Genomic DNA, 115,343 nt, shown 5'->3' on the forward strand with positions numbered 1-115,343 from the left:
GGTGCTGTGGTTCGAGCGGGACTGGGACGGCGACGGCCGCCCCCTGCCGCCGGAGTCCTGGCGCGCCGACTGCCTCGCCACCGCCACCACCCACGACCTGCCGCCCACCGCCGCCCGCCTCACCGGCGAACACGTCGAACTCCGCGACGGACTCGGCCTGTTGACCCGCCCCCTGGAACAGGAGCGCGCCGAGGCCACGGCCGACACGGGCGAGTGGCTGGAGCTGCTGTCCCGGCTCGGGCTGCTGCGGGGCTCGCACGGCGGGCACTGCGCCTCGGAGGAGGAGGCCGAGATCCAGGCCGTGCACCGCTTCCTGCTGCGCACCCCGGCCCGCATGATCGGCGTCTGGCTCCCGGACGGCGTGGGCGACCGCCGGCCGCAGAACCTGCCGGGGACGTGGGACCAGTATCCGAACTGGCGGCTGCCGATCGCCGACGCGGACGGGCGGCCGGTGACGCTGGAGGAACTGGCGGGGGCGGCCCGGGTGTGGGGGCTGGTGGAGGTGCTGCGCGAAGGGGCCGCGCGGCGGGAGTGACGGTGGCTCGGTGAGGCCGGCCCGCGCCTCATACGGCACCCCGGGCGCGCGGCCCTTCCCGTCGTTCGATACTTTTGGCCCCGTGGACAAGAAGAACGCCCTGCGCGCCGGCGCCCTGGCCGCCGGTACGACGCTGATGATGCTGCTGATGTCGTCCCCCGCGCTCGCGCTGTCGCGGGACGACGGCGACGACCCCGGGCAGGGCCTGAGCGTCATGGAGACGCTGGCCCAGTTCGTGATTGCCCCGATCGTGCTCTTCGCGGTCATCGCGGGCCTCGTGATGGTCCTGGACCGCTCCACGGACCGCCAGCCGAAGGCCAAGGCGAAGGCGAAGGCCTGAGCGAGGCTCTTCCCCCGTCCTTTCGTCGAGGGCGCCGACCTGCCTGGTCGGCGCCCTCGACGTGTTCTCAGGCTGGTGTCTCTCAGGCCGGGTGCGGCGCGGTCAGATACCGCTGCACCGTGGGCGCCAGCCATGCCACGACCTCCTCGGGGGCCAGCGCCACGGCGGGCGGGAAGCGCAGGACGTAGCGCGTGAGGGCCAGCCCGAGCAGCTGTGACGACGCCAGCGCGGCCCGCGCGGGGGCCTGCTCGGGGTCGGGGCACACCCGGCGGGCGAGCGGCAGCAACTGGTCCGCGAAGATGCCCCGCATGCGCTCGGCGCCGGCCTGGTTGGTCGCGCCGACCCTCAGCAGGGCCGTGAGCACCTCGTTCTCCTCCCACATGTCCAGGAAGTGGGTCACGAGCGCCCGGCCGGCCTCGTCCCGGTTCAGCGACCCCGGGTCCGGCAGCTTCAGGTCGATGGCCATGGCCGCCGCGAACAGGCCCTCCTTGTTGCCGTAGTAGCGCATCACCATCGACGGGTCGATGTTCGCGTGCCTGGCGATGGCGCGGATGGTCGCGCGCTCGTATCCGTCGGCCGCGAAGCGCTCGCGCGCCGCGTCGAGGATCGCGGTGCGGGTGGCGTCGGAGCGGCGGGGTGGGTGCTGGGGGCGGCTCTCGGTCATGCCGACAACTGTAGGTCAACGGGCGTGGGCAAACAACCGTAGGCCAACAACCGTAGGCCAACAGGCGTTGACACTTTCATTCTGGGCTCTTACTGTTGCCAACAGTCGTTGACCAACGTTCGTTGGCCAACAAGTGTTGGCATTCGGGAGGTCACCATGATGAACGGCACCACCCCCAACCCCAGCCGCCCCGTGATCGTCGTCGGCTCCGGCCCCACCGGCCTCCTCCTGGCCGGTGACCTCGCCGCCGCCGGCGTCCCCGTCACCCTCGTCGAGAAGCGCCCCCGCAAGATCAGCAACCTCTCCCGCGCCTTCGGCGTCCACGCCCGCACCCTGGAGCAGCTGGACGCCCGCGGTCTCGCCGACCAGCTGCTCGCCACCGGCAGCACCATCACCGAACTGCGCCTCTTCCGTCGCCTCTCCCTCGACCTGGGCACGCTGCCGTCCCGCTTCCCGTTCCTGCTCATCACCCCGCAGTACGAGGTCGAGCGGCTGCTGGAGCGGCGGGCTCGGGAGGCCGGGGTGGAGTTCCGCTTCGAGAGCGAGGTCGTGGGGCTGCGGCAGGACGACGGCGGGGTCGACCTCGACGTGCGCGGCCCGGACGGCGCGGTCGTCACCCACCGCGCGGCCTACGTCGTCGGCACGGACGGCCACCGCAGCGCCGTGCGCGAGGCCCTCGGGCTGCCCTTCCCCGGAGTCTCCGTCATCCGCTCCCTGTTCCTGGCGGACGTCCGGCTCGCCGAGCCCCCGGACGGTGTGCTCACCGTCAACGGCGCGGGCGACGCCTTCGCGATGATCGCCGCCTTCGGTGACGGCTGGTACCGCGTCATGGGCTGGAACCGCCGAAACGAGGTCCCCGACGACGCCCCCCTCGACCTCGACGAGATCAAGGAGGTCACCCGGCGCGCCCTGGGCACCGACTACGGCATGCACGACGCCCGTTGGCTCTCGCGATTCCACAGCGACGAGCGCCAGGTGCCGAGGTACCGGGTCGGCCGGGTCTTCCTGGCCGGCGACGCCGCGCACGTGCACTCGCCGGCCGGTGGTCAGGGCATGAACACCGGCCTTCAGGACGCGGCCAACCTCGGCTGGAAGCTCGCCGCGGTCCTCGACGGCCGGGCGTCCGAAGGGCTGCTGGACACCTACCAGGCCGAGCGCCACCCGGTCGGCGAGGCGGTGCTGCGCAGCAGTGGCGGGCTGGTCCGGCTGGCCCGGGCGCAGAATCCGGCACTGCGCGCCGTACGCGCCCTCGTCTCCGCCTTCGTCAACGCGGCCCGCCCCGCCCGCGCGAAGGCCCTCGCCCAGATCTCGGGCATCGGCTACCGCTACCCCGCCCCGCGCGGCTCCCACCGCCTGGTCGGCACCCGCGTCCCGGACGTGGCACTGGAGAGCGGCCGCCTGTACGAGGCGCTGCGCGGCGGCCGGTTCGTGCTGATCACACCGAAGGGCGCGCGCGGGGCGTACGACGGTCAGGGTGCCCGCGAGGAGTGGCTCACCCTGGAGCGCTGGGCGGGCGACCGCCGTACGACCCTGCTGGTGCGGCCCGACGGATACGTGGCGTGGGCGGCGGACGACGCGGACGCCGGGGAGATCGAGGCCGCGCTCACCCTTCAGTTCTCCTGAAAAGAATGCTCGAAAACTTTCGATGGACGCGACAGATGGCTCGCTGCGACGGTGGACGGGTCGTCGTCACCGTCCATCGAAAGGACCTCAGTGCCCGTGCCCGTGCCCGCGCCCGTTCTCGGGATCGCCCTCGCCGCCCTCGCGACCGTCGTCTGGTCCGGCAGCTTCGTCACCTCCCGCGCGCTGCACGACAGCGTGCCGCCGGTGCAGCACGCGTTCTGGAGATGGGTGGTGGCGCTGGCCGTGGTGGCGCCGTTCGGTGCGCGGCAGGCCTGGCGGCAGCGGAGGTCGATCCGCCGTCACCTCGGTTTCGTGTTCCTCGCCTCGCTGCTCGGCGTCGCCGCCTACAACACCCTCGTCAACCAGGCCGGGTTGACCACGCCCGCCGCCAACATGGGCATGATCATGGCCGCTTCGCCGGTGCTGATGGCCGTGTTCGAGCGGGCGGCCGGGGTGCGGTTGGGCGTGCGTCGGGTCACGGGGCTGCTGGTGGCCTGTTCGGGCGTCGTGCTGCTGATCGCAGGCGGGGCCGGCGGGACCCGTCTCGGCGCGGGGGACGTGTGGATGGTGACGGCGGCGTGCTGCTTCGCGGCGTACAGCGGTCTGCTGCGACGACGGCCGGCCGAACTGGGCGGTACGGGCTTCCTGTTCACGACCTTCCTCCTCGGCACGGTCCTGCTGCTGCCCGCGCAGGGCGTGAGCCTGGCGGTGCAGGGCGGCTTCGACCCCACGCCCGGCACGGTCCTGCCGATCCTCTACGTCTCGGTCGCCTCCTCCGCCGTCGCCTTCTTCGCCTGGAACCGGGCGATCGCGCTGGTCGGGCCGAGCCGCGCCGGGGTCGTCTACTACCTCCAGCCGGTGTGCGTGTCGCTGCTGTCCTGGGCGGTGCTCGGCGAGGCGACCGGCTGGGCGCAGACGGTGTGCATGGCGCTGATCCTCGGGGGAGTGGTGCTGGGGGCGGCGGCGCGTCGGTGACGTAGGTTGCCGCCATGGTCGACTGGGACATCCGGAAGCTGCAGATCCTGCGGACGCTGCGGGAACGGGGGACCGTGACCGCGACGGCCGAGGCGCTGCGGATGACGCCGTCCGCCGTGTCGCAGCAGCTGACGAACCTCGCCAAGCAGGTCGGGGTGCCGTTGCTTCAGGCGCAGGGGCGGCGGGTGCGGCTGACGGACGCGGCGCGGCTGGTGCTGCGGCACGCCGAGGCGGTGTTCGAGCAACTGGAGCGGGCGGACGCGGAGTTGGCGGCGTACCGGCACGGCGAGGCCGGGGAGGTGCGGGTCGGGGCCTTCTCCACGGCGGTGCCCGCGCTGGTCGTACCGGCCGTGCGGGCGCTCAGGGAGACGGCGCCCGGGGTGGTCGTACGGGTGCGGGAGGCCGAGGCCGGCGAGGCTTACGAGCTGCTGGCCGGTGGGGAGGTGGACCTCGCCCTGTCGCTCGCGGCACAGGCGCCGACGGTGGGGGACGCGCGGTTCACCAGGGTGCCGCTGCTGGCCGACCCGCTGGACGTCGCCCTCCCGGCGGGGCACGAACTGGCCGCCGCGGAAGGGCTGCGGCTGGCCGATCTCGCCGGGGAGGACTGGATCTTCGGCGGCAGCGGGCCGTGGTCGGACATCACGCGCGGGGCGTGCGAGGCGGCCGGGTTCAGCCCCCGGCAGGGGCATTCGGCGGCGGGGTGGACGGCGATTCTGGCGATGGTGGAGGCGGGGATGGGGGTGGCGCTGGTGCCGCGGATGGTCGAGGTGGGGCGCGGCGGGGTCGTGATGCGGGAGGTGGCGGAACCGCGGCCGGTTCGCCATGTGGTGGCGGCCGTACGCAGGGGCGGCGAGGAGGCGCCGGCCATCGGCAGGGCGCTCGGCGCGCTGCGGAGCGTTGCCGGCACGTAGCCGGGCAGGCACGGAAAGGGCGCCCGGTGCCGCGGCACCGGGCGCCCTTTGGCGTACGGACGTCTACTCCGCAGCCGCCGCGTCCGCCTCCTGCGCCCGCAGCGCCCGCTCCACGCCCGCCCGGGACTCGGAGATCAGGCGGCGCAGGGCCGCGTTGGGCTCCGCCGAGGCGAGCCAGGCGTCCGTCTTGCGCAGCGTCTCCTCGGAGACCTGGAGGGACGGGTACAGGCCGATCGCGATCTGCTGGGCGATCTCGTGGGAGCGGGCGTCCCAGATGTCCTTGACGACCTCGAAGAACGTGTCGGTGTAGGACGCCAGGAGCTCGCGCTGGTCGGTCTGGACGAAGCCGGTGATCACCGCCTCCTGGACGGCGTTCGGCAGCTTGTCGGAGTCGATGACCGACGACCATGCCTCGGCCTTGGCCTCCGGAGTCGGGCGCGCGGCGCGGGCGGTGGCCGCGTGCCGCTCGCCGGCCGCCGTCCTGTCCCGCTCGTACTCGGCCGCGATCTCCGCCTCGTCGAAGCGGCCCACCGCCGCCAGGCGCTGCACGAACGCCCAGCGCAGCTCCGTGTCGACGGCCAGGCCCTCGATCGACTGGGAGCCGTCCAGCAGGGCCTCGAGGAGGTCGAGCTGCTCCGGCGTACGGGCCGCCGCCGCGAACGCACGCGCCCACGCCAGCTGGTGGTCGCCGCCCGGCTCCGCCGCGCGCAGATGGGCCAGCGTGGCGTCCGTCCAGCGGGTCAGCAGGGCCTCGCGGGCGGCCGGGTCGGCGTACAGCTCGATCGCCAGCTTCACCTGGCGGTGCAGCGACTGCACGACACCGATGTCGGACTCCTTGCCGATGCCCGACAGGACCAGGGAGACGTAGTCGCGGGTGGCCAGTTCCGCGTCGCGGGTCATGTCCCAGGACGACGCCCAGCACAGGGCCCGGGGCAGGGAGGCCTCGAAGTCGCCGAGGTGCTCGGTGACGAAGGCGAGGGACTTCTCGTCCAGGCGGACCTTCGCGTACGACAGGTCGTCGTCGTTGAGGAGGATCACGTCCGGACGGCCCTTGCCGGCGAGCTGCGGCACGGTGGTCAGTTCGCCGTCCACGTCCAGCTCGACGCGCTCGTCGCGCAGCAGCTTCCCGGAGGCGTCGTCCAGGTTGTACAGGCCCACCGCGATGCGGTGCGGACGCAGCGTCGGCTCGCCCTTCGCGCCCGCGGGCAGCGCCGGGGCCTCCTGGCGGATCGCGAAGGACGTGATCACACCGTGCGCGTCCGTCTCGATCTCGGGGCGCAGGACGTTGATGCCGGCCGTCTCCAGCCACAGCCTCGACCAGGTCTTCAGATCGCGGCCGGAGGTCTCCTCCAGGGCGCCCAGCAGATCGGACAGGCGCGTGTTGCCGAACGCGTGACGCTTGAAGTACGCCTGCACGCCCTTGAAGAACTCGTCCATGCCGACGTAGGCCACGAGCTGCTTGAGGACGGAGGCGCCCTTGGCGTAGGTGATGCCGTCGAAGTTGACCAGGACGTCGTCCAGGTCGCGGATCTCCGCCATGATCGGGTGCGTGGACGGCAGTTGGTCCTGGCGGTACGCCCACGTCTTCATCTGGTTGGCGAACGTCGTCCAGGCGTGCGGCCAGCGCGTCCCCGGGGCGTGCGCCTGGCAGGCGATGGAGGTGTAGGTGGCGAACGACTCGTTCAGCCACAGGTCGTTCCACCACTCCATGGTGACCAGGTCGCCGAACCACATGTGGGCCAGCTCGTGCAGGATGGTCTCGGCCCGCCCCAGGTACGCCGCGTCCGTCACCTTGGAGCGGAAGACGTACTGGTCGCGGATGGTCACCGCGCCCGCGTTCTCCATCGCGCCCGCGTTGAACTCCGGCACGAACAGCTGGTCGTACTTCTTGAACGGGTAGGCGTAGTCGAACTTCTCCTGGAACCAGTCGAAGCCCTGCCGGGTCACCTCGAAGATGGCGTCCGAGTCGAGGTACTCGGCGAGCGAGGGCCGGCAGTAGATGCCGAGCGGCACGGACTGGCCGTCCTTCTCGTACACGCTGTGCACGGAGTGGTACGGGCCGACGATGAGCGCCGTGATGTACGTCGAGATGCGCGGCGTCGGCTCGAAGGACCAGACGTTGTCCTTGGGCTCCGGAGTGGGCGAGTTGGAGATGACCGTCCAGCCCTCCGGGGCCGTCACGGTGAACTGGAAGGTGGCCTTCAGATCGGGCTGCTCGAAGGACGCGAACACGCGCCGGGCGTCGGGCACCTCGAACTGGGTGTACAGGTACGCCTGCTGGTCGACCGGGTCGACGAAGCGGTGCAGGCCCTCGCCGGTGTTGGTGTACGCGCAGTCCGCGACGACCCGCAGGACGTTGCGGCCCTCCAGCAGGCCCGGCAGGGCGATCCGGGAGTCCTTGAAGACCTCGTCCGCGTCGAGCGCGTCGCCGTTGAGAGTCACCTCGTGGACGGTCGGGGCCACGAGGTCGATGAAGGAGTCGGCGCCGTTCTCGGCGACGTCGAAGCGCACCGTGGTCACGGACCGGTAGGTGCCGCCCTCTTGCGCGCCGGAGAGGTCGAGATCGATCTCGTACGAGTCAACGGTGAGCAGCTTCGCCCGCTGCTGCGCCTCTTCGCGAGTCAGGTTTGTGCCAGGCACGCGGTCATCTCCTCGTTATGGGTGGGTTCGGTCATCCTTCCACGGGACATCGGGATCAGGCGACGAGCGGGGCTTCGCACGGGGATGTCAGGGCAACTCATGGGGATACCCCTCTACCGGGGCGGGACGCGAGGTCCGGATTCCGCCAGCCCTCCGGGCCCGCGGGCGCGAGTGTGGGCGGCATGACGACGTACACCGCACGCCCCGTCGCACCATCGGTCCTGAAGGAACTGCGCACCGCCGACGACGCGGGCCGCCCACTGTCCCCGTTCACCGACGAGGAGGGCGGGGCGCCGCTGAGGTGCTGTCTGCGCCGGAGCCGGCCGGGCGAGCGGATCGCGCTCGTGTCGTACGCGCCGCTGCGCCGCTGGGCGGCCGGGACCGGAGTGGATCCCGGCGCCTACGACGAACAGGGCCCCGTCTTCATCCACGCCGAGGAGTGCGCGGGGCCGGGCGCGGACGGGCCGGACGCGGACGGGCCGGGCGCGGACGGGTCGGACGCGGACGGGTCGGGCGCGGACGGTCCCCCCTTCGCGAACGCCCACCGGATCGTCCGCCGCTATTCCGCCGACGGGCACATCCTGGGCGGACAGCTCGTCGACGCTCCCGACGACGAAGCCTTCCGGAACGCGTTCGACGACCCGGCCGTGGCACTCGTCCACGTCCGGGCCGTCGAATACGGCTGTTTCCTCTACGAGGTGCGCAGGCCTCAGCCCTTCAGCTCCGCCGCCACCAGCTCCGCGATCTGCACCGCGTTCAGCGCGGCGCCCTTGCGGAGGTTGTCGTTGGAGACGAACAGGGCGAGGCCGTGGGCGACCGTCTCGTCGGTGCGGATGCGGCCGACGTAGGACGGGTCCTGGCCGGCCGCCTGGAGCGGGGTCGGGACGTCGGTGAGGGCCACGCCGGGGGCGCCGGCCAGCAGTTCCTTGGCGCGCTCCACGCTGATCGGGCGGTCGAAGCGGGCGTTGATCTGGAGGGAGTGGCCGGAGAAGACCGGGACGCGCACACAGGTGCCGGAGACCTTCAGCTCGGGGATCTCCAGGATCTTGCGGGACTCGTGGCGCAGCTTCTGCTCCTCGTCGGTCTCGTTCAGACCGTCGTCCACGATCGAGCCGGCCATCGGCAGCACGTTGTACGCGATCGGCGCCACGTACTTGTTCGGCGCGGGGAACTGGGCCGCCGAGCCGTCGTGCGTCAGCTTCGGCGCGTCGTCGCCGACCTTCTTGACCTGCTCGAACAGCTCGTCCACCCCGGCCAGACCGGAGCCGGAGACGGCCTGGTAGGTGGCGACCACGAGGGCCTGGAGGCCCGCCTCGGCGTGCAGCGGCCTGAGCACCGGCATCGCGGCCATCGTCGTGCAGTTCGGGTTGGCGATGATGCCCTTGGGGCGGTCGGCGATCGCGTGCGGGTTCACCTCGGAGACGACCAGCGGGACCTCGGGGTCGCGGCGCCACGCCGAGGAGTTGTCGATCACCACGGGGCCCTGGGCGGCGACCTTCGGCGCCAGCGCCTTCGAGGTCGCGCCGCCCGCCGAGAACAGCACGATGTCGAGGCCGGAGTAGTCGGCCGTCGCCGCGTCCTCCACCGTCACGCCGTCCAGGACCGTCCCCGCCGAACGGGCCGAGGCGAACAGGCGCAGCTCGGTGACCGGGAACTCGCGCTCCGCGAGGATCCTGCGCATGACCGTGCCGACCTGACCGGTGGCTCCGACGATTCCGACCCTCACGGCGACTCCTTCTACGTGTTCCTGCGTGTTCGTGTGTGTCCGCGGCGTTTCCATCATGCGGCCGACCTGGGTCCGCCTGTCCAATTCTTTGCGCTCCATGCCCGAGGTCTGGGACGCGCCATCGCGACCACGGGTTGCGGAACTCCGCTCCCACCCCCGCTGAGCTGGAGGAATTCACCCTACGGCGGTCCCTGGCCGCAAGCTGTGCTGCCCCGCGCGGTGGTGTGACGTACGCCTCGCGGAGATTCCCCGGGGCTCCGCCGAACGTTTCCGGGCGCGGCGGCGTCGTAGAAGAAACGCGGTGAGGGGGTGGCTTGTGCTGCGCAGAAAGGCCCGCCGTGTCCAGGAGGACGATCCGCTGGACGCGGCCCAGGTGCGTCGGGTGCGGGCGGTGCTCGCGCTCGGCGGGGTGCCGCAGACGGACCTGCCGGACGGGGTACAGCAGGTCCGCCTGCGGTTGCTGGAGCGGGCCGCGAGCGGACGCGAGGCGCCGCGGGACGTGTCGGCGTGGGCGGCGGTCGTCGCCTCCAACCTCGCCATGGACTGGCACCGGGCCAAGAAGCGCCAGGAACGGCTCGGCGAACGGCTCGCCTCCCTGCGCCAGCTGGAACACCCCTCCGGCGAGGACACCAGCCTGCTCTCCCTCGCCGTCGCCCGGGGCCTGGACGAGCTGCCCGACGCCCAGCGTCAGGTCCTCGTCCTGCGCTTCTACGGCGATCTCCCGGTGCGGGACATCGCCGAGGAGCTCGGCATCCCGGAGGGCACGGTCAAGAGCAGGCTGCACACGGCGGTACGGGCCCTGCGCGCCCGCTTGCACGAGGACGAGGTGGTGTGACGTGACCGCCGAGAACGAAAGCCGTGGCGTCGACGCGCTGATGGCCGCGATCACCGGCGAACCCCTGCCGGAGGAGGCCCGCGCGGACGCCGCCCTCCTGGCCGAGCACCGCTCGGCCGTGGCCGACGTGGCGCTGCTGCGGGAGCAGCTCGGGCTGATCGGCGACGCCCTCGCCGAGCCACCGCCACCGCCACCCGCCCCGGAGCCGCAGCCCGCCCCCGCACGAACGCCCTCCCGCGCCCGGCGCCGGTTCCTCGCCGTCGGCCTCGGGAGCCTCGCCGTGGCCGCCGCCGCGTCCGTGCTGGCCGGCATGGGCTGGCTGCTGACGCAGGCCGGAGGCGGCGCCGACTCCGACGAGGGGGCGAGCACCGCGGACAAGTCCGCACCCTCCGAGCAGTCCGGCGGCACCGCCTTCGGCAGCCCCCGCTACCTCGCCTGTGCCCGGCTGGTGGCCGAAGGGAGGGCCACCTCCGTCGAACGGCTCCCCGGCACGACGTCGATGCGGATCACCCTGCACATGACCCGCTACTACAAGCCGGACACGTCAGATAAGCAGGGCAAAGGTGAGGAAGAGCTGACCTTCGTGGTCGACGAGACCCTCGTCCCCGGCCTGCGCAGGGGCGACCAGGTGCTCATCGGCATCGCGCGGGGCGAGCGCCAACCCGACTTCTGGGCTGTCGGCGAGCGGAACATCGCCCCGGAGCGGGCCTGGATCACCGCCTCGCTGTCCGAGGCCCGCGAACTCACCTGCGCATGACGAAGGGCGGGCGCCCGCACGGACGCCCGCCCCTCACCGCCGTACCACCGACTACGGCGTGACCTTCTCGATCTTCACGCTGCCCAGGCCCGCGACCGTGCCGCGCGCGTTGAGCAACCGGACCTGGCCGAAGAACTCACGGCCCTCCGGCGCCGGCGCCAGCGCGGTGACGCTGCCGGAGACCGTGGCCGACTCGCCCGTGCCCAGCCGCACCGGCGACTCGTCGACCGTGACGGTGCCGAGCGCGGGGGAGAAGAACACGTCCAGGTAGTCGTACGCCGTCGAGCCGCCCGGCACCGCGTAGCCGATCACCTCGATGCGGTACGTCCCGGCGGCCGGGTCCGCGACCTTGACCGCCTCCTCCGAGTCACCGTCGGCGGAGCTGCCGACCTCGGTGCCGGCCGCGTCGTAGACGACCAGGTCGAGGTCGGCGGCCGCGTCGGAGACGTTGCCGATGGAGACGTCGAGCGAGGTGGCGCCCTCGGGCACGTCGACCGTGGTGGTCTGCGTGACGCCCTCGGTGATGGTCGGGCGCGCCGTCTTCGACGAGCCGAGCGGGCCGCCCGCGAGCTTGCCGTCGACGTCGGCGTAGTGGTTGGTCACCTTCCAGGAGGCGGCGGCCGGGGTGCCGACCTTGGCCTCCGGGACGGTCACGGTCTCCGGGTCGAAGGCCGCGCCGAGGACGGTGACGTTCAGCTTGTACGGGTTGTCGAGCAGCGGCGACGTACGGCGCGACTCGACCTCGATCTCCCAGACGCCCGGCTGCGGGTCGGCGTACGAGCGCAGGTCGGGGCGGCAGGGGGCGCTGGAGGGGTTGGAGTAGTTCGGGTAGCAGTTGATCGTCGAGGTCGAGTCGACCGGGACGCCGTAGGGGTGGATGGAGATGAACCGGGTCTGGCTCCCCTTCGCCAGCCCGCTCATCGCGACCTCCAGCGTCTTCGCACCCTCGGGGACGGTCACGAAGTACGAACGGGTGCTGTTGCGCTGGACCTTGCCCGAGGCGGAGAAGGTGTGGTCGACCGGCGAGGCGACCACGACCGTCGACAGGACCTGCTTGTCGATGCCCTCGGTCCGCGGGTCGTCGACCTCCAGGATCGCGCTCTTGATGCCCGCGTGCTTCGCGCGGGCCTCGATCTTGACGGTCACCGGCTTGTTCAGCGGGAGCCTGATCTCGTCCGAGCCGACGATCCGGAAGGTGCGCGCCTTGTTGTTCTCCAGGTGCAGCTCGTGCCGGATCGCCCTGTCGGGGCCGGAGGTACGGGTGATGGTGACCTCGTACGTCTTCTTCTGGCCCGCCTTCAGGCCGCCCTCACGGTCGTACAGACCCGTGCCGTATCCGGGGGTCTTCAGGAACTGGTCGATCGCGGTGTCGACCGGCGCCTTCACCGTGTACTCGTGGGCGGTGGCGCCGTCGCGGATCGAGTCCCAGGCGTCCTCGATGTTGATGAGGCCGGCACCCTCCTCGTACGCCTGAACACCCTTGATGTGATCGGCCGTCGAGGTGAGCGCGGTGCGCAGCTTCGCCGGGGTGAGGGCGATGCCCCTCTGCTTGGCGGCGCTCAGCAGCAGCGCGGACGCGCCCGCGGCCTGCGGGGACGCCATCGAGGTGCCCTGGAGCATGCCGTAGCCGGCCGGCAGCGAGTAGCCCGCCTCGGCGACCGGGGCGCCCGGCAGCCAGGTCTGGATGGTGTTGATCGCGGCGCCCGGCGCGGAGAGCGTCGGGGTGAAGCCGCCGTCCTCACGCGGGCCGCGCGAGGAGAACGGCATCATCGCGTACTCCGTCTCCACGACGGAGCCGTAGTTGGCGGCCCAGGTCTCCTTGGAGACGGTCGCGCCGACCGAGATCACCTTGTCGGCCAGGCTCGGGTCGCCGATGGTGTTGGCGCCGGGGCCGGAGTTGCCGGCCGAGATCACCAGCTGCACGCCGTAGGTGTCGATCAGCCGCGTGTACAGCTCGGCGCGCGCGTTGTTGCCGTCGTTCAGCGCCGGCAGGCCGCCGATGGACATGTTGACGATGTCGACGCCGCGGTTGACGACGAGGTCGATCATGCCCTCGGTGAGGGCGACGTTGGTGCAGCCGCCGGACCAGGTGCAGGCGCGGGAGGAGACGATCTTCGCGCCCGGCGCCGCGCCGTTCATCCTGCCGCCGAACAGGCTGTTGGCGGCGGTGATGCCGGCGACGTGGGTGCCGTGCTCGGACTCGATGACGCCGATGTTGACGAAGTCGCGCTTCTGGCCGACCCAGTCCCCGCCGAACGGGTCCATCGGGACGTCCTTGCGGATCTCCACGACGAACGGCTGGCGCTCGGCGACGTCGGTGGCCGGGTCGTCGGTGCCGAAGTACCCGATCTGGAAACCGTCCTTGTACGGCTTCATCGGGGTGTCGTCACCGAAGTCGTAGTTGTTGTTGAGGTCGACCCGGACGGTGCCGTTCGCGGCGTCGTACAGGACGCCCCACGAGTCGGTCTTGTCGCCGTCGCGGTTGGCGTCGCCCGCCGCGTCGCCGCCGGTGGTGTACGACTCCAGGAAGGTGCTCACCTGGTACGAGCCCGCGGGCGCCGTCCAGGTCTTGTCGCCGTAGGTGAAGGTGGGCCCGGAGACGGACGTCACCATCGGGCGCCAGGTGCGGTCGCTGTCGACTATGGGGTCGGTGGCGGTGACCCAGTCGACTATCTTCCGCTCGCCGGTGGTGGTCTTCTGCAGCGCCGGGTGGCCGAGGTCGACACCGGAGTCGAGGATGCCGATGGTGATGCCGCGGCCGTCGGCCTTCCGGTTCTTCTTCACGAAGTCGACGGCGCCCGTCTCGAAGGACGGGTTGTACGGGTTCTCGGCGGGGGTCTTCTTGCCGGGGGCCGGGTACGTGCCCTTGCCGCGCGCCTTTCCGGTCTCGACGGCCGGATCGTCCAGGGGTATCTCCTCGCGCAGGTCGATGCCGTGCACCGAGGAGAGCTTCGTGGCGGCGGCGATGGCCTTGTCGGCCTTGCCGGTGGGGACGGTGGCCCGGACATAGCCGAGCTTGTCGTAGGTACGGCCCACAGAGCCGACCGTGTCCAGCTGCTCGGCGACCTTCTCGGTCGCGCCGGGCGCGGTCGCGACCATCATCGTGACGTTCTTGTCGCCGTCGGCCTTGGCCTCGGCGAGCAGATCGGCGTCGTCCGAACCGAGCTTGTCGTGCGCGGACTTCACGCTCGGGCCGGTCGCGGCGGGCTCGGGGTCCGCGGCCAGGGCCATGGGTATCGGCCCGGCGGCGGACAGCGCGGCGACGAGACCGGCGGCCACGGCTATGCGGGCCGTGCGTCTCGCGCCCGGCTTCGGATCGCGCTGCGGGGTGAGGGTCATCGGCATCCCTTGCAGGTAAAGGAGCATCAGGACGTCCGGTATGTGATCCCGGACGACCGCACAGCCTTATGCAAGGGAAGGATGTTTGGGAAGAGTTGACCGAATCGAAATGGAAGGATGGGGAAAACCCGCGACCGGCTCAGGGGGAGATGAGCCGCAAAGGCGGGCAAGCCGCCCACGGGCGACAACGTCCGTATGTAACGTCCCCCTGTGCGGAAGAACTTGAGGGTGGCGGCCTACGCCATATGCGTACGTGACGGGCAACTCCTCCTCGCCCGCTCCCCGGCACCCGGCGGCGGCTTCGAGTGGGTGCTGCCCGGCGGCGGCATGGAGCACGGTGAGGATCCGTACGACACGGTCGTGCGGGAGGTCGAGGAGGAGACCGGCTACCGCTTCGAGCCCACCGGGCTGCTGGGCCTGGACTCCGTCCGGCGCCTGATCCCGGGCCGCATCCGCCGGGGAGTCGACCATCATGGCGTGGCGCTCGTCTACGAGGGCCGGATCGTGGGCGGCGACCTCCGCTACGAGGCCGACGGCTCCACCGACATGGCCGCCTGGCATCCCCTGGACGGCGTGACGGGGCTGACCCGCGTCCCGATGGTCGACAAGGGACTGGCGTTGTGGCGGGAACGACCGGCGGCCGGAAAAGCTTCAGTACCCCCGAAGATGAACACTGAGTGACCGCGTCCCGGCCGTTCGAGGAGCGGCCGTGAACGCGGAAGGTAGTCCAAGATCCACGTACGGTGATCGGCGCTGCGCGTTGCCGCCCCGTTCATGCGCAGGTCATTCCCGGTGCCAACGATCCACAGTGAGCGGGGTGTTCGCATCCGCGACCGCCCCGCGACCACTGCCGACGCGTTCGCATTCGGGGAGATCGCGCCATGTCGCGCATACGCTCTGTCGCCAGCTCCGCGCTGGGGATCCACCGCCGTACCCTGCTCGCCGCCACCGGAGCGGTGACCCTCTCCGCGGGCGTCGGCTACGCCCTGCGGCCCACGCAGAGTGAGGCTGCCACGACCGCCCCCCAGGCCGACACCGCTGCCGCCGGGGCCGACGCCGCTGTCGCCGAGGCCCCGGTCGGCGCCTCCCGCAAGGTGCCGGCCGCGCTCGCCCCGTACACCCGCGGCACCACCGTCGCGGGCGTCGCCACCCCGCAGGGCAGCGGCGGCTACCGCCGGCTCGGCGACGGGCCCGGCTGGAAGCGCGTCGTCCGCGAGAACCTGGCGGCCGCCAAGTCGGGCCGCGAGAGCCGCCGTACGGCGCTCGCCGCCTTCGTACAGCTCACCGACCTGCACCTGATCGACACCCAGCATCCGCTGCGCCTGGAGTACCTGCGCTCGACGGACGTGCACGCCTGGCGGCCGCAGGAGGCGCTGACCGTGCCCGGCGCGGTGGCGCTCGTCGAGCGCGTCAACGCGCTGCGGGGCGCCCCCGTCACCGGCGCCCCGCTCCACTTCGCCATGACCACCGGCGACAACACGGACAACAACTGCAAGTCCGAGCTGGAGTGGTTCCTGACGGTGATGAGCGGCGGCCGGATCACCCCGAACACCGGTGACCCGCGGCGGTACGAGGGCGTCCAGAACAGCGGCCTGAAGCTGTACTGGCAGGCCAACGACCGCGTCCGCGACGCCGACAAGCAGCTCGGCTTCCCGCACATCGAGGGCTTCCTGGCCGCCGCGATCCGCGAGACGCGCAGCCCCGGCCTGAACATCCCCTGGTACTCGACGGTCGGCAACCACGACGCGATGCCGCTCGGCACCTACGCCTCGCACGGCGACTCCTACCTCACCGACCTGGCCGTCGGCGGCAAGAAGCTCATGAACGCGTCGGCGTCGGACGCCAAGAAGCTCCAGGACTCCCTCAAGCAGGACAAGGACCCGCGGGGCACCGTCTTCAAGGACTTCCTCAAGGCCCACGCCCGCTCGATGCGCTCGGTCACGCCGGACGAGAGCCGTGCCCCCTTCACGCCGAAGGAGTACGTCCAGGCCCACCTGGACCCGGCCCACCGCGGCCACGGCCCGGTAGGCCACGGCTACTCGACGGCCAACCTGGACGCCGGCACCCAGTACTACAGCTTCCGCATCTCCGACGACGTCATCGGCATCAGCCTCGACACCACCGACCCCGGCGGGCACTACGTGGGGTCCATCGGGGCGGCCCAGTTCAGGTGGCTGGACCGGACGCTGCGCGAGAACAAGGACTCGTACGCGATCGTCTTCAGCCATCACACCAGCGGTTCGATGGACAACCTGCGCCGCGACCCGGCCCGCCCGAACGAGCGGCGCGTCGGCGGGGCCGAGCTGGTCCAGCTCCTCGCGAGCCACCGCAACGTGCTGGCCTGGGTGAACGGCCACATCCACAAGAACGTCATCACCCCGCACTCCACCGCCGGCGGGCACGCCTTCTGGGAGATCTCCACCGCCTCCCACGTCGACTTCCCCCAACTCGCCCGGATCATCGAGGTGGTGGACAACAAGGACGGCACGATCTCGCTGTTCACCACCCTGATCGAGTCCTCGGCCCCATACCGCGCCGACTTCGCGGACCTCTCCCAGACGGGACTGGCCGCCCTCTACCGCGAGCTGTCCCTCAACGCACCCGGCGCCAGCACGAAGCTCGCGGGTGAGCGGGGGGACCGCAACACGGAGCTGGTCCTGAAGAAGGGCTGAAAGCCACCCAACCGCCGCATAGATCCTCAACCTTCGTCTCGCACCCCCGGTCGTTCTCCTCGATCGAGCCGAATGCGAGATGGGGGAGATATGACGGTACGCACGACGATGACAGCGGTGACGGCCGCGGTGCTGTCGCTGGCTCTGGCCGGACCGGCGGTCGCGTCGGCCGACAGCAGCGGGGACTACGGACACCAGGCCACCCGCCGGGCCATGGAGGCAGCCGTCGCCGACGGCGTACCCGGCGTCACGGCCATGGTGCGGGACGGCCGTCGCGGCTGGTCGGCGACGGCGGGCGTGGGCGACCTGAAGACGGGCAAGCCGCGCTCCCCGCACGACCGCTACCGGGTCGCCAGCATCACCAAGACCTTCGTGGCGACGGTGCTCCTGCAACTGGAGGCGGAGGGAAAGCTGTCGCTGGACGACACGGTGGAGCAGTGGCTGCCGGGCCTGGTCCGGGGCAACGGCCACGACGGCAGCCGCATCACGCTGCGCCAGCTCCTGAACCACACCAGCGGCATCTACGACTACCTGGCCGACCCGGCCTTCCAGCAGACGTACATGGCCGCCGAGGGCTTCCTCCAGCACCGCTACGACCGGAAGGAACCCGAGTACTTCATCGCCATCGCCATGACCCACGAGCCGTACTTCGCGCCGGGCACCTCGTGGCACTACTCCAACACCAACTACGCCCTGGCCGGCCGGGTGATCGAGAAGGCCACCGGCCGCCCCTACGGCGACGAGGTCCGCGACCGCGTCATCAAGCCCCTGCACCTGAGCGCCACGTCCGTGCCGGGCACCCGTGTGACGGTGCCTCAGCCCAGCAGCCGCGCCTATTCCAAGCTGGCCAGGACGGCGACCGGCCCGACGTACGACGTCACCGAGCTGAACCCCCGGCTGGCCTACGGATCCGGCGAGATGATCTCCAGCTCGGCCGACCTGAACCGCTTCTACACCGCGCTGCTGCGCGGCAGGCTGCTCCCGCCCGAGCAGCTCGCGGAGATGAAGACGACGGTCCGGTCCAGGGGCACGAACGGCTACGGCCTCGGCCTCGTCGAACGCACCCTGAGCTGCGGAGTCCATGTCTGGGGCCACGACGGGGGCATCCACGGCTCGAACACGGACGCGGTGACGACGGCGGACGGGCGCCACGCCCTGGCGTTCAACTTCAACGGCGACTGGTCCGGGGACGCCGACGCGGTGGTGGAGGCGGAGTTCTGCGGCAGGTGAGCGTGGCGTGCCGCGGTTGTCCGAATCTGGCTCAACCGGTGCGAAGCGCCTCAACCTGAGCACGAACCCCAGAGTCTCCACCCCCGACCACGCTCGACGTGAACGACGACACGTGAACGACGACAAGGGGGAAGAAGACATGACCGTACGCACGGCACGCGCGACCCTGGTGGCGGCGACGGCGGTGGCGTTGTCGCTGGGCCTCGCCGCCCCCGCACTGGCGACGGCACCCGCCGGAGACGGCCACCAGCCGACCCGCGACGCCATGGCGGCCGCGGTCGAGGCGGGCGTCCCCGGAGTGACGGCGACCGCGCGGGACGGCCACCGCACCTGGTCCGCGACGGAGGGCGTCGGCAACCTCAAGACGGGCAAGCCGCGTTCGGCCGCGGACCGCTACCGGGTGGGCAGCATCACCAAGACCTTCGTCGCCACGGTGCTGCTCCAACTGGAGGCGGAGGGGAAGCTGTCGCTGGACGACTCGGTGGAGGAGTGGCTGCCGGGCCTGGTGCGGGGCAACGGCCACGACGGCAGCCGGATCACGCTGCGCCAGCTCCTGAACCACACCAGCGGAGTCTTCAACTACACGGCGGACGACGACTTCGGCCGCAGGTATTTCCTGAAGGACGGCTTCTTCGAGCACCGCTACGACACCAAGACGCCCGAGGAACTGGTCGCCCTCGCCATGACCCACAAGCCGGACTTCGAGCCGGGGACGTCGTGGAACTACTCCAACACCAACTACGTGCTGGCCGGGATGGTGATCGAGAAGGCCACGGGCCGCGCGTACGGCGACGAGGTCCGCGAGCGCGTCATCAGGCCGCTGCACCTGAGCGCCACGTCCGTCCCGGGCACCCGTGTGATGGTGCCGCGGCCCAGCAGCCGGGCCTACTCCAAGCTGGCCGAGACGGCGACGGGGCCGACGTACGACGTCACGAGGATCAACCCGTCGATCGCCTACTCGGCCGGAGAGATGATCTCCAACTCCACCGATCTGGGCCGCTTCTACGCCGCCCTGCTGCGCGGCAAGCTCCTCCCGCGCGAGCAGCTCGCCGAGATGACCACGACCGTTCCCCTCGACGACACCAACGGCTACGGCCTCGGCCTGATGAAGACCGAGCTGAGCTGCGGTGTCACCGTCTGGGGCCATGGCGGCGGCATCCACGGCTCGATATCGGAGGCGGTCACGACCCAGGACGGCCGGCGTTCCCTCGCCTTCAACTTCAACGGCGACTGGTCGGGGGACACGGTGGCGGTGGTCGAGGCCGAGTTCTGCGGAAAGGATGGAAAGGCTGGAAAGGCCGGAAAGGGGGGCAAGGGTGAGGCGATCGAGCCGACTCGGACACGCGGTATGACGTTCATGCACCCGTGATGTCCGTACTGTCTGCCGTGCGGCGCCACGGCAGGCGGAGCGGGCCGTTCGCGGCGAGAAGCGCCAGCCCCTCGTCCAACTGGAGGCCGGGGCACTTCGGGGCGACGGGGACCGACCTGCCGCTCCCCAAAGTGATCAGGCCCCAGGCCAGGGGGAGCAGGAACAGCATCAGTAACACGCCGCGGAATCTCATCCGGGCCAACCTAGGGCCTGCCCCGGCCGATGACACGAGGAGGGGCCGCCGGCGTCAGGCCCGGCGGCCCCTCCTCTCCCCTCCTGGCGCTGCCTTCGCGGTCCGTCACTACCTCGGCAGCACCACGACATACGCGGCCGGCTCCCGGTCCGCCGCCGCCATCAGGGCCGTACGGACCACCGCCGCCTGCTGCTCCACCGCGTCCCGCAGCTTCTTCGGGGTGATGTGGACGACCGTGATGCCCAGACGCTCCAAGTGCTCGCGCTTGCGGGCGTATTCGGACCACAGGGCGTCGTCGTCCTGCCGGAGGCCCTGCCGGGGTGCGCGGGTGTCCAGCTCCACCGCCACCGCCTGCTCCGGCCAGTACGCGTCCAGGCCGCCGAGGTGGGGGCCGCCCGGCAGCCGCAGGTCCACGTTCCAGACCGGGTCGGGCAGGCCGTACTCGTGGACCATCGCGTACAGCCGGTCCTCCGCGATGGCGCGGCCCTCGGCGAGCAGGGAGTCCACCGCGTCCACCACATGGGGGCGGGACAGCAGCTTCGCCTGGTTCAACTCCCGTACCACCGAGGCCGGTTCGCAGTGACCGGCGCGGACGGCCTCGGTCAGCAGGCGGCGTACGGCGCTCGCGTCCGTGAGTTCGGCGACCGCGTCGGCCAGGGCGCGCGGGACCGGCGCCACCGGGAGGCCGGTGACCTGCTGGGGCGTGGGGAGCGCGGCGGTGCGCAGGATGCGGGCGCAGCCCGTGGAGCGCAGCCGGCGCATACGGGGAACCAGGACGTCGATGGTGTCCAGGGCGGTGAGCGGCGGGGTGGCCGAGAAGCCGTGCAGGGTCAGCGCCGCGAGGCCCGTGATCATCGCGTCGGCGTAGGCGGGGGCGGCGCGCCCCTGGCCGGCGTCGGGCTGGGACGGCACACCGGGCGAGCGCTCCCGCGCCGCGTACATCAGCACCGCGTGCAGCCGTTCCTCGCTGGTCGGCGGGCCGGGGTGGAGGAGATAGACGCCGGGGAGGAACTGCTGCCAGGGGCCGCCGGGGCGGCACTGCTCGCTCATCTCGGCGGGCGCGACCCCGTGCGACTTGAGCTGGGCGGTCGTCATGACACGGCGGTGCACCTCGGAGAGGTGGCACAGCGGGCGGGGGGAGAGGGGGGAGAGCGGGGTGTTGTGGTTCATGACCCGGAGGCTTCCGTGCCCGATCCGCTCGCTAACCGCTGTTACACGTCCGTCGGAAAATGCGGACAATCCAGCGCTAAAGGACGGGTGTTCGGATGCCGAGTAGGCAGGGAAAACCCCTGGTCCGATCGGGTGGGACCAGGGGTTACGGCTGCTATTGCCTGAATTCCGTAACGGTCACGCAGGGCCGTGATCTTTGGCCAAAGGTATTAGGAGGTTGACGCCGCCGTCGCGTCGCACGCCTGCCCCCGCAGCCCCCGCGCCAGATCGTCCCGCGCCTCCAGCACCAGCCGCCGCAGCGCCGGAGCGGCGTCCTCGTGCGCCGCGAGCCACGCGTCCGTCGCGTCCAGCGTGGCCTGCGACTGCTGCAGCGCCGGGAACAGGCCCCGCACCACGTCCATGCCGATCTGGATGGACCGCTCGGCCCACACCCGCTCGATGGCCGCGAAGTACTTCTCGGCGTACGGCGCGAGCAGCTCCCGCTGCGTGGGCCGGCCCCAGCCCGCGATCGTCGCCTCGACCAGCGCGTTCGACAGCGCGTCCGACTCCACCACCTGCGCCCACGCCTGCGCCTTCACCGCCGCCGACGGCCGGGCCGCCAGACAGCGCACCTGATGGCGCTTGCCGGAGGCCGTGTCGTCCCGGGCCAGTTCGGCGGCCAGCTCCTTCTCGCCGACGACGCCGTGCGTGGCCAGCGTGTCCAGCAGCGCCCAGCGCAGCTCCTGGTCGACCTCGAGACCGTCGACCGCCGCCGAGCCGTCGAGCAGGCCCGACAGCAGCTCGAAGCCGGGCTCGTCGGTCACCCGGGCGAAGAACCGGGCCCACGCCAGCTGGTGTTCGCTGCCGTGCTCGGCGGCGTGGAGCTGGGTCACCGCGCCCTGCGTGAGCAGCCGCGAGCCCTGCTCCCGCCAGTCCGGCGCCACGTAGTGCGTCAGCGCCGACTCGGCCCACGCCTGCAGCATCTGCAGCACACCGATGTCGGACTCCCGGCCCGCGAACCTCAGCACCAGATCGATGAACTCCCGCGCCGGCAGCAGCGCGTCCCGCGTCATGTTCCACAGCGCCGACCAGCACAGGGCCCGGGCGAGGGGGTCGGTCATGTCGCCGAGCGCGGCCCGCAGCGTCGCCAGCGACGTGTCGTCGAAACGGGTCTTGCAGAACGTCAGGTCGTCGTCGTTGACCAGCACCAGCTCCGGCGCCTGGGCCCCCGTCAGCTCCGCCACCACCGTCCGCGCGCCGTCGACGTCCGTCTCGGCCTGCGCGTACCGCTCCAGCGCGCCCTCCCGGCCGCGCCGGTACAGGCCGACCGCCACCCGGTGCGGGCGCAGTTCAGGGTGCGACTCGGCGGCCTCCTGCAGCACCGCCAGCTCGGCCACGTGCCCGTCCGCGTCCAGCAGCACCTGCGGGGTCAGCGAGTTCACGCCCGCCGTCTGCAGCCACGAGCGCGCCCACGCCGCCATGTCCCGCCCGCTGGTCTCCTCCAGCACCGACAGCAGATCGCCGAGCCGTGTGTTGCCGTAGGCGTGCCGCTTGAAGTAGCGCCGCGCGCCCTCCAGGAACGCGTCCTGTCCGACGTACGCCACGAGCTGCTTGAGCACGGAGGCGCCCTTGGCGTAGGTGATGCCGTCGAAGTTGAGCTTGGCGTCCTGCAAGTCACGGATGTCCGCCGTGATCGGGTGCGTCGAGGGCAGCTGGTCGGCGCGGTACGCCCATGCCTTGCGGCGGTTGGCGAAGGTGATCCAGGCGTCCTTGAAGCGGGTCGCGCCGACGCATCCGAAGGTGCCCATGAAGTCCGCGAAGGACTCCTTCAGCCACAGGTCGTCCCACCACACCATGGTGACCAGGTCGCCGAACCACATGTGCGCCATCTCGTGCAGGACGACGTTCGCCCGGCCCTCGTACGAGGCCTGCGTCACCTTGCCCCGGAAGATGAACTCCTCGCGGAAGGTGACCAGCCCCGGGTTCTCCATCGCGCCGAGGTTGTACTCGGGCACGAACGCCTGGTCGTACTTGCCGAACGGGTACGGATAGTCGAAGTGGTCGTGGAAGAAGTCCAGGCCCTGCTTGGTGACCAGGAAGATGTCGTCGGCGTCGAAGTAGGGGGCGAGGCCCTTGCGGCACATGGCGCCGAGCGGGATCCGCAGGGTCGTGCCGTCGGGCAGGGCGCGCTCGTAGGAGTCCGTGACGTGGTGGTACGGGCCCGCCACGACACAGGTGATGTACGTCGAGATCGGCTTCGTCTCCGCGAACCTCCAGATCCCGTCCGCGAGTTCACCGGCCCCGTTGCTCCACACCGTCCACCCCTCCGGCGCCCGGACCTCGAACCGGAACGGCGCCTTGAGGTCCGGCTGCTCGAAGTTGGCGAAGACCCGGCGCGAGTCGGCCGGCTCGTACTGCGTGTAGAGGTAGACCTCGCCGTCCTCCGGGTCGACGAAGCGGTGCAGGCCCTCTCCCGTGCGGGAAAAGGCGCACTGGGCGTCGACCACCAGCTCGTTGTCGGCGGCCAGGTCCTCCAGCGTGATCCGCGAGCCGTCGAAGACCTCGCTCGGGTCCAGGTCCCGGCCGTTGAGGGAGACGGCCGTCACACTCGGCGCGATCAGATCCGCGAAGCTGGTCGCGCCGGGCTCGGCACACCGGAAGCGGACCGTGGTGACCGAGCGGAAGGTGCGCGCCGCCCCGCTTTGGTCGTCTCCGTCACCGAGGGCGGACCGCACGTCGAGGGACACGTCGTACCCGTCGACGGCCAGCAGGGCGGCCCGCTCCCGGGCCTCGTCGCGGGACAGATTCTCACCGGGCACGGGTGGCACTCCCTCAGGTGGTGTTCAGTATGCGGACGGCCCGATCCTGCCATGCGCCCCCGGCCCGCGACATCGGGGAATGGCCGGGGGAGCTGGGATGTTTCCCCAGAGGTTTGTGCTGAGACTCGCTTGCCTTCCGAGGAGAGACATGTCGGACAAGACCCCCGTCGACTTCTGGTTCGACCCGCTGTGCCCCTGGGCCTGGATGACCTCCCGCTGGGTGCTGGAGGTGGAGAAGGTGCGCGACATAGAGGTCCGCTGGCATCTGATGAGCCTCGCCGTCCTCAACGAGGACAAGCTGGACGACCTGCCCGAGGAGTACCGCGAACTGCTCGAGACCAAGGCGTGGGGCCCGGTCCGGGTCGTCATCGCGGCGCAGGAGGAGCACGGCGCCGAGGTGCTCGGCGACCTCTACACCGCGCTCGGCACCCGCATCCACAACCAGGACGAGGGCCCCGGCAAGGAGACCGTCGCCGCCGCGCTGAAGGACGTCGGCCTGCCCGAGGCCCTCATGGAGCACTGGGACGGCACCCCCTACGAGCCGCAGCTGCGCGCCTCCCACAAGGAGGGCATCGACAAGGTCGGCCAGGAGGTCGGCACCCCCGTCATCGCGGTCCCCGGCGCCGACGGCGAACAGCTCGCCTTCTTCGGCCCGGTCGTCACCCCGGCCCCCCGGGGCGAGGAGGCCGCCAAGCTGTGGGACGGCACCCTCGCCGTGGCCTCCGTGCCGGGCTTCTACGAGATCAAGCGGACGCGGACGAAGGGGCCTGACTTCAGCAACCTGTAGGGGTCACTCGTCCGGCTCGGGGAACGATCCCCCGTCGTTGTGGTCCCCCAGCCGCTGGTAGCGCCGGCAGCCCTCGCGGCCGCAGCGGTAGTACGAGCCCAGGCGAGTGTGCCTGGGCTTGTGCTCCGCGACATAGGCCTGCTCGCCGTCGTCGACGACCCGGAGAAACTCCTGGAGCGTGTCACCGCAGTTCCTGCACCGCATGGACACCATGGGACCCCTCCCGCGCGTCAGCCCTTCCTGGCCATCACCGCCAGATCCGGGAAGTCGGTCACCACGGCGTCGACTCCCATCCCGTAGTACAGCGCGTACTCGGCGAACGCGTCCCCGAAATCGTTCGCTCCGCTGCCGCGCCGGAACCGTGCCGCCAGGAACTGGTTCTCCGCACGGAAGGTGTACGGCCCCACCCGCAGCCCCGCCGCATGCGCGTCCGCCAGCAGGGAGGTGTCCACGAGCGAGGACTTGTCCGGCCCGATCCAGTCCGCGTACGCGGCGATCCGCGCCAGCCCCGCCGGCGTCATCATGTCCCGGTACGTCGTCGGATCCCCGGCCGAGACCAGGTCGTACGGCCCGCCCGTGGTCCCCAGCGCCTGCCACAGCGGCACCCCCAGCCGCTCGGCCGCGATCCGCCGCAGGCTCGTCGGCTCGAAGGACTGCACGACACACTCGCGCCGCCCCAGCCGGTTGCGCCGGATCAGCCGCGCCAGTTGCGGCTCCAGGGGCAGGCCCAGCGAGCGGAAGTACGTCGGATGCTTGGTCTCCGGGAAGACCGCGATCGTCCGGCCGTGGGCCCTGGACAGCCCGCGCGCCAGATCGACGACCTCCTGGAAGGTCAGCACCCGGTCGCGGCCGTCGAACACGGTGTTGCGGTTGCGGACCTGCGGCAGCCGCTCCACCGCGCGCAGCGTCCTCAGCTCCGCCAGCGTGAAGTCCTCGGTGAACCAGCCCGTCACCGAACGCCCGTCCACGGTCCTGGTGGTACGGCGGTCCGCGAACTCCGGGTGCGCCGCCACGTCCGTCGTCTGCGAGATCTCGTTCTCGTGCCGGACCACCAGCACATGGTCCTTCGTCGGCACGAGGTCCGGTTCGATCCAGTCGGCGCCGGTCTGCACGGCGTAGGTGTACGAGGCCGCGGTGTGCTCGGGGCGCCAGCCGGCGGCGCCGCGATGGCCGATGACCACCGGGCCCCGGCCGGTCGGGGCGCGCTCGGCCGCGTGTGCGGGGAGGGCCGTGGCGGCCGGGGCCGCGGCGGCCGCGAGCAGGAGGGAACGGCGTCCGAGGTGCATGTGACTCCCTTGTGTCGTCGGGTCGTTCACGCGCGAGTGCGGTCCCGTGCCTGGGCCAGCCGGGCCAGATGGTCCTCGTAGAGGTTCGCGTAGTACGCCGCCCTGGCCGCGTCCGGCTCCACGACCGCCGTCGGCTCGGTCCAGGCCGCCGCGTCCAGGGCGGCCCCGAACCGCTCCGCCGCCGCCAGCACCGCGCCCCGCGCCCCCACTTCACCCTCGACGACCCGCAGCGGCCGGCCCAGGACATCCGCGAGCAGCCGCATCCAGGCGGGGCTGCGCGTGCCGCCGCCGCACACCGCGAGGGAACCGGTCAGCCCCGCCGCCTGAAGGCAGTGCCGGGCCGCGAAGCCGATGCCCTCACAGGTGGCGCGGACCAGATCGGCCTTCGTGGACTCCAGGCAGACGCCGGTGAGTTCGGCGCGCAGCCGGGGTTCGACGAAGGGGGCGCGCTCGCCCGACGGGGCGAAGTACGGCAGCACACGGACGCCGTTGGCTCCGGGCGGGGTCTCGGCGAGCAGGGCGTCGACCTCCTCGTGCCCGACGCCGGTCGTCGTCAGCACCCAGTCCAGGGCCGCCGTACCGACCATCGCGGGCATGGCGCGCAGCCAGTGGCCGGGACGGTCGGTGGAGATGTACAGGCCGGCCGGCTCGCCCTTCAGATCCAGGTCGGTCGTGGCGACCAGGCTGGCCAGGCAGGTGCCGACGATCAGCAGCCCGTCGCCCGGGGCGGTCACGCCCGCGCCGAGTGCGCAGGACGGCAGATCGTACGGGCCGTTCGCGAGCCGCGTCCCCGGTGGCAGCCCCTCGCGCGCCTCGGCCGTCGCGATCGGATCGCCGATCGGCGCCAGCAGACCCCGGCGGTGCGTCAGGCCCAGCAGCTCCACGACCCGGTTGTCGTACGTCCGGGTGCGCGGGTCGAGGAACGGCATCGACGCGTCCGAGACATCGGTCGTCGCCGGGGCGCCGGTCAGCCGGCGGAAGACCATGTCCTTGCAGTACAGGGCCGTGGCCGCGGCGTCGAGGGCCGCGGGCTCGTAGCGGTCGAACCAGGCCAGCAGCGGGCCCGGGCACCCGGGGAACATCGCGCTGCCCGTGCGGCGGAAGACGGTCTCGAACGTGCCGTCCGCCAGCCACTGGTCGAGCAGCTCATGCGCCCGGCCGTCCATCCAGGAGGCGGCGGGACGGACCGGGCGGCCCGCCGCGTCGACCAGCCAGACCCCGTCGCCCTGCCCGGTCAGGCCGGCCAGCTCGACCGGTTCCGCGATGCGGGCGGTGAGCGCGTCGAGCACGCCGACCACCGCGGCGTACACCTCCTCCATGTCCTGCTCGACGTGACCGCCGTGCAGGGCGAGGGCCACGGGGCGTGCCTCGACGGCGAGTTCGCGGCCGTCGGAGTCGAAGGCGGCGGCCTTCACCGTGGACGTGCCCACGTCGATGCCGATGTACATTCCCACCCACCTCTTTGGCTTGGCCGGCTGTGCACTGCTGTCCGCGTCTCAGGTCAGGGCGTGTGCCAGCGGCTCGCCCCGTGCCCAGCGGCCCACCTCCGCCGCCGCGATCGCCGCCGCCTTCCGCGCCACCTCGCGGGACGCTCCGCCCAGATGCGGGGTCAGGACCACGCGGTCGGCGAGGGCGTGCAGGCGGGAGCGCGCGGGCAGCGGCTCCTGTACGTAGGTGTCCAGGGCCGCCGCCGAGAGGTGCCCGGTCTCCAGCGCGGTGCACAGGGCGTCCTCGTCCAGCAGCGGACCGCGCGCCGCGTTCACGACCACCGAGCCGCGCGGCAGCAGCGCCAGTTCACGGGCGCCGATCAGGCCCCGGGTCTCGGTGGTCAGGCGGGCATGGAGCGTGATCACACGTGACTGGCCGAGGAGTTCGTCGAGGGCGTGGATCCGCAGGCCGTGGATCTCGCCCTGCACGTACGGGTCGTAGACCATCACCCGCGCCCCGAAGGCGCACAGCACGCGGGCGACCCGGCTGCCCACCGCCCCGTAGCCGACCAGCCCCACCGGCAGGTCCTCCAGCTCCAGGCCGCTGTGCTCGTAGGTGTAGTAGGTGGCGCCCTCCCAACTGCCCTGCCGGGCCAGGAGGTCATGGGCCTGCGGGATCCGGCGCAGCGCCGCCAGCATCAGGCCCACGGTGAACTCGGCGGTGGCGGCGGCGTTGCGGCCGGGGGCGTAGCACACCCGCACGTCGTGTCGCTTGGCCGCGTCGAGGTTGACGTTCACGGGTCCGCCCCGGCAGACGACGACCAGCCGCAGGTCGGGGCAGGCGTCGAGGACGCGTTCCGTCACCGGGCCCATCTGGGTGACCAGCACCTGTGCGCCCGCGAGCGCCTCGATCAGCTCGTCCTCGGCGTCGCTCGCCTCCGTCACCTCGGCGACGGGGCCGAAGGGGACAAGGGGCCAGCCGAGCCGCAACTCGACGACGTCGCCGGTGAGTTCGTGGGCGAGCGCCTCCTTGATGAGCGACGGCAGGACGAAGTGGTCGCCGGCGGCCACCACACGCACACGGTTCCCGTTGGTCATCGCAGGGAGTCTCCCGTCTCGGCGTCGAAGACATGGGTGAGGTCGGGGTCGGGGGTGACCCGGACGCGGTCGTCGTGGGCGAGGCGGACCTCGGGGTCGGTGAGGACGACGAGGGGGCTTTCGACGCCGTCGAGGGCGAGGGTGGCGATGCCGGCCTCCAGCAGGGGCTCGTGGGCGACGACCCTGGCGGGCAGGCCGTCGTCGCCGGTGAGGTGCACGTCCTCCGGGCGGATGCCGACGATCACCTCGCGGCCGGCCGGCACCCGCACGGGGAGGGCGATCCGCGCCGTCTCGGACAGGCGGGCGTGGCCGTCGTCCGTCACGGTGCCGGGGAGGAGGTTGACGGCCGGTTCGCCCACGAAGTCCGCGACGAAGACGTTGGCGGGGCTGTCGTAGATCTCGTACGGGGTGCCGAGCTGCTGGATCACGCCGTCCTTCATCACGGCGATCCGGTCGGCGAGGGAGAGGGCCTCCTCCTGGTCGTGGGTGACCAGGATGGTGGTGTGGCCCAGGTCGCGCTGGATGCGTTTGAGTTCGCGGCGGGTGGTGTCGCGCTGGGCGGCGTCCAGGTGGGACAGCGGCTCGTCGAGGAGGAGCACGTCCGGTTCGCGGATCAGGGCGCGGGCCAGGGACACGCGCTGCTTCTGGCCGCTGGACAGGCCCGCCGGGCGGGCGTCGAGGATGGCGGTGAGGTCGACGCGTTCGGCGATGTCCTTGACCTTGCGGTCGACGTCTCCCCGGTCGGCCTTCTTACGCGCCTTGAGGCCGAACGCCAGGTTCTCCGCCACCGTCAGCGGCGGGTAGAGGGCGTAGTTCTCGAAGGCGACCCCGATGTTGCGCCGCTGGGCCGGGCGGGAGATCACCGACGAGCCGCCGACCAGGATGTCCCCGCCGGTCACCGTCTCCAGCCCGGCGATCATCCGCAGGGTGGTGGACTTCCCGCAGCCCGACGGGCCGAGCAGGCCGAGCAGTTCGCCGGAGCGCAGGGTCAGGTCGATGCCGCGGACGGCGTCCACCGACGGGCGGCCCCGCGCCGAGAAGGTCTTGCGCAGATCACGTAGCTCCAGCTCGGTCATCGCTGCCCTTCGTCGCGCAGACTTCGTAACGGACCTTGTGCTCGTCCAGGTCCCGCAGCGCCTCCGCCGACGCCCCGTCGTCCACGAGGAGCAGGTCGAAGTGGGAGAGGGGGACCACCCGGTGCAGGGCGACCCGGGCGAGCTTGGTGTGGTCGATCAGCAGGATGTTGCGGGCGGCCACGTCGAGCATGGCCCGCTTCACCGACACGATGTGCTGCTCCTGGTGGTAGGCGTAACCCCCGTGCACGGCCGACGTCGACGCGAAGCACACGTCCACGCGCAGCTGCTCGATCGCCTCGACGCAGGACACGCCGAGGAAGGAGGAGTGCAGCGGGTCGTAGTCGCCGCCGAGGGCCATCAGATGGATGCCGCGCTGGTCGGAGAGGAGGTTGATGGCCTCCAGGAAGTTGGTGACGACCGTGAGGGGGGTTATCTCGCCGAGGCGCAGTCTGCGGGCTATCTCCAGGGTGGAGGTGGAGTCGTCCAGCATGATGGCCATGCCGGGCTCGATCAGCTTCAGCGCGCGGTCGGCGACGGCGGCCTTCTCGGCGCGCATGGTCTTCAGCCGGTACTGGACGTTGGACTCGAAGACACCGGAGGGCTGTGCGGTCACGCCACCCCGGAACTTCCTGACGATGCCCTGCCGTTCGAGCTCGTCCAGGTCCCGGTGGATGGTCATCAGGCTCACCCCGAACCGCTCGGCCAGCTCGGCGGCCGTCGCCGAGCCGTCGGCGAGGACCTGCTCGGCCATGGCGGCCTGGCGGGCGGCGGGGCCCTGCTGTGGTGCGTTGGTCAATCCCCGGTTCATGGTCCGATCCTTCGTCCTGGACGCTCCGGCCGGTCGGCCTCGAACAGCAGCAGGTTCTCAGGCCGGACCGACAGGCGTACCGGATCGTCGGGCCGCAGCCCCGCCGCCTCGCCGCGCGGGGCGACCAGCGACACATGCTGCTCGCCCAGCCGGACGGTGACCTCCACGGACCGGCCGAGCACCTCCGTGACGTAGACGGTGCCGGACAGCTCGTGGCCGGGGCCCTCGCCGAGGGTGAGATCGCGCGGGCGGACACCGATCAGCACCTGAGTGCCGGGGGCCGCCGGGGCCGGTGTCGGCAGCTCGACCTTGCCGTCCGCCGACGCAAAGCCCCCGTCGGCCGCGACGACGCCCGGCAGCAGATTGATCCGGGGGCGGCCGAAGGCCCGCGCGACCTCCGTGTCCCGGGGCCGGTACCAGATCTCCTCCCGCGTCCCCGTCTGCACGATCCGCCCGTCCCGGATGACGCCGATCCGGTCGCCCAGCGCCAGTGCCTCCACGGAGTCATGGGTGACGTAGAGGGTCGTGGTGCGCTGTACGGCCCCGATCGCCTTCAGCTCCGCCCGCATCTGCTGGCGCAGCTTGGCGTCCAGGTGGGACAGGGGCTCGTCGAGGAGGAAGGCCCGGGCCGGGCGGACCAGGACGCGGCCCAGGGCGACGCGCTGGCGCTGGCCGTTGGAGAGCCGGCCGACCGGGCGGTCCAGCAGGGCCGAGATGCCGAGGAGCTCGGCGATCTCGCCGATCCGCTCCCGGGCCCGCGCGGCGGGGAGGCGGTGGCGTGGGGAGCGCAGCGGCGAGGCCAGGTTGTCGTAGGCCGACCTGTGCGGGTAGAGGGCGTAGCTCTCGAAGCACATCGCCACGCCGCGGTCGTACGGCTCGACGCCCCGCATGTCCCGGCCGTCGAGCTCGACCGTGCCGGCGTCGGGGGTCTCAAGCCCGGCGACGGTCTTCAGGGTCGTGGTCTTGCCGGCGCCCGAAGGGCCGAGCAGACAGAAGAACTCGCCCTCGCGGACGTCCAGTTCCAGGTCGTCCAGTGCGGTGACCTTGCCGTACGTCTTGCGGACGCCCGACAGCCGGATCATGACTTCACCGCCCCGAACGACAGGCCCCGCACCAGATACCGCTGGATGGTGAGGGCCAGCAGCAGCGGCGGTACGACGGAGACCAGCGCGGCGGCGGCCGTGAGGTTGTACTTGGGCCGGTCGCCGCCGAGGAAGGACAGGGCACCCACGGTCACGGTCTGGGCCTCGTTGGAGGTCAGGATCAGCGGGAAGACGAAGTTGTTCCAGGCGAAGATGAAGGCCAGCAGGGACACGGCCGCGACCCCCGGCTTCACCAGCGGCAGGGCCACCTTCACGAACGCCTGCTTGCGGGTGTAGCCGTCCAGCAGCGCCGCCTGCTCCAGTTCGGGGGTCAGATCGGCGAAGTAGGACCGCATGATCCACACGATCAGCGGCAGGGTGACGAGCTGGAGCACCCACACCATGCCGACGTACGTGTCGAACAGTCCCAGCTTCTGGTACAGCACGAACAGCGGGATGATCACGGTGAGTTCGGGCGCGAACCGGAACGACAGCAGCGTGAACATCAGGTTCTCCGAGCCCTTGAACCGCCAGCGGGCCGAGGCGTACGCCGCCGGAAGACCGACGACCAGCGACAGCGCCACCGCGCCCAGCGACACCACCAGGCTGTTGACGAAGAACCGCACGAACGGGATGCCCTCGCTGTCGCCGAGGACCGTGCGGTAGCCGTCGAGGGTGGGAGAGAAGGAGAAGTAGGTGGAGAACAGCTCGTTCGTCGGCTTCAGGGACAGGATCACCATCCAGGCGATCGGGAACAGCGCGAAGACGAAGTAGAGGATGAGGGCGGCGTCGGCCAGCCATCCCAACAGGCGCTTTCTGACGGTCATTTCACCTCCGCGGCCTTCCGCTGGATCTTGCCCAGGTGCTTCACCAGCACCATCGCGGCGAGATACACCACCGCCCACAGCACGATCGTGTAGCTGATGCCGAACGAGTACCGCTGAAAGCGGATCGCCTCCAGATAGGCCCGGATCTGGAGCACGACGGTCGAGTCGCCCGGACCGCCCTCCGTCAGGGCGTAGATGATGTCGAACACCTTCAGCGAGTCCATGAACCGGAAGATCACCGCGACCAGGACGTACGGCCACAGCATCGGCAGCGTCAGCCGCCGGAAGGTGTACCACCAGCCCGCCCCGTCGACGGCCGCAGCCTCGAAGGGGGACGTCGGCAGCGAGCGCAGCCCGGCGAGCGCCAGGATCGCGACGAACGGCGTGTACACCCACACGTCCACGGCGATGGACGACAGCAGTGCGCCGGTCGGGGTGTCCGTCCACTGGACCCCGCCCAGCCCGAAGGGTCTGAGCAGGTGGTTCACGACCCCGACCGACGGCTGGAGCATCAGCTTCCAGATGATCGCCGCGATCACCGGTGCGATCATCAGCGGCAGGATCAGGATCTTCTCCAGCACCCGCCCGACGAGCGTCGACCGGTGCAGCAGCAGGGCCACGGCCACGCCCAGCACGGTCTCCACGGCGGCCGCCCCGACCGCGTACAGCACCGTCACCCACGCCGAGTTCCAGAACGCCTCCTGCGTGAAGACGGTCTCGTAGTTCTCGAACCGCACCATGTCCGGCTGCGGCTTGCTCGCCGAGAAGTCGAACAGCGTGTAGTAGAGGCCGAGCCCGAAGGGGTAGAGGATTCCGCAGGTCAGCAGCAGGGCGGGGACGATCAGGAGGTACGGGCGAAGGGCGAGCCGCCATCCCATCGCGCTAGCCCACCTTGTCGGCGAGATCGCCCGCCAGCCCGTCGAGCACCGACTCGGCGCCCTTGCCGCCGTAGATCTCCTGGAGGGCGGCGGCCCAGCTCGTGGTCGCGTCGAAGAACTGGGCCTGCGGGGTGAACTGGATCTTCGTCTGGTCGACGACGGTCTCGAAGGTCTCGATGAAGCCGGGCAGGTTCTTCATCTTGTTCTTGTAGGCGGCGGCGTCGGCGACGGACTTGCGCACCGGGTCGATGTGGTTGTGGGTGACGGCGCCCTTGAGCAGGTGCTCCTTGCCGGTGGCCCACTGCAGGAACAGCCAACTGGCGCTCTTCTTCTTGCTCTTGGCGTTCATGCCGAGCGACCAGATCCACATGTTGGTGGCGAGAGACCCGTCCGGGCCCTTCGGCCCGGGATGGAAGGCGATCTTCCCCGAGGCGGGACTGGCCCCCTCCACCGCCTGGAAGTAGGCCGCCGTGTCCGCGTCGAACAGCATCCCGGCCTTCTTCGCACCGAGGTCGCTGGAGCACTGGTACCAGGTGTACGACGTCCAGGACGGCGGCCCGCCCTGCCTGACCATGCCGGCCCAGTCCTCGGTGAAGGCGATCGCCTCCGGGGTGTTCATGGCGGGTGTGAGCTTCCCGCCCTCGACTGTGAAGTCGCGCAGCCCGTTGCGGGCGTACATGGTCATGAAGCCCGGGTGGATCGTCGCCCAGCTCCGCGAGCCCCGTACGGCGATCCCGTACATGCCGTCGAAGCCCGCGCCCGGCGCCTTCCGCTTGATCGTGCCGGCGATCTCACGCAGCTCGTCGAAGGTCTCGGCGGGCTTGAGGCCGAGCTTGCTGAAGACGTCCGTGTTGTAGGCGACGACGTTGGTCTCCCAGCCCCACGGCAGCGCGTACTGCCCGCCCTGTCCGAGCGGCGCGCCCGCCTTCAGGGACCACTGGTCGGCCTGGAGGAGGTTCGGGAAGAAGTCGGCCTGGTCCCATTCGGCACCGGTGGCGGAGGCGTTGCGCATCCAGGGGCCGAGGTCCTCCAGCCAGCCCGGTGGCCCGTACTGCCACACCATGTACGCCCCGAGCATGAAGACGTCGTACGAGGCCCGCCCGCTCGACAGATCCACGGTGAGCTTGTCGAAGTAGTTGTCCTCGGGGAAGACGTCGTACTCGACCTCGATGCCGGTCTTCTCGGTGAACGACTTCAGGTCGGCGACCAGCGCGTCCGTGTACGGGTGCTTGTTCAGCAGCGCCTTGACGGTCGTGCCCTTCTCGCGCTTCCAGTCGAAGGAGCCGGTGACGTCGTCCGCCGCCGAGCCGTCGCTCTTGTCGTCGTCACCGCCGAATCCGGCACCGCAGGCGGTCAGGAAGGGCGTGGCGGCCAGGGCGGCGCTCAGCGCCAGGAAGCGTCGGCGGTCGTGCGCGTGCGTGTCCATCCGTGACCTCCACGTGGGGTTCGGCCATCCGGGTGCTCGGTTAACACGGCGAGTCGACTCGTTAACAGAGGGTGGAACGGCGGAAGTTGAGCGTCAATCCCTCGCGCGACGGAAAATCTCAGTGCAGAGTGAGAAGTTCACGGATCGGAATGTGCGGGAGGTCCGGATGGCTGACGAGCGTGACGCCTGGCTGGGGATCGACCTGGGCACCCAGAGCGTCCGGGTCCTGCTGGTCACCGGGGACGGCACCGTCCTCGGCAGCGGCTCGGCGCCGCTCGGCGGACGGCGGGACGGGGTGCGGCACGAGCAGGAGCCGGGGGAGTGGTGGGACGGTCTGTGCACGGCGTCCCGGGCCGCGCTCGGCTCCTTGAGAGGGGTGCGGGTCGGCGGGCTCTCGGTGTGCGGGACGTCCGGGACCGTGCTGCTGACGGACGGCGCGGGGCGGCCGATGAGCCCCGCGCTGATGTACGACGACGGGCGCGCGACGGCGGAGGGCGCGCGGGCGCGGATGGCGGGGCTCGGGGTGCAGGACACCTGGGCGCTGCCGAAGGTGATGTGGCTGACCGAGAACTACGGGCCCGGCCGGATCACCCACCAGCCGGACCTGGTCGTCTCCCTCCTCACCGGCGAGCTGCCCCCGGCCGACTCCAGCCACGCCCTGAAGACCGGCTACGACCTGGAGCAGGACGCCTGGCCGGCCATGCTGCCCCGGCTGGGCCTGCCCGACACCGGGATCCCGGACGTCGTCCGCCCCGGCACCCTCCTCGGCGAGGTCTCCGCGACCGCCGCCGACGCCACCGGCATCCCCGCCGGCACCCCCGTCGTCGCCGGCATGACCGACGGCTGCGCGGCCCAGATCGCCTCCGCCGCCCTGCGCCCCGGCGCCTGGAACTCGGTGCTCGGCACGACCCTCGTCCTCAAGGGCGCGGCCACCGGCCCCGTCCGGGACCCGGCCGGCGTGGTCTACAACCACCGTGCGCCGGACGGCGGTTGGCTGCCCGGCGGCGCCTCCAGCGTGGGCGCGGGCGTGCTCACGGCGGCGTTCGCGGGCGCCGACCCGGCCGCCATGGACGAGCTGGCCGCCGCCCACGAGCCGGCCGGCGCGATCACGTACCCCCTCGTGTCTCCGGGTGAGCGCTTTCCGTTCCTGGCCCCGGAGGCCTCCGCGATCGTCCTCGGTGAACCGGAGTCCGACGCCGACCTGTGGGCCGCCCTCCTCCAAGGCGTCGCCTTCACCGAACGCCTCTGCCTGGACTACCTGCACCATCTCGGCGCCCCCCTCGACGGCCCCCTCACCTTCACCGGCGGCGGCGCCCGCAGTCCGTACTGGAACCAACTGCGCGCCGACATCCTGGGCCGCCCGGCCCGCGTACCGCGGCAGCCGGAACCGGCCCTGGGGATGGCCGCGCTGGCGGCGTACGGCACCGGGGCCGTATCCCATCTGCCGGAAGCCGCCGAGGCCATGGTCCGCATCGGCACGACAGTCACCCCCCGCCCCGACCGCACCGCCCGCTTCGCCGAGCCCTACGCCCGCCTGGTCGACGAGCTGACGACGAGGGGCTGGCTCCCGCCCCCGGTCGCGGCGCACGCGCTTGCCCGCCTGGACATGGATACTTCTGCTTCATGAACACACCCAGCCCACGAGCTCGGGGCCTTGGGTTCGATGGCGGCTGCGGGTGGTATGGGGCTGGTCGCGCCCACGCGGCGGAGCCGCATATGGCACAGCCCCGCGCCCCTAGGGGCGTTGCGGCGCCGTCGGCCCAGCCGCGGGCATTCGTGCCGCCTGGGGCGGCACCCGTCCCGAAGAGAGGCGGCACCCCGCCAGCGCGGGCGAGCGTCCCCACCCACGGCAACCCCTACGCCGGGCAGCAGACCAACGCCCTCAAGGACCACGCCCTATGACCACCGGCACAACCCTCCTCCTCGCCCGCCACGGCCAGACCGTCTGGCACGCCGAGAACCGCTACGCCGGGATCAGCGACGTGCCCCTCACCGGCACCGGCCGTGCCCAGGCCGAGGCCCTCGGCCGCTGGGCCGCCGCCCACCCGGTCGACGCGATCTGGACGTCCCCCGTGTCCCGGGCCGTCGTCACCGCCGAACCGGCCTGCCGTGCCCTCGGCCTCACCCCGCACCTCGAACCCGACCTGCGCGAATGCGACTTCGGTGTGCTGGAGGGCCGTACGCTCGCGGAGTTCGAGGCCGAGGACCCGAAGGCCGCGCGGGCGTTCCGCGCGGACCCGGTGGCGCACCCGTTCCCGGGGGCCGAGGACCCCGCCGCGGCCGCCGGGCGCGGTGCCGCCGCCCTGCGCCGTATCGCCGCCGCCCACCCCGGCGAGCGCGTCCTCGTGGTCGCCCACAACACGCTCTTCCGTCTGGTGCTGTGCACCCTGCTGTCGATCCCGGTCGGGGAGTACCGCAGAGTGTTCCCCCGGTTGCGGAACGCCGCGATCAGCGAACTCCTCGTAAAATCCGACGGATCCGCCGCACTTCTCTCCCTCAATGTGCCCTGCGAGCCCGACCCGGCGTAGCACCATGGGCGCATGACGGAGATCGACACCTCGGTACCGCACTCGGCCAGGATCTGGAACTACTGGCTGGGCGGCAAGGACAACTACCCCGTGGACGAGGCGGCGGGCGACGCCTACACCGCCGTCTTCCCCGGCATCGTCACCATCGCGCGCAGCAGCCGCGCCTTCCTGGGCCGCAGCATCCGGTACCTGGTGTCGGAGGCGGGCGTCCGCCAGTTCCTCGACGTCGGCACGGGCCTGCCGACCGTCGACAACACCCATGAGGTCGCCCAGCGCATCGCACCCGAGTCGAAGATCGTCTACGTCGACAACGACCCGCTGGTCCTGGCCCACGCCCGCGCCCTGCTCACCTCCACCCCGGAGGGCGAGACGGCATACGAGGACATGAGCCTGTACGAGCCGGAGAAGATCCTGGAGGCGGCCTCCCGCACCCTCGACCTCTCCCGCCCCACGGCCCTGATCCTCAGCGGCATCCTCGGCCATGTCGCCGACTACGACCAGGCCCGCGACCTGGTCCGCCGCCTGCTCGCCGGCCTGCCGTCGGGGAGCTACCTCTCCCTCAACGAGGGCTCCCGCGGCACCGACCCGGACTACGAGAACGCCCAGGACGCCTACAACGAGACCGGCGCCGTCCCGTACTTCCTGCGCCCGGTCGACAAGATCGAGGCGTACTTCGAGGGCCTCGAACTGGTCGAACCCGGCATCGTCTCCGTCCCGCTGTGGCGCCCCGAGCCCTCCGACGAGGAGCCCCGGCCGATCGGCCAGCACGGCGGACTGGGCCGCAAGCCGTAGCCGTATGAGTGGCGATATGAGAGGCCCCCGCGAGTCACGTCCTCGCGGGGGCCTCCTTCATTCCGCCTGCCGTTCGTGAAGGGTGAGAAGACGATCACGAGGCAGGACGCTCGGGGGTTCCTCAGGGCGCCAGCAGCAGCACGTCCGCGCGGGACCTGGCGGCCTCGTAACGCCGCGCCACGTCCTGCCAGTTGACGACCTGCCACATCGCCTCGATGAAGTCGACCTTCTGGTTGCGGTACTGCAGGTAGAAGGCGTGCTCCCAGGCGTCGAAGACCAGGATCGGGGTGGCGCCCTGGCCGACGTTGCCCTGGTGGTCGTAGACCTGCTCGACGATCAGCCGCCCGCTCAACGGCTCGTGCGCCAGCACGCCCCAGCCCGAACCCTGCGTGGTCGCGGACGCCTTGGACAACTGGGCCTTGAAGCCCGCGAACGACCCGAAGGACTCGGTGATCGCGTCCGCCAGCTCGCCCACACCGTCGGCGGCGAGCGGCTCGCCGCCGCCCTCACCGGTCATGTTGTGCCAGTAGATGCTGTGCAGGATGTGCCCGGACAGATGAAAGGCGAGGTTCTTCTCCAGGCCGTTGATCGAGCCCCACTGCTCCTTGTCCCGGGCCTCCGCTAGCTGCTCCAGCGTGTCGTTGGCGCCCTTCACGTACGCCGCGTGGTGCTTGTCGTGGTGCAGCTCGATGATCTCGGGGCTGATCACGGGCGCGAGCGCGGAGTAGTCGTAGGGCAGTTCCGGGAGTGTGTAGACGGGCATGAAGGGTCCCCTCAGAGCTCTTATTGCAAGTAGCTTGCAACAACAAGCTAACAGCAAAAAGCCCCCGCGTGGATCACGCGGGGGCTTTCGTGCCGTTGGACGGCCCCGAGCAGGGGCGTCAGGCCTTGGCGCGGGCCTTCTGCCACGCGTACCCGACCACCGCCAGGAACACGGTCATCCCTCCCGTCGAGTACAGCTGCACCCGGGTGTCCGGCTCCCGGGCCATCAGCACGAAGATCGCCGCCATGCCCGCCAGCGCCACCCAGGTCAGCACCGGGAACGCCCACATCCGCACGACCAGCTTCTCCGGCGCCTCCCGCTCCAGCCGGCGCCGCAGCCGCAGCTGGGAGACGGCGATGAAGAACCAGACGACGAGGATGACCGCGCCGATCATGTTCAGCAGCCAGGGGAAGACGTCGTCCGGCCGCCAGTAGCTCAGCACCACGCACACGAAGCCGAACACCGACGACGCCAGGACGGCGATCCGCGGCACCCCGCCCGACACCCGGCCCAGCGCCGCCGGCCCCTGCCCGCGCTGGACGAGGGAGTAGGCGATGCGCGAGGAGCCGTAGATGTTGGCGTTCATGGCGGAGAGCAGGGCCACCAGCACGACCACGTTCATCAGCTGGCCGGCGCCGGGGATGCCCAGGTGGTCGAGGGCGGCGACGTACGGGCCCTTGTCCACGATCTCCGGGGAGTCCCAGGGGACGAGGGTGACGACGACCGCCATCGAGCCGACGTAGAAGAGGGCGATGCGCCACATGGCCGTGCGCACCGCGCTCGCCACGCCACTGACCGGGTTCTCCGACTCGGCCGCCGCGATGGTGACCGTCTCCATGCCGCCGTAGGCGAAGACCGAGGCGAGCAGGCCGATGATCAGGCCCTCGCTGCCGTTGGGGAGGAAGCCCCCTTCGCCGGTCAGGTTCGCGGTGCCCGGCGCGTCCGTGCCGGGCAGGACGCCCGCGATGGCCAGCCCGCCCAGGACGAGGAACAGGCTGATCGCGCCGACCTTCAGGGCCGCGAACCAGAACTCGAACTCGCCGAAGTTCTTCACGGCGGCCAGGTTCGCGCCGCAGAAGACGACCATGAACAGCGCCACCCACGCCCACTCGGGGGTGTGCGGCAGCCAGGTCGTGACGATCTTCGCGGCGCCGATGCCCTCCAGGCCGACGGCCGTGCACAGCAGCACCCAGAAGGACCAGCCGGCGGTGAATCCCGCCCACGGGCCGATCGCCCGCTCGGCGTGTGCGGAGAAGGAGCCCGACGACGGGTGGGCGGCCGACATCTCGCCGAGCATCCGCATCACCAGCATCACCAGGAGGCCGGAGAGGATGTACGCGATGACGATCGAGGGACCGGCGGCGGCGATACCGGCCTTGGATCCGACGAAGAGTCCGGCACCGATGACGCCGCCGAGGGCGATCATCGACAGGTGGCGCTGTTTGAGGCCGTGGGAGAGGGGGACGTCGCCCGTCTGCGGGGGCGTCTCCTCCGTGGTGGTGCTGGGCATGGGCGCGGCTCGTCCAATGCGTGAGATGGGCAAAACGCCCACAGTCTGAGCGCCCTCTCCGCTCAGAGGGGGTGGATGTCCACTATCCGGACGCTGCGCGTACGCTCAGTGACCGCGTGATTCGACGTGAGTCAGGCCTCCCCGCCTCCGTGACCGGTGTCACCACGCACTCGGTGTAACCCGCAGTCTTTGTGTGGAGCGTACGAAGCGCGAGCCACCCCCTTTGTCGACTACTGACGGTGATCGGGCGGAACCCCCTGGGATAGCGTCAACGCGTCCCCATCTGCCCTCACCGATCCGCGGAGTCCCCATGAGCACGGCAGCCGCCGCCCCCGCCCGCACCGGGCTGGTCCTCGCCGACCTGATCCCCGCCTCCCGCGTCCGCGACCTCGCGCTCGTCGTCGGCGGCGCCGCGCTGACCGGCCTCGCGGCCCAGATCGCGGTGCCCGTGCCCGGCTCCCCGGTGCCGGTGACCGGCCAGACCCTCGCGGTGCTGCTGGTCGGCACGGCCCTCGGCGCCGGCCGCGGCTTCCTCTCGCTCGCGCTGTACGCGCTGGCGGGCATCGCGGGCGTGCCGTGGTTCGCCGAGGGCACCTCCGGCGCCGCGGCCCCGTCCTTCGGCTACATCCTCGGCATGATCCTCGCCTCCACCGTCGTCGGCGCCCTGGCCCGCCGCGGCGCCGACCGCACCGCGCTGCGCACGGTGGGCGCGATGCTGCTGGGCGAGGCGGTCATCTACGCCGTCGGCGTCCCCTACCTGGCCCTCGCCACCGGCATGTCCGCCTCCGCCGCGATCGCCGCCGGCCTCACCCCGTTCCTGATCGGCGACGCCCTCAAGGCGGCCCTGGCGATGGGCGCCCTGCCCACCGCCTGGAAGCTGATCAACCGCTGACTCCGTAGTCCGACGTCCCGTCCGTCGAAGGCGAGGGATGCCCAGTCCACCGCCCTGCGTGTTCGTTGGTCATACCGCACAGCCTGGCCGCATGACCTGACACGCACTGTCAGGCCATGCGGCCAGGCGCTCAGCCCTCCTGTGGCCGCCTCGGCCGCCGCAGCCGGGACCACCACAGCCCGGCGGCGCCCACCGTGATCAGCGCCGCACCGGCCGCGCCCAGCGGCAGGACGTCACGGGCGAGACCGGTCTTGGGCAGCTCGTCGGCGCCCGGCGCGACCGGTGTGTTGTCGGTGCCGAGCAGCAGCGGGGTGGCCGGGGCGTCGGGCGACGGGTTCGTCGTACCGAACGGCACCGGGCCCTGCTGCCAGTACGTCTTCTTGCCGTCGCCGGTCTGCACCGGCAGGCAGATCTTTCCGGTCTTGCTCAGGTCGTACGTCGCGTCGACGGCGTACGACTTCGACTCACCGGCGGCGAGATTGTCGACGGGGCAGGCGAAACCACTGTTCGACCCCTCCGGCAGACCGCTTTTCTCGATCGCTGAACAGCCTTCGACATCCTTGACCGTCAGGCCGTCGAACCCGACGACCAAAAGCTGGATCTTTCCGCTGTCCTTGGTCCCTTCGTTCTTGACCGTGGCGGTGATGTCGGTCGTCTGCGCACTGTTGTCCACCGAGATTTTCTCGGGCAGTTCAGTGGTGAGTTTCACCCCCGCCGGTGCCTCGTCCATGACCTTTCCCCCCTTGCTGCTCCCGGGTCCCTGGTCGTCCGCACTTGCGGTGAAGGAAAGGATCATCACCGCCGAGAAAGACGTCGCGACCAGCGATCCCGCGATGGCCGTCGTACGACGAGAACTCATGTTCGCCCCCCTTGCCTGCGCCTGAATTCGCAGTACTTGAAGAGCTACCACAAGATTTCTCCGCACTATGCTGGTACGGCCTGAAGTGTGACCATTGTGTTTCAATGGCTGGTGTCCGACGCGGCATCGAGGGGGGTGCGGTGGATTGCCGGGGAATATGGGCAATATGGGGAATGCGGGGAACACCAGGAGCGGTGGGGTTCCAGGTTTACTGGTGACGGGTCGTTATCGCCTGGTCGAGAGTATCGGCCAGGGGGGAATGGGGCGGGTGTGGCGAGCGGTCGACGAAATGCTCGATCGGCTCGTCGCCGTCAAGGAAATGCGCATCGACGGCCTGGACGCGGAGGACACGCGCACCCGCCGTGAACGCACCCTGCGCGAGGCGAGAGCGACGGCACGGATCGACCACCCCAACGTCGTACGGGTCTACGACGTGGTCGACGAGGGCGAACGCCTGTGGATCGTCATGGAGTTGGTGACCGGCCGATCCCTGGAACGCATCATGGCCGAGGAGGGCCCGCTGGGCCCCTGCCGGGCGGCCCGGATCGGCATGGGCCTGGTGGCCGCGCTGCGCCAGGTCCACGACCGCGGGGTGCTGCACCGGGACATCAAGCCGGGCAACGTCCTCGTCGAGACGGAGCCGGCGCGCGGGCGGGGCCGGGTGGTCCTGACCGATTTCGGCATCGCGGCGATCCAGGACGCGAAGGCCCTCACCATGGTGGGCATGCTGGTCGGCTCCCCCGACTACATGGCCCCCGAACGCGTCTCCGGCCGCCCCCAGGGCCCACCGTCCGACATCTGGTCCCTCGGCGCCACCCTGAGCGCGGCCCTCGCCGGCCACTCCCCCTTCTCCCGCGACACCACACTGGCGACCCTGCACGCGGTCCTGTACGAGGAGCCCGAACTCCCCGCCTCCGCAGGCCCGTTGCGCGATACCCTCGCCGCCCTCCTGCACAAGGACCCGGCCCTGCGCCCCGGCCTGGACGACCTTGAGGCGGCCCTGGGGCCGGTGGCGTATCCGGCGCCTACGCCGACGGTGCGGGTGGCGGGGGAGGGGGAGGAGGTTTCGCGGCGAGGTGCGGGGCCTGAGGAGCAGCGGGAGCGGGAGCGGGAGACGGAACCGGAACCGGAACCAGATCCAGATCTAGAGCCAGATCCAGAGCCGGATCGGGGACCTGTCTCTGCCGCGGTGCCCGACCTCGAACCCGAGCCCGGACCACCAGGTGCGTCCGCCCACGCACCGGAATCGCCCACCCCGGCGTTCCTGGACGCCTCCCGCATACCGCCCCCGCCCGATCCCCGCCAACCGGACGACATACGCGACGCGATCCCCCAGCCGAGCCCTCCGACACCAACCGCTAGCGCGACGACCCCGGCCCCGGTGACAGAGCCGCCACGCCCACCCACCCCACACCGCCCCGGCGTCTCCCTCTCCCGCTCCGAAGCGGTGACCGAGCGTCGGCCGCCCTCCGGCCCGTACGGTCCGTCCGGCCCGCCCCCCGGAACCGGAAGCACGCCCGACGGCTCCCGACCGCCGTACAGCACCATGCCCCCCGGCGAACTCCCCGGCCCGCCGGTCCCGGCCCGCCCCCGCCGCCCCCGGCGCGGGCATCGCCGTACGGGAATCGTCGCCGCCGTGGGAATCGCCGTCGCGGCCGCTGTCGTGGCGGTCGTGCTGGCCCGCGACTTCGGGTCACCGAAGGACGACCGGGCGGGCTCCCCGTCGCCCTCCTCGACCGCGTCCTCGTCGCCCACGGTCGAGGGCACGTCGAGGCCGCAGAGCCTGCCGCCCGGTGCCCGGCGTGAGGCGGGCGGCTTCGCGTGGGTGCCGCCCGAGGGGTGGCGGCGGGACGTCAAGACCGGTTCGGAGGTGCACTACACGGCACCGGACGCCAGACAGGAACTGGCCGCCAAGTCCTCACTCGCCCGCGACGACTTGATGGACTCCTGGCAGAAGTCCGAGCAGAACGCCCAGCAGGGCAGGGACTACCGCAAGATCCGCCTGGAGCGCACGACGTTCCGCGGGCACCCGGCGGTGGTCTGGGAGTACACCTTCACCCTGCGGGGCGAACCCTGGCACGCCCGGCTGCTCGGCTTCACGGTGGGCGGCAAGTCGTACCAGATCAACACGTGGTACCGCCCCGACATCGAGGCGCAGGCCGTGAAGACGTACGAGAAGGTGAGGGCCACGTTCACGGTCCTGTGAGAGGACGTTCTCAGCCGGCCCTGACCTCGTCGCGAGACGATTCCGATCCCGATCCCGATCCCGATCCCGATCCCGAGCCTGAGCTCGGGCCCGTGGTGGTGGCCGTCTCGACACCCGCCGGACGCCCGCCCCCGACCTTCTCCTTCACGAAGGCGACGATCAGCACGACCGCGGCCACCAGCAGCGACAGCAGCACGGTCTTGCGGCCGTCGTGCTCGGTGTCGGTCAGCATGTAGCCGAGGACGAACACGATCAGCGCGGCCGTCGCCCAGGTCAGATACGGGTACAGCCACATCTTCACGACGAGCTTCTCCGGCGCCTCGGCCCGGATGATCTTCCGCATGCGCAGCTGCGAGAAACAGATCACCAGCCAGACGAACAGGGCGACCGCACCGGAGGAGTTGACGAGGAAGAGGAAGACGGAGTCCGGGAACTTGTAGTTGAAGAAGACGGCGACGAAGCCGAACACGACGGACGCGAGGATCGCAGTCCGCGGCACACCGCGGCCGGTCGTCCGCGCGAAGGACTTCGGCGCGTCCCCGCGCTGGCCGAGGGAGAAGGCCATGCGGGAGGCGGTGTAGAGGCCGGAGTTGAGACAGGACAGCACCGAGGTCAGCACGATGAAGTTCATGATCTGACCGGCGTGCGGGATGCCGAGGGAGTCGAGGGCGGCGACGTAGGAGCCGTCCTTGGTGATGGACGGGCTGTCCCAGGGCAGCAGGGCCACCACGACGAGGATCGAGCCGAGGTAGAAGACGGCGACTCGCCAGATGATGCTGTTGGTGGCCTTGGTGACGGCCCGCTGCGGGTCCTCGGACTCACCGGCGGCCAGGGTGGCGATCTCGCTGCCCATGAAGGAGAAGACGACCAGGAGCACACCGGTGAGGATCGCGCCGGCGCCGTTGGGCAGGAAGCCGCCGTGGTCGGTGAGGTTGCTCAGCCCGGCCTGGCTGCTGTCGACGCCCGGGAGCAGCCCGAAGACGGCCAGGCCGCCGATGACGACGAACGCGCCGATCGCGACGACCTTGATCCCGGCGAACCAGAACTCGAACTCGCCGTACGATCCGACGGAGACCAGGTTGGTGGCGGTCAGCACCACCATCACGATCAGGGCCCAGCCCCACTGCGGAACGGCCGGAATCCACCCCTCGAGGATCTCCGCGCCGGCGGTCGCCTCGACCGCCAGCACGACCACCCAGAAGAACCAGTACAGCCAGCCGATGGAGAACCCGGCCCAGCTGCCCAGCGCCCGGTCGGCGTGGGCGGAGAAGGACCCGGAGGTCGGGTTGGCCGCGGACATCTCACCGAGCATCCGCATCACCAGCACCACGAGCGTGCCGACGAGGGCGTACGACAGGAGGATGCCGGGTCCTGCGGTGGCGATACCGGTCTTGGACCCGACGAAGAGCCCGGCACCGATGACGCCACCGATGGCGATCATGGACAGATGGCGGTTCTTGAGCCCGGCCTGCAGGCCATGGCCCCCGGCGGCCGGTTCGGCCGTCTTCCGGTTCGGCTGCGAAGTCATGGAACTGATCGTTTTCCTTTGCGCCGTGGGGAGCGGTCCTCGTACGGATGGGACGCATGAGACGTACGAGTCGGGCCAGTGAATCGCAGGAGAACTGATTTGGGAACCTTTGATTTATTTCCTTTACTTAAGATTTCCTTGAGCTTCTGTAGTGGGCGTCACATGTGACGTGATCGGAACCCGACGCTGCCGTCCAGAAACAGCCGTGTCACACTCATTGCATGCGCGTGTATCTCGGCTCGGACCATGCGGGCTTCGAACTCAAGAACCACCTCGTCGAGTGGCTCAAGGCGGCGGGCCACGACCCGGTCGACTGCGGCCCCCACATCTACGACGCCCAGGACGACTACCCGCCCTTCTGCCTCCGCGCGGCGGAGCGGACGGCCGCCGACCCCGACTCCCTCGGCATCGTGATCGGCGGCTCGGGCAACGGCGAGCAGATCGCCGCGAACAAGGTCAAGGGCGTCCGCGCGGCGCTGGCCTGGAGCGAGGAGACGGCGTCGCTGGGCCGCCAGCACAACAACGCCAACGTCGTCGCGGTGGGCGCGCGCATGCACACGACGCAGGAGGCGACGAAGTTCGTCGAGACCTTCCTGGGCACGCCCTTCTCGGGCGACGACCGCCACATCCGCCGCATCGACATGCTGAGCACGTACGAGACCACGGGTGACCTCCCCCCGATCCCCCCACACCACCCCCAGCAGTAGCCACCCCCGGCCCAGGACCCCAGGGATTATGGGCTGGGGTCCCCAACCACCGGCCGACTGACTGGCACGGCAACACAGCCCCCTCCCAACGCCGGCCCGCATCAGCCAGCCCGTCCGGCGTTTGAGGACAAGGCCCCTTAAGGGCCGACGCGGGGGTCTGGGGGCGCAGCCCCCAGAAAGGGTCCGGGGTCGAAGGGGCGGGGCCCCTGGGGATGGGACGGGTAGGGGCGGCGGGGGCGAGAATGGCTGCGCACGAGCCCACCACCACCCGCACACGACCACAGGGAGCCACCGTGCCCGAGGGCCACACCATCCACCGTCTGGCCCAGGACTACGCCGCCGCATTCCTCGGCACGAACCCCCATGTCACCAGCCCCCAGGGCAAGTTCTCAGACGCCGCAGAACTCCTCAACGGCTCCGAACTCACCCACACCGAGGCCCACGGCAAACACCTCTTCCTCGGCTTCCGGACCACCGACTGGATCCACATCCACCTCGGCCTCTTCGGCAAGGTCAACTTCGGCGGCACCCCCGCACCACCCCCCACCGACACCGTCCGCCTCCGCCTGGCGAACAGCACCGCGTACGTCGACCTCCGCGGCCCCACCACCTGCGCCCTGATCACACCCCCCGAGAAGCAGTCGATACACGACCGCCTCGGCCCGGACCCCCTCCGCGACGACGCCGACCCCCACACCGCGTACCGGAGAATCTCCCGCAGCCGCACGACCATCGCCGCCCTGCTCATGGACCAGAAGGTCATCGCCGGCGTCGGCAACGTCTACCGCGCGGAGGTCCTCTTCCGCCACCGCATCGACCCGTACCGCCCGGGCAGGGACATCACCCCCACCCAGTGGGACGCCATCTGGACCGACCTCGTCGACCTCATGCACGAGGGCGTCCGCAACAACCGCATCGACACCGTCCGCCCCGAACACACCCCGGAGGCGATGGGCCGCCCACCCCGCGTCGACGACCACGGCGGCGAGGTCTACGTCTACCGAAGGGCCACCCTGCCCTGCCACATCTGCGGCGGCGAGATCCGCACCGCCGACCTCGCCGCCCGCAACCTCTTCTGGTGCCCGAACTGCCAGACGCCATGAGCAACACGGCGCCGCAAGGAAACGGGGCCGCCCCTCAGCTTGATCATTAACCTCGCTGCTGTTTCAGGCGGACGTGTTCGGTGAGGGTTTCGATTCGTTTCACGGTCTTCCCAGGCTCGTGACGTGGGGCTGGCCTGCGGTTCTTCGAGCCGGGTGGGCGTCCGGGTCCGGGCTTGGAGGGTCTGGGCACGTCGGCGGGACGGGCGGTCTTCACGCGGAGGTGGCGGAACCCTCGGCGGACTCGGGCGGGGGTGAGCCGGCGCGGCTCGGAGGGCCGTTCCCAGGGGCGGCGGAGGTCCTCGGCGAGGGGCCGGGCGAGGCGGAGTTGGGTGTGGGCGGCGATGATCAGCCAGGTCCACAGGTCGGCCGTGTGCGGATCGCGGACCTTGGGGACGGTCCAGCCCAGGGTCTGCTTGAACAGCCGGAAGGTATGTTCAAGATCGAATCTGCGGAGGAACGCCTGCCAGCGCAGGTCGACGTCCTGGCCGGTCATGCCGGTGCGCGAGGACCACATCCATACCGGCTTGGGGTCGCGGTCACCAGGTAGGTGCTCGACCTTCAGCCGGATCAACGTGCCGTGGATCAGAGGGAGTTCGCCGCAGTGGTCGAGCCAGGGGCCGCGGGCCTGCAATCGGGGGTGCATCCGGTCCCAGGCGAGGGCTTCGGCCGTGCCGTAGCGGGTGGTGTCGCAGGTCGTGGCTTGGTCGGGGGTGTGCCAGGTCTCCGGCTTGGAGAAGGTGAGGACGCCGCCGTGCTTGCGGGGCTGCCCGCCACGCGGGGAGGAGCGGCGTGGGCCGGCGTCCCGGAGCATGACGCGGTCCGAGCGTAGGCGGCCGACCAGTTCGACGGGCAGGTCGGCCAGGACGTAGGCGAGGCGGGTGACGTCGTAGCCGGTGTCCATCACGACGAGGATGTCTGCGTCGCCCGGCTGCCACTGCCCGGCGTGCACCAGCCGGGTGACCACCTCGCGCAGCTGGGCGGCGGTCACCGCGGTGGCATCGTCGCACGACCCCAGCCGGATCGCGTCCAGCACGGCCGTCCATGACGTGCGTCCCGTCTCCAGGGCGGCGACGAAGGAGTAGGGCCAGCCGGGGATGAACTGATCCGCGCTGCGGCCCCGCCCGTAGACGTGGCAGAACAGCAACTCCGGGCTGGTGGGGGCGTCGGGTCGCAGCCAGTTGCTCACGTCCACCGCGAGCACGATCCGCCCGTCGGCGGCGCGTGGCAGCGGCGTGGCGGCCAGCAGCCTGCGCAGGCGGCGCGGTTCCAGCCAGCCGTGGTTGACCGCGTCGTACATCGCTCCGTGCCCGCGCCGGTGCTCGGCGGTGAGCGTCAACTCGACCAGCGACGTCACCGGGCCGTCCGAGCACAGCACCGCGTCGGTGAGCTCGAAGAGCGCATCCGCCCGGGTGTAGAGGCAGTCGTAGAACTCGACACGAAAGTGGGACAGGACGCCCACCGCGGCGTCAGCGGACTGTTCAGCGGCGAGACTCTTCACCAGCGGCCGTTCCTTCACGCGACGTTGCTCGACACCTCGAAGCGTGAAGAACGGCCGCCCTGTTGTCCCTGGAACGAACCAAGATCAGCGGGTCAGGTGAACGGCCGAGGTTAAACACCAAGCTCAGAAGCCGTGCGGCAACCAGGGCGCCACGACGGACCCGAACCCCACCGACGCCTCCGCCAACGCCCCCTGCCGCAACTCCCGCACCCGCCCGGCCGCCCCCAGCGCCGCAAGGCTCACGCCCCCGAGATAGGCCGCCCCCAACTCCCGTACGGACAGGGAGAGATCGGCCGAGTCCGTCGTACGCTCGCACGACGCGCCCTTCGCGTCCCCGCTCAACCGCCAACGCCCCGCGTTCCAGGGACAGAAGGCATCCGCCACCTCGAACACCACATCCACCGGCGCCTGATACGTCCGCGCCTGCAGAGCGGCCCCCACATCCACCAGCCGCACATGAAGCCCGTCCCGCACCCGCACCGCACACCGCCGGATGTCGGACACCTGGAACTGCCACGCCTCGTCCACCGGCCGCGCATACGCCTTCACCGTGGACGTCAGGTCGATGCCGAACAGAAAACGCCACAACGCGGCCTGCGCCGCCGGATCCAGGGCCTGCACGTCCCGCAGCCGCACCACACCCTTCGCCCCGCTCGCATCCCACTCCGGCTTGACGTGAAAGCGCGCGTACCCGACGACCTCGCCACCCCGCTCCGCCAGCACACACTGCAGCGGCGAGGCCCCCTCCCGCTCGCTCTCCGGGTCGAGCAGCCCGAGCCGCTCCCAGCCGGGCAGCCGCGCGAGCATCCCCGGCCGTTCGGACACCTTGCGCGCGTACACCGCCTCGCACACGTCCAGGACGTCGGCCGGTACGGCGTAGCGCAGACCTACGTCATCGGTACCGGGCGGCACCGACAGCCGCACGCGTGTGGTGTCGATCTCGGTGCTCACCTGGAAGGTGCCGACGCCGTAGCCGAACCGGCCGTAGATCTCCGGCTCGGATGCGGTCAGGATCGCCAGCGACCGGCCCGACTCGCGCACATCGTCCAACTGCCGCCGCATCATCGATGTCAGAACGCCCTGCCTGCGATGCGTGGCCGCGACGCTGACCATCGTGACGCCCGCGGCGGGCACCACGGCCCCGCCGGGCACGGTCAGCCGGAAGCTGAACGCGCCGGCCGTCCCCACGCACACGTCCCCGTCCCAGGCCCCGAGGGAGTGGTCGAGTTCGGTGAGCGAGTCCCACAACTCCCGCTCCTCGGCCGCCTCCGGGACGCCACCGAAGGCGCGGATGAGGGTGTCGTACCAGATGTCCCACTCGTCCCGCCGCAGCACCCGCAGCTCCACGCGATCGGCCTCGCTCGCACTGTCTTTCGCCATGAATCATGCCTACCAGGGCATTGCGGGACGAGCGAGGGAATTTCTCGGTGCGGGCGGCGCGACCGCTTTCCGTGAAGTTCACTGTGAAGTTGAACCTCGGACGGGGGACAAGTGGGACCTCCCGTGCCAAGCAGCTGGTCCGATGGATAGGGTCCCGAACTAATGGCAGCAGGACGAGAGCGGCGCGCGGCGGCCGAGACGTTCATGGCCCGGTTGAGGATGCACTGGCACCGGGCCCGCGTCGGCGTGCGCAGAAGCGCCGTGGACTACTTCCGCGGCGACGGTTCGGACTGGATCGCGCTGGTCGGCCTGCTGCTGACGGTCCCGTTGATCTGTGCCATGACGATGGCCAACCCGGTGTGGTTCTCGCCCGCCGCGCTGGTCCTGCCCATCGTCGCGGGCGGCCTGCTGCTGCGCCCGGCGAGTCTGCTGGGCCTGTACGCGGCGGCGGCGACGGCCCTGATCGTGGAGTCGGTGCAGCTCGGGCCGTACACCGAGGGCCCGGCCCGGGTCTCCCCGGGCGTGGTGCTGGTCGTGGCCGCCTGCGGCTTCTTCGGCCTGCTGATCGCGCAGTTCCGCAGCCGGGTGGGCGTGCCCTGGCGGCGCGGCGGCACGATGCTCTTCGACCTGCGCGAACGCATCCGCGTCCAGAGCAAGCTGCCGGGCCTGCCGCCCGGTTGGCATCGCGAGATGGCCCTGCGCCCGGCGGGCGGCCAGTCCTTCTCGGGCGACTTCGTGGTCGCGGCCCGCACCAACGGCGGCCGCACGCTGGAGGTCGTCCTGACGGACGTCTCCGGCAAGGGCATGGACGCGGGGTCGCGGGCGCTGCTGCTGTCGGGCGCGTTCGGCGGCCTCCTGGGCAGCCTGCCCCCGCACGCGTTCCTCCCCGCGGCCAACGGCTATCTGCTCCGCCAGGACTGGGACGAGGGCTTCGCCACCTCGATCCACCTGGTCCTGGACATGGACTCGGGCGACTACGAGCTCTACTCGGCGGGCCATCCACCGGGCCTGCAACTGAGCGCGGGCAGCGGCCGCTGGGAGGAGAAGGCGGCGGAAGGCCCCCTTCTCGGCGTCTACGACGGCGCCCAGTTCGACCCGGTCAAGGGCTCACTGCGCCCCGGCGACGTGCTGATGTTGTTCACCGACGGCCTCGTCGAGACGTCCGACCGCGACATCGTCGAGGGCATAGACCGTCTCACCGGCGAGGCCGACCGCTACGTCGCCGGTGGCTTCCACGGCGCGGCCTGGCATCTGATCGAGGCAGTGGCCAAGGACGTCAACGACGACCGGGCCCTGCTTCTGATCTGCCGAGAGGGCCCCACGACCCAGTCGGCCCCCCGCTGACCCGCCCTCCAGCCCGTCCGGCGGGGCGGGAACGAGCGGGGCGGGAACGGGCAGGGCGGGAACGGGCAGGGCGGGAACGGGCAGGGCGGCGAGGCGGGACACTGGACGGGTGACCGACGTACCCGCGCAGCACCTCTCCCTCCCCGCCGTGGAGGCCATCGCCCGCACCGCCCACGCCGGCCAGACCGACAAGGCGGGACGCCCCTACACGGACCACCTCGGCGCCGTCGCCGAAGGCGTACGCGCCCGCGGCGGCACCGCGGAGCAGATCGCCGCGGCCTGGCTGCACGACGCGGTGGAGGACGGCGCCCTGTCCGGACAGTGGCTGGAGGAGGCCGCACTGAGCCGCCGTACGAAGGACATCGTGCTCGCGGTCACCAAACGCCCCGGAGAACCGCCGGAGGCGTACGCGGCACGCATCCTCGCCACCCCGGGCGCCCTCCTGGTGAAGGAGGCGGACCTGGCGCACAACGCGGACCCCGAGCGGCTGGCCGCCCTGGACGGGACGACCCGGAAACGACTGACCGAGAAGTACGCGCGGATGCACGCACTTCTCGGTCTGCGTCTGCCAGGAGAATGACTCTCCTCGATGTGAAGGAACGGCGCAGAGTCAGGCGTTGACCTTCTCGCGCGCCGCCGCCCCCTCGCGCTTCTCCCGCTCCCGCGCCAGCCGGCCCGCGTCCCGCTTGAACGCCCACTCCATCCTGGGCTCCATCGCGAACCGGAACACCCGCTGCACCGGCGGGGTGCACAGCAGCGTGACCCCGGCGGCCGCGACGACCGTGACGAAGATCTCGCCGAGCGGACGGTGCAGCCAGGCCGCCTCGAACCAGCCCTGGTAGTCACCGGCCTTCACGAAGAAGCCGTGCAGCAGATAGCCGTACAGCGTGCCCGCGCCGAGCGCCGTGAACCACATGTGCCGGCCCGGCACCCACGCGAAGAAGCAGGCCGTCAGCAGCAGTGAGCAGCCGAACATCGCCAGCACCATGACCGGCCCGGCCCACCACGGCGCGCCCAGCTCCTGCGCCGCGTCCCGGTGGTAGAACCACGCGGTGTTCATGCGCGGCACCGCCCACCAGCCGAAGGCCAGCGCCACCGCGCCCACCGGCACGGCCGCGATCCGCATCGTGCGCGTACGCACCATGTGGAAGTGCTCGGGCTTCATGCACAGGCCCAGCACGAAGTACGGCAGGAACTGCAGCACCCGCTGAAGGTCCAGGTCGTCGCCGATCTCCGGGGAGACCGTCGCCAGCATGGCGAGGCCGAGCGCGAGCGGCAGCGGCCAGCGCACCATCTTCCAGATCGGCGTGGTCATGCGCCAGATGAACAGCGCGCACAGGAACCAGGTCAGGTACCACGGGTCCAGGAGGCTGATCTCCTGGCTCGGGTCCTCGTCGATCCACCGCTTGAACAGCGGATACGCCGTCTCGAAGACGATGTACGGCACCGCGACGCCGGTGATCAGGCGCTGCAGCCGACCGGGGCTCGCGTCGAAGCTGCGCGAGAAGAAGCCGGAGATGATGATGAACGCCGGCATGTGGAACGTGTACACGACCGTGTACATCGTTTCCAGGGTCCGGCTGTCACCCTTGATCGGCTCCCAGGCGTGGCCTATGGCGACAAGTACGATCGCCAGGTACTTGGCGTTGTCGAAGAACGCGTCGCGCTGCTTGGCACCGCCGGACGCGGCTCGGGCGTCGCCCTGAGCCTGCTTGCTCTGCGGTGAGCGCGGACTCGGCACTCCGTCCGCCGACTGCTGAGTCGGGGGGAGTGGCGTTCGGTTGTTGCCGTGCGGTCGTAGCGAGTCCGTCACAGACCCTCCCGCCGGAAGCGGGGGAGGGCGGTACAGGACCTCGCTGCGCATGCGGGGGACGAGGCAGCGTGGAACATCTGACGCACCCTAGCGTTGCCTGTGGGATTTCGTAAAACTCCCGAGGTCATTAGTGGTTATTGCACATGACGTCGTGTGTACAGCGAACATGCACCTGGCAGACACCTGTTGGTCACCCTTCTTGTCCGGATTCATCCCGACTAAGTAGTGCATATGGCCAGGAGGTGACGGCGATGAAATGATCACCGCGTCGCGAATTCGAAATACCGGCGAACACGTTGTGTGGCGATGGAAACGATCCCGTCGAATTAAGTGCGTGGGTGCCCGGTCGAAATGCCGTACGGGCACAACGCGAGAGGTCGGTGTGTGCCGGACATGGGCACAGATCCGGCACAGGTGTGGCGAACGAAACGTCACGTGCCGCATAGCGGGGGCCGGTTGGTGGCACGATGGTTCTGGCGGGGGTGCGCGGGGTCGCGTCCCCGGGCCGGGAGAGCGGACCGACCGAGGGTGTGATCTGTTGTGGCCATTTCGCTGTCAGTGGTGCTGCTGTTGGCGATCATCTTGGTGGTGCTGATCCGTGGCGGATCCCTGAAGGCCGGCCCCGCCGTCGTCGCCGTGCTGTTCGGCTTCTTCCTCGCCTCGACCGGCATGGCCGACGACATCCAGCGATTCCTCAACTCGATAGCCGAGACCATCAACTCGATCCAGTTCTAGGGCTCGTGGGGCGCCCCGGAAGCGTACGGATACCCTCGTTCGAGATCGTCGAACGGTACGGAACGGGGGGACGTACGGGATGGCGCTTCGCGAGTCGGACCCGGCGGAGGTCGGTGGCTACCGGATCGAGGACCGCCTCGGCTCCGGTGGCATGGGCGTGGTCTACCTGGCCCGCTCCGACTCCGGCCGCCGTCTCGCCCTCAAGGTGGTGCACGCGCAGTACGCCGACGACGACGAGTTCCGCATCCGCTTCCGCCGCGAGGTGGCCGCCGCCCGTCAGGTCAGCGGCGCCTTCACCGCTCCCGTCGTGGACGCGGACGCCGACGCGCCGCGCCCCTGGATGGCCACGCTCTACATCCCCGGCGAGGACCTGGGCACCCACGTCCGCCGCCACGGCCCGCTGCCGCTGCCGAAACTGTACGAACTCGCCGCCGGCCTCGCCGAGGCCATCCGCGACATCCACCGCGCCGGAATGGTCCACCGCGACCTGAAACCGGCCAATGTGATGCTCGCCGAGGACGGCCCCCGCGTCATCGACTTCGGCATCTCCCGCGCCGCCGAGTTCGCCGCCTCCGACGTCCTCACCCAGACCGGCCGCGTGATGGGCACACCGCCCTTCATGTCCCCCGAGCAGTTCTCGTCCCCGCAGGACGTGGGCCCCGCCGCCGACGTCTTCTCCCTCGGCTCGGTCGTCGCCTACGCCGCCACCGGCCACGGCCCCTTCGACAGCCCGAGTCCCTATGAGACGGCCGTACGGGTCGTCGACGGCGCCGCGGAAATCGACGACGTACCGCCCGAGTTGCTTCCGTTCGTCCAGCTCTGCCTGGAAAAGCACCCCAAGTCCCGGCCGTCACCGGACGAGTTGCTGCGCCTGCTGCGCAACGGCGAGATGCCCGGCCCGCGCTCCGAACCCGACAGCGGCACACCCCGGGACGAGCAGCCCTCCACCCCCCGACGCCGAAAGCGCCTGATCCTCCTCTCCGCCCTGAGCGCCCTGCTGGTGGCCGCCGCGACGACCCTCACGGTCATGTCCGTCAACGCCGAGCCGACCCCGGTCGCAGGCGACCTGCCCTCCGGATGGCAGGCCTGGCACAAGAGGTCGAAGGACCCCAGCCCCGACAAGGACCCGATCGGCCCCAGCAGTCCGTTCAACCGCTGCGCCGCCACCGGCCGCTCCCTGGTCTGCGCCGGCGACGACGTCATGGCGACCCGCTTCGCCCTCGCCGACGGCCGCAACACCTGGGCCCGGTCCATCGACGAGACCGCCGACGACCTCGGCGGCAGCTCCGCGGGCACGATCATCGGCGCCCGCGGCGGCAGTGTGTACGTCTACGGCGCCGACGACCGGCCGGTCGACGGCGACGGGCTGTCCAAAACCCGCTACACCGTCCAGGCCCTCGACGCCGAGACCGGCAAGGCGAGGTGGAAGACCGTCACCGGTGACGGCGACGGCGCCACGGAGCCGAACCGCGAACACGGCGCCTCCATCGCCGTACCGGCCGGAGTCATCACCGTCTACGGCGACGACTCCAAGTACTACGCGCTCCTCGGCGCCGACGACGGCAAGGTCCGCTGGAAGCGCCCGCTGCCCGACCAGGAGACCGATCCCTGCCTGCTGCGTGCCGCGGACCGACAGGCGTACCTGCTCTGCGCGCGGCTCACCGGCGACGACATCACCGGCACGAGCGTCACCCGACTCGACCCCGCCACCGGACGGCCCGACTGGACCGTGAAGATCAAGGGTGACCAGGACATCGCCGGACAGGCCGACGGACGCCTCGTACTGGCCGGCGTCACCGGCACCCACCGCACGGTGACCCTGATCAACGCCGAATCCCACGTCGTGACGACCGCACGCCTGGCGACGGCCCAGCCCGAGGGAGCGTCCCTCTACGTCCTGCGCGGCACCCTGTACTTCACACTCCCCGGCGGCAGCGTCCGCGCCGTCGACCCCGGCACCGGACGCCAGCTCTGGAAGACGGACTCCACGGTCGAGCAGTCGGGCCCCCCGGCCGCCTCCGCCACCCGCCTCTACCTGGCCTCCCCCAGCGGTCGCCTCGCCGCCATCGACGTGCGCACCGGCAGGGTCACAGGCACCCGCGCGGGCCGCGACGACGGCGGCGACCTCGACGTCGCCACCTCCATCACCGCACCACCGGTCCTGGTCGGCGACGCCCTCTACGTCCCGTACGGCCTGCGCGCCGTCTACACGGCGGACGTACGCGACCTGTGAAACGACCTGCGGGGAGCCCCCGGAAACGATCAGGGCCAGGTCGGAGGAATCACCCTCCGACCTGGCCCTGAGCCGTACAGAGCGGGCGACGGGAATCGAACCCGCGTAGCTAGTTTGGAAGACTAGGGCTCTACCATTGAGCTACGCCCGCACGGACGCGCCGCAGGTCAGGTGACCGCGGCACAGGATGCATCGTAGCGGGTCGGCCCCCCTCGCCGCACACCCCATAAATGCGGCGGCCCCACTGCCTGCGGGCATGTACCCTACGTGTCGCACCAGCACGGGGTGTGGCGCAGCTTGGTAGCGCGTCCGCTTTGGGAGCGGAAGGCCGTGGGTTCAAATCCCGCCACCCCGACCACGTCCGGTGAAGACCGGCCATTCGCGTGACGACCTCGGTGATCGTGTCCCGTGATCGCCTTTGGGGGCGTGTCGCCGCTGCCGTTACTATGCAAGCTGCACGCCCGTGTGTCTCTCCGTACGAAGTCACGAGGTCCTCCGGGCGGCGAATCCGCCGGACCAGTCTGGCTCCGGCAGAACCCAAGAAGTCAGCCACAAGGAGACCGAACCGTGAAGAGCGCCGTGGAGACCCTGAACCCGACCCGGGTTCGGCTCACTGTCGAGGTGCCCTTCGAGGAGCTCAAGGACAGCCTCGACGCGGCGTACAAGAAGATCAACCAGCAGGTCACGGTGAAGGGCTTCCGCAAGGGCAAGATCCCGGCCCGCGTCATCGACCAGCGGTTCGGCCGTGGCGCCGTGCTGGAGGAGGCCGTCAACGACGCGCTGCCGAAGTTCTACACCGAGGCGGTCAACGAGGCCGAGCTCTCCGTCCTGGGCCAGCCCGAGGTCGACATCACCGAGCTGAAGGACGGCGAGACGCTGAACTTCACCGCCGAGGTCGACGTCCGCCCGGCCATCGAGATCCCGGACTACTCCGGCATCGAGGTCGAGGTCGACGCCGTCGAGGTGACCGACGAGGACATCGAGAAGTCGGTCGAGCAGCTCCGCGAGCGCTTCGCCTCGACGTCCCCCGTCGAGCGCGCCGCCGAGGACGGCGACGTCGTCACCATCGACCTGGAGGCCAAGGTCGACGGCGAGGTCCTCGAGGACGGCGTCGCCAGCGGCGTCTCCTACACCATCGGCTCCGGTGAGCTGCTGGACGGCATCGACGACGCCGTGAAGGGCCTGGAGGCCGGTGGCGAGGCCACCTTCACCTCCGAGCTCAAGGGCGGCTCGGCGGCCGGCAAGGAGGCCGAGGTCACCGTCAAGGTCACCCAGGTCGCCGCCCGCGAACTGCCCGAGCTGGACGACGACTTCGCGCAGCTCGCCTCCGAGTTCGACACCCTCGACGAGCTCAAGGCCGACAGCCGCAAGCGCCTCGAGAACATGAAGCAGTACGACCAGGCCACGCAGGCCCAGGAGCGCGTCCTGGAGAAGCTGCTGGAGCTGGTCGAGGTCCCCGTCCCCGAGAAGCTGCTCGAGGACGAGGTCAACACCCGTAAGCACAACCTCGAGCACCACCAGCTCGGCCAGATGGGCCTCGACCTCGCGAAGTACCTGGAGATCCAGGGCAAGAGCGAGGAGGAGTTCGAGACCGAGACCCGCGAGGCCGCGGTCAAGGGCATCAAGACCCAGTTCGTCCTGGACGAGCTGGTCAAGCTGGAGAAGCTGAACGTCAACCAGGAGGAGCTCACCGAGCACCTCATGCGCCGCGCCTCCTCCTCCGGCATGTCGCCCGACCAGTTCGCCCAGGCGGTCGTCGAGGGCGGCCAGGTTCCGCTCCTGGTCGGCGAGGTCGCCCGCGGCAAGGCCCTGGCCGTCGTCGTCGAGAAGGCCGTGGTCAAGGACACCAACGGCGAGGTCATCGACCTGGACGACGAGGACGAGGTCGAGCAGGCCACGGAGACCGTGGAGATCGCCGAGGGCACCGCCGACGCCTCCGACGAGGAGAAGTCCGAGGGCTGAGCCCACGGCGCCGCGTAGCTCGTAGGAAGGGCCCCGGGGAGGCGAAATCCCCGGGGCCCTTCTTTCGTACGCCCGCGCCCCGCCGCCCCCGCGGCGCTACGCCCCCGGCGAACACCCGCGGAACCGGGATTGCAGCACAGGGCCACCGCGTTAGGGTCCATGAGTATGAGGGCAGGGGAGCCCCCGTTGCCCACGCAGAACACGTGAGACGGCCCGGCGCCGTCGCAAGACGAGCAGGTGGATACGTGACGAATCTGATGCCCTCCGCCGCAGGCGAGCCCTCCATCGGCGGTGGCCTCGGCGACCATGTCTACAACCGGCTGCTCAACGAGCGGATCATCTTCCTCGGCCAGCCGGTCGACGACGACATCGCAAACCGGATCACCGCACAGCTGCTGCTCCTTGCCGCCGACCCGGACAAGGACATCTACCTCTACATCAACAGCCCCGGCGGCTCGATCACGGCCGGCATGGCGATCTACGACACCATGCAGTACATCAAGAACGACGTGGTCACCATCGCCATGGGCATGGCGGCCTCGATGGGGCAGTTCCTGCTCAGCGCCGGCACCCCCGGCAAGCGCTTCGCGCTGCCCAACGCCGAGATCCTGATCCACCAGCCCTCCGCGGGCCTCGCGGGTTCCGCCTCGGACATCAAGATCCACGCCGAGCGGCTGCTGCACACCAAGAAGCGCATGGCCGAGCTGACCGCCTTCCACACCGGCCAGACGGTCGAGCAGATCACCCGCGACTCGGACCGCGACCGCTGGTTCGACCCGCTCGAGGCCAAGGAATACGGCCTGATCGACGACATCATGCCCACGGCCGCCGGTATGCCGGGCGGCGGCGGCACCGGGGCCTGAGGCCCCCACAGCGCCCCCAGCCGACCGCCCGAGCCCCTAGGAGACAGACAGTGAACGACTTCCCCGGCAGCGGCCTGTACGACCGCACGCGCGCCGAGTACACGGGTCCCGCCGCCGAGTCCCGCTACGTCATCCCCCGCTTCGTCGAGCGCACCTCGCAGGGCATCCGCGAGTACGACCCGTACGCGAAGCTGTTCGAGGAGCGCGTGATCTTCCTCGGCGTGCAGATCGACGACGCCTCCGCCAATGACGTCATGGCGCAGCTGCTGTGCCTGGAGTCCATGGACCCCGACCGGGACATCTCGGTCTACATCAACAGCCCGGGCGGCTCCTTCACCGCGCTCACGGCCATCTACGACACGATGCAGTTCGTGAAGCCGGACATCCAGACGGTCTGCATGGGCCAGGCGGCCTCCGCCGCCGCGGTGCTGCTGGCCGCGGGCACCCCGGGCAAGCGCATGGCGCTCCCGAACGCCCGCGTCCTGATCCACCAGCCCTACAGCGAGACCGGCCGCGGCCAGGTCTCCGACCTGGAGATCGCCGCCAACGAGATCCTCCGGATGCGCTCGCAGCTGGAGGAGATGCTGGCCAAGCACTCCACCACGCCGATCGAGAAGATCCGCGAGGACATCGAGCGCGACAAGATCCTCACGGCCGAGGACGCGCTGTCGTACGGGCTGATCGACCAGATCATCTCCACGCGGAAGATGAACAACGCCGACGTTCGCTGACGCGGACCCGGTATTGTCTGCTGCCCCTTGGCACGGTTTGGGATGGTGCACGTCAAAGTGAACCGCGCCAAGGGGGGCCCGAACGGGGGGCTCGGCAAGGTACCGTCGGACATAAGGCAGCACCAGGAGCCGCTGGATTCGAAAACGTCCAGGCGTCTCCCAGGCGAAGGGGAAGCACACCGTGGCACGCATCGGTGACGGCGGCGATCTGCTCAAGTGCTCGTTCTGCGGCAAGAGCCAGAAGCAGGTCAAGAAGCTCATCGCAGGCCCTGGTGTGTATATCTGCGACGAGTGCATCGATCTCTGCAACGAGATCATCGAGGAAGAGCTCGCGGAGACCAGTGAGGTCCGCTGGGAGGAACTGCCCAAGCCGCGCGAGATCTACGAGTTCCTCGAGGGCTACGTGGTCGGCCAGGAGGCCGCCAAGAAGGCGCTCTCCGTCGCCGTCTACAACCACTACAAGCGCGTTCAGGCCGGCGAGAACGGCGGCGCCCAAGGCCGCGACGACGCCATCGAGTTGGCGAAGTCCAACATCCTCCTGCTGGGCCCCACGGGCTCCGGCAAGACGCTCCTCGCCCAGACCCTGGCCCGCATGCTGAACGTCCCGTTCGCGATCGCGGACGCCACGGCGCTGACGGAGGCGGGATACGTCGGCGAGGACGTCGAGAACATCCTGCTGAAGCTGATCCAGGCGGCGGACTACGACGTCAAGAAGGCCGAAACAGGCATCATCTACATCGACGAGATCGACAAGGTCGCGCGCAAGAGTGAAAATCCGTCGATCACGCGAGACGTGAGCGGCGAGGGCGTCCAGCAGGCGCTCCTGAAGATCCTCGAGGGCACGACGGCCTCGGTCCCGCCGCAGGGCGGCCGCAAGCACCCCCACCAGGAGTTCATCCAGATCGACACGACGAACGTCCTGTTCATCGTGGGCGGCGCGTTCGCCGGCCTGGAGAAGATCATCGAGTCCCGGGCCGGCGCCAAGGGCATCGGCTTCGGCGCGACGATCCGCTCCAAGCGCGAGCTGGAGGCCAAGGACCAGTTCGAGGACGTCATGCCCGAGGACCTGGTCAAGTTCGGCATGATCCCCGAGTTCATCGGCCGCCTCCCGGTCATCACCAGCGTGCACAACCTGGACCGGGAAGCCCTCCTGCAGATCCTGGTGGAACCGCGCAACGCCCTGGTGAAGCAGTACCAGCGCCTCTTCGAACTCGACGGCGTGGAGCTGGACTTCGAGCGCGAGGCCCTGGAGGCCATCGCCGACCAGGCCATCCTCCGCCAGACCGGCGCCCGCGGCCTGCGCGCCATCATGGAGGAGGTCCTCCAGGGCGTGATGTACGAGATCCCGTCCCGCAAGGATGTGGCCCGCGTCGTCATCACGGCGGACGTCGTCCACTCGAACGTGAACCCGACGCTGATCCCGCGGGATGCGCGGGGGCGGGGGCCGGGGGAGCAGAAGACGGCGTAGCCGTACCGCAGACGTACGAAGGGCCCCGGTCAAGCGACCGGGGCCCTTCGCATGTCGCAGTCGACGAACCGGGCGTCAGGCCGGGACGCGAACCGTCTGGCGGACCTTCGTCGTGATGTCCACGGCGACGTCCTTGCCGATGCCCTGGGTGGCGTCACCCGGCGACACCATGGCGATCGTGCTGTAGTCGGCCCAGGCACAGAACCAGTCGGTCTTCTCCTTCTTGGTCATCGGATTCTGACCCTTGGCCGCCTGGCACTTCATGACCGCGCCGTCGAGGTCGACCGCTTCGGCCTCACCGACCAGTTCGGTCCTGCCCGCGCCGGAGGAGCTGGAGGAGGACCCCTGGGACGACTTCTTGAAGTCGGTGAAGAACTTCTCGAGCGCCGCCTCGGGGTCGGCGATCTCGCCGTAGGCGCCGAAGTACGTGATGCCCTTGGCCGTCGCGAGCTCCGACAGGTCGGGCGCGGTGCTCGGGTCCTTGGGGTCGTAGCCGCTCAGGTCCGCAGTCGAGTAGACGCCGACGACGCTCTTGCCGTTCTTGACGCCGCTCTTCTCCATGTCCTCGGCGGTGCTGTTGGCCTCACCGACTTCCTGCCCCACCTTGGAGGCACGCGTGTACTCGCCGAGCAGCTTCTCCGGCGTCGCCAGCTTGTGCGCCCCGTCGTCCTCGACGCTCGCCGCGCCGCCACCCCCGCCGATCACGAAGTACGCACCCACGGCGATCGCGGCCACCACCGCCACCGCCCCGATGATCAGACCCGCCTTCTTGCCGCCGCCACCCGGCTCCGGCGGCTGCGGCGCCCCGTACGGGGCCTGGCCGTACGGCGGCTGCTGGCCGTAGCCGGGCTGCTGGCCGTACGGCTGCTGGGGCGGGACGCCCTGCGGGGGCTGCTGCGGGTAGCCGTACCCCGGCTGGGGCTGGGCGGGCGGAGTCTGCTGGGGGTAGCCGTAGCCGGGCTGGGGCGCCTGCGGCTGCTGGCCGTACGGACCGGGCTGGCCGTACGGACCGGGCTGCTGGGGCTGCCCGCCGTACGGGCCCGGCTGGTTGTAGCTCATTTCTGGGTTCCCCTCCAGATGCTTATGTGTTCCTGACATCCTGGCGCAGACACAGGCAACGCATGGCATCGGGGTGCCCACCGTTACAGAAGAATCCCGTTTCGGGACACGCCCGGGACACCCCTAAACTGAGCCCGTGACCGAGAACGCTCAGCAGCAGCCAACAGTGCCCCACACCGAACTGCCGACCCAGTACGCGCCGGCCGACGTAGAGGGGCCGCTGTACGAGCGCTGGGTAGAGCGCGGTTACTTCGAGGCGGACGAGAAGAGCGACAAGCCGCCGTACACCATCGTCATTCCGCCGCCCAACGTCACCGGCTCCCTCCACCTCGGGCATGCCTTCGAGCACACCCTCATCGACGCCCTGACGCGTCGTAAGCGCATGCAGGGGTTCGAGACGCTGTGGCAGCCCGGCATGGACCACGCCGGCATCGCCACGCAGAACGTCGTCGAGAGGGAACTCGGCAAGGAAGGCAAGTCCCGGCACGACCTGGGGCGGGAAGCCTTCGTCGAGCGCGTCTGGCAGTGGAAGGGCGAGTCCGGCGGGCAGATCGGCGGGCAGATGCGGCGCCTGGGAGACGGCGTCGCCTGGTCGCGCGAGCGGTTCACCATGGACGAGGGGCTTTCGCAGGCCGTTCAGACCATCTTCAAGCGGCTCTACGACGACGAGCTGATTTACCGCGCCGAGCGCATCATCAACTGGTGCCCGCGCTGTCTCACGGCCATCTCGGACATCGAGGTCGAGTACCAGGACGACGACGGCGAGCTCGTCTCCATCCGGTACGGCGACGGGGACGACGCCATCGTCGTGGCGACGACACGTGCCGAGACCATGCTCGGCGACACGGCCGTCGCCGTTCACCCCGAGGACGAGCGGTACCGCCACCTCGTCGGCCGCGAGATCGAGCTGCCGCTCACCGGCCGCCGTATCCCCGTCGTCGCCGACACCCACGTCGACCCCGAGTTCGGCACCGGCGCCGTCAAGGTCACCCCGGCGCACGACCCGAACGACTTCGAGATCGGCCAGCGCCACGACCTGCCGGCCATCACGATCATGGACGAGCACGCGGTCATCACCGCCCACGGCCCCTTCCAGGGCCTGGACCGGCTGGAGGCGCGTTCGGCCATCGTCGCCGCGCTGCGCGCCGAGGGCCGGATCGTCGCGGAGAAGCGGCCGTACGTCCACAGCGTCGGCCACTGCTCGCGCTGCAAGACCACCATCGAGCCCCGGCTCTCCATGCAGTGGTGGGTCAAGGTCGGCCCGCTGGCCAAGGCCGCCGGTGACGCCGTCCGTGACGGGCGGGTCAAGATCCACCCGCAGGAGATGGAGAAGCGGTACTTCGACTGGGTCGACAACCTCCATGACTGGTGTATCTCGCGGCAGTTGTGGTGGGGTCACCGGATTCCGGTCTGGTACGGCCCGGAGGGTGAGGTCGTCTGCGTCGGTCCGGACCAGGAGCCGCCCTCCGGCGAGGGCTGGCACCAGGACACCGACGTCCTCGACACCTGGTTCTCCTCCGGCCTGTGGCCCTTCTCCACGCTGGGCTGGCCCGAACAGACCGAGTCGCTCGCGAAGTTCTACCCGAACTCCGTCCTGGTCACGGGCTACGACATCCTCTTCTTCTGGGTCGCCCGGATGATGATGTTCGGCCTGTACGCGATGGACGGCACCCCGCCGTTCCACACCATCGCGCTGCACGGCATGGTCCGCGACCAGTTCGGCAAGAAGATGTCGAAGTCCTTCGGGAATGCCGTCAATCCCCTTGACTGGATGGACAAGTACGGCAGCGACGCGCTCCGCTTCACCCTCGCGCGCGGCGCCAATCCCGGCGTCGACGTCCCGATCGGCGAGGACTGGGTCCAGGGCTCCCGCAACTTCGCCAACAAGATCTGGAACGCGACGCGCTTCGCGCTGATGAACGGCGCGACGGTGGAGGGCCCGCTGCCGGAGCCGTCGGCGATGTCCTCGACGGACCGCTGGATCCTGTCCCGACTGAACTCGGTCGTCGCCGAAGTCGACGCGTTCTACGAGGACTTCCAGTTCGCCAAGCTGTCGGACGCCCTGTTCCACTTCGCCTGGGACGAGGTCTTCGACTGGTACGTCGAGCTGTCGAAGACGACGTTCGCGGCGGGCGGCGAGGCGGCCGAGGTCTCCAAGCGCGTCCTCGGCGAGGTCCTCGACGTCACGTTGAAGCTGCTGCACCCGGTGGTCCCGTTCGTCACGGAGACGCTGTGGACCACGCTCACCGGCGGCGAGTCGGTGGTCATCGCCGACTGGCCGAAGGCTGTGTCTGTTCCTGGTGCTGACGCACCGGGCGGCTTCCGGGACGCGGCGGCCGAGCGGGAGATCGCCGTTCTCCAGCAGGTCATCACCGAGGTCCGCCGCTTCCGCGCCGACCAGGGCCTGCAGCCCGGCCAGCGCGTCCCGGCCCGTCTGACCCTCGACGGCACGGCACTCGCCCCGCACGAGCCGGCCATCCGGCAGCTGCTGCGCCTCCAGCCGGAGGGCGAGGCATTCACGGCCACGGCGACGCTGCCGGTCGCGGGCGCGGAGGTCGCGCTCGACCTGTCCGGCGCGATCGACGTCGCGGCCGAGCGCAAGCGCCTGGCCAAGGACCTCGCCGCCGCCGAGAAGGAGAAGGCCCAGGCCACCGCCAAGCTCGGCAACGAGGCGTTCCTGGCGAAGGCGCCGGACCAGGTGGTGGAGAAGATCCGCGGCCGGCTGGCGAAGGCGGAGGAGGACATCGCCCGGATCAAGGCCCAGCTGGAGCGCTTGCCGGAAGCGTGAGTCATTTACGCGGTTGCGTGAGTCGTTTTGCGCGACTGAGGGCCCCCGGAGCTGTCCAGCGCCGGGGGCCCTTGCCCACTCAGGGGCGCGGGGAACTGCGCGACCGGTCCCCTGCGGCCCGCCGCCGCCGCGACATCCGCATCGCCCCACTCCGTAGGCACGCTGTCAGTCCCCGTCCGTAGACTGGCCCCGTGAGTGAGAGCGACGACCCCTTCGACGAGATCATCGCGGCGGAAACCGAGCGCGACCCCGACCTCGCCGTCATCGAGGCAGGCAGCCGAACCCTGCGCACCCAGGGCGGTCCGCCCAGCGCCGACGTGCCCGCGCGCCCCGAGGACCCCGAGGTCGACAAGGCCCTGCGCGAGGTCGAGGCGGAGCTGGCGACACGCTGGGGCGAGACCAAGCTGGAGCCGTCGGTCAGCCGCATCGCCGCGCTCATGGACGTCCTCGGCGAGCCGCAGCGGTCGTACCCCTCGATCCACATCACCGGCACCAACGGCAAGACGTCGACCGCCCGCATGATCGAGGCCCTCCTCGGCGCCTTCGAACTGCGCACCGGGCGCTACACCTCGCCGCATGTGCAGTCCATCACCGAGCGGATCAGCCTCGACGGCGCCCCGATCTCCGCAGAGCGGTTCATCGAGACGTACCAGGACATCAAGCCGTACATCGAGATGGTCGACGGACAGCAGGAGTACCGCCTGTCCTTCTTCGAGGTGCTCACGGGCATGGCGTACGCGGCCTTCGCGGACGCGCCCGTCGACGTCGCCGTCGTGGAAGTGGGCATGGGCGGCTCCTGGGACGCCACCAACGTCATCGACGGTGACGTCGCCGTCGTGACGCCCATAGACCTCGACCACACCGACCGGCTCGGTGGGACTCCCGGCGAGATCGCCACCGAGAAGGCCGGGATCGTCAAGCAGGACGCCACCGTGATCATGGCCCAGCAGCCGGTGGACGCCGCTCAGGTGCTGCTGAAGAAGGCCGTGGAGGTCGACGCCACCGTCGCGCGCGAGGGCCTGGAGTTCGGGGTCGTCTCGCGCCAGGTCGCCGTCGGCGGGCAGCTTGTCACGCTGCGCGGACTGGGCGGGGAGTACCCCGAGGTGTATCTGCCGCTGCACGGCGCGCACCAGGCGCACAACGCCGCCGTGGCCCTCGCCGCCGTGGAGGCGTTCTTCGGCGTCGGCGCCGCTCGGGCCGAGCCGCTGGACATCGACACGATCCGCAAGGCGTTCGCGGCCGTCGCCTCGCCGGGCCGGATGGAGGTCGTACGGCGCTCTCCGACCGTCGTGCTGGACGCCGCCCACAATCCGGCGGGCGCGCGGGCGGTCGCCGAGGCGGTCGGGGAGGCCTTCGACTTCAGCCGGCTCATCGGCGTCGTCGGCGCGAGTGGCGACAAGAACGTGCGCGAGCTGCTGGAAGCCTTCGAGCCGATCTTCGCCGAGGTCGTCGTCACGCAGAACTCCTCGCACCGCGCCATGGACGCCGACGAACTGGCCGCCATCGCCGTCGAGGTGTTCGGCGACGAGCGCGTACAGGTCGAGCCGCGGCTGCCCGACGCCCTGGAGGCCGCGATCACGCTGGCCGAGGAGGAGGGCGAGTTCGCGGGCGGCGGTGTGCTGGTCACCGGATCCGTCATCACGGTCGGCGAGGCCCGGCTGCTGCTGGGGAAGGGCTGAGTCCGGCGATGCGTACGCTCTGTTCCTCGACCCTGATCGGCGAGTTCTTCGTCATCGGCTTCGCCGCTCTGGTCGCCATGAAGGACCCCGATCTGGCCATGTCGACGGTGTGGACGGTCAGCGGGATCGCGATGTTCCTGTGTGTGCTGCTGTGCGGTCTTGTGACCCGGCCCGGCGGTGTCGCGCTCGGCTGGGCCCTGCAGATCGCCCTCATCGCCTCCGGCTTCATCGTCCCGACGATGTTCTTCCTGGGCGCGATCTTCGCGGCGCTGTGGTGGGCCTCGGTGCACTACGGCCGGAAGGTCGACGAGGCCAAGGCGAGATTCGCGGCGCAGGCCGCGCAAGGAGACTCCTCCACACCTGACGCTGCGTAACAGGCGCCTGGACACGCCCTGTAACCTCATCCCACCGCACACCGGCAGTAAGAAGGAGCCCTCCCGTGACCCAGCGCACCCTCGTCCTGCTCAAGCCCGACGCTGTACGCCGTGGCCTGACCGGCGAGATCATCAGCCGTATCGAGCGCAAGGCCGGCTGGCAGATCACGGCGCTGGAGCTGCGCACGCTGGATCAGGAGACCCTGGAGCAGCACTACGGCGAGCACAAGGGCAAGCCCTTCTACGAGCCGCTGGTGGAGTTCATGGCCTCCGGCCCGGTCGTCGCGCTGATCGTCGAGGGCGAGCGGGTCATCGAGGGGCTGCGCACGCTCGCCGGTCCGACCGACCCGATCGCCGCCGCGCCCGGCTCCATCCGCGGTGACTACGGTGTGATCGTCCGCGAGAACCTGATCCACGCCTCCGACTCCGAGGAGTCCGCCGAGCGCGAGGTGAAGATCTTCTTCCCGGGCCGTGCGTGACGCCCACGGCGGCACCCGAATGCAGTAGCAGGCATATGCGTGGCGATCGAGGGAACGAGAGCCCCCGATGGCCCGTCTCCACAAGCGGGGCGGCACGCCATCTGATGACAATGGCGAAGACCTTCCCGCAGTGTTCGTGCAGGCGCGTCTACGATGGAAGCCTTCACGTCACAGCACCCACTTCGCCGTCCTGACAAGCCATCAAAAGCTCCCAGGAAGGCCAGACGAATCCTGATGGGGAACTCAATGTCGTTCATCGGCCGTGACATGGCTGTCGACCTCGGGACCGCCAACACGCTGGTGTACGTCAGGGGTCGCGGGATCGTACTCAACGAGCCGTCCGTGGTCGCGATCAACACCAACACCGGTGGCATTCTCGCGGTCGGCGCCGAGGCCAAGAAGATGATCGGGCGCACGCCCGGCAACATCGTTGCCGTGCGTCCGCTGAAGGACGGCGTGATCGCCGACTTCGAGATCACCGAGCGGATGCTCCGCTACTTCATCCTGAAGATCCACAAGCGGCGGTATCTGGCTCGTCCGCGGGTCGTCGTCTGTGTGCCCTCGGGCATCACGGGCGTCGAGCGCCGCGCCGTCATCGAGGCGTCGTCCCAGGCCGGCGCCCGCCAGGTGCACATCATCGAGGAGCCCATGGCCGCGGCCATCGGCTCCGGCCTGCCGGTCCACGAGGCCACGGGCAACATGGTGGTCGACATCGGCGGCGGCACCACGGAGGTCGCGGTCATCTCCCTCGGCGGCATCGTCACCGCCCAGTCCATCCGCGTCGCGGGCGACGAGCTGGACAACGCGATCATCCAGCACATCAAGAAGGAGTACTCCCTTCTGCTGGGTGAGCGGACGGCCGAGCAGATCAAGATCACGATCGGCTCGGCGTACGACCTCGATTCCGACGAGCACACCGAGATCCGCGGCCGGGATCTTGTCTCCGGGCTGCCCAAGACCGTCGTCATCTCCGCGGCCGAGGTGCGCAAGGCCATCGAGGAGCCGGTCAACGCGATCGTGGACGCCGTCAAGACGACCCTCGACAAGTGCCCGCCGGAGCTGTCCGGCGACATCATGGACAGAGGAATCGTTCTGACCGGCGGCGGCGCCCTGCTGCGCGGCCTCGACGAGCGGCTGCGCCGCGAGACCGGCATGCCGATCCACATCGCCGAGGACCCGCTGGACAGCGTGGCGCTCGGCTCCGGCAAGTGCGTCGAGGAGTTCGAGGCGTTGCAGCAGGTGCTGGACGCCCAGCCGCGCAGATGACACCGCATGTCCCGGGGGACGACCCCCGGACCCCCAGCAGAAAAGCAAGTCGGCTGGATGACCGGCGTCAGACCTCGCGAGGCAGACCCGAGTAACGCTTCGGTTCCGCCGTACGGGATGATCTCCTCTCGTACGGCGGATCGTTGATATGGAGGCATAAGCTCGCCCGTGAGCCTCCGCACACCTGAACACCAAAACCTCTGCACATTCCTATGAGGAAGGCACGGCCGCCGCACGTGAGGGACACACGAGAGAGCCGGCTGCTCCTGGTGCTGCTGATCGCCATCGCGTTCGCGCTGATCACGGTGGACATCCGCGGCGGTGAGGACTCTCCGGTCGACGGTGCCCGCCAGGCCGCTGCCACGGTCTTCGGCCCGATCGAGGACGGCGTGTCGGCCGCGGTGAACCCGGTCGGCAACGCGGTCGCCGCGATCCGTGACTCCGGCGAGCGCCACGACCGGCTCGCCCAGCTGGAGCAGGAGAACGCCGCCCTCAAGGCGAAGCTCGGCAGCGACGACCGCGATCGCAGCCGGCTGCGGCAGCTCGACAAGATGCTGAAGGTCGCGGGCAAGGGCCAGTACGGCATCAAGGGCGCCGAGGTCATCGCCATAGGAGCGGCCCAGGGCTTCTCCTGGACCATCACCATCGACGTCGGCGCGAACGACGGCATCCGGCGCGACATGACCGTCCTCAACGGCGACGGGCTGGTCGGCCGGGTCACCACCGTCGGCCCGAACACCGCGACCGTGCTGCTGGCCAACGACCCCGACTTCACCGTCGGCACACGCATGGAGTCCACCGACGAACTCGGCTTCGCCTCCGGCCAGGGCGACCGCCCGCTGCGTGTGGAACTCCTCAACGGCAAGGCCGAGGTGAAGAAGGGCGACCGGCTCGTCACCTTCGGCTCGCAGGCCGACAAGCCCTTCGTGCCCGGTGTCCCGGTCGGCGTCGTCTCCCGCGTCGACCCGTCCGGCGGCGACCTGACCCGCACCCTCTACGTCACTCCGTACGTCGGTTTCTCCAAGCTCGACATCGTCGGCGTCGTCGTCCAGGCCCCCACGAAGGACCCGCGCGACACGGTGCTCCCCGACAAGCCCCGTCCCAAGCCCACGCCGACCGTGACGGTCACCGTCACGCCGGGCGCCGACGGTGAGGTCCAGCCCGAGGGGGAGGGCCAGAACCAGCCGCAGGCCGACGGCCAGTTCGAGCCCCGGGTCGACGGCGAGGACCAGCCGTCGCCCGACGGCCAGAACGAGTACGAGTACGAGCAAGAGCAGTAGGAGCTGAAGCCCCATGCGCGTCAACCGAATCCTGCTCTCCTCCTCCCTGGTCGTCGTCGCCCTCGTCCTCCAGGTGAGCGTCCTGGCCCGGCTGCACCTCCCGGGCGCCGTCCCCGACCTGCTGCTGCTCACCGTGCTGGGCCTGGCCATGGTGTACGGCCATGTCGGCGGCGCACTCGTCGGCTTCGGCGCCGGACTGCTCGCCGACCTGGCCCCGCCCGCGGACCATGCCGCCGGCCGCTATGCGCTGGTGCTGTGCGTCATCGGCTATCTCGCCGGGCTCATCAAGCCGGACAACGGCCGGCTGAAGTCGGCCACCGGGCCGATGGTCGTCGTGGTCGTCGCCGCGATCGGAGCGACGCTGCTGTACGCGGGTGTCGGCGCCCTCGTCGGGGACACCGCCGCGCGTCATGTCGGGCTCGGCAGCCTGCTGTTCACGGCCGCCCTGTACGACCTGCTGCTCGCGCCGTTCGTCGTTCCCGGGATCATGGCGCTGGCCCGGCGCGCGGAGAACGACCCGCTCGCCGACACCAGTTCCCAGGCGAAGAAGGCCGACATCTCCTCCGGCTGGCTCTCCGGCGGCACCGGGCTGCGCATCGGCGGCCAGCGCGCGGGGCTGAAGAACGGTCTGAAGGTGAAGGCGGTGCGGGCGCGCACGGCGCGCGCCGGGCGCATCAAGGGGGTCAAGCGGCTGTGAGGGCAGGGGAGTTCACCCGGACGGGTGAGGCCGGGAGGAACCGGGCCATGCGGGCCGGACGTTCACCAGTCGAACGCACACAGTCGTATCCGCACTGGTACTCGCACTGAGAGGAGGAGGCAGCGCAGTGACCAACATCCCCGAGACCGGCCGGACGCCACGCGTCCAGATCCGGCTCATCGTCATCCAGATCCTCGTCCTCTCCCTGCTGGGCACCCTCGGCGGACGCCTGTGGTACCTCCAGATCCGCGAGGGCGAGGCCTACGCCAAGGAGGCGTCCGGCAACCACGTCCAGCAGGTCGTGCAGCCCGCCGTGCGCGGCTCGATCCTGGACGCGCGCGGAGTGCCGCTCGCCGACAACGAGACACGGCTGGTGGTGTCGGCCTCCCGCACCGACCTGCTGAAGATGCCGGACGACGGCAAGGGCGTGCTGACCAAGCTGGCCGGCGTGCTGGGCATGAAGCCCGCGGACGTCATGGAGAAGGTCCGGCTGTGCGACGCCGAAACCCCGCAGCCGTGCTGGAACGGCTCGCCGTACCAGCCGATCCCCATCACCGACGAGGCCACCGCCAAGCAGGCCCTGCAGATCCGTGAGCGCGCCGAGGACTTCCCCGGCATCACCGCCGAGCCCCAGGCCGTGCGCCGCTATCCGGGCCCCGGCGAGTCCAACACCGCCCAGGTCCTCGGCTATCTCTCCCCGGTCACCGACGAGGAGATCCAGAAGGCCAAGGACACCGACTCGCCCTATCTGCGCTCCGACCGGGTCGGCCGTTCCGGCCTGGAGCGCCAGTACGACAAGGAACTGCGCGGCAAGGCGGGCGTCACCCGCTACGAGGTCGACAACCTCGGCCGCGTCATCGGCCAGGCCCAGGCCGATGACGCGCAGCCCGGCTCCAACCTCGTCACCAGCATCGACGCCCGTGTGCAGCGGGTCGCCGAGTACGAGCTGAACGAGGCGATGAAGCAGGCCCGCAAGGAGTGGGACCGCAACACCAACAAGCCGTACAAGGCCGACTCCGGCGCTGTCGTGGTGATGGAGGCCAAGACCGGCCGCATCGTCGCCATGGCGTCCAACCCGACGTACGACCCGAATGCCTGGATCGGCGGAATCTCCGCCAAGGACTACAAGAAGCTCACCGGCAAGGACTCCAACTACCCGCTGCTCAACCGGGCCATCCAGGGCCAGTCGGCACCTGGCTCGATCTTCAAGGTCATCCCGACGGCGGCCGCGGTCAACGCCGGGTACTCCTTCGACGGCCCCTACGAATGCTCCAGCTCGTACTCGATCGGCGGCCAGGTCTTCAAGAACTTCGAGTCCAAGGGGTACGGCCCGATCAGCCTCGGCCGTGCGCTGGAGGTCTCCTGCGACACCGTCTTCTACCGGCTCTCGCACCAGGAGTGGAAGCGCGACGGCGGCACCAAGCCGAAGAAGAACGCCAACGACTGGTTCTACAAGACGGCCCACCAGTTCGGCCTCGGTGCGGAGACCGGCATCGACCTGCCCAACGAGGTCACCGGCCGCGTCCCCGACCGCCAGTGGAAGCAGGACTACTGGAAGGCCAACAAGGACGCCTGGTGCAAGTACGGCAAGAAGGACGGCTCGTACGCCGAGAAGATCGCCTACGAGAACTGCCTCGAAGGCAACCGCATGCGCGCCGGTGACTCCGTCAACTACTCCATCGGACAGGGCGACACCCTCGTCACCCCCATCCAGATGGCCACCATCTACTCGGCCATCTCCAACGGCGGCACCCTCTACGACCCCACCGTCGGCAAGGCCGTGGTCAGCGCCGACGGCAAGACCGTGCAGGAGATCGAGCCCAAGTCGCACGGCAAGCTGCCCATAAGCCGCAAGACGCTGGCCGAGATGGACGACGCCCTCGCGGGCGTCGCCACCCGCGGTACCGCCGCCTGGCGGTTCGCACAGGTCGGCTGGCCGCAGGACAAGATCCCGATGCACGCCAAGACCGGTACCGCGGAGGTCTACGGCAAGCAGACGACCTCGTGGTTCGCGACGTACACCAAGGACTACTCGATCGTCATGACGATCTCCCAGGGTGGTACGGGTTCCGGCGCCTCGGGTCCGGCCGTGCGCAACATCTACGACGCGCTGTACGGCGTCTCCGACGACGGCACGATCAACAAGAAGAACGCGCTGCTGCCGGCGCCGCAGAAGAACCTGCCGAAGGTCCGCACCGACGGCACCATCACCTCGCCGAAGATCGCCAAGGACCCGGCGAAGGAGCAGCGGGCCAGCCAGGAGGGCGAGAAGGCGCCGGACGAGCAGCAGCTCGCCGGGACGGTGGCGACGCCGACGGGCGAGAACCGGGACACCCGGCGCAGGCGACGCGGGGGCCGTAAGCGCAAAAGCCGGAGGACGCTCACATGACCGGGGCCAACAGTTTCCAGGTCTCCGGGTACGGGCCGGAACGGGCGGGCTGGACCCGTCTGTTCGCCCGTGACTCGCTCGCCCGCCGGCTCGACTGGCCGATGCTGCTGTCGGCGCTGGCCCTGTCGCTGCTCGGCACGCTCCTCGTCTTCTCGGCGACCCGCAACCGCACCGAACTCAACCAGGGCGACCAGTACTACTTCCTGGTCCGGAACGTCCTGAACACCGGCATCGGGCTGACGCTGATGGTCGGCACCGTATGGCTGGGGCACCGCACACTGCGCACGGCGGTGCCGATCCTGTACGGCGCCTCGGTCTTCCTGATCCTGCTGGTACTCACCCCGCTCGGCTCCACCATCAACGGCGCCCACTCCTGGATCAAGCTCCCCGGCGGCTTCTCGCTGCAGCCCTCGGAGTTCGTGAAGGTCACGATCATCCTGGGCATGGCGATGCTGCTGGCGGCGAGAGTGGACGCGGGCGACAAGCAGTACCCCGACCACCGCACGGTGATGCAGGCGCTGGGGCTGGCCACGGTACCGATGCTGATCGTGCTGCTGATGCCCGACCTCGGCTCGGTCATGGTCATGGTGGTGATCGTGCTGGGCGTGCTGCTCGCCTCCGGCTCCTCCAACCGCTGGGTCTTCGGACTGATCGGGACGGGGACGATCGGCGCGATCGCGGTCTGGCAGCTGGGCGTCCTGGACGACTACCAGATCGCCCGTTTCGCGGCCTTCGCCAACCCCGAGCTCGACCCGGCGGGCGTCGGCTACAACACCAACCAGGCCCGTATCGCGATCGGTTCCGGCGGGCTCACGGGCGCGGGGCTGTTCAACGGCTCGCAGACCACCGGGCAGTTCGTGCCGGAGCAGCAGACCGACTTCGTCTTCACGGTGGCGGGGGAGGAGCTGGGCTTCGTCGGCGGCGGGCTGATCATCGTCCTCCTGGGCGTGATCCTGTGGCGGGCCTGCCGTATCGCACGTGAGACGACCGAGCTGTACGGGACGATCGTGGCGGCCGGGATCGTGGCGTGGTTCGCCTTCCAGTCGTTCGAGAACATCGGGATGACGCTGGGGATCATGCCGGTGACGGGTCTGCCGCTGCCGTTCGTGTCGTACGGCGGATCGTCGATGTTCGCGGTGTGGGTGGCGGTGGGGTTGCTGCAGTCGATCCGGGTGCAGCGTCCGATGTCGGCTTGAGGGCGGGTTCCACGCGTCGTTTCCGTGCCGTCATCGTCCGTTTCCTCGGGGTTCATGGCTGGTAAGCCCTGTCGTCGGGTCGTGACTCCCACTAGATTCGGGTCATGGCGGACACGAAGCGCGAAATCGAGCGTAAGTACGAATCCGACGACAGTGGCCTGCCCGATCTGACCGGTGTCGCCGGTGTCGCGACCGTTGTCGACAAGGGTGTAGCGCAGCTGGACGCCACCTACTACGACACCCCGGACGAACGCCTCGCCGCCTCATCGATCACCCTGCGCCGCAGAACCGGTGGCGCCGACGCCGGCTGGCATCTGAAGTTCCCCGTCGCACGGGGCGTGCGGGACGAGATCCAGGCCCCGCTGTCCGACCATCTGCCCCGGACGCTCGCGGGGCTGGTCCGTTCCCGGGTCCGGGAGACCGAGCTGGTGCCCGTGGTCCGGCTGCGCTCCGACCGCGATGTGCGCGACCTGGTGGACGCAGAGGGCCGGCTGCTGGCCGAGGTCAGCGTGGACGCGGTACGGGCCGAGCGGCTCCACGGGGGCGGCGGCACCGTCCAGTGGACCGAGATCGAGGTGGAGCTGGCCGACGGCAACGATCCGGTGTTCCTGGACAAGGTCGAGAAGCGGCTGAGGAAGGCGGGCGTACGGCCCTCTTCGTCGGCGTCGAAGCTGCAAAGGGCGCTGGAGGAGACCGCGCCGAAGAAGAAGCGCGGCAAGAAGGCCCGGGCGGCCAAGGAGCCGACCACCGCCGGTGATCATGTGCTCGCCTACCTCCGTGCCCAGCGGGACGCCATCGTCGAACTCGACCCGGCGGTGCGGCGCGACGTGTACGACTCCGTGCACCGGATGCGGGTCGCCACCCGGCGGATGCGCAGCGCCTTCAGGTCGTACGGCAAGGTCCTCGACCGGGAGGTGACCGACCCGATCGGCGAGGAGCTGAAGTGGCTGGCCGGGGAGTTGGGCGTCGACCGGGACCAGGAGGTGCTGACCGAGCGGCTGACGGCGGCCATCGGCGAACTGCCGCGGACCCTGCTCTCCGGGCCCGTGCGCACCCGGCTGCGCACCTGGTCGAACGCCAGGCGGGGCGGTTCACGCCGGCGGCTGATGAACGTACTGGACGGCAAAAGGTATCTGCAGCTCCTCGACACCCTCGACGCGCTGGTGGCCGAGCCGCCCCTGCTGAAGGCGGCCGCCGGACAGCCGGAGAAGGTGATCGGCAAGGTCGTACGCACGGACTTCGCCAAGCTGTCCCGGCTGGTCGAGCACGCCCTCGAACTCGAACCCGGAGCGGACCGCGACCTGGCGCTGCACGAGGCGCGCAAGAAGGCGAAGCGGACCCGGTACGCGGCGGAGTCGGCGGTACCGGCGCTCGGGGACCGGGCCGGGAAGCTGGTGAAGTCGATGAAGTCCCTGCAGAACCTGCTCGGCGACCACCAGGACAGCGTGATGACCCGGGAGGCCCTGCGGGAGCTGGCGCGGCAGGCGCATGCGGCGGGGGAGAGCGCGTTCACCTACGGGCTGCTCTACGGCAGGGAGGAGCAGCGCGCGGCGGCCGACGAGGCGGCGCTGCCCCAGGCCTGGGCGGAGATGAAAGCCGGGTCGGCCGTCTGAGGCCACCGGCGCCCTGGAGGTGCGGCGGGCGTCGCGGGCGTACGGAGGACCCTCGCGGTCGCGTTAGGCTGGATGGTCACCCCTGTCAGTTCAGTCCAGCTCACGAAGGTTCGCGAGATGCCTGCCGAAGCCGCTGCGGCCGCCGAGTCCGTGTTCCCGCAGCTCGAAGCTCTGCTCCCGCATGTGCAGAAGCCGATCCAATACGTCGGCGGAGAACTCAATTCCACGGTCAAGCCGTGGGAGTCCTGTGATGTCCGCTGGGCGCTCATGTACCCGGACGCGTACGAGGTCGGGCTGCCCAACCAGGGCGTCATGATCCTCTACGAGGTGCTGAACGAGCAGGAGGGCGTCCTCGCCGAGCGCACGTACAGCGTGTGGCCGGACCTGGAGGCGCTGATGCGGGAGCACGGCGTCCCGCAGTTCACGGTGGACAGCCACCGCCCGGTGAAGGCCTTCGACGTGCTGGGGCTCAGCTTCTCCACCGAACTGGGCTACACGAACATGCTCACGGCCCTGGACCTGGCCGGCATCCCCCTGGAGTCCAAGGACCGGACCGTCGACGACCCGATCGTCCTGGCCGGCGGCCACGCGGCCTTCAACCCCGAGCCGATCGCCGACTTCATCGACGCGGCGATCATCGGCGACGGCGAGCAGGCCGTGCTGGACATGACGGAGATCATCCGCAGGTGGAAGGCGGAGGGGCAGCCGGGCGGCCGCGAGGAGGTCCTGTTCCGCCTCGCGAAGACCGGCTCGGTGTACATCCCGGCGTTCTACGACGTCGAGTACCTCCCCGACGGCCGTATCGCCCGTGTCGTACCGAACAAGAGCGGTGTCCCGTGGCGTGTGTCCAAGCACACCGTCATGGACCTCGACGAGTGGCCGTACCCCAAGCAGCCCCTGGTCCCGCTGGCCGAGACGGTCCACGAGCGCATGTCGGTGGAGATCTTCCGCGGCTGCACCCGCGGCTGCCGCTTCTGCCAGGCCGGCATGATCACCCGCCCGGTGCGCGAGCGCTCCATCACCGGCATCGGCGAGATGGTCGACAAGGGCCTGAAGGCGACGGGCTTCGAGGAGGTCGGCCTGCTGTCCCTGTCGTCGGCCGACCACTCGGAGATCGGCGACATCGCGAAGGGCCTGGCCGACCGCTACGAGGAGGACAAGATCGGCCTGTCCCTCCCCTCCACCCGTGTGGACGCCTTCAACGTCGACCTGGCGAACGAGCTGACGAGGAACGGCCGCCGCTCCGGCCTGACCTTCGCCCCCGAGGGCGGCAGCGAGCGCATGCGCAAGGTCATCAACAAGATGGTCTCCGAGGAGGACCTGATCCGGACCGTCGCCACCGCCTACGGCAACGGCTGGCGCCAGGTGAAGCTGTACTTCATGTGCGGCCTGCCGACGGAGACGGACGACGACGTCCTCCAGATCGCCGACATGGCGATGAACGTGATCGCCAAGGGCCGCGAGGTGTCGAGGTCCAACGACATCCGCTGCACCGTCTCGATCGGCGGCTTCGTCCCCAAGCCCCACACCCCCTTCCAGTGGGCCCCACAGCTCTCCGCCGAGGAGACGGACGCCCGCCTGGAGAAGCTCCGCGACAAGATCCGCGGCGACAAGAAGTACGGCCGCTCGATCGGCTTCCGCTACCACGACGGCAAGCCCGGCATCGTCGAGGGCCTCCTCTCCCGCGGCGACCGCCGTATCGGCGCCGTCATCCGCGCGGTCTACGACGACGGCGGCCGCTTCGACGGCTGGCGCGAGCACTTCTCGTACGACCGCTGGATGAGCTGCGCCGACAAGGCCCTTGCGCCCTTCGGCGTGGACGTCGACTGGTACACGACGCGCGAGCGCACGTACGAGGAGGTCCTCCCCTGGGACCACCTGGACTCGGGCCTCGACAAGGACTGGCTCTGGGAGGACTGGCAGGACGCCCTCGACGAGACCGAGGTCGAGGACTGCCGGTGGACGCCGTGCTTCGATTGTGGGGTTTGCCCGCAGATGGACACGGCCATCCAAATCGGGCCGACCGGGAAGAAGCTGCTGCCTCTTACGGTCAAGAACGCGGCGCCGGCGCCGAGTGGGCATGCGCACTGAGGTGAGTCGCGGACCTGATGGCGAGCCCGGCGGGGGACCACCTCCGGACGTCAATCGCCGTCACCGCCCCCACCGCCGCCGCAGTCGCTGGAGGAGCTGTGGGCCGTGTCGTGGGGCCTGACGGCATCCCGGACTGCGGCGCGGTGGAACCCGTGGCCGCCGAGGAGGCGCGCGAGCTGTTGGGTGCCGAGAAGCTGACCCGTGCGCATGTCGGGGACTTCGGCGTGTTCCCGCGGGCCCGGTGGGTCGGACGGTGCGCCGTACCGCACGACGAGCAGGGCCGTCCCCAGGAGATTCATTTCGGGGGCCACTCGGGCGACTGACCCTCGGGTCGGGCGGCGGCGTCGGCGCAGGCTGCCGACTCGGCCCCATCCGGACCTGTCGGGCTGCGCGTACCGTGCGGTCGGCATGAGGCTGGGGCCAGTGGACCCAACGTCGAGTCGAGGAGAGCCCATGGCCGGCCAGCGTGAGGAGTCGGATCGCATCGTGGTCGGGGTGGACGGCTCGGACTCGTCGAAGCAGGCCCTTCGCTGGGCGGTGCGTCAGGCGGAGCTCACCCGTGGGGTGGTGGAGGCGATGACGGCCTGGGACATGCCGCAGTTTCACGGCGCGCTCGGCTGGCTGCCCCCGTCGAGCAGCGATGAAGGGGCTCTGGAGGACCGGGCGCGTGAGGACCTCGCACGAGTTGTCGGCGAGACGGTGGGAGCCCAGCCACCCGTAGAGGTGCGTACGGCGGTGCATTACGGCACTCCCGCCAGTGTGCTGCTCCGTGCGTCCCGTGACGCTTCTCTGCTCGTCGTCGGCAGCCGGGGGCTCGGGGGCTTCGCGGGGTTGCTGTTGGGGTCCGTCGCCCAGCACTGCGCTCAGCACGCCGACTGTCCGGTCGTCGTGGTCCGTGACCGGGGACGGCAGTAACTCCCGTGTGCGCCGAGCGGCCCCTGTTTTCACTGGAACGCACCACCGCCGGAGCGGCCGGGTCGCGATCCGGCACGATCGCCGGAAACGTGGCGGTGAGAGCGGCGTGATGTGGTGCATCGACGGGAGGACGGGCAGTTGAAGACATTCGTGATGAAGGAGATCGGGCGTGTGGGGTTCATGGAGAAGCCCGTCCCGCATCTGGGTCCGGGCGACGCCCTCGTACGCACGACCCGAGCCCTCATCTGTACCTCCGACTCCCACACCGTGCAGGGTGGCATCGGGCCCCGGGAGAACCTGACGCTGGGCCATGAAGCGGTGGGCGTCGTGGACGCCGTGGGCAGTGAGGTGAAGGACTTCCAGCCCGGCGACCGCGTGCTGGCCGGCGCCATCACTCCCGACTGGGGCGACCTGGCTTCTCAGAACGGCTACCCCTCGCAGTCCGGGGCGCCGCTCGGCGGCTTCAAGTTCGCCAACTCAAAGGACGGGGTCTTCGCCGAGTTCTTTCATGTGAACGACGCCGACGCCAATCTCGCGAGAATCCCCGACGGCATCCCCGACGCGGCGGCGGTCTACTGCGCCGACATGCTCTCCACCGGATTCATGGGCGCCGAGAACGGAAACATCCCGATGGGTGGCACCGTGGCCGTTCTCGCGCAGGGGCCGGTCGGTCTGATGGTGACCGCGGGGGCCAGGCTCTGCGGCGCCGGCCTCGTCATCGGGGTCGAGTCGGTCCCCAGCCGGCAGAAGCTCGCGCAGATGTACGGCGCGGACGAGGTCGTCGATTTCACCAAGGAGGACGTCGTCGAGCGGATCCTTGAGCTGACCGACGGGCAGGGAGTCGACACCGCCGTCGAGGCACTCGGCGCGGATGTGACCTTCCAGACCGCGGTCAAGATCACCAAGCCCGGCGGCACGATCTCCAACACCGGCTATTTCGGCGAGGGCGAGTTCGTCCGTATCCCGCGCGTCGAATGGGGCGTCGGCATGGCCGACAAGACCATCACCACGGGACTCTGCCCCGGCGGGAGACTGCGGATGGAGCGGCTGCTGCGACTGCTGGAGACCAGCCGCGTCGACCCGTCGCACATGACGACCCACGAGTTCGACTTCGACGACATGGAACGAGCCTTCGAGGTCGCGGACAAGAAGCTCGAAGACGTCGTGAAGGTGATGATCAGTTTTTAGAGGGGCACCTCCGGATCACACCTCCGGATCACCCCTCCGGATCGCACGGTTGAACTCGGCGCTGCGGAAGCGAGGCGGCATGCACCACCCCGACCCACCGTTCCGGCCGATCCGCAGGCGGGAGGGCTATCCGCCGCTGGAGGACCTCGGTCTGATCGGGGACGGCGCGACCACCGCGCTGGTCGGCCTGGACGGATCCATCCCGTGGATGTGCGTGCCCCGGTTCGACGCCGAACCCGTCTTCTGCGGCTTGCTGGACCATGCGCGAGGCGGGCACTTCACCCTGGCGCCGGAGGACCTGGTGGAGGCGCGGCAGCGCTACGAACCGGACACCGGCGTACTCACCACCGAGTTGCGCGGCCGCACCGGCACGGTGCGCGTCACCGATGCGCTGGCCCTGCGCTCCGGCGCCGACCTGACCGACGACGCACCGGCCGACCGGTCCGAACTCGTGCGTTCGGCAGTCGTGTTGGCCGGGCACGTCCGCCTGCGCGCGGAACTGGAGCCGCGCGGCGGTGCGCGGGCGCAGGCGCTGTTCAGCGGACTGGAGGTGCGGCCCTCCCGGCGTCCGGACCTGCGGCTCCACCTACGGTCCAACCGTCCCCTGACCGGCCTGCACAGCACCCACGACCTGCAGCAGGGCGACCGCCTCGATCTCGTGCTGTCCTGGGGCCGCTTCCACCGCCACCACCGGCTCGACACCGACGCCACGCTGCGGGGAACCGTCGACTCATGGCGCCGCTGGATGCGCCACTTCGCCTACGACGGACCCGAGGAACCCCTGGTCAGGCGGGCCGCACTGACGCTGAAACTGTGCGACGACTGGGCCAACGGCTCCCTGGTCGCGGCACCCACCTCCTCCCTGCCCGCCCCGATCGGCGGAATCCGCAACTGGGACTACCGCTACGCCTGGATCCGCGATGCCGCGTTCGCGGTGTTCGCCCTGCGCCGCATCGGCTTCCGCGGCGAGGCCGACTCCTTCCTCGGCTGGGTCCTCGACGCCTTCGAGTACAGCCGACAGCCCCGGATCATGTACGACCTCCGGGGCGAACCGGTGCCCGACGAGGTCGAGGACGGCGAACTGGAGGGCTACCGGCGCTCCGCCCCAGTGCGCTGGGGAAACGGCGCGGCCGACCAGCGCCAGCACGACGTATACGGAGAGATCCTCGACTGCGCCGACCAGTGGCTGGGCAGCGGCGGCGAGATCCAGCCCGCGCTGTGGGCCGGCCTGGCCGAGCTGGCCGATGCCGCGGAGCGGGCCTGGCGGGAGCCGGACCAGGGCATCTGGGAGGTGCGCAGCGAGGGCCGGGCGTTCACCTACTCGGCCGGGCTGTGCCAGGTGGCGCTGGACCGGGCCGCGCGGATGGGGCAGCGGTTCGGGCTGCCCGGGCGCGTCGCCCAGTGGCGTGCCTCGGCCGATCGGCTGAGCCGGCTCATCCTGGAGCAGTCCTGGGACGAGACCGCGCAGACCCTCAGCGCACACCTCGACGGCGGCGGCACCCTGGACGCCAGCCTGCTCGCGCTCCCGCTGCGCCAGGTGGTGCCGGTCGATCATCCGCGGATGGTGGCGACCGCCACGGCCGTCGCCGAGCGGCTGTCGGCGGGCGACGGGCTGCTCTACCGCTATCTGCACAAGGAGTCGCCCGACGGCCTGGCCGGTGACGAGGGCGCGTTCGTGTTGTGCAGCTTCTGGCTGGTCGACAACCTGGTCGGTCAGGGCCGGATCGACGAGGCCGAGGAACTGTATGCCTCGCTGTGTGCCCGGGCGAGCCCGCTGGGGCTGCTGTCGGAGCAGATCAACCCGTCCACAGGAGAGTTCATGGGCAACTTCCCTCAGGCGTTCAGCCATATCGGGGTCATCGCCAGCGGGGTGAACCTCGCCCGCGCGAGGGCGGGAGGGCGACGGTGATCCGCCGGCTCGCCGTCTTCGGCGCCACGGGGGACCTGACCGCGCGCTTCCTGCTGCCGGCGCTGGCCGCGCTCGAGGCGGCGGGGCAGCTCGGCGGCCCGCTGCAACTGACCGGCGCCGGCAGGGAGGACTGGAGTAGCGAGAAGTACCGGGAGTGGATCGCCGCCCAGTTCGACCGGCACGGCGCGCACCTTCCGGCCGAGGCCAGGGAAGCGGTCCAGGCGTCGGCCCGCTATCTGCGGGCCGATGTCACCGACCCCGCCGACGTCGCCGCGGCCATCGCCGGCGACGGACCCGTGGCCGTCTACCTCGCCCTTCCCCCGGCGCTGTTCCCGCCCGTGATCACCGCGCTGCACGAGGCGGGACTGCCGGCCGGCAGCCGGGTCGTGCTGGAGAAGCCGTTCGGCGAGGACCTGGCGAGCGCGCAGGAGCTGAACCGGCTGCTCGCCGAACTGGTGCCGGAGCAGGCGGTGTTCCGGGTCGACCACTTCCTGGCCATGACGACCGTCCAGAACGTGCTCGGCAGCCGTCTGGCCAACCGGGTCCTTGAGCCCATCTGGAACAGCACCCACATCGCCGAGGTGGAGATCGTCTGGGACGAGACCCTCGCCCTGGAGGGCAGGGCCGGCTACTACGACCATGTCGGGGCGCTCAAGGACATGATCCAGAACCATCTGCTGCAGTTGCTCTGCCTGGTGGCCATGGAACCGCCGATCACCCTGGGCGAGCGGGACCTGCGCGACCGGAAGGTCGACGTACTGCGGTCGGTGCGGCTGCTGACCGAGTACGACGTGGTGCACCGCACCCGCCGCGCGCGCTATCTGCCCGGCAGGATCGGCGGCCGCGACATTCCCGCGTACGTCGACGAGGAAGGCGTGAGCCCTGAGCGCCGTACCGAGACGTTCGCCGAGGTGGAGCTGGAACTGGACAGCTGGCGCTGGGCCGGAACCACGTTCCGGCTCCGCAGCGGCAAGGCACTCGGGGCGGACCGCAAGGAGGTGGCGGTGCGCTTCCGTTCGGTGCCGCACCTGCCCTTCGGCCACAGCGGCGAGGCCCTGCCCAACGTGCTCCGCTTCAACCTGGAGCCGGAAGGACTGACCCTCGACGTGACGGGCATCGGAGCCCACGCCCACGAACTCACCCCGCTCTCGCTGACCGCACAGATGGGACCGCCCGGCCTGCCCGCCTACGGCCGACTCCTGCTGGACGTCCTGACGGGGGACCCCGTCCTGTCGATCCGCGGCGACGAGGCCGAGGAGGCGTGGCGGGTCGTCGAGCCCGTACTGTCGGCCTGGGACAAGGACCTTGTTCCGCTGGAGGAGTACCCGGCCGGCTCGGCGGGGCCGCCGCCACGCGAGCGGTACGGGGACGGCCCGCAGCGGAGAGAGGACCTGCTCCACGAGCCGGCGGCCCCGCCGGTCTCGTGAGGGAAGGCGCCGCGATGTCCCCGAGCACCCACTCCCGCCCCCCGTGCATCGTGGTCATAGGAGTCTCCGGCACCGGCAAGACGACGACGGCCCGACTGCTCGCGAAGAGGCTGGACATCCCCTTCGCGGAGGCCGACGACCTGCACCCGTCGGCCAACATCGCCAAGATGTCGGCCGGTGTCCCGCTCGACGACGCCGACCGGCAGCCCTGGTTGGAGGCCATCGGCCGCAGGCTGCGCGAGGGCGACGTGGCCGGCACCGGCTGCGTGGTCGCCTGCTCCGCGCTGAAGCGGCGCTACCGGGACACCCTGCGAGCGGCCTGTCCCGGCGCCTTCTTCCTGCATCTGACGGCCGGTCAGGAGGTGCTGGAGGAGCGGATCGGCCGCCGCACCGGCCACTTCATGCCGAAGACGCTGATCGACTCCCAGCTCGCCGCGCTCGAACCCCTCGAACCGGACGAGCGGGGAGCCGCGCTCGACGCGGGACCGGCTCCCCCCACGATCGCCGACAAAGCGATGGAGCTGCTGGCACGGCGATGAGGCGTGGGACGCATCTCAAGGAAGCCCGCTCGTCGGGGCGTCCGTCGCGTCCGCGGCGGCGGCCAGGCGCCCCGACGCGCGGTCCAGCCAGTGGCGGCGCAGGGCCTCCAGGACGATCGAGACGTCGAAGGAGGTCACACCGGGGAGTTCGGCGAGGTCGTGGGTGAGGAAGTGGGCCAGGCCGTGCTCGTCGCGGAAGACGCCCTGGTGGACCACGCAGGAGTGGCCCGCGGTGGTGGAGACGTAGCGGGCGGACGGGTGGCCGGTGAGGGCTTCGGCCACCTTGGTGATCGCGCCGGGGGAGACAGTCAGGGCGACGACCGCCTCCAGCGCGTAGCCGAGGAGCGAGGGTTCGATCTCCACCCTCGGGCGGACCAGGCCGCGTTGGAGCAGGGACTGGGTCAGCCGGTAGGCCGTGGACCGGCCGAGGTCCAGCCGGCGGGAGATCTGGGCGGCGGTCGTACGGCCGTCGGTGGCGAGCAGGCGCAGGGCGCGCAGTTCGTCGGGAGTGAGGGTGCCGGGGGTGGGCGGGGCGGACGTGGGGGTGTCCTGGGCCGCGTGGGCGGTGAGGCGGTGGATCTGGTCCTCGGTCAGGCGGGGCAGGCGCCAGGCGTCGGACTTGGTGGTGGCGGACAGGACGAGTTCGGAGCGGGCCGAGCGCACGCCGGGGGTGGCGGGGATGCTCCGGGCGAGCAGATCCCGCACGGCGGCGCGGCGTTCGGGCAGGACCGAGCAGTACACGTCCGCCTGGCCGGCGGTGACGGCGACCAGAGTGGTGCCGGGCAACGCGGCGAGACGGCCGGCGACTTCGGAGGCGCGGCCGGGTTCCGCCGTCACCCAGACGTGCCAGGGGTGGCCCTCGCCGGACACCGACCAGTCGAGCTGGCCGATCACCCGCAGCAGCCGGTCCGACTCCAGCCGGGCCAGCCGCCGTCCCACGGTGCTCGCCGACACGCCCAGGACCTCCGCGAGCAGGCTCAGCGGGGCGCGCGGGGCGTGCTGGAGCGCGGCGACGAGGTCGAGATCGTCGTCGTCCAGGAGCGACATGCCGTACATGGTGGTGCATCCCGTCTCGGATCGAATCGGTCAGAGCGTTGATTTTCTGTGAACGATACGCTCGAAAATGGATGCCTTCTTGCATGAATCCATCAGGAGGGTGGTCAATGGAGGGGTGGCTTCCAACCAGACCACCGAACAGGCCCCGCTCACGGGGCTGATGGCCCTACTCGTGCGCATCGAGCGACTGGGCAACAAACTCCCCCATCCCTTCTGGCTGTTCGGCGTGCTCAGCGTCCTGCTCGCCCTCGTCAGCTGGGCGTTGTCCGCCGCCGGCGCCTCCGCGCCGAACCCCACCACCGGCAAGACGGTCACCGTCCGCAGTCTCGTCTCGGGCGACGGGCTGCGCATGGTGATCGACGACGCGGTGACCAACTACGCCACCTTCCCGCCGCTCGGCACGATCCTGGTCGTCATGCTCGGCGTCGCCGTCGCCGACCGGTCGGGCATGCTCCCGGCGATGCTGCGGGGCGCCGTCGCCCGGGTCCCGGCCCGCTGGCTGACGTTCACGCTGGCGTTCACCGCGATGGTCGCGCACGTCGCCTCCGACGCGGCCTATGTGGTGCTGGTGCCGCTCGGCGCGCTGGCCTTCCGGGCCGTGGGCCGCAGCCCGATGCTCGGCGCCGTCGTGGCCTTCGTGTCGGTGTCCGCCGGGTACGACGCGAGCCCGCTGGTCACCCCGACCGACGCCGTGCTCGCCGGGCTCACCACCGCCGCCGCGCAGACCGTCGACCCGGACCACGTGGTCAATCCGCTGTCCAACTACTTCTTCTCCATCGGGTCGTCGCTGGTGCTGGCCGTGGTCATCACCGTCGTCACGGAGAAGGTCATCGCCCGGCGCGTGGCGGCCATGCCGGAGGAGGAAGAGCCGGATGCCCCGCAGACCGCGGCGGCCCCCGGTGACTCCCTGACCCTCGGCGCCGACGAGCGACGCGGGCTGCGCCACGCCGGCTGGGCGGTGCTGGCGTACGTCGCGGTCATCGTCGCGGCGATGATCCCGGGCTCCTCGCCGCTGCGGGGCGAGGGCGGCAGCGTCGTGCAGTCGCCGGTGCTGACCGGGATCGCGGTGGTGCTCGCGGTGGCGTTCCTGATCGCGGGCGCGGTGTACGGACGGGCCGTGGGCACCGTGCGCGGCGGCCGGGACATCCCCGACCACATGGCGAAGGGGCTGCGTGAGATGGCGCCGATCCTGGTGCTGTTCTTCGCGATCTCCCAGTTCCTGGCCTACTTCAAGTGGACCGGCGTCGGCGAGGTCATGGCGATCCGGGGCGCCGACCTGCTGAAGTCGGCCGGCATCACCGGACCATGGGCGTTCCTCGGCATCCTGCTCGTGTGCACGGTGATCAACCTCCTGGTCACCAGCGGCTCCGCCCAATGGGCCCTGGTCGGCCCGGTGTTCGTGCCGATGTTCATGCTCCTCGACATCCCGCCCGAGGTGACCCAGGCGGTCTACCGCATCGCCGACTCCTGCACCAACGCGGCCACCCCGATGAGCGCCTACTTCGTCATGACCCTGGGCGTCGTCCAGCGCTACCGCCGCTCGGCCGGCATCGGCACGCTGCTCTCCCTGACCCTGCCGCTGTGCCTGACCATGCTCGCGGCCTGGACGCTGCTGTTCTACGCGTGGTGGGCCCTCGGCATCCCGCTGGGCCCGGGAGTTCCCGTCCGCTGACCTCCGGAGTTCCCGTCCGCTGACCCCCCTCGCCGTCCCGTCATGATGAGGAGAGCCGCCTGTGTCCCCGCGCCGTATAGAGTCCCTGGCCCGCACCGCCCTGCCCGAGATCACCGGCGACCTGCGCACCCTGGTCGAGCTGGAAACCCCCAGCCATGACAAGGAACTGCTGGACCGGGGCCTCGCGGCCGTGGAGGAGTGGACGCACCGGCGGCTCGGCCCGCCCGACCTGGCCCGGCGGTACGACGGCGGCCCGCACGGCGACATGCTGGAGCTGCTGTACGAGGGCACGGCGCCCGCCACCGTGCTGGTGCTGTGCCACTACGACACCGTGTGGCCGGCCGGCACCCTCGCCGAGTGGCCGTTCCGGGTGACCGACGACGGCTCGGCGAGCGGGCCGGGCGCCTTCGACATGAAGTGCGGCCTGGTGCAGGCCGTCTGGGCGCTGCGGCTGCTGCGCGAGCTGGACCTGCCGCGCCCCGCCGTACGGCTGTTCCTCAACGGCGACGAGGAGATCGGCAGCCCCGCCTCCCGCCCGCACATCGAGCGGCTGAGCGAGGACGCGGCGGCCACGCTGGTGTGCGAGGCGTCGGCCGGGCAGGAGGGGGCGCTGAAGACGTCCCGCAAGGGCGTCGGGCTGTTCGAGGTGACGGTGCGGGGCGTGGAGGCGCACGCGGGCCTCGATCCATGCGCGGGCGCGAGCGCGGTGCACGCCCTCGCCGAACTGGTCAGCCGGATCGCCGCCCTGGCCTCCCGGGAGCGCGGCACCACCGTCAACGTCGGCCTGATCGGCGGCGGTACGGGCACCAACGTCATCGCCGGGCGCGCCCACTGCGGCATCGACGTACGCATCGCCGTACCCGCCGAGGCGGCCAGGATCGACGCGGGGCTGGCCGCGCTGCGCGCCGCCGACCCCCGGGTCAGGGTCACCGTCACCGGCGGCTGGAACCGCCCGCCCATGGTGCCCGGCCCCGGCTCCCAGCTCCTGTTCAAGCAGGCGCAGTCGATCGCCGGCGAACTGGGGTGGCGGCTCGCGGAGACCTCCGTCGGCGGAGCGAGCGACGGCAATTTCGTCGCCGCGCTCGGCCGCCCCGTCCTCGACGGCCTCGGCGCGGTCGGCGGCGGCGCCCACGCCCGCCACGAACACGTCCTGCTCGACCACGTCCCCACGCGTACGGCACTGCTGGCGGGGCTGCTGACGGCACACGCGCAGTAGTTGCCGGATCGTGTCCGGGACCTGCATCCGCCCAGGTCGCACCGGCGTCTACCACGGTATGGATCTCGAAAAGCCGCCACCGCGCCGCCAGGAGCCCGAGGGGTGCCTGGTGGTCGCGATCCGCATCCCGGTGCGGATCGTCGTGCTCGTCCTGGTCGTGCCGGTGCGGATGGTGTGGGACGCGCTCGTCGTCGCCGGGCGCTTCCTGAACGACACGGTGCTCCGGCCGCTCGGCCGGGCGCTGCTGTGGTTCGGCCGGGCCCTGTTCGTGTGGCCGTTCGTGGCGCTGTGGCGGTATGTCGTCGTGCCCGTGGCCAAGGGGCTCGCCCGGCTGGGGAACGTGCTCTTCGTCGTACCGGCGGTGTGGCTGTACCGGTATGCACTGACTCCCGTGGGGCACGCGTGCGCGTGGGTCGCGCGGGGGATCGGGGCCGGGCTGGCGTGGCTGTACGCGCGCGTGCTCACGCCGATCGGGCACGCGGTGACGTGGGTCCTCAAGGGGCTCGGCACGGTGCTCGCCGTGATCGGGCTCGGCGTCTTCGGCGTCGTGGCGTGGCTCGTGCGGTATCTCCTCGTCGTCCCCGCCCGCTGGGCGTACGAGTGGATCCTTACGCCGGTCGGGCGGGCGATCGCCTGGTGCGCGAAGGGGCTCGTGCGGCTCGTGAGCACCGTCGTCACCGGCATCGGGATCGCCCTGTACTGGACCGCGCGCGTGCTGTTCGTCCTGCCCGCGCAGGCCCTGTACCGCTGGGTGCTCGCCCCCGTCGGACGCGCGCTCGCCGTCGTCGGCCGGGAGATCCGGGACGCCCTCGCACACGCCTGGCGGGTCGCCGGGCGGATCTCGCTCGCCGTCGGACGGTTCCTCGCGAACCTCTTCCGGTGGATCTTCGTCGAGCCGGTGCGCTGGGTGTACCGCACGGTGCTCACACCGATCGGCCACGTCGTCCGGGACACGGTCCTGCGCCCCGTCGCCGAGGCCGCCCGCACCGTGGGCCGGGCCACCCGGCAGGCCCTCGCCGCCGCCCGCGAGTCCGTACGGCAGGCCCGCGCCGACGTCCGGCGGATGCTGTTCGGGGAGCCGAAGCAGCGAGAGGCGGTCGCCCGGCGGGAACCTCCGGGCCGCGGGACACGTACTCTTGGTAGCAGTACGACCGCTCTCACGAAGGACTGAACGACACTGGGCAAGCGACAGCCCGAAGGCCCGCCGCCCGCACCCGCGGTGCAGCGCATCCGACTGCGCTACACCAAGCGCGGCCGCCTCCGGTTCACCAGCCACCGTGACTTCCAGCGCGCCTTCGAGCGTGCGCTGCGCCGTGCCGAGGTGCCGATGGCGTACTCGGCGGGGTTCACGCCGCATCCGAAGGTGTCGTACGCCAATGCCGCACCCACCGGCACGGGCAGTGAGGCGGAGTACCTGGAGATCGCGCTCACCGAAGCGCGCGATCCGGAGAAGCTGAGAGTGCTCCTCGACGAATCGCTGCCCCCCGGGCTCGACGTCGTCGACGCCGTCGAGGCCCGGACCTCCGGGCTCGCCGACCGTCTCACGGCGTCCGTCTGGGAGCTGCGGCTCGACGGTGTGGACCCGGCCGACGCCGAGCGCGCGGTCGCCGCGTTCAACGCCGCCGGGACCGTCGAGGTCCAGCGCATGACCAAGAACGGCGTGCGCACCTTCGACGCCCGCTCCGCGGTCGTGGACCTTGTCAGCACCGACGGAACACAAACGCACAGTACGGCGGCTGATAGGCCGACCGACCAGCCCTGTGCGATACTGCGGCTGGTTGTTCGGCACGTGACGCCTGCCGTACGACCCGACGACGTCCTGTCCGGTCTCCGCGCCGTGGCCGACCTGGCGCCGCCGGTCCCCGCAGCGGTGACCAGGCTGGCGCAGGGGCTGTTCGATGAAGAGACCGGCACGGTGACCGACCCGCTCGCGCCCGACCGCGAGGCAGCGACGGCCCCAACCGAGGCCGAGACCGCTGCCGCCGCGACGGCGCCCGCGTAGGGAAGGTTCCGCGTAGGGACGGACGTCGAAGCGCCGCCCTCGTACTCGGGAGCCACCTGGGTCGGGCAGCGCACCGACCAGAAGACTTTCGCCAGGCCGTACGCATGAGGCGTACGGAACCGGCGAGACAGGACACAGAGAGCTCCCGTGCGGCGCCCGCGCCCCGGACGGCGGCAGTCGCGCACCGCGCGAGCCGCGGACGTCACCGGCATGCTGCCGGACCAGGCGCGGCGCCCGGGAGCCTGACGGGAGAAACGCCCGCATGCTCGAACCGACCGAACCCAACGAGGGTTCCGAACTGAACACTCCCAGCGACACCCTGCCGCCGCGCCGTCGGCGCCGTGCCGCGTCCCGCCCGGCGGGACCGCCCACGGCAGCCGCCGAGACGCAGGCCGCGGAGGTCGTCGAGCCGGCCATACCGGTCGCGGAGGCCGCGGATGTCGCGGCGGTGACCGAGGAGGCCGAGATGCCGGAGGAGAGCGTCGAGTCCGTCGAGGCCGACGTGACTTCCGAGGCCGAGCAGGCCGAAGAAGCCGAAGCGGCCGAGGAGACGGTGGAAGCCGCCGCTGCCGGTCGCCCACGTCGGCGTGCGGTGCGCCGCGCGTCCGCCCCCGCTGGGGCGCCCGCGGCTGCCGAGGCAGCCGAGACCGTGGTGCCCTCGCCGACCGCCGCGCCGGCCGCGGAGGAGACCCCGGCCGCAGCCGCAGTGGAGAGCACCGAGGAGGCCGCACCGCCTCGTACGCGTCGCCGTGCCACGCGTCGGGTGTCGGCGCCCGTCGGTTCCCCGGAGCCGGTGGAGGCCGCGGTGACCGAGGCCACCGGCGCCACCCGTGCCGCTGATTCCGATGCGGCGGCCGAGACCCCCGCCGCCGCCGAGACCGCCGAAGCGCCTGCCGAGGCCGCTCCGCCTCGTACGCGTCGCCGTGCCACGCGTCGGGCCGCCGCGCCCACCGAGACACCGGCCGCCGTCGAGGACGTCGCTGCCGAGGAGAGCACGGAGGCCGCCCCCGAGGCGGAGGCCGCCCCCGAGGCAGAGGCGCCCGCCGAGGCCGCGGCCCCTGCCGAGGCCGTCGAAGAGGCCGCCCCGCGTCGCACCCGTCGTCGTGCCACGCGCCGCGTGTCCGCACCGGCCGCCGGTGACGAGGCCGCCGAGGCCCCTGTCGAGACGCCGGTGACGGCGGAGACCCCCGTGACCCCCGGTGTCGAGACCGAGGCCGCCGCGGTCGCCGGAGTCGCCGGAGTCGCTCCCGCCGCCGAGGCCGTCGAGGAGGCCGCCCCGCGCCGCCGTCGTCGGGTCGCCCGACGGGCCGCCACCGGGTTCGCCGAGCCCGCTCGGACGGCCGCCGCTCAGGAGCCCGAGGAGGCCCCGCGCCCGGCGCGGCCCGCCATGGCCGTGTTCCAGGCGCCGGTGTTCACCGAGCCGCAGTTCCAGACGCCCGAGCGCGCCGCCGCCGAGGCCGCCGCCGGGACGGAGACCGAGGACGTCGAGGAGCTCCCGGAGGAGCCGGCCGCCGCCCCCAGGCGCCGTCGCCGGCGGCGCGGCGGTGACGGCGAGGAGGCCGAGGCCCCCCAGACCACCGAGGCCGCCGCCGAGGACGAGACCGAGGAGGCCGAAGAGGCCGCCGAGGGCGAGGAGGCCGAGGACACCGGCTCGCGTCGCCGCCGCCGTCGTGGTGGCCGACGCCGTCGTCGCGGCGAGGCCGCCGACACGGAGTCCGAGGGCGCGGACGCCGAGACCGAGGACGCCGCAGTCGCGCAGGCGACGCAGGACGCCGAGGACACCGCCGAGCAGGAGGAAGAGGACGCCGACGACGCCCGCGCCGAGGACGGCGGCGGGTCCAGCTCCAGCAGCCGGCGCCGCCGGCGCCGTCGTCGCCGCGCCGGTGACACCTCCGTCGACACCGAGCCCGGCGAGGGCGACCCCGAGCGCACCGTCGTCAAGGTCCGCGAGCCCCGTCCCCCGCGGGAAAAGGGTGCCGAGCCGTCCGACGAGGTGCAGTCCATCAAGGGCTCGACCCGCCTGGAGGCCAAGAAGCAGCGCCGCCGGGAAGGCCGTGAGCAGGGCCGCCGACGCGTCCCGATCATCACCGAGGCCGAGTTCCTGGCCCGCCGCGAGGCCGTCGAGCGCGTGATGGTCGTCCGCCAGCACGGCGACCGCACGCAGATCGGCGTCCTCGAGGACAACGTGCTCGTCGAGCACTACGTCAACAAGGAGCAGTCGACCTCGTACGTCGGCAACGTCTACCTGGGCAAGGTCCAGAACGTGCTGCCGTCGATGGAGGCCGCCTTCATCGACATCGGCAAGGGCCGCAACGCCGTCCTGTACGCCGGTGAGGTCAACTTCGAGGCGCTGGGCATGGCCAACGGCCCGCGGCGCATCGAGTCCGCCCTCAAGTCCGGCCAGTCCGTCCTCGTGCAGGTCACCAAGGACCCGATCGGGCACAAGGGCGCCCGTCTGACCAGCCAGGTCTCCCTGCCGGGCCGTTACCTCGTGTACGTCCCCGAGGGCTCCATGACCGGCATCAGCCGCAAGCTGCCCGACACCGAGCGGGCCCGGCTGAAGACCATCCTCAAGAAGATCGTCCCCGAGGACGCGGGCGTCATCGTGCGCACCGCCGCCGAGGGCGCGAGCGAGGACGAGCTGCGCCGGGACGTCGAGCGGCTGCAGGCGCAGTGGGAGGACATCCAGAAGAAGTCGAAGAACGGCAACGCGCCGACGCTGCTGTACGGCGAGCCGGACATGACCGTCCGGGTCGTCCGGGACATCTTCAACGAGGACTTCTCCAAGGTCGTCGTCAGCGGCGCCGACGCCTGGGAGACCGTCCACGGGTACGTGTCCCACGTGGCGCCGGACCTCGCCGAGCGGCTGCAGAAGTGGACCAGTGAGGCCGACGTCTTCGCCACGTACCGGATCGACGAGCAACTCGCCAAGGCGCTGGACCGCAAGGTCTGGCTGCCCAGCGGCGGTTCGCTGGTGATCGACCGGACCGAGGCGATGGTCGTCGTCGACGTCAACACCGGCAAGTTCACCGGCCAGGGCGGCAACCTCGAGGAGACCGTCACCAGGAACAACCTGGAGGCGGCCGAGGAGATCGTCCGCCAGCTGCGGCTGCGCGACCTCGGCGGCATCATCGTCATCGACTTCATCGACATGGTGCTGGAGTCCAACCGGGACCTGGTGCTGCGGCGCCTGCTGGAGTGCCTGGGCCGGGACCGTACGAAGCACCAGGTGGCGGAAGTGACCTCGCTGGGCCTGGTCCAGATGACCCGCAAGCGGGTCGGCCAGGGCCTGCTGGAGTCCTTCTCCGAGACCTGCGTCCACTGCAACGGGCGCGGCGTCATCGTGCACATGGAGCAGCCGACGGCCCCCGGTGGCGGCGGCAAGCGCAAGAAGCGCGCCCGTGCCGGTGCCGGCCCCGAGCAGGTGCACGAGGCCACGGTCGCCGCCGAGCCGGTCGAGACGGCCGAGGAGGAGGCGGAGACCGAGGCCGAGGTCGCGGCGGAGGTCGCCGAGCCGGCCGCGCTCGCCGAGCCCGCCTTCGCGCCCGACGAGGAGCTGTACAGCAGCGTCGCCGAGGCGGAGGCCGCCGCACGCGGCGGTCGTTCGCGGCGTCGTGGCGGTCGCCGGGTGTCCGCTCCGGCGGGTGCGCCGAAGAAGGCCGAGGCGGTGCCCACGGCCCAGGACGTGACCGTCGCCGAGGAGGTCGAGCGTCCGGTGCAGCCGGAGCCGGCCGCCGAGGCGAAGGCCGAGCCGGTGGCCGTGGAGGACGCGGTCGTCGAGGCACCCGCCGCCGAGGAGGCCGCTCCCAAGGGGCGTACGCGGCGTCGCGCCACCCGCAAGGTGTCCGCGCCCGCCGGGTCGCCCACGGGGGCCGAGGCCACCGTGCTGACGGCGCCCGAGCCGGTGGCGGAGGCCGAGGCTCCGGCCGAGGAGGCCGCGGCGGCTCCGGCCGAGGCGGTCGCCGAGAGCGTTGCTCCGGCCCGTCCGCGGCGCCGTGCCGTGCGCAAGGCCACCGCGCCGACCGCGTCCGAGGAGGAGGCCGTCGTGGTCCTTCCGGCCGCCGAGGCGCAGGCCACCGCCGAGGAGGGCGTCGAGGAGGCGGCTCCGGCCAAGAAGACGGCCCGTAAGGCGGCCAAGAAGGCGACGGCGAAGAAGGCCGCCACCAAGAAGACCGCGGCCAAGAAGACGGCCGCCAAGAAGACGACGGCCAAGAAGGCGACGGCCAAGAAGGCGGCGAAGACCACCAAGACGGCCGCGGCCAAGTCGGCGGCGAAGAAGACCGCGGTCTCCGCCGCCACCGACGAAAGCTGACCGGCGAGAGCCGACCAGCGGGGTGTGCGGCCGGTCCACGTGATCGGCCGCACACCCGCGGGGCCAGGCCCGGTTTGACCCCCTCGGCAGCGGCCCCGTAACCTTGACCCTCGGTGTGTCCGTGGATATAGGCACGCCACATCCCCGTAAACCTCTTCCTCCGGAGCACAGGGTGTCCCGGAGAGGCTGTCCGCGTGCCGGGTGGCTGGACTGCGGGGGTGCCGTTCCCGAGCGAGAGAGTGAGATCCGCGTGTACGCCATCGTGCGCAGCGGTGGTCGCCAGCACAAGGTTGCTGTCGGCGACATCGTTGAGGTTGACAAGATTTCCACTGCCAAGGTTGGCGACACGGTCGAGCTCTCGACCCTGCTCGTTGTCGACGGCGACGCTGTGACCAGCGACCCGTGGGTGCTGGCCGGCATCAAGGTCCAGGCCGAGGTCGTGGACCACCACAAGGGCCAGAAGATCGACATTCTGCGCTACAAGAACAAGACCGGCTACCGCCGTCGTCAGGGCCACCGCCAGCAGTACACGGCGATCAAGGTCACTGAGATCCCCGCGGCTGCGAAGTAAGGGACTGAGGAGAGATGGCACACAAGAAGGGCGCATCGTCCACCCGTAACGGTCGTGACTCCAACGCTCAGCGCCTCGGCGTGAAGCGCTTCGGCGGTCAGGTCGTCAACGCGGGCGAGATCCTGGTCCGCCAGCGCGGCACCCACTTCCACCCCGGTGCGGGCGTCGGCCGTGGCGGCGACGACACGCTGTTCGCGCTGCAGGCCGGTGCGGTGGAGTTCGGCACCAGCCGTGGCCGCAAGGTCGTGAACGTCGTTCCGGTCGCCTGACACAGCCCCTTCAGGGCTCAGGCGCCGTAGAGCGTTTCGCGAGGCGGACCTCACTTCCCTTCCGGGAAGGCGGGTCCGCCTTTCGCGTGTTAACAAGAGACATTCCTGTACGTATCTGGAGGCACATCCCATGACCACCTTCGTGGACCGCGTCGAACTGCATGTCGCCGCGGGTAACGGAGGCCACGGCTGTGCCTCCGTCCACCGTGAGAAGTTCAAGCCGCTCGGCGGGCCCGACGGCGGCAACGGCGGACGTGGCGGGGACGTGATCCTCACCGTCGACCAGTCGGTCACCACGCTGCTCGACTACCACCACTCCCCGCACCGCAAGGCCACCAACGGCAAGCCCGGCGAGGGCGGCAACCGCTCCGGCAAGGACGGGCAGGACCTGGTCCTTCCGGTGCCCGACGGCACGGTGGTGCTGGACAAGGCCGGCAACGTCCTCGCCGACCTGGTCGGCCACGGCACGTCCTACGTCGCCGCGCAGGGCGGCCGGGGCGGGCTCGGCAACGCCGCGCTGGCCTCCGCGCGACGCAAGGCGCCGGGGTTCGCGCTGCTCGGTGAGCCGGGGGACCTCCAGGACATCGTCCTCGAGCTGAAGACGGTCGCCGACGTGGCGCTGGTCGGGTACCCGAGCGCCGGCAAGTCCTCGCTGATCTCCGTGCTGAGCGCGGCGAAGCCCAAGATCGCGGACTACCCCTTCACGACCCTCGTGCCCAACCTCGGTGTGGTGACGGCCGGTTCGACCGTCTACACCATCGCCGACGTCCCCGGCCTCATCCCGGGCGCCAGCCAGGGCAAGGGCCTGGGCCTGGAGTTCCTGCGGCACGTCGAGCGGTGCAGTGTGCTGGTGCACGTCCTGGACACCGCGACGCTGGAGTCCGACCGCGACCCCGTCTCCGACCTGGACGTCATCGAGGCGGAGCTGCGGGAGTACGGCGGGCTGGACAACCGGCCGCGCATCGTCGTCCTGAACAAGATCGACGTACCCGACGGCAAGGACCTCGCCGAGATGGTGCGGCCGGATCTGGAGGCCCGCGGTTACCGGGTCTTCGAGGTGTCGGCGGTGGCGCACATCGGGCTGAAGGAGCTGTCGTTCGCGCTGGCGGACCTGGTGGCCAGGGCGCGGGCCGCGAAGCCGAAGGAAGAGGCGACGCGGATCGTGATCCGGCCGAAGGCCGTCGACGACGCGGGCTTCACCGTGACCCGCGAGGAGGCCGGCGGGGAGCCGCTGTTCCGGGTGCGGGGCGAGAAGCCCGAGCGCTGGGTGCGGCAGACCGACTTCAACAACGACGAGGCGGTCGGGTATCTCGCCGACCGACTGGGCCGCCTCGGTGTCGAGGAGGAGTTGATGAAGGCGGGGGCCCGCGCCGGGGACGGCGTCGCCATCGGGCCCGAGGACAACGCCGTCGTCTTCGACTGGGAGCCGACGCTCATGGCCGGTGCGGAGATGCTGGGGCGCCGTGGCGAGGACCACCGCTTCGAGGCGCCTCGGCCGGCGGCGCAGCGGAGGCGGGACAAGCAGGCCGAACGGGACGAGGCGCTCCGGGAGTACGACGACTTCGAGCCGTTCTAGGCCACGGCCGCGCGCGGCGCTGACGTCGCCGCCTTCGGCTTCCCTCACTGATCCATCGGCAGACCCGTCGCGGTAAGGGCATGTTCCTGTGCCCCTGCGGCGGGTCTTCTGTTGTCTCCCTGTTTGTCATGCACGCGAAGTATGCCGTTCAACGGGCGGTGCGCCCTGAAGAGTGAGCATCCGAAGTGTCCAAGTGGCCAGCGAGGCATGGGAGTTCGCCCGATGACCGGAGAGAACGGGTCAGTGTCCCCCGACCGACGTCGCTTTCTGACCGCCGGAGCCGCCGTCCTGGGCGCCGCGGCCTCCGCCCAGCTGTGGCTGCCGACCGCGGCCCGGGCGGCCGAAACCCCGCTGCCCGACGGCGTGTTCAGCCTCGGCGTGGCCTCCGGCGACCCGCTGCCCGACGGCATCGTGCTGTGGACGCGGCTCGCGCCGGACCCGCTGAACGGCGGCGGGATGCCCGACGCCGTCGTCTCCGTCGAGTGGGAGATCGCCGAGGACGAGCGGTTCCGCAAACCGGTGCGCCGCGGGGTCGCCCAGGCCCGGCCCGAGTTGGGGCACAGCGTGCACGTCGACGTACGGCGGCTGCGCCCCGGTCGTACGTACTGGTACCGCTTCCGCACCGGCGGCCAGATCTCGCCGACCGGCCGCACCCGCACCGCGCCGCACCCGGCGAGCTCCGGCGGCCGGCTGCGCATGGCGCTGGCCTCCTGCCAGAACTGGCAGCACGGCTACTTCACGCCGTACGCCGACATGCTGGACCAGGACCCCGACGTCGTGCTGTTCGTCGGTGACTACATCTACGAGTCCACGCCGTCGGCGACCGGAGTGCGCCGGCACGAGGGCACGGGTGAGCCGTACAGCCTGGTGCAGTACCGCAACCGGTACGCCCAGTACCGCACCGACCCGGACCTCGCGGCGATGCACGCGAACGCGCCCTTCGTGGTCACCTTCGACGACCACGAGATCGACAACGACTTCGCCGGCGAGATCCCGCAGGACCCGGACAAGCAGCCGCACGACGCGTTCGTGGCCCGGCTGACCGCCGGCTACCAGGCGTTCTACGAGCACATGCCGGTCCGGGCGAGCGCCATCCCGAACGGCCCGCACATCCAGATGTACCGCCGCCTGGAGTTCGGCCGGCTGGCCCGGCTCAGTGTGCTGGACACCCGGCAGTACCGCAGCGACCAGGTCAAGAGCCAGGAGGCGGCCCAGGACCCGTCGCTCACGATGCTGGGCGCCGAGCAGAAGAAGTGGCTGATCGACGGGCTGCGTCACTCGCCGGCCCGCTGGAACATGATCGGCTCGCAGATCATGATGGCCGAGACCGACCTCCAGGTCGGCCCGGGCAAGCTCTGGTTCTACGACGCCTGGGACGGCTACCAGGCCGAACGCAACGCCCTGATGGCGGAGTTGAAGCAGGTCCGCAACCCGGTCGTGTTCACCGGCGACCGCCATCTGACGATGATCAGCGACCTCAAGGAGGACTACGCCGACCCGGACTCCGCCGTCGTGGGCGCCGAGTTCGTGGGGACGTCCATCTCCAGCAACGGTGACCAGGACCAGGCCGCCTTCCACAAGGAGTGGGACCCGCGCGTGCCGGACAACCCGCACTGGAAGCTGCTCGACGCCCACCGCGGCTACCACCTGTTCGACGTCCGCCGTGACGGCATCCACGCACAGGTGCGGATCGTGGACACGGTCCGGCAGCAGACGGCGACGCCCAGCACGCTGGCACGGCTGCGGGTGGCGGCGGGCCGACCGGGCGTCGAGGTCGTGTGACTTCCGTCGCTCCTGATGAGAGCGCCTGGGACTCATCCTCGTCCCAGGCGTCTCTCAGCACGTTCTCAAGAACCCCTCTTACCCTCTCCTGACCATGGAGACGGACTGCAAGAGAGATGAACCACCGGCCGACGGCGGTGCGATCGCCGCGCTGCCCGCCGGAACCCGCCTGCTGCACATCGGGCCGCACAAGACCGGCACCACCTCGATCCAGGGCGCCCTGTTCGAGGCCAGGGACGCCATGGCCCGGCACGGCGTCGAGTGGCCGGCCACCACCCGGCACCCCATGGAGGCGGTCCTCGCCGGCTGCGCCCGCACCGGCATGATGGGCGACACCCGGCCCACCGAGCAGCACTGGGAACGGCTGCTGCAGCAGGTGCGCGCCACGGGCCGGCGCACGTCGGTGCTCAGCAGCGAGTTCTTCGCCGACGCCACCGACGACGCGACCGTCGAACGGGTCGTCGAGCAGCTCGGGGGCGAGCGCGTGCACGTCCTGGTCACGCTGCGCCCGCTCGCGCGGATCATGCCCTCGCAGTGGCAGCAGTACGTGCAGAACGGCCTGCGCATGGGCTACGAGGACTGGCTGCGGCACATGCTCAGGAAGGCGCCGTACGAGCAGCCCAACCCCAGCTTCTGGCGCCGGCACCGGCACGACCGGCTCATCGAGCGCTGGGCCCGGGTGGTCGGCACGGAGCGGGTCACCGTCGTCGTGGTCGACGACCGGGACCGGGAGGGGCTGACGCGCACCTTCGAGACGCTGCTCGGGCTGCCCGAAGGGCTGTTGCGTCCCGTTCCGGATGCCGCGAATCGCTCGCTCACTCTCGCCGAGACCGAAATGCTGCGGAATCTTAATAAGGAATTCCGTGCCAATGAACTGCCGGCAGAGCTCTATTCACAGCTAGTCCGCAACGGCGCCGTGATGCATATGAAGAATGCGTGCACTCCCGGTCCCGGTGACGTGAAGATCGGCACTCCGCAATGGGCCGTCGAGGCCGCCGACGGGATCGGCGCGGAGATGGCGGAGCGTATCGGGGCGATGGGGGTGCGGGTCATCGGCGACCTGCGCCTTCTGTCGGGCGACCGGAGCCTTCTGCCGGCCGTGCCGAAGCCCGCGACCCGTACCGACGTGGACCCGCGCCTCGCTCCGGAAGTCGCCGCTCAGGCACTGTACGGCGCCCTCGCGGCGGCGGCCGCCGCACCGGTACGGCACACCGCGGCCGCCAAGTCGCGCACGGTGCATCAGACGTCGTCCGGGGAACTCGTGCGGGTGCTCGGGCATCGCTGCCTCAAGCGGCTGAGGCTTCGCTGACCCTGTGCGGTTACTCACAGCAATTGCCCGGAACCCCCGGAGTGTCTCTCGGTATTGACCATGCGTACAAGGTGAATGACAGGTTGCGCGCACATATGCGGCCGGGGACGCTCACCTTGCACTGCGGTAACCACAAGTGGGACCATTTCCAAGTTCCCAGTCGCCACAAGGTAGGTCACCTGTGTCCCAGCACATAGCCAAGCCCCGTACCACCGCAGTGATCCTGGCCGGTGGCACCGGTCAGCGCGTGGGTCTGTCGATCCCCAAGCAGCTGCTGAAGATCGCCGGCAAGGCAGTCATCGAGCACACCCTGACCACCTTCGAGAAGGCCGACTCGATCGACGACGTCATCGTGCTGATGGCGCCCGGCTATGTGCCGGACGTCGAGAAGATCGTCGCCAAGGCCGGGTTCACGAAGGTCAAGAAGATCATCGAGGGCGGCTCGACGCGGAACGAGACCACCGAGCGCGCCATCTCCGCGCTCGGCGAGGGCCTGGCCGAGGGCGAGGACCTCAACGTCCTGTTCCACGACGCGGTACGTCCGCTGCTGTCACGGCGCGTGATCGACGACTGCGTGGTGGCCCTTGAGCGTTACCAGGCCGTCGACGTCGCCATCCCGTCCGCGGACACCATCATCGTCACGCGCACGCACGGTGAGGACGGCGAGTTCATCACCGAGATCCCGGACCGCTCCCGGCTGCGCCGCGGCCAGACCCCGCAGGCGTTCAAGCTGTCCACGATCAAGCGGGCCTACGAGGTCGCGGCCGGTGACCCCAACTTCCAGGCCACGGACGACTGCTCCGTCGTGCTCAAGTACCTGCCGGACGTGCCGATCCACGTCGTCGCGGGTGACGAGTACAACATGAAGGTCACCCAGCCCGTCGATGTCTTCATCGCCGACAAGCTGTTCCAGCTCGCCTCCACCACCGCTCCCGAGCAGGTGAGCGAGGAGGCCTACCGCCAGTTGCTGACCGGCAGGACCTTCGTCGTCTTCGGCGGTTCGTACGGCATCGGCAAGGACATCGCCGAACTCGCCGAGTCCTACGGCGCCACGGTGTACGCGCTCGGCCGCTCCACCACCGGCACCCACGTGGAGAACCCGGAGGAGGTCGACGACGCGCTGTCCAAGGCCTACGCCGAGACCGGGCGCATCGACTACGTCGTCAACACCGCCGGCGTGCTGCGCATCGGCAAGCTCGCCGAGACCGACAACGCCACCATCGAGGAGGCGCTGAAGGTCAACTACCTGGCCCCGGTGCAGATCGCGCGCTCCTCGTACAAGTACCTGTCCGAGACCAAGGGCCAACTGCTGCTGTACACCTCCAGCAGCTACACCCGCGGCCGCGCCGAGTACAGCCTCTACTCCTCGACCAAGGCCGCCATGGTGAACCTCACCCAGGCCCTGTCCGACGAGTGGGCCGGCGACGGCATCCGCGTCAACTGCATCAACCCCGAGCGCACCGCCACCCCGATGCGCACCAAGGCCTTCGGCCAGGAGCCCGCGGGCAGCCTGCTCTCCTCCGAGGCCGTCGCCCGTACGTCCCTGGACGTGCTGCTGTCCGAGCTGACCGGCCATGTCATCGACGTCCGCCAGCAGGACCCGACCGCGGCCGCCGGCCAGGCCTCCGGCTTCGAGCAGGCACTGGCAAGTGTCCTCGACCGCCAGGACGGCATGGCATAATCAAGATTTAATATGCTTATGGAATTCAGGCCTCTGCGTTTCTTCTTTCACGAAGAATTCACAGGGGCCTGAGTCCTTCCCCCCCTCAGACCGGCCCCTCCTCCTGAGCAGGTTCTCCGTGATATCCACCGCTATTCGCGTCGCCCGGGTGGGCAGCGCGGCCGAGCTGGCCGCGGCGGCCCTCATGATGCTGGGTTTCCCGGCACTCATGCTGGCCGCGCTCGTCCCGAGCATTCCCGCCTTCGCGGCCGCGGCCGCCGTGACGTACCTGGCGGACCACTATCTGCACCGCAAGGGCAGTTATCTGGTCAACCGTCTGAGCAAGGTGCGTGCCGGTCTGTCGATCCGGTTCCTGATCCGGCAGCTGCTGCTGATCCTGCTGCTGGCCCGGCTCAGCCTCGCGGACAACCTGATCTACTACGGCGCGATCGCCTGCTTCATCGCCTTCTACGGCCTCCAGGCCCCGCACGGCGCGCTGGTCACCCTGATCCGCAACCGCCGCCGTTTGCCGGTCGCCACCCGCAACATCGACCTCGCCTCCCGGATCCGCATCCCGGACGCCCCGTCGCGCCGGCTGCTGCACCGCTCGGCCGAGAAGATGCTGCACCTCGACCTCGTGGCCGTCGTCGGCATCCTCGTCTCCGCCGCCCTGGAGTCGGCCGCCGTCGGCTTCGTCGGCATCGGCATCACCGTGGGCCTGGGCTGCGCGTACGTGCTGGCGCTGATGCCGTACGTGCGCGGCGCGAAGACCCCGCCGAACGCCGACAAGGTCCTGGCCGCCGTCGACGACTGGCTGGCCGAGTACGGGCCCGAGACGGTGCTGTACTTCTCCGGCTCCAAGGACTCCGCCTACCAGGTCAACATGTGGCTGGAGACCATGGAGCAGCTGGACTCCAAGCCGCTGATCATCCTGCGTGAGCGCGCCATCCTCAACAACCTGGCGCCCACCACGGTCCCCGTCATCTGCGTGCCCGGCGGCGTGCACCTGATGAACCTGGACCTGACCAACGTGCGCGTCGCGCTGTACGCGGCGAACGTCGGCAAGAACATCCACCTGCTGCGCGTGCCCACCATGAAGCACGTCTTCATCGGCCACGGCGACAGCGACAAGCTGGCCAGCGTCAACCCGTACAGCAAGGTCTACGACGAGGTGTGGACCGCTGGCCGCGCCGGCCGCGACCGCTACGCCATCGCGGACGTCGGCGTCCGCGACGAAGACATCGTCGAGGTCGGCCGCCCGCAACTGGCGCCGATCCAGGGCTGGAACGGTGTCCCCGAGGGACGGATCCCGACCGTCCTGTACGCCCCCACCTGGGAGGGCTGGGACAACAACCCCGGCAACACCTCGATCGTGCTCGCCGGTGAGAACATCGTGGCCAAGCTGGTCAAGGCCGATCCGCCGGTCCGCGTCCTGTACAAGCCGCACCCCTTCACCGGCACCGTCAGCAGGGAGGCCGGCGCCGCGCACCGCCGGATCACCGCGCTGGTCGAGAAGGCCGCCGCCGAGCGGGCCGGCGACTCGCGCTTCACGGCCGACACCGCCGCGCAGGCCGCCGCCGGGGCCGAGCTGACCCGCATCGAGGCCCGCCTGGCCGAGCTGTCCGGCAACGGCGGTGGCAACGGCAAGGGCGACGAGGCCGAGGCCACCCGCGACGGGCTGGTGGACATCGCGCGGCACGAGGAGGTCGCCCGGTTGCGGACCGAGTGGAACGACGCGTACTGGCGATCCTTCCCGGTCTGGGAGCACCGCGTCATCACCGGCGCCGAGCCGCGGCTGTACGACTGCTTCAACGTCTCCGACGCGATGGTCTCGGACATCTCCAGCGTGGTCTCCGACTTCATCGCCAGCGGCAAGCCGTACGCCGTCACGGACTCCGCCGAGCTGGGCGTGGAGGAGTTCAAGCGGCAGAACACGGCGGTGCGCGCGGCGACGATCCTGTCCAACAGCGCGGCCGAGCTGGGCGGGCTGCTGGACGCCGTACGGGACCCGTCCGGCGACCCGCTGGCCGAGGACCGCAAGGACCTCAAGCGCTACCTGCTGGGCCCGGACGAGCCGACCTCCATGGAGCAGTTCAACACCGCCGTGGCGAACCTCGCCATCAAGGCCGAGGCGCGCAACGTCGGCCAGGAGTCACGGACGGCGGCCACCGGAGCCGAGCTGACCGCCTGACCCGCAGACCGCACGCACGGCGCGGCCCCCGAGGAGTCCTCCTCGGGGGCCGCGCCGTTTCTGTGAACTCGCGATGTGAGCTGCCTCACGAAATCCTGTTCATCGAGCAACCGGTTCCCACACTCGGCCGTCTAGCAGGTAAACGAATTAGGCGGCACAGGGGAGATATCCCCTTAAAGAGGAGAAACCGTGACCGTTGCGCAGCCTGATGTGACTGTGATCATCGGGGCGTACGAAGCGATGCCGTACCTGGTCGAGTGCCTGGCATCCGTCGAGGCACAGACCATCGACCCGGAGCGCATCGAGGTCGTCGCGGTGGACGACGGCTCGACGGACGGGACGGGGGAGTGCCTGGAGCAGTTCGCGGCCCGCGTGCCCATGCAGGTCACCGTCATCCGCCAGGAGAACTCCGGCGGCCCCAGCGGTCCGCGCAACGTCGGCCTGGGCAAGGCGACCGGGCGTTACGTCTTCTTCCTCGACGCCGACGACCGGCTGGGCCCCGAGGCCCTGGAACGCATGGTCGCGATGGCCGACAAGAACGGCACGGACGTCGTGCTCGGCCGCATCGAGGGCGTCAACCGCACCGCGCCCAAGTCGATGTGGGGCAAGACGCTGGACCGTACCGACGTCTTCTCCTCCAACATCAAGTTCACGCTGAGCGCGCAGAAGCTGTTCCGCCGGGACCTGCTGACCCGGCACAACATGCGCTTCGACGAGTCCCTGTGGACCGGCGAGGACGCGCTGTTCACCATGGAGGCCTATCTGCGGGCCGACGGCGTCTCCGTGGTCGCCGACTACACCTGCTACTACCTGGTGGGCCGCGACGACGGCAAGCACGTCACCAAGAGCGGCGGCTACACCCTGCGCTTCGACTCCGCGCGCGCCCTGATGAACCTGATAGCAGAGCACATACCCGCGGGCGACCGGCGCGACCTGCTCATGCTCCGCCCCTTCCTCATCACCCTGCTGCCGCAGTTCGGGCCCCAGTACGCCAAGGACAGCGAGAAGGTCAGGCAGCACAAGCTGGAACTCGCGGGGCCCCTCATGGACGCCTTCTGGACCCCGGGCATCGCCCGCCGCCTCAAGGTCCACGAGCGCCTGCGCCTGCACCTCGTCGCCGAGCGGCGCCCCGACCTCCTCCTCCCCGTCGTGGAGTTCGTCAAGGCCAAGAAGCAGGCGGCGGCCCTCCTGGAGAAGAGGGGCCACCGTGTCTACCTCGTCTACCCGCACTTCCGGGACCGGGCGGCGGGGATCCCCGACTCCGTGTACCTCGCCGAACCGCGCGAGGCCCGCGCCTTCCACGGGTATCGCGAGGGCGGCGCGGACTCGTTCCTGCGGCGCGCGGCGCGCAAGGCGCGCCGGGTGCTCAGGTCCTCGGGCGGGCCTACGCCGGGTGGGCGGGCTGCGGCGGCGTAGGCGACCGGCGCTGGTCCGGGATCTCGGTGGCGATCTCCGCCGCCAGCCGCTCCGCCATCCGCGCCCGGTGCTCCTGGGCCTTGGCGCACAGCGCCCGCACGGCCTCGTTGAAGCGCACCTGTGACACCGGCTCGTCCGGCCCCAGCAGCTCGCGCTTCAACTCGGCCCGAGCCTTCGCCAGTTCGTCCTTCTCGGGGTGCCGTACCGTCTCCAGCAGGCCCGGCACCCCGGCCCCGTCCGGCGTCAGCACGGTCGCCGCGCGCACGGTCGGGAACGCCTTGCGGAAGACGTCCTCCGCGAGACCGCTGGTATTGGCCACGGCGTACGGCTTCCCGCTCGCCAGGAAGTCGCTGATCACGCTCGACACATCGCTGATCAGCAGGTCCGCCCGGTCGAAGCAGGCGTACAGCGCGGGCCGGACGTCCGTGACGACCTGGTGCTCCCACTGCGGCAGCGACGCCCAGTACGCCTCCTCCCAGGCCGCCGTGGCCGCCGCCACCGCGGCCGCCCGCCCCGGCTCCGGCGCCGACTGGAGCATCATCCGCTCGACCTGATCGGCGCCGGCTCGCATCGCGGTCGTGGTGAGCCGATCCAACTCCCGTGTCCGCAGGGCGAGTTCGCCCGTGTCGCGCGGCCGCTCACCCGCCCGCTCCCGGTTCGCCGCCCGGATCAGCTCACGGATCCGCAGATCGGCCGCCCCGGCACGCGGGTCCACCGAACCCGTCAGCGGATGCGGCTTGTACAGCAGCCGTACGTCGGGATCGGCGAGCAGCGCCCGTACGAGGTTCTCGCCGGCCTCGATCACCGAGGTGTTGCCCGGGTTGCCGTCCCAGCCCTCCCAGGTCGGCGCGTACAGGACGGTCGTACGGGCACCCGTCGGAGCGCCCTCGTACTGCTGTACGTCATCCAGCTGCGGGCGGCCGATCTCCACCACGTCCTTGTCCTCGACGCCGACCTCGGCCAGCGCGTACCGCTCCCGCGCCGCCGGACCGGCCACCCACACCTCGTCGTAGGCCTTCGCGTACGGGTTGCAGGACGACAGCTTGTCGCTCTCCCCGTGGTTGACGAAGGTGTGCTTGAGCGTGGGGATGCGCAGCACCTGGGAGGTCTTGCCGGAGTTCGAGGGGTGGATGAGGACCTGGAGCGAGGAGTCCTCCAGACGCATCAGCGTCGAGACCTTCGGCAGGCACAGGATCGGTACGTCGGTCGGGGCGATCTTCTGCACCATGAACCGCTCGCGCAGCACGATCAGCGGACGGCCGTCCAGCTTCGCCAGCGGCTCCAGCCACATGTTGGCCTGGTACGCCGAGGACGCGCCGCCGGAGAAGTACAGGCCGACCGTCGGCCGGTACTCCGCCAGCCAGGCGTCCAGCCACGCCAGTGCCTCCCGCTCACTCGCCGGTCGACGGCTCGGCAGCAGCCGCAGAAGGAGGTCGTACAGGCCCAGCAGGGCGAGCCCCAGGGACAGTGCGATGCCGAGCGCCGCGCAGCGCGGGTCGTCGATGGCCGCGGTGGTCAGCAGGCCCAAGGTGGCCGGGAGGCCGAAGGCCGGCAGACGGTGGCCGGCGCGGCGCAGCAGGGCCGGCGGGGCGGGGGACAGGCGCAGCGCGGAGGCGTCGATGTTGCGGGTGACCACCGGCAGGGTGCGGGTGCGGCGGACCAGCACCGACAGGGCCTGGATGGCGCAGTGCAGCGCGTAGAAGGCGAGCAGCCCGGCGATGAGCGGTGTGTACAGCGTCTCCCGCTGCTGCTCGCCCAGCCGCAGCAGGGCCACGACCAGCAGCAGGTCCCGCAGCACATGTCGCACGGTGATGTCCGCGTGGGACTTGGCGAACATCGACAGCATGCCGCGGTGCCAGCGGTACAGCACGCCCTCGACGGCCAGGGACGTGACCGTCGAGGCGAGCAGCAGCGGGACGTGCGGGCGCAGCGCGGCCACGGCCTGGACGCAGAAGGCTGCCACCAGGAGAGCCGCGACCAGGGCTCTGGCCGGGATGCGGGACGGAGGTGTGGGCAACTGCGGTCACTCCAAGGTCGACGCGGGACGTTCGTGCGCCCGGGTTAACGCGCGGCTGCCTACAGACGACACGCACGTGTCCTGAGTGGCCGCAGTGACGCGCCGTGGTCGTCCGCTGGCTGTCCGGAGGCTGGACCGGTGCGCGCCGCGCCATCCGCTTCGCGTAGATTTCGAGGCAGGCAAGAGGCAGCCGACCGGCATTCGGGCGAGGGGGAAGAGCACAGGTGGCAGGGGCAAGGCAGGGTGTGCGCGAGGCCCGCAGGGTCGTCGTCAAGGTGGGCTCCTCGTCGCTGACGACCGCTTCGGGCGGCCTGGACGCCGACCGCGTCGACGCGCTCGTGGACGTCCTCGCCAAGAGCCGCAGTGGTGGGGAGCGGGAGGTCGTCCTGGTCTCCTCCGGCGCCATCGCGGCCGGGCTCGCCCCGCTGGGCCTGCGCCGCCGCCCCAAGGACCTGGCCCGCCAGCAGGCCGCCGCCAGCGTCGGCCAGGGCCTCCTCGTCGCCCGCTACACCGCCTCCTTCGCCCGCTACGGCGTCCGCGTCGGCCAGGTGCTGCTGACCAGCGACGACATGAGCCGCCGGGCCCACCACCGCAACGCCTCGCGCACCCTCGACAAACTGCTCGCGATGGGCGCGTTCCCGATCGTCAACGAGAACGACACCGTCGCCACGGACGAGATCCGCTTCGGCGACAACGACCGGCTCGCCGCGCTGGTCGCCCACCTCGTCCGCGCCGACCTGCTGGTGCTGCTGTCCGACGTGGACGGCGTGTACGACGGCGACCCCAGCCGGCCGGGGACGTCGCGGATAGCTCAGGTGCGGGGGCCGTCCGACCTCGCCGGGGTCGACATCGGCAGCGCGGGCAAGGCGGGCGTCGGCACCGGCGGCATGGTCACCAAGGTCGAGGCGGCCCGGATCGCGGCCGCCGCCGGCATCCCCGTGGTGCTGACCAGCGCGATCCACGCGGCCGAGGCCCTGACCGGCGGCGACACCGGCACGTACTTCCACGCCACCGGCAAGCGCTCCGCGGACCGGCTGCTGTGGCTCCAGCACGCGTCCACACCGCGGGGCTCGCTCACTCTGGACGACGGTGCGGTACGGGCGGTCGTGGAACGCCGCAAGTCGCTGCTCCCGGCCGGGATCGCCGCCGTCGAGGGCGAGTTCAGCGCGGGCGACCCGGTCGAACTGCGCGACAGCACGGGGCACGCGGTCGCACGCGGGCTCGTCAACTTCGACGCCAAGGAGATCCCGCAACTGCTCGGGCGCTCGACGCGGGAGCTGGCGCGGGAACTGGGGGCGGAGTACGAGCGCGAGGTCGTGCACCGGGACGACTTGGTGATCCTGCATCCCTGAGCGGCGGCCGGGGCGGCGGACGGGGGCCGAAAACGGGGGGAACGCCCTGCTATCGACGTCGCCCTGAGGTGGACGTTCCGCAAAACCGCCCCGCGAGCCCTTGCGGCCTGCTCAACTTTGTCTCAGGGACACATTCCACACTGCTCGACCCTTGCGTGAAGGAGGCCGTCGTGAGACGAGTGCGCCCCGGGGCGGCGGCGTCCCGCGCGGCCGGTGAGGAGCGCGCCTTGACGAGCGTCGCGGCCGGAGACCGGTACGAGCAGCCCGAGGACCTGCCCCGTCTGTGGCACGTCACCCTCAGCGTGTCCGGCCAGGAGGCCCCGCTGAAGGAGGTGCGGCGCGCCCTCGAGCAGCTCGCCCACGACCACCCCTTTCTACTGACCAGCAGGTATGCCAACGATCACGCCGAGATCCGGTACTGGGAAGAGGCCCGCGACCTGCACGACGCGGCGGCCGTAGCCCTGCGCCTGTGGGGCGAGCACCGGCAGAGCGCGGGGCTGCCGCCCTGGGAGATCGTCGGCCTGGAGGTCATCGACCGCGAGACGTACCACCAGCGCATCGCCGAGGGCTACGGACCGCCGCCGGCGACCCCGGTCGGTGTCCACCCCTATTGAGCCGACCTGGGCGCCTTGTCTCGCGGTTCGGAACACCCGATGGACCGACCTCGCGGGCGCACTACCCTTCTTTTCATGACCACGCTTTCGCCGTACGACTCCATGTCCCCGGTCAACCGGGCCGCCTACCGCGCCAAGGCCGCCGCCGCCGACCTCGCCCCGCTGCCGCGGGCCGAGAAGGACGACGCGCTGCTGGCCATCGCGGACGCCCTGGAGGTCCGTACGAGTGAGATCGTCGAGGCCAACGCCAAGGACATCGCCAAGGCCCGCGAGGCCGGCACCAGCGAGTCGATCATCGACCGGCTGACGCTGACGCCGGAGCGCGTGCGGGCCATCGCCTCCGACGTGCGGGACGTCGTCGCGCTGCCCGACCCGGTCGGCGAGGTCGTGCGCGGGTCCACGCTCCCCAACGGCATCGACCTGCGCCAGGTCCGCGTCCCGCTGGGCGTCGTCGGGATCATCTACGAGGCCCGCCCGAACGTCACCGTGGACGCCGCCGCCCTGTGCCTGAAGTCCGGCAACGCGGTGCTGCTGCGCGGCTCGGCCTCGGCGTACGAGTCGAACACCGCCCTCGTCCGGGTGATCCGCGACGCCGTGGGCGGCGCCGGGCTGCCCGCCGACGCCGTGCAGCTGGTGCCCGGCGAGAGCCGCGAGAGCGTGCGCGAGCTGATGCGGGCCCGCGGCCTGGTCGACGTGCTGATCCCGCGCGGCGGCGCCTCGCTGATCCAGACCGTCGTCTCGGAGTCGATCGTCCCGGTCATCGAGACCGGCACCGGCAACTGCCACGTCTACGTCGACGCCCACGCCGACCTCGACATGGCCATCGAGATCCTGATCAACTCCAAGGCCCAGCGCGTCAGCGTCTGCAACGCCGCCGAGACCCTCCTGATCCACCAGGACATCGCCCCCGAGTTCCTGCCGCGCGCCCTGGACGCCCTCGCGGAGGCAGGGGTGACCGTGCACGCCGACGAGAGGGTGCTGGCGTACGCCAAGGACTCCAAGGCGACCGTCGTCGAGGCCACGGCCGAGGACTGGGAGACCGAGTACCTGTCGTACGACATCGCCGCCGCGGTCGTGGACTCGCTGGACAAGGCCGTCGAGCACATCCGGCTGTGGACCTCCGGCCACACCGAGGCCATCGTCACCACCTCGCAGCAGGCCGCCCGCCGCTTCACCCAACTGGTCGACTCCACGACGGTCGCGGTGAACGCCTCCACCCGCTTCACCGACGGCGGCCAGTTCGGCTTCGGCGCGGAGATCGGCATCTCCACGCAGAAGCTGCACGCCCGCGGCCCCATGGGGCTGCCGGAGCTGACCAGCACGAAGTACATCGTCACCGGTGACGGGCACGTACGACGCTGAGCCGCTCGGCATTTTTCCGAGCCGCGGGGGGCGTGCCGGAGGACCCGGCGGCGCATGGCGCACGGCCAGGGCATATGCGTCCGACACGCGCCCCCGCCCCGCCTCCATGCCGTACACGAGGCGTCTCACAAGGCGGATGAATTTCCATACCGTCTGCCCAAATTGACCCCCCAGGACTACTCTGGATCCCGTGCCGGAGGACGTGGGGGGCACGCCGTTCCCTGACGGCTGGGAGCCCGACGACGACCACGACCGCGGGGTGTCGGACGAAGAGTTCGCCTCCGTGGTCTTCGACGAGGCCTTCGTACGGGCGGCCGTGGTGCACGAGCCGACCGCCGTCGAGCGCCTCCTGGCCGCCGCCCAGGCCAGAGCGGAGGCCTCCGAGGCCGAAGCGCGCCGGGCACACGGCCGCGGCGAGCGGTACGAGGAGGGGTTCGGCCCCGGCGACCGCGCCGGTTTCGGCCATGATCCCGAGCTGGACGATCTGGACGACACGGACATACTCGAGGGCCCTTACGGCGCCCCGGGCGCGTACGGCAAGCAGGTCCGCTGGCATCGTCCGGTCGCCTGGATCCTCGCCCTGGTGATGGGCATCGGCATGGTCGCGCTGGCCTTCGCGGCGGTCTATCGCGGCGCCTCCTCGGACAACCGGGACCAGGTCCCGCCACCGGGGGCGTCGACCGGGCTGGAACAGGGCGGCGCGGCGTCGCCCTCCGCCTCCGCCGACTACTCGCCGCCGGCCGTCCCGGCGACCCCGCGTACGCCCTGACCGGAGACGATCGAGGGCCTGAGCACTACGGAGAGCTGCCGCGCAATCCTGGTGAGAACCTGTCAGAACTTGTCGCGCAGCAGGGCGTTTACCTGAGCTCCCGGCGACCTACCCTGAAGATATGGGAGGGCCTGGAGACCCACCTGAGGGGACACCCGAAGGCGGCCCCGGAGGTGGCGAGGACGAATACCGATCCGTCGTCTTCGACGAGTCGTTCGTCCGAGCTGCCCGCCTCCAGGAGTTCTCCGCACAGGAGCGCATCGCCGACCACGCGCCCGCCGTACGCCGCCGTCCACCACTGCGCCGGGGCCTGTCCCGGCAGGCACTCGTCCTCGTCCTGTTGATCGCCGTGGCCTTCGGTACGGCGATCTACATGGGTGTACGGCATCCCTATCAGACCCCGGCCTCCTCCGGGCCGCCCGCCGAGCCCCTGCGGATGACCGTCATCCCGCTCGCCCCGGAGGGCGAGGTGCCCGGGACGGCCGACACCGACGCTCTGTACGCGCGCAGTCCCGCCGCGCAGTTCCGCATCGGCGCGGAGGGCATACCGCTGCCGGCCGCGCGGCGTACCGCGCACTTCTCGGACGGTGACGTCACGAACGCGCTGACGATCGCGAAGGACTACATCGTGCGGTCCGCGCTGTATCCCGAGGTCCTCACCGGCGACCAGGTGCGGCCGGTGCGGGTGCTGCTGGATCCCGATCAACTGGACCAGTTCGACGAGAGCTTCGGGCATCCGGCGGCGGACGGGCGGCATGCGCCGACCGGGTGGCTGGTGCGCTTCGACCCCTCGCAGGCGGAGCTGGCCGATCGCCGGATCCGGGTCCAGGGCACGCTGCAGGCCGCCGAGACCGACGCGTCGACGCTCGAGGTCACGGCCGACCACACCTTCGTCTACGCCCTGCGGCCGACGGACGCCGGTGCGAAGGCCGCCGAGGCGTCGCTGTTCACCGTGCGCCGGGAGCTGCACTTCCGCTTCGACCGCGAGGACCTGCGGCTGCACCAGACCCAGCTGGTCGTCTCCTACGTCCAGGCCGGCCCGCTGTCCTGCGCCGACGACTCGACGAACCGGCTGCATCCGCTGCTGGCGGGCCAGACGGCCAAGGAGGGCGGCCCGGCCGGCACCGACCCGTACGCCACGGGCGGGGCCACGGCACTGTGCGGATCGCTGGCGGCGGGGGCGCAGCCGAAGGTGTGAGCCGGGGCGAGCCCCGGTCCCTCGGTCCCCGGTCCTCAGTCCTCGGTCAGTCCCCGGCCCTCAGTTCTCGGTCCCGGAGTCGTCCGTGTCGTCCCGCCTCGGCGCGTCCTTCGGCGGGGCGCTCGTGAAGCCGCCGAAGCCGCGCCGGACCCGGCCGCCCAGGTCGCCCGCGCCGCCCGCGATGTCCGTGACCAGCTTCATCAGCGGGTCCTTGGAGGACTTCACATGGGTGGCGTAGTGGGACGCCGACTCGCGGAAGGAGTCGCTGACCGAGGTGTCCTTGTCCTCCGAGCGGCGCGGGTAGTGGCCGTCCATGATCCGCTGGTAGTCGCGGGACTCGCCCCACTTCTTCAGCTCGGCCGCGCGGACCGTGGTGAAGGGGTGGGAGCGCGGCAGCACGTTCAGGATCTTCAGCACCGAGTCGCGCAGGTCGCCGCCCGCCTCGTACTCCTCGGCCTGCTTCAGGAACGCGTCCACGTTCATCTCGTGCAGATGGTGGCCGCCCGCAAGCTTCATCAGGCCGCGCATCGAGGCCTGCAGATCCTGCCCGACCAGCAGCCCCGCCCGGTCCGCGGACAGCTCCGACTTGCGGAACCACTCCCGCAGTGCCGTGACGATCGCCATGATCGCGAGATTGCCCAGCGGGATCCAGGCGACCCGGACGGCGAGGCTGGTGAGGAAGAGCAGGATGGTGCGGTACACCGAGTGGCCGGACAGGGCGTGGCCCACCTCGTGGCCGATCACCGCCCGCATCTCCTCCTCGTCGAGCAGCTCGACCAGGCCCGTGGTGACCACGATGATCGGCTCGTCCAGGCCGATGCACATCGCGTTCGGCACCGGGTCCTGGTTGACGTACATCGGCGGGACCTTCTCCAGGTCCAGGATGTAACAGGCGTCCCGCAGCATGTCGTTGAGGTGTGTGAACTGCTGGTCCGAGACCCGCACGGAGTCGGACAGGAACAGCAGCCTGAGGCTGCGCTCGGGCAGCAGGCCGCTCAGCGCCTTGAAGACCGTGTCGAAACCGCTGAGCTTGCGCAGGGCCACCAGGGCCGAGCGGTCCGCCGGATGCTCGTACGCACGCGAGGAGATCCCGGGGAAACGCCTGCGCTGCCGGCTCGGTACGTTCTCGTGCCCGTTGTGCTCGTGGCCGTCGGACATGTCTTCCCCCATGTGCGAGTGGATGGGTCTCTCTCGGCCCTTTGCGGAGCCTTGTTCCGTCCTTTGCGCCCCCGAAGCAGTGCCCAGCCTAGGCGGAGTTACCGTGGACGGGCACTACAGCGAAGGAGTTCCGCGTCATGGAGCACAACCCCGCGGCCGCCTGGCTCACCGAGGCCGCGAACGCAGCCGAGCAGCAGGGGGCGGGGAATCTGCTCCGGGTCGTACTGATCGTGATGGTCGTGGGCTGTGTGCTGACCGCGTGGTTCCTGTTGCGGGGCTACAGGCGGAAGGACGACTGAGCCGCCCGGAAGGTTCCCCGCCGCTCGTGGAAGGCGCCCCAACGGTGGAGTCGGCGTGATCGCCGTCATGGCGCCCGCTTACGATGAGCCGACATCTTTATCCCGCCCACACCCGATAGGTCACGCCGAAGATGAGCTTCCACAGCGCAGCTGCCCAGTTGGTCACCCTCGCCGCTGAGGGTGAGGAGCACGGCGGCAACCACGACAGCATCAGCCCGCTGGCCACCGGTGGTGGCGCGTTCGTCATCCTCATGCTGCTGCTGTGGATCACCACCCGCTTCAACCGCGACCGCTGAGTCCCGGCCAGCCCCGCACTCCGCCCGGCCCACGGCCGGCCGGAGCTCTCGGACGGGGCCGGTAGGGTCTGCACGCATGGGAGAGCAGGACATGCCTACCGGCCCCGGAAACGGCCCGACGCACCCCGGCAAGCGCCGTCTCGGCGTCATGGGCGGAACGTTCGACCCGATCCACCACGGCCACCTCGTCGCGGCCAGTGAGGTCGCCGCGCAGTTCCACCTCGACGAGGTCGTGTTCGTCCCGACCGGCCAGCCGTGGCAGAAGAGCCACCGGCACGTCTCCCCGGCCGAGGACCGCTATCTGATGACGGTCATCGCCACCGCCGAGAACCCGCAGTTCTCCGTCAGCCGCATCGACATCGACCGCGGCGGCCCCACGTACACGGTGGACACCCTGCGCGACCTGCGCGCGCTCAACCCCGACACCGACCTCTTCTTCATCACCGGCGCCGACGCCCTCGCCCAGATCCTGACCTGGCGGGACTCGGAGGAGCTGTTCTCCCTCGCGCACTTCATCGGCGCCACCCGGCCCGGCCACCACCTCGACGACGACGGCCTCCCGGAGGGCGGCGTGTCGTTGGTCGAGGTTCCCGCGCTGGCCATCTCGTCCACCGATTGCCGCGCGAGAGTCGCGAAGGGAGAGCCCATCTGGTATCTGGTGCCCGACGGAGTCGTGCGCTACATCGACAAACGTGAGCTGTACCGCGGCGAGTGAGGCGAGTGAGCCGAGAGGGGCTACCGGTGAACGACCGATACGACGCGGGGTACGGGGACGACCAGTACGAACTCGTCGGATACGACGAGTACGGGCGGCCGGTGTACCGGCAGGTCCCGCAGCAGCGGCCGCCCCAGCAGCAGTACGACCCCTACGCACAGCAGGGCTACGGTTACGACCCGTACGCGACGGGCGCCCAGCAGCAGCCCCAGTCGTACGACTCCTACGGGGCCGGCGACACCGGTCGGCAGCCGC

General features: G+C 70.7%; 94 protein-coding genes, 2 tRNA genes and 1 pseudogene (2 of these 97 running past the window's edge). 68 read left to right on the top strand and 29 right to left on the bottom strand.

Translation table 11 applies throughout. The features are described 5' to 3' along the window. On the top strand, positions 1–535 hold the 3' portion of the coding sequence (gene malQ / locus IM697_RS07825; protein ID WP_194045969.1) for a 4-alpha-glucanotransferase. The gene continues 1,601 nt to the left of window position 1, outside the view; the window shows 535 of its 2,136 coding nt (coding positions 1,602–2,136); its start codon lies off the left edge, out of view; the stop codon is at positions 533–535. 82 nt (positions 536–617) lie between these two features. Continuing rightward, positions 618–875, top strand: a complete 258-nt coding sequence (locus IM697_RS07830) for a hypothetical protein (protein ID WP_194045971.1) — start codon at positions 618–620, stop codon at positions 873–875. An 82-nt stretch (positions 876–957) separates the two neighbouring features. Here IM697_RS07830 and IM697_RS07835 read toward each other — a convergent pair whose 3' ends face one another. Continuing rightward, a complete protein-coding gene (locus tag IM697_RS07835; protein WP_194045973.1) occupies positions 958–1,539 on the bottom strand; it encodes a TetR/AcrR family transcriptional regulator in 582 nt (193 codons plus the stop codon). Positions 1,540–1,698: 159 nt separating this feature from the next. Here IM697_RS07835 and IM697_RS07840 point away from each other — a divergent pair, with 159 nt between their 5' ends. From IM697_RS07840 to IM697_RS07850, 3 genes are all read left to right on the top strand, one after another. Then, complete coding sequence (locus IM697_RS07840) at positions 1,699–3,162, top strand: FAD-dependent monooxygenase (RefSeq protein WP_194049629.1); 1,464 nt, start codon at positions 1,699–1,701, stop codon at positions 3,160–3,162. Between the two features lie 96 nt (positions 3,163–3,258). Continuing rightward, on the top strand, positions 3,259–4,137 hold the full coding sequence (locus IM697_RS07845) for a DMT family transporter (protein ID WP_228044560.1): 879 nt from the start codon (positions 3,259–3,261) through the stop codon (positions 4,135–4,137). A gap of 14 nt (positions 4,138–4,151) precedes the next feature. Beyond that, a complete protein-coding gene (locus IM697_RS07850) occupies positions 4,152–5,048 on the top strand; it encodes a LysR family transcriptional regulator (RefSeq protein ID WP_194045977.1) in 897 nt (298 codons plus the stop codon). A gap of 63 nt (positions 5,049–5,111) precedes the next feature. Here IM697_RS07850 and pepN (IM697_RS07855) read toward each other — a convergent pair whose 3' ends face one another. Then, positions 5,112–7,688, bottom strand: a complete 2,577-nt coding sequence (gene pepN, locus IM697_RS07855; protein WP_194045980.1) for an aminopeptidase N — start codon at positions 7,686–7,688, stop codon at positions 5,112–5,114. 182 nt (positions 7,689–7,870) lie between these two features. Between pepN (IM697_RS07855) and IM697_RS07860 the strand changes: the two are divergent. After that, positions 7,871–8,398 (top strand): annotated as a pseudogene (locus tag IM697_RS07860) (DUF1203 domain-containing protein); the annotation flags it as partial. Here the strand turns inward: IM697_RS07860 and IM697_RS07865 are convergent. Further along, positions 8,398–9,414 carry an aspartate-semialdehyde dehydrogenase gene (locus IM697_RS07865; protein ID WP_194045982.1) on the bottom strand — a complete coding sequence of 339 codons (1,017 nt, stop codon included), beginning with the start codon at positions 9,412–9,414 and terminating at the stop codon, positions 8,398–8,400. The pseudogene IM697_RS07860 and the gene IM697_RS07865 sit on opposite strands and share 1 nt — an antisense overlap. A 316-nt stretch (positions 9,415–9,730) precedes the next feature. On the opposite strand from IM697_RS07865, the gene IM697_RS07870 reads away from it, so the two are divergent. Together IM697_RS07870 and IM697_RS07875 are read left to right on the top strand one after the other, a co-directional pair. Further along, complete coding sequence (locus tag IM697_RS07870) at positions 9,731–10,249, top strand: RNA polymerase sigma factor (protein ID WP_194045984.1); 519 nt, start codon at positions 9,731–9,733, stop codon at positions 10,247–10,249. A gap of 1 nt (position 10,250) precedes the next feature. Continuing rightward, on the top strand, positions 10,251–11,006 hold the full coding sequence (locus IM697_RS07875) for a hypothetical protein (RefSeq protein ID WP_194045986.1): 756 nt from the start codon (positions 10,251–10,253) through the stop codon (positions 11,004–11,006). Positions 11,007–11,057: 51 nt separating this feature from the next. On the opposite strand, the gene IM697_RS07880 is transcribed toward IM697_RS07875, so the two are convergent. Continuing rightward, on the bottom strand, positions 11,058–14,345 hold the full coding sequence (locus IM697_RS07880) for a S8 family serine peptidase (protein ID WP_194045987.1): 3,288 nt from the start codon (positions 14,343–14,345) through the stop codon (positions 11,058–11,060). A gap of 210 nt (positions 14,346–14,555) precedes the next feature. On the opposite strand from IM697_RS07880, the gene IM697_RS07885 reads away from it, so the two are divergent. The 4 genes from IM697_RS07885 to IM697_RS07900 all read left to right on the top strand — a co-directional run bounded on the left by IM697_RS07885 (position 14,556) and on the right by IM697_RS07900 (position 19,616). Continuing rightward, on the top strand, positions 14,556–15,026 hold the full coding sequence (locus IM697_RS07885) for an NUDIX hydrolase (RefSeq protein ID WP_194045988.1): 471 nt from the start codon (positions 14,556–14,558) through the stop codon (positions 15,024–15,026). A 200-nt stretch (positions 15,027–15,226) separates the two neighbouring features. Further along, on the top strand, positions 15,227–17,017 hold the full coding sequence (locus tag IM697_RS07890; protein WP_194045989.1) for a TIGR03767 family metallophosphoesterase: 1,791 nt from the start codon (positions 15,227–15,229) through the stop codon (positions 17,015–17,017). Positions 17,018–17,107: 90 nt separating this feature from the next. Continuing rightward, on the top strand, positions 17,108–18,247 hold the full coding sequence (locus IM697_RS07895; protein WP_194045990.1) for a serine hydrolase domain-containing protein: 1,140 nt from the start codon (positions 17,108–17,110) through the stop codon (positions 18,245–18,247). Positions 18,248–18,386: 139 nt separating this feature from the next. Next, a complete protein-coding gene (locus IM697_RS07900) occupies positions 18,387–19,616 on the top strand; it encodes a serine hydrolase domain-containing protein (RefSeq protein WP_194045991.1) in 1,230 nt (409 codons plus the stop codon). On the opposite strand, the gene IM697_RS07905 is transcribed toward IM697_RS07900, so the two are convergent. From IM697_RS07905 to pepN (IM697_RS07915), 3 genes are all read right to left on the bottom strand, one after another. Beyond that, positions 19,603–19,809 (bottom strand): hypothetical protein, encoded by a 207-nt coding sequence (locus IM697_RS07905; protein WP_194045993.1) that lies wholly within the window; start codon positions 19,807–19,809, stop codon positions 19,603–19,605. The two genes, IM697_RS07900 and IM697_RS07905, sit on opposite strands and share 14 nt — an antisense overlap. 108 nt (positions 19,810–19,917) lie before the next feature. Further along, a complete protein-coding gene (locus IM697_RS07910; protein WP_194045995.1) occupies positions 19,918–20,979 on the bottom strand; it encodes a hypothetical protein in 1,062 nt (353 codons plus the stop codon). Between the two features lie 209 nt (positions 20,980–21,188). After that, positions 21,189–23,777 carry an aminopeptidase N gene (gene pepN, locus IM697_RS07915; RefSeq protein ID WP_194045997.1) on the bottom strand — a complete coding sequence of 863 codons (2,589 nt, stop codon included), beginning with the start codon at positions 23,775–23,777 and terminating at the stop codon, positions 21,189–21,191. A 148-nt stretch (positions 23,778–23,925) separates the two neighbouring features. Between pepN (IM697_RS07915) and IM697_RS07920 the strand changes: the two genes are divergently transcribed. Next, complete coding sequence (locus IM697_RS07920) at positions 23,926–24,564, top strand: mycothiol-dependent nitroreductase Rv2466c family protein (protein WP_194045999.1); 639 nt, start codon at positions 23,926–23,928, stop codon at positions 24,562–24,564. Positions 24,565–24,567: 3 nt separating this feature from the next. Here the strand turns inward: IM697_RS07920 and IM697_RS07925 are convergent, their stop codons facing one another. From IM697_RS07925 to IM697_RS07970, 10 genes are read right to left on the bottom strand one after another with little or no spacing between them, the layout of a single operon-like run. Next, positions 24,568–24,777: a hypothetical protein gene (locus tag IM697_RS07925; RefSeq protein ID WP_228044561.1), complete on the bottom strand. Its 210-nt coding sequence runs from the start codon at positions 24,775–24,777 to the stop codon at positions 24,568–24,570. Between the two features lie 17 nt (positions 24,778–24,794). Then, on the bottom strand, positions 24,795–25,850 hold the full coding sequence (locus tag IM697_RS07930) for a glycerophosphodiester phosphodiesterase family protein (RefSeq protein ID WP_194046001.1): 1,056 nt from the start codon (positions 25,848–25,850) through the stop codon (positions 24,795–24,797). A gap of 26 nt (positions 25,851–25,876) precedes the next feature. Then, a complete protein-coding gene (locus IM697_RS07935) occupies positions 25,877–27,298 on the bottom strand; it encodes an FGGY-family carbohydrate kinase (RefSeq protein ID WP_194046003.1) in 1,422 nt (473 codons plus the stop codon). 48 nt (positions 27,299–27,346) lie between these two features. Next, positions 27,347–28,375: a 2-hydroxyacid dehydrogenase gene (locus IM697_RS07940; RefSeq protein WP_194046006.1), complete on the bottom strand. Its 1,029-nt coding sequence runs from the start codon at positions 28,373–28,375 to the stop codon at positions 27,347–27,349. Continuing rightward, positions 28,372–29,451, bottom strand: coding sequence for an ABC transporter ATP-binding protein (locus IM697_RS07945; protein ID WP_194046008.1), 1,080 nt, complete (start codon positions 29,449–29,451; stop codon positions 28,372–28,374). The genes IM697_RS07940 and IM697_RS07945 overlap by 4 nt, the downstream gene beginning before the upstream one ends. After that, positions 29,429–30,259 (bottom strand): DeoR/GlpR family DNA-binding transcription regulator, encoded by an 831-nt coding sequence (locus IM697_RS07950; RefSeq protein ID WP_194046010.1) that lies wholly within the window; start codon positions 30,257–30,259, stop codon positions 29,429–29,431. Before IM697_RS07950 ends, IM697_RS07945 begins: the two co-directional genes overlap by 23 nt. Then, a complete protein-coding gene (locus tag IM697_RS07955; RefSeq protein ID WP_194046012.1) occupies positions 30,256–31,341 on the bottom strand; it encodes an ABC transporter ATP-binding protein in 1,086 nt (361 codons plus the stop codon). Before IM697_RS07955 ends, IM697_RS07950 begins: the two co-directional genes overlap by 4 nt. Then, positions 31,338–32,168 carry a carbohydrate ABC transporter permease gene (locus tag IM697_RS07960; RefSeq protein WP_194046014.1) on the bottom strand — a complete coding sequence of 277 codons (831 nt, stop codon included), beginning with the start codon at positions 32,166–32,168 and terminating at the stop codon, positions 31,338–31,340. Before IM697_RS07960 ends, IM697_RS07955 begins: the two co-directional genes overlap by 4 nt. Continuing rightward, positions 32,165–33,046, bottom strand: coding sequence for a carbohydrate ABC transporter permease (locus IM697_RS07965; RefSeq protein ID WP_194046016.1), 882 nt, complete (start codon positions 33,044–33,046; stop codon positions 32,165–32,167). Before IM697_RS07965 ends, IM697_RS07960 begins: the two co-directional genes overlap by 4 nt. A 4-nt stretch (positions 33,047–33,050) precedes the next feature. Beyond that, on the bottom strand, positions 33,051–34,472 hold the full coding sequence (locus IM697_RS07970; RefSeq protein WP_194046018.1) for an ABC transporter substrate-binding protein: 1,422 nt from the start codon (positions 34,470–34,472) through the stop codon (positions 33,051–33,053). Positions 34,473–34,638: 166 nt separating this feature from the next. On the opposite strand from IM697_RS07970, the gene IM697_RS07975 reads away from it, so the two are divergent. The 3 genes from IM697_RS07975 to IM697_RS07985 all read left to right on the top strand — a co-directional run bounded on the left by IM697_RS07975 (position 34,639) and on the right by IM697_RS07985 (position 37,792). Continuing rightward, a complete protein-coding gene (locus IM697_RS07975; RefSeq protein WP_194046020.1) occupies positions 34,639–36,099 on the top strand; it encodes an FGGY-family carbohydrate kinase in 1,461 nt (486 codons plus the stop codon). Between the two features lie 271 nt (positions 36,100–36,370). Continuing rightward, complete coding sequence (locus IM697_RS07980) at positions 36,371–37,000, top strand: histidine phosphatase family protein (RefSeq protein ID WP_194046022.1); 630 nt, start codon at positions 36,371–36,373, stop codon at positions 36,998–37,000. Positions 37,001–37,012: 12 nt separating this feature from the next. Continuing rightward, positions 37,013–37,792, top strand: a complete 780-nt coding sequence (locus IM697_RS07985) for an SAM-dependent methyltransferase (RefSeq protein ID WP_194046024.1) — start codon at positions 37,013–37,015, stop codon at positions 37,790–37,792. Between the two features lie 121 nt (positions 37,793–37,913). On the opposite strand, the gene IM697_RS07990 is transcribed toward IM697_RS07985, so the two are convergent. Both IM697_RS07990 and IM697_RS07995 read right to left on the bottom strand, forming a co-directional pair. Further along, positions 37,914–38,555, bottom strand: coding sequence for a superoxide dismutase (locus tag IM697_RS07990; protein ID WP_194046026.1), 642 nt, complete (start codon positions 38,553–38,555; stop codon positions 37,914–37,916). A gap of 118 nt (positions 38,556–38,673) precedes the next feature. Then, complete coding sequence (locus IM697_RS07995) at positions 38,674–40,065, bottom strand: amino acid permease (protein WP_194046028.1); 1,392 nt, start codon at positions 40,063–40,065, stop codon at positions 38,674–38,676. Between the two features lie 310 nt (positions 40,066–40,375). Here IM697_RS07995 and IM697_RS08000 point away from each other — a divergent pair, with 310 nt between their 5' ends. Then, positions 40,376–40,957: a biotin transporter BioY gene (locus IM697_RS08000; RefSeq protein WP_194046030.1), complete on the top strand. Its 582-nt coding sequence runs from the start codon at positions 40,376–40,378 to the stop codon at positions 40,955–40,957. A gap of 130 nt (positions 40,958–41,087) precedes the next feature. On the opposite strand, the gene IM697_RS08005 is transcribed toward IM697_RS08000, so the two are convergent. After that, positions 41,088–41,816: a hypothetical protein gene (locus tag IM697_RS08005; protein WP_194046032.1), complete on the bottom strand. Its 729-nt coding sequence runs from the start codon at positions 41,814–41,816 to the stop codon at positions 41,088–41,090. A gap of 259 nt (positions 41,817–42,075) precedes the next feature. Between IM697_RS08005 and IM697_RS08010 the strand changes: the two genes are divergently transcribed. Continuing rightward, positions 42,076–44,022, top strand: coding sequence for a serine/threonine-protein kinase (locus tag IM697_RS08010; RefSeq protein WP_265582741.1), 1,947 nt, complete (start codon positions 42,076–42,078; stop codon positions 44,020–44,022). A 10-nt stretch (positions 44,023–44,032) separates the two neighbouring features. On the opposite strand, the gene IM697_RS08015 is transcribed toward IM697_RS08010, so the two are convergent. Continuing rightward, positions 44,033–45,550 carry an amino acid permease gene (locus IM697_RS08015; protein WP_194046036.1) on the bottom strand — a complete coding sequence of 506 codons (1,518 nt, stop codon included), beginning with the start codon at positions 45,548–45,550 and terminating at the stop codon, positions 44,033–44,035. Positions 45,551–45,771: 221 nt separating this feature from the next. Here IM697_RS08015 and IM697_RS08020 point away from each other — a divergent pair, with 221 nt between their 5' ends. Further along, positions 45,772–46,257, top strand: coding sequence for a ribose-5-phosphate isomerase (locus tag IM697_RS08020; protein ID WP_194046038.1), 486 nt, complete (start codon positions 45,772–45,774; stop codon positions 46,255–46,257). A 293-nt stretch (positions 46,258–46,550) separates the two neighbouring features. After that, entirely contained in the window at positions 46,551–47,360 is an 810-nt protein-coding gene (locus IM697_RS08025; RefSeq protein ID WP_194049631.1) for an Fpg/Nei family DNA glycosylase, read from the top strand. A 46-nt stretch (positions 47,361–47,406) separates the two neighbouring features. On the opposite strand, the gene IM697_RS08030 is transcribed toward IM697_RS08025, so the two are convergent. Both IM697_RS08030 and IM697_RS08035 read right to left on the bottom strand, forming a co-directional pair. Next, positions 47,407–48,819 (bottom strand): NF041680 family putative transposase, encoded by a 1,413-nt coding sequence (locus tag IM697_RS08030; protein WP_322734573.1) that lies wholly within the window; start codon positions 48,817–48,819, stop codon positions 47,407–47,409. A 162-nt stretch (positions 48,820–48,981) separates the two neighbouring features. Continuing rightward, positions 48,982–50,238 (bottom strand): GNAT family N-acetyltransferase, encoded by a 1,257-nt coding sequence (locus IM697_RS08035; protein WP_194046042.1) that lies wholly within the window; start codon positions 50,236–50,238, stop codon positions 48,982–48,984. Between the two features lie 162 nt (positions 50,239–50,400). Here IM697_RS08035 and IM697_RS08040 point away from each other — a divergent pair, with 162 nt between their 5' ends. Further along, the gene (locus IM697_RS08040; protein ID WP_194046044.1) at positions 50,401–51,582 is read left to right on the top strand and encodes a PP2C family protein-serine/threonine phosphatase; all 1,182 of its coding nucleotides are present in this window, start codon (positions 50,401–50,403) and stop codon (positions 51,580–51,582) included. A gap of 109 nt (positions 51,583–51,691) precedes the next feature. Next, positions 51,692–52,162 (top strand): HD domain-containing protein, encoded by a 471-nt coding sequence (locus IM697_RS08045; RefSeq protein ID WP_194046046.1) that lies wholly within the window; start codon positions 51,692–51,694, stop codon positions 52,160–52,162. Positions 52,163–52,192: 30 nt separating this feature from the next. On the opposite strand, the gene IM697_RS08050 is transcribed toward IM697_RS08045, so the two are convergent. Further along, positions 52,193–53,395, bottom strand: coding sequence for an acyltransferase family protein (locus tag IM697_RS08050; RefSeq protein ID WP_194046048.1), 1,203 nt, complete (start codon positions 53,393–53,395; stop codon positions 52,193–52,195). A 540-nt stretch (positions 53,396–53,935) separates the two neighbouring features. Here IM697_RS08050 and IM697_RS08055 point away from each other — a divergent pair. After that, positions 53,936–54,130 (top strand): hypothetical protein, encoded by a 195-nt coding sequence (locus IM697_RS08055; RefSeq protein ID WP_030044846.1) that lies wholly within the window; start codon positions 53,936–53,938, stop codon positions 54,128–54,130. A 79-nt stretch (positions 54,131–54,209) separates the two neighbouring features. Beyond that, positions 54,210–56,363, top strand: a complete 2,154-nt coding sequence (locus IM697_RS08060) for a protein kinase domain-containing protein (RefSeq protein WP_194046050.1) — start codon at positions 54,210–54,212, stop codon at positions 56,361–56,363. An 80-nt stretch (positions 56,364–56,443) separates the two neighbouring features. On the opposite strand, the gene IM697_RS08065 is transcribed toward IM697_RS08060, so the two are convergent. Beyond that, a tRNA-Gly gene (locus tag IM697_RS08065) sits at positions 56,444–56,514 on the bottom strand. 130 nt (positions 56,515–56,644) lie between these two features. On the opposite strand from IM697_RS08065, the gene IM697_RS08070 reads away from it, so the two are divergent. The 5 genes from IM697_RS08070 to clpX all read left to right on the top strand — a co-directional run bounded on the left by IM697_RS08070 (position 56,645) and on the right by clpX (position 61,387). Further along, positions 56,645–56,721, top strand: a tRNA-Pro gene (locus IM697_RS08070). A 209-nt stretch (positions 56,722–56,930) separates the two neighbouring features. Continuing rightward, positions 56,931–58,325: a trigger factor gene (gene tig, locus IM697_RS08075; RefSeq protein WP_194046052.1), complete on the top strand. Its 1,395-nt coding sequence runs from the start codon at positions 56,931–56,933 to the stop codon at positions 58,323–58,325. Positions 58,326–58,582: 257 nt separating this feature from the next. Next, positions 58,583–59,188, top strand: coding sequence for an ATP-dependent Clp protease proteolytic subunit (locus IM697_RS08080; protein ID WP_194049632.1), 606 nt, complete (start codon positions 58,583–58,585; stop codon positions 59,186–59,188). Positions 59,189–59,238: 50 nt separating this feature from the next. Continuing rightward, complete coding sequence (locus IM697_RS08085) at positions 59,239–59,919, top strand: ATP-dependent Clp protease proteolytic subunit (protein WP_308400784.1); 681 nt, start codon at positions 59,239–59,241, stop codon at positions 59,917–59,919. Positions 59,920–60,100: 181 nt separating this feature from the next. Then, entirely contained in the window at positions 60,101–61,387 is a 1,287-nt protein-coding gene (gene clpX / locus IM697_RS08090) for an ATP-dependent Clp protease ATP-binding subunit ClpX (protein WP_030052243.1), read from the top strand. Between the two features lie 75 nt (positions 61,388–61,462). Here clpX and IM697_RS08095 read toward each other — a convergent pair whose 3' ends face one another. After that, complete coding sequence (locus IM697_RS08095) at positions 61,463–62,446, bottom strand: hypothetical protein (protein ID WP_194046054.1); 984 nt, start codon at positions 62,444–62,446, stop codon at positions 61,463–61,465. Between the two features lie 136 nt (positions 62,447–62,582). Between IM697_RS08095 and IM697_RS08100 the strand changes: the two genes are divergently transcribed. The 17 genes from IM697_RS08100 to IM697_RS08180 all read left to right on the top strand — a co-directional run bounded on the left by IM697_RS08100 (position 62,583) and on the right by IM697_RS08180 (position 84,276). After that, positions 62,583–65,234 carry a valine--tRNA ligase gene (locus IM697_RS08100; protein WP_194046056.1) on the top strand — a complete coding sequence of 884 codons (2,652 nt, stop codon included), beginning with the start codon at positions 62,583–62,585 and terminating at the stop codon, positions 65,232–65,234. 191 nt (positions 65,235–65,425) lie between these two features. Next, positions 65,426–66,913: a bifunctional tetrahydrofolate synthase/dihydrofolate synthase gene (gene folC, locus IM697_RS08105; protein ID WP_194046058.1), complete on the top strand. Its 1,488-nt coding sequence runs from the start codon at positions 65,426–65,428 to the stop codon at positions 66,911–66,913. Between the two features lie 8 nt (positions 66,914–66,921). Continuing rightward, positions 66,922–67,287, top strand: a complete 366-nt coding sequence (locus IM697_RS08110; RefSeq protein ID WP_194046059.1) for a DUF4233 domain-containing protein — start codon at positions 66,922–66,924, stop codon at positions 67,285–67,287. A gap of 65 nt (positions 67,288–67,352) precedes the next feature. Continuing rightward, positions 67,353–67,766, top strand: coding sequence for a nucleoside-diphosphate kinase (ndk, locus tag IM697_RS08115; protein WP_194046060.1), 414 nt, complete (start codon positions 67,353–67,355; stop codon positions 67,764–67,766). Positions 67,767–68,012: 246 nt separating this feature from the next. Then, positions 68,013–69,032, top strand: a complete 1,020-nt coding sequence (locus IM697_RS08120; protein WP_004001297.1) for a rod shape-determining protein — start codon at positions 68,013–68,015, stop codon at positions 69,030–69,032. A 236-nt stretch (positions 69,033–69,268) separates the two neighbouring features. Continuing rightward, positions 69,269–70,312, top strand: coding sequence for a rod shape-determining protein MreC (gene mreC / locus IM697_RS08125; protein ID WP_194046061.1), 1,044 nt, complete (start codon positions 69,269–69,271; stop codon positions 70,310–70,312). Between the two features lie 13 nt (positions 70,313–70,325). Continuing rightward, positions 70,326–71,009: a rod shape-determining protein MreD gene (mreD, locus tag IM697_RS08130; RefSeq protein WP_194046062.1), complete on the top strand. Its 684-nt coding sequence runs from the start codon at positions 70,326–70,328 to the stop codon at positions 71,007–71,009. Positions 71,010–71,136: 127 nt separating this feature from the next. Continuing rightward, positions 71,137–73,398: a penicillin-binding protein 2 gene (gene mrdA / locus IM697_RS08135; protein ID WP_194046063.1), complete on the top strand. Its 2,262-nt coding sequence runs from the start codon at positions 71,137–71,139 to the stop codon at positions 73,396–73,398. Then, on the top strand, positions 73,395–74,594 hold the full coding sequence (rodA, locus tag IM697_RS08140) for a rod shape-determining protein RodA (RefSeq protein ID WP_194046064.1): 1,200 nt from the start codon (positions 73,395–73,397) through the stop codon (positions 74,592–74,594). Before mrdA ends, rodA begins: the two co-directional genes overlap by 4 nt. 104 nt (positions 74,595–74,698) lie before the next feature. Then, positions 74,699–76,207 (top strand): CYTH and CHAD domain-containing protein, encoded by a 1,509-nt coding sequence (locus IM697_RS08145; protein ID WP_194046065.1) that lies wholly within the window; start codon positions 74,699–74,701, stop codon positions 76,205–76,207. Between the two features lie 117 nt (positions 76,208–76,324). Further along, complete coding sequence (locus tag IM697_RS08150) at positions 76,325–78,298, top strand: TIGR03960 family B12-binding radical SAM protein (RefSeq protein ID WP_194046066.1); 1,974 nt, start codon at positions 76,325–76,327, stop codon at positions 78,296–78,298. A 110-nt stretch (positions 78,299–78,408) separates the two neighbouring features. Then, positions 78,409–78,621, top strand: coding sequence for a hypothetical protein (locus tag IM697_RS08155; RefSeq protein ID WP_228044563.1), 213 nt, complete (start codon positions 78,409–78,411; stop codon positions 78,619–78,621). A 130-nt stretch (positions 78,622–78,751) separates the two neighbouring features. Then, the gene (locus tag IM697_RS08160) at positions 78,752–79,213 is read left to right on the top strand and encodes a universal stress protein (protein ID WP_194046071.1); all 462 of its coding nucleotides are present in this window, start codon (positions 78,752–78,754) and stop codon (positions 79,211–79,213) included. 138 nt (positions 79,214–79,351) lie between these two features. Continuing rightward, positions 79,352–80,401, top strand: a complete 1,050-nt coding sequence (locus tag IM697_RS08165; RefSeq protein WP_194046073.1) for an NAD(P)-dependent alcohol dehydrogenase — start codon at positions 79,352–79,354, stop codon at positions 80,399–80,401. Positions 80,402–80,480: 79 nt separating this feature from the next. Next, positions 80,481–82,310, top strand: a complete 1,830-nt coding sequence (locus IM697_RS08170; RefSeq protein ID WP_194046075.1) for a glycoside hydrolase family 15 protein — start codon at positions 80,481–80,483, stop codon at positions 82,308–82,310. Next, complete coding sequence (locus tag IM697_RS08175; protein WP_194046077.1) at positions 82,307–83,737, top strand: glucose-6-phosphate dehydrogenase; 1,431 nt, start codon at positions 82,307–82,309, stop codon at positions 83,735–83,737. Before IM697_RS08170 ends, IM697_RS08175 begins: the two co-directional genes overlap by 4 nt. 14 nt (positions 83,738–83,751) lie before the next feature. Continuing rightward, the gene (locus IM697_RS08180; protein WP_194046079.1) at positions 83,752–84,276 is read left to right on the top strand and encodes a gluconokinase; all 525 of its coding nucleotides are present in this window, start codon (positions 83,752–83,754) and stop codon (positions 84,274–84,276) included. 15 nt (positions 84,277–84,291) lie between these two features. Here the strand turns inward: IM697_RS08180 and IM697_RS08185 are convergent, their stop codons facing one another. Continuing rightward, positions 84,292–85,323 carry an Lrp/AsnC family transcriptional regulator gene (locus tag IM697_RS08185; RefSeq protein ID WP_194046081.1) on the bottom strand — a complete coding sequence of 344 codons (1,032 nt, stop codon included), beginning with the start codon at positions 85,321–85,323 and terminating at the stop codon, positions 84,292–84,294. Between the two features lie 124 nt (positions 85,324–85,447). On the opposite strand from IM697_RS08185, the gene IM697_RS08190 reads away from it, so the two are divergent. From IM697_RS08190 to IM697_RS08250, 13 genes are all read left to right on the top strand, one after another. Then, entirely contained in the window at positions 85,448–87,004 is a 1,557-nt protein-coding gene (locus IM697_RS08190; protein WP_228044565.1) for an AbgT family transporter, read from the top strand. A gap of 61 nt (positions 87,005–87,065) precedes the next feature. After that, on the top strand, positions 87,066–88,220 hold the full coding sequence (locus IM697_RS08195; RefSeq protein WP_194046083.1) for a M20 family metallopeptidase: 1,155 nt from the start codon (positions 87,066–87,068) through the stop codon (positions 88,218–88,220). Positions 88,221–88,278: 58 nt separating this feature from the next. Then, the gene (locus IM697_RS08200; protein WP_194046085.1) at positions 88,279–89,391 is read left to right on the top strand and encodes a hypothetical protein; all 1,113 of its coding nucleotides are present in this window, start codon (positions 88,279–88,281) and stop codon (positions 89,389–89,391) included. Between the two features lie 48 nt (positions 89,392–89,439). Next, positions 89,440–90,222, top strand: coding sequence for a TIGR03936 family radical SAM-associated protein (locus IM697_RS08205; protein ID WP_194046087.1), 783 nt, complete (start codon positions 89,440–89,442; stop codon positions 90,220–90,222). Between the two features lie 262 nt (positions 90,223–90,484). Continuing rightward, positions 90,485–94,534: an Rne/Rng family ribonuclease gene (locus IM697_RS08210; RefSeq protein ID WP_194046088.1), complete on the top strand. Its 4,050-nt coding sequence runs from the start codon at positions 90,485–90,487 to the stop codon at positions 94,532–94,534. Between the two features lie 250 nt (positions 94,535–94,784). Continuing rightward, positions 94,785–95,105: a 50S ribosomal protein L21 gene (gene rplU / locus IM697_RS08215; RefSeq protein WP_004931419.1), complete on the top strand. Its 321-nt coding sequence runs from the start codon at positions 94,785–94,787 to the stop codon at positions 95,103–95,105. Between the two features lie 14 nt (positions 95,106–95,119). Further along, entirely contained in the window at positions 95,120–95,374 is a 255-nt protein-coding gene (rpmA, locus tag IM697_RS08220) for a 50S ribosomal protein L27 (protein WP_193473216.1), read from the top strand. A 130-nt stretch (positions 95,375–95,504) separates the two neighbouring features. Continuing rightward, positions 95,505–96,950 (top strand): GTPase ObgE, encoded by a 1,446-nt coding sequence (gene obgE / locus IM697_RS08225; RefSeq protein ID WP_194046090.1) that lies wholly within the window; start codon positions 95,505–95,507, stop codon positions 96,948–96,950. A gap of 222 nt (positions 96,951–97,172) precedes the next feature. Further along, positions 97,173–98,732, top strand: coding sequence for an alkaline phosphatase D family protein (locus IM697_RS08230; RefSeq protein WP_194046093.1), 1,560 nt, complete (start codon positions 97,173–97,175; stop codon positions 98,730–98,732). A gap of 94 nt (positions 98,733–98,826) precedes the next feature. Continuing rightward, complete coding sequence (locus tag IM697_RS08235) at positions 98,827–100,041, top strand: hypothetical protein (protein WP_194046095.1); 1,215 nt, start codon at positions 98,827–98,829, stop codon at positions 100,039–100,041. A gap of 181 nt (positions 100,042–100,222) precedes the next feature. Next, positions 100,223–101,722: a bifunctional cytidylyltransferase/SDR family oxidoreductase gene (locus IM697_RS08240; protein WP_194046097.1), complete on the top strand. Its 1,500-nt coding sequence runs from the start codon at positions 100,223–100,225 to the stop codon at positions 101,720–101,722. Positions 101,723–101,870: 148 nt separating this feature from the next. After that, positions 101,871–103,892, top strand: coding sequence for a hypothetical protein (locus IM697_RS08245; protein WP_194049635.1), 2,022 nt, complete (start codon positions 101,871–101,873; stop codon positions 103,890–103,892). A gap of 189 nt (positions 103,893–104,081) precedes the next feature. After that, entirely contained in the window at positions 104,082–105,308 is a 1,227-nt protein-coding gene (locus IM697_RS08250; RefSeq protein WP_194046099.1) for a glycosyltransferase family 2 protein, read from the top strand. Here the strand turns inward: IM697_RS08250 and IM697_RS08255 are convergent. Then, positions 105,277–107,325, bottom strand: a complete 2,049-nt coding sequence (locus IM697_RS08255) for a hypothetical protein (RefSeq protein ID WP_194046101.1) — start codon at positions 107,323–107,325, stop codon at positions 105,277–105,279. The genes IM697_RS08250 and IM697_RS08255 overlap by 32 nt on opposite strands. Positions 107,326–107,570: 245 nt before the next feature. On the opposite strand from IM697_RS08255, the gene proB reads away from it, so the two are divergent. From proB to IM697_RS08280, 5 genes are all read left to right on the top strand, one after another. Beyond that, on the top strand, positions 107,571–108,677 hold the full coding sequence (gene proB / locus IM697_RS08260; protein ID WP_194049636.1) for a glutamate 5-kinase: 1,107 nt from the start codon (positions 107,571–107,573) through the stop codon (positions 108,675–108,677). A gap of 170 nt (positions 108,678–108,847) precedes the next feature. Then, on the top strand, positions 108,848–109,291 hold the full coding sequence (locus tag IM697_RS08265) for a hypothetical protein (RefSeq protein ID WP_194046103.1): 444 nt from the start codon (positions 108,848–108,850) through the stop codon (positions 109,289–109,291). Positions 109,292–109,366: 75 nt separating this feature from the next. Beyond that, positions 109,367–110,653 carry a glutamate-5-semialdehyde dehydrogenase gene (locus IM697_RS08270; RefSeq protein ID WP_194046105.1) on the top strand — a complete coding sequence of 429 codons (1,287 nt, stop codon included), beginning with the start codon at positions 109,367–109,369 and terminating at the stop codon, positions 110,651–110,653. Positions 110,654–110,843: 190 nt separating this feature from the next. Then, the gene (locus IM697_RS08275) at positions 110,844–111,422 is read left to right on the top strand and encodes an SCO2584 family spore wall biosynthesis protein (protein WP_194046107.1); all 579 of its coding nucleotides are present in this window, start codon (positions 110,844–110,846) and stop codon (positions 111,420–111,422) included. 121 nt (positions 111,423–111,543) lie between these two features. Further along, a complete protein-coding gene (locus IM697_RS08280; protein ID WP_194046109.1) occupies positions 111,544–112,620 on the top strand; it encodes an SCO2583 family membrane protein in 1,077 nt (358 codons plus the stop codon). Positions 112,621–112,680: 60 nt separating this feature from the next. Here IM697_RS08280 and IM697_RS08285 read toward each other — a convergent pair whose 3' ends face one another. Then, positions 112,681–113,790, bottom strand: a complete 1,110-nt coding sequence (locus tag IM697_RS08285) for a M48 family metallopeptidase (RefSeq protein ID WP_407699612.1) — start codon at positions 113,788–113,790, stop codon at positions 112,681–112,683. Between the two features lie 125 nt (positions 113,791–113,915). Between IM697_RS08285 and IM697_RS08290 the strand changes: the two genes are divergently transcribed. The 4 genes from IM697_RS08290 to IM697_RS08305 form a co-directional block, all read left to right on the top strand. Further along, a complete protein-coding gene (locus tag IM697_RS08290; protein ID WP_194046112.1) occupies positions 113,916–114,077 on the top strand; it encodes a hypothetical protein in 162 nt (53 codons plus the stop codon). A 131-nt stretch (positions 114,078–114,208) separates the two neighbouring features. Further along, positions 114,209–114,373 carry a hypothetical protein gene (locus IM697_RS08295; RefSeq protein ID WP_194046114.1) on the top strand — a complete coding sequence of 55 codons (165 nt, stop codon included), beginning with the start codon at positions 114,209–114,211 and terminating at the stop codon, positions 114,371–114,373. A 76-nt stretch (positions 114,374–114,449) separates the two neighbouring features. Continuing rightward, positions 114,450–115,088 carry a nicotinate-nucleotide adenylyltransferase gene (gene nadD / locus IM697_RS08300; protein WP_194046116.1) on the top strand — a complete coding sequence of 213 codons (639 nt, stop codon included), beginning with the start codon at positions 114,450–114,452 and terminating at the stop codon, positions 115,086–115,088. Between the two features lie 26 nt (positions 115,089–115,114). Then, on the top strand, positions 115,115–115,343 hold the start of the coding sequence (locus tag IM697_RS08305; protein ID WP_194046118.1) for an LCP family protein. The gene runs 1,445 nt beyond the window's last position; 229 of the gene's 1,674 nt are visible here — the first part of the coding sequence; the start codon lies at positions 115,115–115,117; its stop codon lies off the right edge, out of view.

The sequence above is a fragment of the Streptomyces ferrugineus genome, from assembly GCF_015160855.1.
Classification (GTDB): Bacteria; Actinomycetota; Actinomycetes; order Streptomycetales; family Streptomycetaceae; genus Streptomyces; species Streptomyces ferrugineus.

Excerpts from the sequence above, each read along its gene's own strand:
- IM697_RS08180 (WP_194046079.1), top strand. The coding sequence starts at position 83,752 with ATGTCCCCGAGCACCCACTCCCGCCCCCCGTGCATCGTGGTCATAGGA.
- IM697_RS08270 (WP_194046105.1), top strand. The coding sequence starts at position 109,367 with ATGACCACGCTTTCGCCGTACGACTCCATGTCCCCGGTCAACCGGGCC.
- IM697_RS08185 (WP_194046081.1), bottom strand. The coding sequence starts at position 85,323 with ATGTCGCTCCTGGACGACGACGATCTCGACCTCGTCGCCGCGCTCCAG.
- IM697_RS08040 (WP_194046044.1), top strand. The coding sequence starts at position 50,401 with ATGGCAGCAGGACGAGAGCGGCGCGCGGCGGCCGAGACGTTCATGGCC.
- IM697_RS07850 (WP_194045977.1), top strand. The coding sequence starts at position 4,152 with ATGGTCGACTGGGACATCCGGAAGCTGCAGATCCTGCGGACGCTGCGG.
- IM697_RS07890 (WP_194045989.1), top strand. The coding sequence starts at position 15,227 with ATGTCGCGCATACGCTCTGTCGCCAGCTCCGCGCTGGGGATCCACCGC.
- nadD (WP_194046116.1), top strand. The coding sequence starts at position 114,450 with ATGGGAGAGCAGGACATGCCTACCGGCCCCGGAAACGGCCCGACGCAC.
- IM697_RS08015 (WP_194046036.1), bottom strand. The coding sequence starts at position 45,550 with ATGACTTCGCAGCCGAACCGGAAGACGGCCGAACCGGCCGCCGGGGGC.
- IM697_RS07935 (WP_194046003.1), bottom strand. The coding sequence starts at position 27,298 with ATGTACATCGGCATCGACGTGGGCACGTCCACGGTGAAGGCCGCCGCC.
- IM697_RS07925 (WP_228044561.1), bottom strand. The coding sequence starts at position 24,777 with ATGGTGTCCATGCGGTGCAGGAACTGCGGTGACACGCTCCAGGAGTTT.
- IM697_RS08000 (WP_194046030.1), top strand. The coding sequence starts at position 40,376 with ATGAGCACGGCAGCCGCCGCCCCCGCCCGCACCGGGCTGGTCCTCGCC.
- IM697_RS08200 (WP_194046085.1), top strand. The coding sequence starts at position 88,279 with ATGGATCTCGAAAAGCCGCCACCGCGCCGCCAGGAGCCCGAGGGGTGC.
- IM697_RS07980 (WP_194046022.1), top strand. The coding sequence starts at position 36,371 with ATGACCACCGGCACAACCCTCCTCCTCGCCCGCCACGGCCAGACCGTC.
- IM697_RS08080 (WP_194049632.1), top strand. The coding sequence starts at position 58,583 with ATGCCCTCCGCCGCAGGCGAGCCCTCCATCGGCGGTGGCCTCGGCGAC.
- IM697_RS07950 (WP_194046010.1), bottom strand. The coding sequence starts at position 30,259 with ATGAACCGGGGATTGACCAACGCACCACAGCAGGGCCCCGCCGCCCGC.
- IM697_RS08010 (WP_265582741.1), top strand. The coding sequence starts at position 42,076 with ATGGGGCGGGTGTGGCGAGCGGTCGACGAAATGCTCGATCGGCTCGTC.
- IM697_RS08235 (WP_194046095.1), top strand. The coding sequence starts at position 98,827 with ATGGAGACGGACTGCAAGAGAGATGAACCACCGGCCGACGGCGGTGCG.
- IM697_RS07840 (WP_194049629.1), top strand. The coding sequence starts at position 1,699 with ATGAACGGCACCACCCCCAACCCCAGCCGCCCCGTGATCGTCGTCGGC.
- IM697_RS08290 (WP_194046112.1), top strand. The coding sequence starts at position 113,916 with ATGGAGCACAACCCCGCGGCCGCCTGGCTCACCGAGGCCGCGAACGCA.
- IM697_RS07930 (WP_194046001.1), bottom strand. The coding sequence starts at position 25,850 with ATGCACCTCGGACGCCGTTCCCTCCTGCTCGCGGCCGCCGCGGCCCCG.
- IM697_RS08020 (WP_194046038.1), top strand. The coding sequence starts at position 45,772 with ATGCGCGTGTATCTCGGCTCGGACCATGCGGGCTTCGAACTCAAGAAC.
- IM697_RS07945 (WP_194046008.1), bottom strand. The coding sequence starts at position 29,451 with ATGACCGAGCTGGAGCTACGTGATCTGCGCAAGACCTTCTCGGCGCGG.
- IM697_RS07920 (WP_194045999.1), top strand. The coding sequence starts at position 23,926 with ATGTCGGACAAGACCCCCGTCGACTTCTGGTTCGACCCGCTGTGCCCC.
- IM697_RS08060 (WP_194046050.1), top strand. The coding sequence starts at position 54,210 with ATGGCGCTTCGCGAGTCGGACCCGGCGGAGGTCGGTGGCTACCGGATC.
- IM697_RS07955 (WP_194046012.1), bottom strand. The coding sequence starts at position 31,341 with ATGATCCGGCTGTCGGGCGTCCGCAAGACGTACGGCAAGGTCACCGCA.
- IM697_RS08145 (WP_194046065.1), top strand. The coding sequence starts at position 74,699 with ATGGCGGACACGAAGCGCGAAATCGAGCGTAAGTACGAATCCGACGAC.
- IM697_RS07985 (WP_194046024.1), top strand. The coding sequence starts at position 37,013 with ATGACGGAGATCGACACCTCGGTACCGCACTCGGCCAGGATCTGGAAC.
- IM697_RS08110 (WP_194046059.1), top strand. The coding sequence starts at position 66,922 with ATGCGTACGCTCTGTTCCTCGACCCTGATCGGCGAGTTCTTCGTCATC.
- IM697_RS07990 (WP_194046026.1), bottom strand. The coding sequence starts at position 38,555 with ATGCCCGTCTACACACTCCCGGAACTGCCCTACGACTACTCCGCGCTC.
- IM697_RS08005 (WP_194046032.1), bottom strand. The coding sequence starts at position 41,816 with ATGAGTTCTCGTCGTACGACGGCCATCGCGGGATCGCTGGTCGCGACG.
- IM697_RS08120 (WP_004001297.1), top strand. The coding sequence starts at position 68,013 with ATGTCGTTCATCGGCCGTGACATGGCTGTCGACCTCGGGACCGCCAAC.
- rodA (WP_194046064.1), top strand. The coding sequence starts at position 73,395 with ATGACCGGGGCCAACAGTTTCCAGGTCTCCGGGTACGGGCCGGAACGG.
- IM697_RS07960 (WP_194046014.1), bottom strand. The coding sequence starts at position 32,168 with ATGACCGTCAGAAAGCGCCTGTTGGGATGGCTGGCCGACGCCGCCCTC.
- IM697_RS08035 (WP_194046042.1), bottom strand. The coding sequence starts at position 50,238 with ATGGCGAAAGACAGTGCGAGCGAGGCCGATCGCGTGGAGCTGCGGGTG.
- IM697_RS07895 (WP_194045990.1), top strand. The coding sequence starts at position 17,108 with ATGACGGTACGCACGACGATGACAGCGGTGACGGCCGCGGTGCTGTCG.
- IM697_RS08160 (WP_194046071.1), top strand. The coding sequence starts at position 78,752 with ATGGCCGGCCAGCGTGAGGAGTCGGATCGCATCGTGGTCGGGGTGGAC.
- IM697_RS08295 (WP_194046114.1), top strand. The coding sequence starts at position 114,209 with ATGAGCTTCCACAGCGCAGCTGCCCAGTTGGTCACCCTCGCCGCTGAG.
- IM697_RS08150 (WP_194046066.1), top strand. The coding sequence starts at position 76,325 with ATGCCTGCCGAAGCCGCTGCGGCCGCCGAGTCCGTGTTCCCGCAGCTC.
- IM697_RS08095 (WP_194046054.1), bottom strand. The coding sequence starts at position 62,446 with ATGAGCTACAACCAGCCGGGCCCGTACGGCGGGCAGCCCCAGCAGCCC.
- IM697_RS07995 (WP_194046028.1), bottom strand. The coding sequence starts at position 40,065 with ATGCCCAGCACCACCACGGAGGAGACGCCCCCGCAGACGGGCGACGTC.
- IM697_RS07900 (WP_194045991.1), top strand. The coding sequence starts at position 18,387 with ATGACCGTACGCACGGCACGCGCGACCCTGGTGGCGGCGACGGCGGTG.
- IM697_RS08280 (WP_194046109.1), top strand. The coding sequence starts at position 111,544 with ATGGGAGGGCCTGGAGACCCACCTGAGGGGACACCCGAAGGCGGCCCC.
- rpmA (WP_193473216.1), top strand. The coding sequence starts at position 95,120 with ATGGCACACAAGAAGGGCGCATCGTCCACCCGTAACGGTCGTGACTCC.
- mreD (WP_194046062.1), top strand. The coding sequence starts at position 70,326 with ATGCGCGTCAACCGAATCCTGCTCTCCTCCTCCCTGGTCGTCGTCGCC.
- IM697_RS08285 (WP_407699612.1), bottom strand. The coding sequence starts at position 113,790 with ATGGGGGAAGACATGTCCGACGGCCACGAGCACAACGGGCACGAGAAC.
- IM697_RS07965 (WP_194046016.1), bottom strand. The coding sequence starts at position 33,046 with ATGGGATGGCGGCTCGCCCTTCGCCCGTACCTCCTGATCGTCCCCGCC.
- IM697_RS07940 (WP_194046006.1), bottom strand. The coding sequence starts at position 28,375 with ATGACCAACGGGAACCGTGTGCGTGTGGTGGCCGCCGGCGACCACTTC.
- IM697_RS08210 (WP_194046088.1), top strand. The coding sequence starts at position 90,485 with ATGCTCGAACCGACCGAACCCAACGAGGGTTCCGAACTGAACACTCCC.
- IM697_RS08170 (WP_194046075.1), top strand. The coding sequence starts at position 80,481 with ATGCACCACCCCGACCCACCGTTCCGGCCGATCCGCAGGCGGGAGGGC.
- IM697_RS07975 (WP_194046020.1), top strand. The coding sequence starts at position 34,639 with ATGGCTGACGAGCGTGACGCCTGGCTGGGGATCGACCTGGGCACCCAG.
- IM697_RS07835 (WP_194045973.1), bottom strand. The coding sequence starts at position 1,539 with ATGACCGAGAGCCGCCCCCAGCACCCACCCCGCCGCTCCGACGCCACC.
- obgE (WP_194046090.1), top strand. The coding sequence starts at position 95,505 with ATGACCACCTTCGTGGACCGCGTCGAACTGCATGTCGCCGCGGGTAAC.
- IM697_RS07910 (WP_194045995.1), bottom strand. The coding sequence starts at position 20,979 with ATGAACCACAACACCCCGCTCTCCCCCCTCTCCCCCCGCCCGCTGTGC.
- IM697_RS07880 (WP_194045987.1), bottom strand. The coding sequence starts at position 14,345 with ATGACCCTCACCCCGCAGCGCGATCCGAAGCCGGGCGCGAGACGCACG.
- IM697_RS07905 (WP_194045993.1), bottom strand. The coding sequence starts at position 19,809 with ATGAGATTCCGCGGCGTGTTACTGATGCTGTTCCTGCTCCCCCTGGCC.
- IM697_RS08230 (WP_194046093.1), top strand. The coding sequence starts at position 97,173 with ATGACCGGAGAGAACGGGTCAGTGTCCCCCGACCGACGTCGCTTTCTG.
- IM697_RS07970 (WP_194046018.1), bottom strand. The coding sequence starts at position 34,472 with ATGGACACGCACGCGCACGACCGCCGACGCTTCCTGGCGCTGAGCGCC.